This is a genomic window from Rhizobium indigoferae, from assembly GCF_034554815.1.
Lineage (GTDB): Bacteria > Pseudomonadota > Alphaproteobacteria > Rhizobiales > Rhizobiaceae > Rhizobium > Rhizobium leguminosarum.
Genome location: NZ_CP140635.1, coordinates 1736842 through 1847530, shown reverse-complemented (window position 1 = coordinate 1847530; position 110689 = coordinate 1736842). Strand labels below are relative to the sequence as shown.

Annotated in this window: 112 protein-coding genes, 1 tRNA gene and 2 pseudogenes (2 of these 115 running past the window's edge); 40 read left to right on the top strand and 75 right to left on the bottom strand. The window is 61.1% G+C overall.

What is annotated here, in order from left to right:
* On the bottom strand, window positions 1-57 hold the start of the coding sequence (locus tag U5G49_RS09510; RefSeq protein ID WP_193442185.1) for an SDR family oxidoreductase. The gene continues 684 nt to the left of window position 1, outside the view; 57 of the gene's 741 nt are visible here — the first part of the coding sequence; the start codon lies at window positions 55-57; its stop codon lies beyond the left edge, outside the window.
* Between the two features lie 479 nt (window positions 58-536).
* Here U5G49_RS09510 and U5G49_RS09505 point away from each other — a divergent pair, with 479 nt between their 5' ends.
* The 4 genes from U5G49_RS09505 to U5G49_RS09490 all read left to right on the top strand — a co-directional run bounded on the left by U5G49_RS09505 (window position 537) and on the right by U5G49_RS09490 (window position 3951).
* Complete coding sequence (locus tag U5G49_RS09505; RefSeq protein WP_131704447.1) at window positions 537-917, top strand: DUF2255 family protein; 381 nt, start codon at window positions 537-539, stop codon at window positions 915-917.
* Window positions 918-1009: 92 nt separating this feature from the next.
* A complete protein-coding gene (locus tag U5G49_RS09500; protein WP_193442183.1) occupies window positions 1010-1993 on the top strand; it encodes an aldo/keto reductase in 984 nt (327 codons plus the stop codon).
* A 136-nt stretch (window positions 1994-2129) separates the two neighbouring features.
* Complete coding sequence (locus U5G49_RS09495; RefSeq protein WP_193442181.1) at window positions 2130-2924, top strand: carboxymuconolactone decarboxylase family protein; 795 nt, start codon at window positions 2130-2132, stop codon at window positions 2922-2924.
* A gap of 133 nt (window positions 2925-3057) precedes the next feature.
* A complete protein-coding gene (locus U5G49_RS09490) occupies window positions 3058-3951 on the top strand; it encodes a LysR family transcriptional regulator (protein ID WP_018445401.1) in 894 nt (297 codons plus the stop codon).
* Between the two features lie 82 nt (window positions 3952-4033).
* On the opposite strand, the gene U5G49_RS09485 is transcribed toward U5G49_RS09490, so the two are convergent.
* Window positions 4034-4939 (bottom strand): LysR family transcriptional regulator, encoded by a 906-nt coding sequence (locus U5G49_RS09485; protein ID WP_193442179.1) that lies wholly within the window; start codon window positions 4937-4939, stop codon window positions 4034-4036.
* A gap of 209 nt (window positions 4940-5148) precedes the next feature.
* On the opposite strand from U5G49_RS09485, the gene U5G49_RS09480 reads away from it, so the two are divergent.
* The 4 genes from U5G49_RS09480 to U5G49_RS09465 all read left to right on the top strand — a co-directional run bounded on the left by U5G49_RS09480 (window position 5149) and on the right by U5G49_RS09465 (window position 7863).
* On the top strand, window positions 5149-5718 hold the full coding sequence (locus U5G49_RS09480; RefSeq protein WP_193442463.1) for a flavodoxin family protein: 570 nt from the start codon (window positions 5149-5151) through the stop codon (window positions 5716-5718).
* A gap of 29 nt (window positions 5719-5747) precedes the next feature.
* Window positions 5748-6047: a YciI family protein gene (locus tag U5G49_RS09475; RefSeq protein ID WP_130694615.1), complete on the top strand. Its 300-nt coding sequence runs from the start codon at window positions 5748-5750 to the stop codon at window positions 6045-6047.
* 138 nt (window positions 6048-6185) lie between these two features.
* Window positions 6186-6875: a type 1 glutamine amidotransferase domain-containing protein gene (locus U5G49_RS09470; protein ID WP_193442177.1), complete on the top strand. Its 690-nt coding sequence runs from the start codon at window positions 6186-6188 to the stop codon at window positions 6873-6875.
* Window positions 6876-6891: 16 nt separating this feature from the next.
* Window positions 6892-7863, top strand: coding sequence for an amidohydrolase family protein (locus U5G49_RS09465; protein WP_193442175.1), 972 nt, complete (start codon window positions 6892-6894; stop codon window positions 7861-7863).
* Window positions 7864-7880: 17 nt separating this feature from the next.
* Here the strand turns inward: U5G49_RS09465 and U5G49_RS09460 are convergent, their stop codons facing one another.
* The 5 genes from U5G49_RS09460 to U5G49_RS09440 all read right to left on the bottom strand — a co-directional run bounded on the left by U5G49_RS09460 (window position 7881) and on the right by U5G49_RS09440 (window position 14931).
* Complete coding sequence (locus tag U5G49_RS09460; RefSeq protein WP_047621784.1) at window positions 7881-8960, bottom strand: ABC transporter ATP-binding protein; 1080 nt, start codon at window positions 8958-8960, stop codon at window positions 7881-7883.
* Window positions 8961-8988: 28 nt separating this feature from the next.
* A complete protein-coding gene (locus tag U5G49_RS09455) occupies window positions 8989-10038 on the bottom strand; it encodes a carbohydrate ABC transporter permease (RefSeq protein WP_018241966.1) in 1050 nt (349 codons plus the stop codon).
* Complete coding sequence (locus tag U5G49_RS09450; protein ID WP_193442173.1) at window positions 10035-11072, bottom strand: carbohydrate ABC transporter permease; 1038 nt, start codon at window positions 11070-11072, stop codon at window positions 10035-10037. The genes U5G49_RS09455 and U5G49_RS09450 overlap by 4 nt, the downstream gene beginning before the upstream one ends.
* Window positions 11073-11083: 11 nt before the next feature.
* Window positions 11084-12343 carry an ABC transporter substrate-binding protein gene (locus U5G49_RS09445; RefSeq protein WP_193442171.1) on the bottom strand — a complete coding sequence of 420 codons (1260 nt, stop codon included), beginning with the start codon at window positions 12341-12343 and terminating at the stop codon, window positions 11084-11086.
* A 65-nt stretch (window positions 12344-12408) separates the two neighbouring features.
* Window positions 12409-14931, bottom strand: a complete 2523-nt coding sequence (locus U5G49_RS09440; RefSeq protein ID WP_193442168.1) for a hypothetical protein — start codon at window positions 14929-14931, stop codon at window positions 12409-12411.
* Window positions 14932-15118: 187 nt separating this feature from the next.
* On the opposite strand from U5G49_RS09440, the gene U5G49_RS09435 reads away from it, so the two are divergent.
* Window positions 15119-16174 carry a LacI family DNA-binding transcriptional regulator gene (locus U5G49_RS09435; protein ID WP_130652345.1) on the top strand — a complete coding sequence of 352 codons (1056 nt, stop codon included), beginning with the start codon at window positions 15119-15121 and terminating at the stop codon, window positions 16172-16174.
* Between the two features lie 21 nt (window positions 16175-16195).
* Here the strand turns inward: U5G49_RS09435 and U5G49_RS09430 are convergent, their stop codons facing one another.
* The 5 genes from U5G49_RS09430 to U5G49_RS09410 are packed head-to-tail and all read right to left on the bottom strand — an operon-like array spanning window position 16196 to window position 21312.
* Window positions 16196-16939 (bottom strand): ABC transporter ATP-binding protein, encoded by a 744-nt coding sequence (locus U5G49_RS09430; RefSeq protein WP_018241961.1) that lies wholly within the window; start codon window positions 16937-16939, stop codon window positions 16196-16198.
* A complete protein-coding gene (locus U5G49_RS09425) occupies window positions 16936-17781 on the bottom strand; it encodes an ABC transporter ATP-binding protein (RefSeq protein ID WP_047621776.1) in 846 nt (281 codons plus the stop codon). The genes U5G49_RS09430 and U5G49_RS09425 overlap by 4 nt, the downstream gene beginning before the upstream one ends.
* Window positions 17768-18670, bottom strand: a complete 903-nt coding sequence (locus tag U5G49_RS09420) for an ABC transporter permease (protein WP_018241959.1) — start codon at window positions 18668-18670, stop codon at window positions 17768-17770. The genes U5G49_RS09425 and U5G49_RS09420 overlap by 14 nt, the downstream gene beginning before the upstream one ends.
* Complete coding sequence (locus U5G49_RS09415) at window positions 18667-19695, bottom strand: ABC transporter permease (protein WP_018241958.1); 1029 nt, start codon at window positions 19693-19695, stop codon at window positions 18667-18669. Before U5G49_RS09415 ends, U5G49_RS09420 begins: the two co-directional genes overlap by 4 nt.
* A 21-nt stretch (window positions 19696-19716) precedes the next feature.
* Complete coding sequence (locus U5G49_RS09410; RefSeq protein ID WP_018445414.1) at window positions 19717-21312, bottom strand: ABC transporter substrate-binding protein; 1596 nt, start codon at window positions 21310-21312, stop codon at window positions 19717-19719.
* Between the two features lie 133 nt (window positions 21313-21445).
* On the opposite strand from U5G49_RS09410, the gene U5G49_RS09405 reads away from it, so the two are divergent.
* The 3 genes from U5G49_RS09405 to kdgD all read left to right on the top strand — a co-directional run bounded on the left by U5G49_RS09405 (window position 21446) and on the right by kdgD (window position 24155).
* Window positions 21446-22156, top strand: a complete 711-nt coding sequence (locus U5G49_RS09405) for a FadR/GntR family transcriptional regulator (RefSeq protein WP_193442166.1) — start codon at window positions 21446-21448, stop codon at window positions 22154-22156.
* 65 nt (window positions 22157-22221) lie between these two features.
* On the top strand, window positions 22222-23196 hold the full coding sequence (locus U5G49_RS09400; protein WP_018445415.1) for a mannonate dehydratase: 975 nt from the start codon (window positions 22222-22224) through the stop codon (window positions 23194-23196).
* A 32-nt stretch (window positions 23197-23228) separates the two neighbouring features.
* Entirely contained in the window at window positions 23229-24155 is a 927-nt protein-coding gene (kdgD, locus tag U5G49_RS09395; RefSeq protein ID WP_112902968.1) for a 5-dehydro-4-deoxyglucarate dehydratase, read from the top strand.
* Window positions 24156-24249: 94 nt separating this feature from the next.
* Here the strand turns inward: kdgD and U5G49_RS09390 are convergent, their stop codons facing one another.
* From U5G49_RS09390 to U5G49_RS09365, 6 genes are all read right to left on the bottom strand, one after another.
* A complete protein-coding gene (locus U5G49_RS09390) occupies window positions 24250-24750 on the bottom strand; it encodes a GFA family protein (RefSeq protein ID WP_193442164.1) in 501 nt (166 codons plus the stop codon).
* An 86-nt stretch (window positions 24751-24836) separates the two neighbouring features.
* Window positions 24837-25604 carry an alpha/beta hydrolase family protein gene (locus U5G49_RS09385; RefSeq protein ID WP_193442162.1) on the bottom strand — a complete coding sequence of 256 codons (768 nt, stop codon included), beginning with the start codon at window positions 25602-25604 and terminating at the stop codon, window positions 24837-24839.
* Window positions 25605-25946: 342 nt separating this feature from the next.
* Window positions 25947-27020 carry an ABC transporter ATP-binding protein gene (locus tag U5G49_RS09380; RefSeq protein WP_193442160.1) on the bottom strand — a complete coding sequence of 358 codons (1074 nt, stop codon included), beginning with the start codon at window positions 27018-27020 and terminating at the stop codon, window positions 25947-25949.
* A gap of 23 nt (window positions 27021-27043) precedes the next feature.
* Window positions 27044-27892 carry a carbohydrate ABC transporter permease gene (locus U5G49_RS09375; RefSeq protein ID WP_003539503.1) on the bottom strand — a complete coding sequence of 283 codons (849 nt, stop codon included), beginning with the start codon at window positions 27890-27892 and terminating at the stop codon, window positions 27044-27046.
* Complete coding sequence (locus tag U5G49_RS09370; protein ID WP_003559249.1) at window positions 27885-28823, bottom strand: carbohydrate ABC transporter permease; 939 nt, start codon at window positions 28821-28823, stop codon at window positions 27885-27887. Before U5G49_RS09370 ends, U5G49_RS09375 begins: the two co-directional genes overlap by 8 nt.
* An 82-nt stretch (window positions 28824-28905) precedes the next feature.
* The gene (locus U5G49_RS09365) at window positions 28906-30210 is read right to left on the bottom strand and encodes an ABC transporter substrate-binding protein (protein WP_018445421.1); all 1305 of its coding nucleotides are present in this window, start codon (window positions 30208-30210) and stop codon (window positions 28906-28908) included.
* A 201-nt stretch (window positions 30211-30411) separates the two neighbouring features.
* Here U5G49_RS09365 and U5G49_RS09360 point away from each other — a divergent pair, with 201 nt between their 5' ends.
* The 3 genes from U5G49_RS09360 to U5G49_RS09350 are packed head-to-tail and all read left to right on the top strand — an operon-like array spanning window position 30412 to window position 33417.
* A complete protein-coding gene (locus tag U5G49_RS09360) occupies window positions 30412-31611 on the top strand; it encodes an ROK family transcriptional regulator (protein WP_003559245.1) in 1200 nt (399 codons plus the stop codon).
* 45 nt (window positions 31612-31656) lie between these two features.
* The gene (locus U5G49_RS09355) at window positions 31657-32757 is read left to right on the top strand and encodes a Gfo/Idh/MocA family protein (RefSeq protein ID WP_193442158.1); all 1101 of its coding nucleotides are present in this window, start codon (window positions 31657-31659) and stop codon (window positions 32755-32757) included.
* Window positions 32758-32775: 18 nt separating this feature from the next.
* A complete protein-coding gene (locus U5G49_RS09350) occupies window positions 32776-33417 on the top strand; it encodes a ThuA domain-containing protein (RefSeq protein ID WP_003539493.1) in 642 nt (213 codons plus the stop codon).
* A 243-nt stretch (window positions 33418-33660) separates the two neighbouring features.
* Here U5G49_RS09350 and U5G49_RS09345 read toward each other — a convergent pair whose 3' ends face one another.
* Both U5G49_RS09345 and U5G49_RS09340 read right to left on the bottom strand, forming a co-directional pair.
* Window positions 33661-34137 carry a DUF2938 domain-containing protein gene (locus tag U5G49_RS09345; RefSeq protein WP_115157571.1) on the bottom strand — a complete coding sequence of 159 codons (477 nt, stop codon included), beginning with the start codon at window positions 34135-34137 and terminating at the stop codon, window positions 33661-33663.
* A 464-nt stretch (window positions 34138-34601) separates the two neighbouring features.
* Window positions 34602-35126 carry a MarR family winged helix-turn-helix transcriptional regulator gene (locus U5G49_RS09340; protein ID WP_028731964.1) on the bottom strand — a complete coding sequence of 175 codons (525 nt, stop codon included), beginning with the start codon at window positions 35124-35126 and terminating at the stop codon, window positions 34602-34604.
* Window positions 35127-35170: 44 nt separating this feature from the next.
* Between U5G49_RS09340 and U5G49_RS09335 the strand changes: the two genes are divergently transcribed.
* Window positions 35171-36667 (top strand): FAD-dependent oxidoreductase, encoded by a 1497-nt coding sequence (locus U5G49_RS09335; RefSeq protein WP_193442156.1) that lies wholly within the window; start codon window positions 35171-35173, stop codon window positions 36665-36667.
* A gap of 94 nt (window positions 36668-36761) precedes the next feature.
* On the opposite strand, the gene U5G49_RS09330 is transcribed toward U5G49_RS09335, so the two are convergent.
* From U5G49_RS09330 to U5G49_RS09320, 3 genes are all read right to left on the bottom strand, one after another.
* Window positions 36762-37028: a hypothetical protein gene (locus U5G49_RS09330; protein WP_018445427.1), complete on the bottom strand. Its 267-nt coding sequence runs from the start codon at window positions 37026-37028 to the stop codon at window positions 36762-36764.
* Entirely contained in the window at window positions 37028-37198 is a 171-nt protein-coding gene (locus U5G49_RS09325; protein WP_162039352.1) for a hypothetical protein, read from the bottom strand. Before U5G49_RS09325 ends, U5G49_RS09330 begins: the two co-directional genes overlap by 1 nt.
* A 123-nt stretch (window positions 37199-37321) precedes the next feature.
* Window positions 37322-37579, bottom strand: a complete 258-nt coding sequence (locus U5G49_RS09320; RefSeq protein ID WP_011651896.1) for a DUF982 domain-containing protein — start codon at window positions 37577-37579, stop codon at window positions 37322-37324.
* A 436-nt stretch (window positions 37580-38015) separates the two neighbouring features.
* On the opposite strand from U5G49_RS09320, the gene U5G49_RS09315 reads away from it, so the two are divergent.
* Window positions 38016-38843, top strand: coding sequence for a nickel-binding protein (locus U5G49_RS09315; protein ID WP_028731966.1), 828 nt, complete (start codon window positions 38016-38018; stop codon window positions 38841-38843).
* Between the two features lie 302 nt (window positions 38844-39145).
* Entirely contained in the window at window positions 39146-39808 is a 663-nt protein-coding gene (locus U5G49_RS09310) for a glutathione S-transferase family protein (protein ID WP_193442461.1), read from the top strand.
* A gap of 287 nt (window positions 39809-40095) precedes the next feature.
* On the opposite strand, the gene U5G49_RS09305 is transcribed toward U5G49_RS09310, so the two are convergent.
* Entirely contained in the window at window positions 40096-40386 is a 291-nt protein-coding gene (locus tag U5G49_RS09305; protein WP_018241940.1) for a DUF982 domain-containing protein, read from the bottom strand.
* 1040 nt (window positions 40387-41426) lie between these two features.
* Here U5G49_RS09305 and U5G49_RS09300 point away from each other — a divergent pair.
* Window positions 41427-42164: a hypothetical protein gene (locus U5G49_RS09300; protein WP_193442154.1), complete on the top strand. Its 738-nt coding sequence runs from the start codon at window positions 41427-41429 to the stop codon at window positions 42162-42164.
* A gap of 19 nt (window positions 42165-42183) precedes the next feature.
* Here the strand turns inward: U5G49_RS09300 and U5G49_RS09295 are convergent, their stop codons facing one another.
* Together U5G49_RS09295 and U5G49_RS09290 are read right to left on the bottom strand one after the other, a co-directional pair.
* Entirely contained in the window at window positions 42184-43677 is a 1494-nt protein-coding gene (locus U5G49_RS09295) for an FAD-dependent monooxygenase (protein ID WP_193442151.1), read from the bottom strand.
* Between the two features lie 337 nt (window positions 43678-44014).
* A complete protein-coding gene (locus U5G49_RS09290) occupies window positions 44015-44185 on the bottom strand; it encodes a hypothetical protein (protein WP_012757375.1) in 171 nt (56 codons plus the stop codon).
* 144 nt (window positions 44186-44329) lie between these two features.
* Here U5G49_RS09290 and U5G49_RS09285 point away from each other — a divergent pair, with 144 nt between their 5' ends.
* Window positions 44330-44557: a hypothetical protein gene (locus tag U5G49_RS09285; RefSeq protein ID WP_113542259.1), complete on the top strand. Its 228-nt coding sequence runs from the start codon at window positions 44330-44332 to the stop codon at window positions 44555-44557.
* Between the two features lie 70 nt (window positions 44558-44627).
* On the opposite strand, the gene U5G49_RS09280 is transcribed toward U5G49_RS09285, so the two are convergent.
* Window positions 44628-44831, bottom strand: a complete 204-nt coding sequence (locus U5G49_RS09280) for a CsbD family protein (protein ID WP_018241935.1) — start codon at window positions 44829-44831, stop codon at window positions 44628-44630.
* Between the two features lie 255 nt (window positions 44832-45086).
* Between U5G49_RS09280 and U5G49_RS09275 the strand changes: the two genes are divergently transcribed.
* A complete protein-coding gene (locus U5G49_RS09275) occupies window positions 45087-45281 on the top strand; it encodes a hypothetical protein (protein WP_018241934.1) in 195 nt (64 codons plus the stop codon).
* A 125-nt stretch (window positions 45282-45406) separates the two neighbouring features.
* Window positions 45407-45607 carry a hypothetical protein gene (locus U5G49_RS09270; RefSeq protein WP_018241933.1) on the top strand — a complete coding sequence of 67 codons (201 nt, stop codon included), beginning with the start codon at window positions 45407-45409 and terminating at the stop codon, window positions 45605-45607.
* 136 nt (window positions 45608-45743) lie between these two features.
* On the opposite strand, the gene U5G49_RS37110 is transcribed toward U5G49_RS09270, so the two are convergent.
* A complete protein-coding gene (locus U5G49_RS37110) occupies window positions 45744-46100 on the bottom strand; it encodes a tyrosine-type recombinase/integrase (RefSeq protein ID WP_193442149.1) in 357 nt (118 codons plus the stop codon).
* 341 nt (window positions 46101-46441) lie between these two features.
* On the opposite strand from U5G49_RS37110, the gene U5G49_RS09265 reads away from it, so the two are divergent.
* Window positions 46442-47065, top strand: coding sequence for an outer membrane protein (locus U5G49_RS09265; protein WP_018445435.1), 624 nt, complete (start codon window positions 46442-46444; stop codon window positions 47063-47065).
* 283 nt (window positions 47066-47348) lie between these two features.
* Here U5G49_RS09265 and U5G49_RS09260 read toward each other — a convergent pair.
* A tRNA-Lys gene (locus tag U5G49_RS09260) sits at window positions 47349-47424 on the bottom strand.
* A gap of 276 nt (window positions 47425-47700) precedes the next feature.
* Between U5G49_RS09260 and U5G49_RS09255 the strand changes: the two genes are divergently transcribed.
* The 3 genes from U5G49_RS09255 to U5G49_RS09245 all read left to right on the top strand — a co-directional run bounded on the left by U5G49_RS09255 (window position 47701) and on the right by U5G49_RS09245 (window position 50805).
* On the top strand, window positions 47701-48450 hold the full coding sequence (locus U5G49_RS09255; RefSeq protein WP_193442147.1) for a cytochrome c biogenesis CcdA family protein: 750 nt from the start codon (window positions 47701-47703) through the stop codon (window positions 48448-48450).
* Window positions 48451-48692: 242 nt separating this feature from the next.
* The gene (locus U5G49_RS09250) at window positions 48693-49628 is read left to right on the top strand and encodes an MBL fold metallo-hydrolase (protein ID WP_193442145.1); all 936 of its coding nucleotides are present in this window, start codon (window positions 48693-48695) and stop codon (window positions 49626-49628) included.
* A 214-nt stretch (window positions 49629-49842) separates the two neighbouring features.
* Window positions 49843-50805, top strand: coding sequence for an AEC family transporter (locus U5G49_RS09245; protein ID WP_193442143.1), 963 nt, complete (start codon window positions 49843-49845; stop codon window positions 50803-50805).
* Here the strand turns inward: U5G49_RS09245 and U5G49_RS09240 are convergent.
* From U5G49_RS09240 to cysG, 5 genes are all read right to left on the bottom strand, one after another.
* Window positions 50773-51984 carry a UbiH/UbiF family hydroxylase gene (locus tag U5G49_RS09240; protein ID WP_193442141.1) on the bottom strand — a complete coding sequence of 404 codons (1212 nt, stop codon included), beginning with the start codon at window positions 51982-51984 and terminating at the stop codon, window positions 50773-50775. The genes U5G49_RS09245 and U5G49_RS09240 overlap by 33 nt on opposite strands.
* 89 nt (window positions 51985-52073) lie before the next feature.
* Complete coding sequence (locus U5G49_RS09235) at window positions 52074-52586, bottom strand: DUF934 domain-containing protein (protein WP_028731978.1); 513 nt, start codon at window positions 52584-52586, stop codon at window positions 52074-52076.
* A gap of 10 nt (window positions 52587-52596) precedes the next feature.
* Window positions 52597-54267 carry a nitrite/sulfite reductase gene (locus U5G49_RS09230; RefSeq protein WP_047621729.1) on the bottom strand — a complete coding sequence of 557 codons (1671 nt, stop codon included), beginning with the start codon at window positions 54265-54267 and terminating at the stop codon, window positions 52597-52599.
* An 8-nt stretch (window positions 54268-54275) separates the two neighbouring features.
* Window positions 54276-54590 (bottom strand): DUF2849 domain-containing protein, encoded by a 315-nt coding sequence (locus tag U5G49_RS09225; RefSeq protein WP_011651871.1) that lies wholly within the window; start codon window positions 54588-54590, stop codon window positions 54276-54278.
* A gap of 2 nt (window positions 54591-54592) precedes the next feature.
* Window positions 54593-56029 carry a siroheme synthase CysG gene (gene cysG / locus U5G49_RS09220; RefSeq protein ID WP_112906557.1) on the bottom strand — a complete coding sequence of 479 codons (1437 nt, stop codon included), beginning with the start codon at window positions 56027-56029 and terminating at the stop codon, window positions 54593-54595.
* Window positions 56030-56297: 268 nt separating this feature from the next.
* On the opposite strand from cysG, the gene U5G49_RS09215 reads away from it, so the two are divergent.
* Both U5G49_RS09215 and mazG read left to right on the top strand, forming a co-directional pair.
* Window positions 56298-56885, top strand: coding sequence for a deaminase (locus U5G49_RS09215; RefSeq protein WP_130716349.1), 588 nt, complete (start codon window positions 56298-56300; stop codon window positions 56883-56885).
* A gap of 20 nt (window positions 56886-56905) precedes the next feature.
* Window positions 56906-57751 carry a nucleoside triphosphate pyrophosphohydrolase gene (gene mazG, locus U5G49_RS09210; RefSeq protein WP_028731982.1) on the top strand — a complete coding sequence of 282 codons (846 nt, stop codon included), beginning with the start codon at window positions 56906-56908 and terminating at the stop codon, window positions 57749-57751.
* Window positions 57752-57781: 30 nt separating this feature from the next.
* Here the strand turns inward: mazG and hflX are convergent, their stop codons facing one another.
* From hflX to U5G49_RS09175, 7 genes and pseudogenes are all read right to left on the bottom strand, one after another.
* A complete protein-coding gene (gene hflX, locus U5G49_RS09205) occupies window positions 57782-59107 on the bottom strand; it encodes a GTPase HflX (RefSeq protein WP_018241923.1) in 1326 nt (441 codons plus the stop codon).
* 77 nt (window positions 59108-59184) lie between these two features.
* Window positions 59185-59427, bottom strand: coding sequence for an RNA chaperone Hfq (gene hfq / locus U5G49_RS09200; protein WP_003539403.1), 243 nt, complete (start codon window positions 59425-59427; stop codon window positions 59185-59187).
* A gap of 112 nt (window positions 59428-59539) precedes the next feature.
* Window positions 59540-60403 carry a D-amino-acid transaminase gene (locus U5G49_RS09195; protein WP_193442139.1) on the bottom strand — a complete coding sequence of 288 codons (864 nt, stop codon included), beginning with the start codon at window positions 60401-60403 and terminating at the stop codon, window positions 59540-59542.
* Between the two features lie 66 nt (window positions 60404-60469).
* Window positions 60470-61834 carry a nitrogen assimilation response regulator NtrX gene (ntrX, locus tag U5G49_RS09190; RefSeq protein ID WP_018241921.1) on the bottom strand — a complete coding sequence of 455 codons (1365 nt, stop codon included), beginning with the start codon at window positions 61832-61834 and terminating at the stop codon, window positions 60470-60472.
* On the bottom strand, window positions 61824-64094 hold the full coding sequence (locus U5G49_RS09185; RefSeq protein WP_193442137.1) for a sensor histidine kinase NtrY-like: 2271 nt from the start codon (window positions 64092-64094) through the stop codon (window positions 61824-61826). Before U5G49_RS09185 ends, ntrX begins: the two co-directional genes overlap by 11 nt.
* Before the next feature lie 331 nt (window positions 64095-64425).
* Window positions 64426-65415: a potassium channel beta subunit family protein gene (locus U5G49_RS09180; RefSeq protein ID WP_018241919.1), complete on the bottom strand. Its 990-nt coding sequence runs from the start codon at window positions 65413-65415 to the stop codon at window positions 64426-64428.
* A gap of 607 nt (window positions 65416-66022) precedes the next feature.
* Window positions 66023-66228, bottom strand: a pseudogene (locus tag U5G49_RS09175) (nitrogen regulation protein NR(I)); the annotation flags it as partial.
* A gap of 78 nt (window positions 66229-66306) precedes the next feature.
* Here U5G49_RS09175 and U5G49_RS09170 point away from each other — a divergent pair.
* The 3 genes from U5G49_RS09170 to U5G49_RS09160 all read left to right on the top strand — a co-directional run bounded on the left by U5G49_RS09170 (window position 66307) and on the right by U5G49_RS09160 (window position 68292).
* Window positions 66307-66690 carry an EF-hand domain-containing protein gene (locus U5G49_RS09170; RefSeq protein WP_193442135.1) on the top strand — a complete coding sequence of 128 codons (384 nt, stop codon included), beginning with the start codon at window positions 66307-66309 and terminating at the stop codon, window positions 66688-66690.
* 189 nt (window positions 66691-66879) lie between these two features.
* On the top strand, window positions 66880-67725 hold the full coding sequence (locus U5G49_RS09165; protein ID WP_193442134.1) for a universal stress protein: 846 nt from the start codon (window positions 66880-66882) through the stop codon (window positions 67723-67725).
* A 210-nt stretch (window positions 67726-67935) separates the two neighbouring features.
* Window positions 67936-68292 (top strand): TraR/DksA family transcriptional regulator, encoded by a 357-nt coding sequence (locus tag U5G49_RS09160; RefSeq protein WP_018241915.1) that lies wholly within the window; start codon window positions 67936-67938, stop codon window positions 68290-68292.
* Window positions 68293-68440: 148 nt separating this feature from the next.
* Here the strand turns inward: U5G49_RS09160 and ntrC are convergent, their stop codons facing one another.
* The 3 genes from ntrC to dusB are packed head-to-tail and all read right to left on the bottom strand — an operon-like array spanning window position 68441 to window position 72056.
* Window positions 68441-69892: a nitrogen regulation protein NR(I) gene (gene ntrC, locus U5G49_RS09155; RefSeq protein WP_017964172.1), complete on the bottom strand. Its 1452-nt coding sequence runs from the start codon at window positions 69890-69892 to the stop codon at window positions 68441-68443.
* Entirely contained in the window at window positions 69889-71043 is a 1155-nt protein-coding gene (locus U5G49_RS09150; RefSeq protein ID WP_018241914.1) for a two-component system sensor histidine kinase NtrB, read from the bottom strand. Before U5G49_RS09150 ends, ntrC begins: the two co-directional genes overlap by 4 nt.
* The gene (gene dusB, locus U5G49_RS09145) at window positions 71040-72056 is read right to left on the bottom strand and encodes a tRNA dihydrouridine synthase DusB (protein ID WP_193442132.1); all 1017 of its coding nucleotides are present in this window, start codon (window positions 72054-72056) and stop codon (window positions 71040-71042) included. The genes U5G49_RS09150 and dusB overlap by 4 nt, the downstream gene beginning before the upstream one ends.
* A gap of 145 nt (window positions 72057-72201) precedes the next feature.
* Here dusB and U5G49_RS09140 point away from each other — a divergent pair, with 145 nt between their 5' ends.
* On the top strand, window positions 72202-73419 hold the full coding sequence (locus U5G49_RS09140; protein ID WP_193442130.1) for a bifunctional 2-C-methyl-D-erythritol 4-phosphate cytidylyltransferase/2-C-methyl-D-erythritol 2,4-cyclodiphosphate synthase: 1218 nt from the start codon (window positions 72202-72204) through the stop codon (window positions 73417-73419).
* Entirely contained in the window at window positions 73419-73919 is a 501-nt protein-coding gene (locus U5G49_RS09135) for a CinA family protein (protein WP_193442128.1), read from the top strand. Before U5G49_RS09140 ends, U5G49_RS09135 begins: the two co-directional genes overlap by 1 nt.
* A 14-nt stretch (window positions 73920-73933) precedes the next feature.
* On the opposite strand, the gene U5G49_RS09130 is transcribed toward U5G49_RS09135, so the two are convergent.
* The 13 genes from U5G49_RS09130 to U5G49_RS09070 all read right to left on the bottom strand — a co-directional run bounded on the left by U5G49_RS09130 (window position 73934) and on the right by U5G49_RS09070 (window position 84268).
* Complete coding sequence (locus U5G49_RS09130; protein WP_193442126.1) at window positions 73934-74386, bottom strand: type II toxin-antitoxin system RatA family toxin; 453 nt, start codon at window positions 74384-74386, stop codon at window positions 73934-73936.
* Window positions 74387-74395: 9 nt separating this feature from the next.
* Window positions 74396-74992: a P-loop NTPase family protein gene (locus U5G49_RS09125; protein ID WP_193442124.1), complete on the bottom strand. Its 597-nt coding sequence runs from the start codon at window positions 74990-74992 to the stop codon at window positions 74396-74398.
* Between the two features lie 41 nt (window positions 74993-75033).
* Entirely contained in the window at window positions 75034-75582 is a 549-nt protein-coding gene (locus U5G49_RS09120; protein WP_193442122.1) for a P-loop NTPase family protein, read from the bottom strand.
* 68 nt (window positions 75583-75650) lie between these two features.
* The gene (lipA, locus tag U5G49_RS09115) at window positions 75651-76622 is read right to left on the bottom strand and encodes a lipoyl synthase (RefSeq protein ID WP_003559117.1); all 972 of its coding nucleotides are present in this window, start codon (window positions 76620-76622) and stop codon (window positions 75651-75653) included.
* A 46-nt stretch (window positions 76623-76668) separates the two neighbouring features.
* On the bottom strand, window positions 76669-76917 hold the full coding sequence (locus U5G49_RS09110) for a GlsB/YeaQ/YmgE family stress response membrane protein (RefSeq protein WP_012757333.1): 249 nt from the start codon (window positions 76915-76917) through the stop codon (window positions 76669-76671).
* Between the two features lie 20 nt (window positions 76918-76937).
* Window positions 76938-77192, bottom strand: a complete 255-nt coding sequence (locus U5G49_RS09105; RefSeq protein ID WP_003539329.1) for a GlsB/YeaQ/YmgE family stress response membrane protein — start codon at window positions 77190-77192, stop codon at window positions 76938-76940.
* A gap of 76 nt (window positions 77193-77268) precedes the next feature.
* A complete protein-coding gene (gene lpdA / locus U5G49_RS09100) occupies window positions 77269-78717 on the bottom strand; it encodes a dihydrolipoyl dehydrogenase (protein ID WP_028731991.1) in 1449 nt (482 codons plus the stop codon).
* Between the two features lie 16 nt (window positions 78718-78733).
* Window positions 78734-79315, bottom strand: coding sequence for a GNAT family N-acetyltransferase (locus U5G49_RS09095; RefSeq protein ID WP_193442120.1), 582 nt, complete (start codon window positions 79313-79315; stop codon window positions 78734-78736).
* Window positions 79316-79317: 2 nt separating this feature from the next.
* Window positions 79318-79959, bottom strand: coding sequence for an SGNH/GDSL hydrolase family protein (locus U5G49_RS09090; RefSeq protein ID WP_018241905.1), 642 nt, complete (start codon window positions 79957-79959; stop codon window positions 79318-79320).
* Window positions 79960-79978: 19 nt separating this feature from the next.
* Complete coding sequence (locus U5G49_RS09085) at window positions 79979-81340, bottom strand: pyruvate dehydrogenase complex dihydrolipoamide acetyltransferase (RefSeq protein WP_028731993.1); 1362 nt, start codon at window positions 81338-81340, stop codon at window positions 79979-79981.
* A 15-nt stretch (window positions 81341-81355) separates the two neighbouring features.
* Window positions 81356-82741 carry a pyruvate dehydrogenase complex E1 component subunit beta gene (locus U5G49_RS09080; RefSeq protein ID WP_193442118.1) on the bottom strand — a complete coding sequence of 462 codons (1386 nt, stop codon included), beginning with the start codon at window positions 82739-82741 and terminating at the stop codon, window positions 81356-81358.
* A 15-nt stretch (window positions 82742-82756) separates the two neighbouring features.
* Window positions 82757-83803 carry a pyruvate dehydrogenase (acetyl-transferring) E1 component subunit alpha gene (gene pdhA / locus U5G49_RS09075; protein WP_012757327.1) on the bottom strand — a complete coding sequence of 349 codons (1047 nt, stop codon included), beginning with the start codon at window positions 83801-83803 and terminating at the stop codon, window positions 82757-82759.
* A 144-nt stretch (window positions 83804-83947) separates the two neighbouring features.
* Window positions 83948-84268, bottom strand: a complete 321-nt coding sequence (locus U5G49_RS09070) for an FtsB family cell division protein (RefSeq protein ID WP_018241902.1) — start codon at window positions 84266-84268, stop codon at window positions 83948-83950.
* A gap of 150 nt (window positions 84269-84418) precedes the next feature.
* On the opposite strand from U5G49_RS09070, the gene U5G49_RS09065 reads away from it, so the two are divergent.
* Window positions 84419-85785, top strand: a protein-coding gene (locus U5G49_RS09065) for an IS3 family transposase (RefSeq protein WP_370090368.1) whose coding sequence is annotated in 2 segments (ribosomal slippage) — window positions 84419-84896 and window positions 84896-85785 — 1368 coding nt in all. Because the reading frame shifts where the segments join, the coding sequence is not laid out codon by codon here.
* Window positions 85786-85847: 62 nt separating this feature from the next.
* Here the strand turns inward: U5G49_RS09065 and eno are convergent.
* The 3 genes from eno to U5G49_RS09050 form a co-directional block, all read right to left on the bottom strand.
* On the bottom strand, window positions 85848-87122 hold the full coding sequence (gene eno / locus U5G49_RS09060) for a phosphopyruvate hydratase (RefSeq protein WP_193446866.1): 1275 nt from the start codon (window positions 87120-87122) through the stop codon (window positions 85848-85850).
* A 246-nt stretch (window positions 87123-87368) separates the two neighbouring features.
* Window positions 87369-88214, bottom strand: a complete 846-nt coding sequence (gene kdsA, locus U5G49_RS09055) for a 3-deoxy-8-phosphooctulonate synthase (RefSeq protein ID WP_193446865.1) — start codon at window positions 88212-88214, stop codon at window positions 87369-87371.
* The gene (locus tag U5G49_RS09050; RefSeq protein ID WP_193446864.1) at window positions 88211-89107 is read right to left on the bottom strand and encodes a VOC family protein; all 897 of its coding nucleotides are present in this window, start codon (window positions 89105-89107) and stop codon (window positions 88211-88213) included. Before U5G49_RS09050 ends, kdsA begins: the two co-directional genes overlap by 4 nt.
* 199 nt (window positions 89108-89306) lie before the next feature.
* On the opposite strand from U5G49_RS09050, the gene lexA reads away from it, so the two are divergent.
* Window positions 89307-90026, top strand: a complete 720-nt coding sequence (gene lexA, locus U5G49_RS09045; RefSeq protein ID WP_003539306.1) for a transcriptional repressor LexA — start codon at window positions 89307-89309, stop codon at window positions 90024-90026.
* Here lexA and U5G49_RS09040 read toward each other — a convergent pair.
* Window positions 90007-92437: pseudogene (locus tag U5G49_RS09040) on the bottom strand (ComEC/Rec2 family competence protein). The gene lexA and the pseudogene U5G49_RS09040 overlap by 20 nt on opposite strands.
* Before the next feature lie 290 nt (window positions 92438-92727).
* Here U5G49_RS09040 and gltA point away from each other — a divergent pair.
* Complete coding sequence (gene gltA / locus U5G49_RS09035; protein ID WP_018241898.1) at window positions 92728-94017, top strand: citrate synthase; 1290 nt, start codon at window positions 92728-92730, stop codon at window positions 94015-94017.
* A gap of 31 nt (window positions 94018-94048) precedes the next feature.
* Here gltA and lpxB read toward each other — a convergent pair whose 3' ends face one another.
* The 13 genes from lpxB to rpsB form a co-directional block, all read right to left on the bottom strand.
* The gene (gene lpxB / locus U5G49_RS09030; protein ID WP_193446863.1) at window positions 94049-95227 is read right to left on the bottom strand and encodes a lipid-A-disaccharide synthase; all 1179 of its coding nucleotides are present in this window, start codon (window positions 95225-95227) and stop codon (window positions 94049-94051) included.
* Entirely contained in the window at window positions 95224-96105 is an 882-nt protein-coding gene (locus U5G49_RS09025) for an LpxI family protein (protein ID WP_193446862.1), read from the bottom strand. The genes lpxB and U5G49_RS09025 overlap by 4 nt, the downstream gene beginning before the upstream one ends.
* Before the next feature lie 3 nt (window positions 96106-96108).
* Window positions 96109-96927 carry an acyl-ACP--UDP-N-acetylglucosamine O-acyltransferase gene (gene lpxA / locus U5G49_RS09020; RefSeq protein ID WP_018241895.1) on the bottom strand — a complete coding sequence of 273 codons (819 nt, stop codon included), beginning with the start codon at window positions 96925-96927 and terminating at the stop codon, window positions 96109-96111.
* The gene (gene fabZ, locus U5G49_RS09015; protein WP_018241894.1) at window positions 96924-97391 is read right to left on the bottom strand and encodes a 3-hydroxyacyl-ACP dehydratase FabZ; all 468 of its coding nucleotides are present in this window, start codon (window positions 97389-97391) and stop codon (window positions 96924-96926) included. The genes lpxA and fabZ overlap by 4 nt, the downstream gene beginning before the upstream one ends.
* Complete coding sequence (gene lpxD, locus U5G49_RS09010) at window positions 97384-98451, bottom strand: UDP-3-O-(3-hydroxymyristoyl)glucosamine N-acyltransferase (RefSeq protein ID WP_193446861.1); 1068 nt, start codon at window positions 98449-98451, stop codon at window positions 97384-97386. The genes fabZ and lpxD overlap by 8 nt, the downstream gene beginning before the upstream one ends.
* A gap of 50 nt (window positions 98452-98501) precedes the next feature.
* Window positions 98502-100841: an outer membrane protein assembly factor BamA gene (gene bamA, locus U5G49_RS09005; RefSeq protein WP_193446860.1), complete on the bottom strand. Its 2340-nt coding sequence runs from the start codon at window positions 100839-100841 to the stop codon at window positions 98502-98504.
* Window positions 100842-101040: 199 nt separating this feature from the next.
* The gene (gene rseP / locus U5G49_RS09000; RefSeq protein WP_018241891.1) at window positions 101041-102174 is read right to left on the bottom strand and encodes an RIP metalloprotease RseP; all 1134 of its coding nucleotides are present in this window, start codon (window positions 102172-102174) and stop codon (window positions 101041-101043) included.
* A gap of 28 nt (window positions 102175-102202) precedes the next feature.
* Window positions 102203-103033 (bottom strand): phosphatidate cytidylyltransferase, encoded by an 831-nt coding sequence (locus tag U5G49_RS08995; RefSeq protein ID WP_018445464.1) that lies wholly within the window; start codon window positions 103031-103033, stop codon window positions 102203-102205.
* The gene (locus U5G49_RS08990) at window positions 103033-103776 is read right to left on the bottom strand and encodes an isoprenyl transferase (protein ID WP_193446859.1); all 744 of its coding nucleotides are present in this window, start codon (window positions 103774-103776) and stop codon (window positions 103033-103035) included. Before U5G49_RS08990 ends, U5G49_RS08995 begins: the two co-directional genes overlap by 1 nt.
* 37 nt (window positions 103777-103813) lie before the next feature.
* A complete protein-coding gene (gene frr / locus U5G49_RS08985; RefSeq protein ID WP_018241888.1) occupies window positions 103814-104374 on the bottom strand; it encodes a ribosome recycling factor in 561 nt (186 codons plus the stop codon).
* 51 nt (window positions 104375-104425) lie between these two features.
* Window positions 104426-105148, bottom strand: coding sequence for a UMP kinase (pyrH, locus tag U5G49_RS08980; protein WP_003539289.1), 723 nt, complete (start codon window positions 105146-105148; stop codon window positions 104426-104428).
* A 96-nt stretch (window positions 105149-105244) separates the two neighbouring features.
* A complete protein-coding gene (tsf, locus tag U5G49_RS08975) occupies window positions 105245-106171 on the bottom strand; it encodes a translation elongation factor Ts (protein ID WP_018241887.1) in 927 nt (308 codons plus the stop codon).
* Between the two features lie 255 nt (window positions 106172-106426).
* A complete protein-coding gene (gene rpsB / locus U5G49_RS08970) occupies window positions 106427-107194 on the bottom strand; it encodes a 30S ribosomal protein S2 (protein WP_003559062.1) in 768 nt (255 codons plus the stop codon).
* 101 nt (window positions 107195-107295) lie between these two features.
* Here rpsB and U5G49_RS08965 point away from each other — a divergent pair, with 101 nt between their 5' ends.
* A complete protein-coding gene (locus U5G49_RS08965) occupies window positions 107296-107526 on the top strand; it encodes a hypothetical protein (protein ID WP_131606832.1) in 231 nt (76 codons plus the stop codon).
* Window positions 107527-107569: 43 nt separating this feature from the next.
* On the opposite strand, the gene U5G49_RS08960 is transcribed toward U5G49_RS08965, so the two are convergent.
* A complete protein-coding gene (locus U5G49_RS08960) occupies window positions 107570-108406 on the bottom strand; it encodes a cell envelope integrity EipB family protein (protein ID WP_018241886.1) in 837 nt (278 codons plus the stop codon).
* 136 nt (window positions 108407-108542) lie between these two features.
* On the opposite strand from U5G49_RS08960, the gene U5G49_RS08955 reads away from it, so the two are divergent.
* From U5G49_RS08955 to U5G49_RS08945, 3 genes are all read left to right on the top strand, one after another.
* Entirely contained in the window at window positions 108543-109013 is a 471-nt protein-coding gene (locus U5G49_RS08955) for a RidA family protein (RefSeq protein WP_130716330.1), read from the top strand.
* Complete coding sequence (locus U5G49_RS08950; protein ID WP_018445469.1) at window positions 109010-109729, top strand: glycerophosphodiester phosphodiesterase; 720 nt, start codon at window positions 109010-109012, stop codon at window positions 109727-109729. Before U5G49_RS08955 ends, U5G49_RS08950 begins: the two co-directional genes overlap by 4 nt.
* Before the next feature lie 78 nt (window positions 109730-109807).
* A protein-coding gene (locus tag U5G49_RS08945) for a GNAT family N-acetyltransferase (protein ID WP_018445470.1) crosses the window boundary here: on the top strand, window positions 109808-110689 show its 5' portion. The gene runs 309 nt beyond the window's last position; only the first 882 of its 1191 coding nucleotides appear in the window; it begins with the start codon at window positions 109808-109810; its stop codon lies off the right edge, out of view.

The following is a 110689-nucleotide window of genomic DNA, read 5'->3' as shown; positions in this document are numbered from 1 at the left end:
AAAACCGATGCCGGTTGCGCCGCCAGTAATGAGAATTGTGTTTCCTGTGAGCTTCAAGGTCGTCCATCCTTCCAACAGTTGAGAAGGTGCGCCGACGATGACGTGGTTATCAGCGGACACACCTTTGCGACCGGCAAGCCGGTCTCGGGTGTCGCGGATACCCTTGGAGGGAGAATTGCCGTCCCTTGAGACGGCGACCGGGCTACCATCCGGTCAGCACTCTTTCGACAGGCCGTTCGTAGCAGAATGCCGATCATACCGCAATCAGTCGCCATGTTCCCTCCCACCGGGTTACGCCGCTCGTTGACGTGAGCTGATGACGGATGTGCGTTTCGCCCACCTTTTCAGCAGAGCGCCGTAAGAGCAAAAGGCTGCGTCGCAGGCCGAACCTCCACCCGTGACCTGCATTGATGATTCACGCTCATAAGTTCATGCGATTTGCGGCGCCTAATCATGGTTGGGTACGCGCTCTATATTCAGAACATGAGATCGGGAAACGGTACCACGACTGTAGCCAAACTGAGCGGAGAGCGACGATGAACTGGTCGGATGACGAGCTTAGCAAAATCGATCAGGCCAACGATTTGAAAATCGCACCGTTTCGCGAAGATGGCGCCACCTATGGAACCCCGACCTGGATCTGGGAGGTCGTTGTCGATGGCGGGCTCTATGTACGCGGCTACCATGGCCAGAAGTCCCGATGGTATCAGGCGGCGGTCCACCAGAAGGCCGGACGGATCATTGCCGCCGGGATGACGCGCACGGTCGCCTTCGAGCCTGTGGACGGCCCGATCAACGATCGCATCGACGACGCCTACCGCGCCAAATACCGCAAGAGCCAGTATCTACCGCCAATGGTCAGCGCCCGAGCACGCGCGGCAACCGTCCGGATCACGCCACGCGACGAAAATACCTGACGGCGGTCGGATCGCATGAGATCGGCATGCGATCGCCTCAGGGCGCGCGTCGTCGATAGGTCTTCAAATCAACCTGAAAAGAGGAGAAGCAAATGATCAAGCGCACACTCGGCCAGGGCCTGGAGGTCTCCGCTTTGTCACTGGGCGCCATGGGCTATGGCAAGGCCCGCGAGCTTCCCGACCGGGCCGAGATGATCAACCTGCTTCGCACCGCTGTCGAACACGGCATGGATTTCTTCGACACCGCTGAAGTCTACGGCCCCTGGACGAACGAGGAGATGGTGGGCGAGGCGCTTGCTCCGGTTCGCGACAAGGTCAAGATCGCCACGAAATTCGGCTGGGCCATCGACCAGGAGACGGGCAAGCACCGCGGTGGCGTCAACAGCAAGCCGGCGCAGATCCGCCGTGCCATCGAGGGCAGCCTGAAACGTCTGCGTGCCGAACACATCGACCTCTACTACCAGCACCGGGTCGATCCAGACGTGCCGATGGAAGATGTGGCCGGGACGGTCGAGGAGCTGATCGCCGAGGGCAAGGTGCGGTGGTTCGGCCTGTCGGAAGCCGGTGCCCAATCGATACGCCGGGCGCATTCGGTACAGCCGGTTGCCGCGCTGCAGAGCGAATATTCCTTGTGGACCCGCGAGCCGGAAGCCGAAATCATCCCGACGATCGAGGAACTCGGCATCGGGCTCGTGCCTTTCAGCCCTCTCGGCAAGGGATTTCTGACCGGCAAGATCGACCTCAACACCACATTCGACAGTTCCGATATCCGCGCGGGAATCCCCCGCTTCTCCGAGACAGCGCGTCTTGCCAATCTGAAGCTGGTGGAGCTGATCGGCAAGATCGGCGAGAAGCATGGTGCGACGCCGGCGCAGGTCGCGCTAGCCTGGCTGCTGGCGCAGAAGCCCTGGATTGTTCCGCTGTTCGGCACACGCAAGCTCGAACGGTTCGAGGAGAATATCGGGGCGCTGAACGTCACCTTGGACAAGGCCGATCTTGACGAGATCGAGCATGCCAACATCGTCATTCAGGGAGCTCGTTACCCCGAAGAAATGCTGCGCCGATCCGGTCTCTAGCGTCACATTCTGCAGCAGCCGATACCACAAGCCCCCTGCTTCGACGCTGACGACGGCGCTTTGCAGCTTTCGTCGTTGCGCCGTTACAGGCCCAGTCCAAGCGATGCCAGAACAAGCAAGTTGGAAGGATATCATCATGAAACGAATTTTGGCCGCCACGGCAATCTCGCTCACGATGGGCGAGCCTCTCATGGCCCAGGAAGGAAGTGGAGGCGGAGCCATGCCGGCAAGTGCTTCATCGTTGTCGGTCAGCGATATCCAGACCGTATCCCCGGCTCTTGGCCGATACGCTGAAGAGGACGTGCTCGGAAATCTGTGGCAGCGGCCGCAACTGTCACGCCGCGATCGCAGCATCGTCACGCTCGCCGTTTTGATAGCCCGAAACCAGGCAGTCGATCTGAAGCACTACCTCGACGTCGCTCTCGATAACGGGGTGACCCCGACGGAGGTCTCCGAGATCATCACGCATCTGGCTTTCTACGCGGGCTGGTCGAACGCGATGTCGGCAGTCGCCGCGACCAAGGACGTTTTCAAAGACCGGGGCATCACGGCCGACCAGCTGCCTGCGTCCTCTCCGCAACTGCTGCCGCTCAACGAAGAGATCGAGCGCCAACGCGCCACCGGCGTCGAGAAGAATGTCGGCCCGATCTCTCCGGGGCTGGTGCAGTTTACGACCGACCCGCTGTTCCTCGATCTCTGGCGGCGGCCGGGGCTTGCACCGCGAGACCGCAGCCTTGTGACGGTCAGTTCGCTGATCGCATCGGGCCAGAGCGCCCAGATCACCTATCACCTTAACCGCGCCATGGATAACGGCTTGACCGCCGACGAAGCCGGCGAGGTCGTTGCCCATACGGCGTTCTACGCCGGCTGGCCGAACGCCTTCTCTGCGTCGCCGGTTGTCGGGGAGGTGCTGCGCAGCCGGGCGAAGTGAAGCTCCGGCCTGCAGCAAAAGCACGCCGGTGCGGCGCAAAGGGGTCCGGCGTTCTTGCTGCTTCAGGGTTGATTGCTACCATTTCATAGGCAGGCGTTTATGATGGGCGTCGGTCTATGAGGAGGAATCATCAGTGGAGCGCCAGAATATCAATGACCTGATGGTGTTCCTGGTGGTTGCGAGGGAGCGCAGTTTCACCAAAGCCGCCGCCAAGTTCGGCGTCTCGCAGTCGGCGCTGAGCCATACGCTCCGTCAACTTGAGCAGCGGCTGGGTGTGCGCCTGCTGACGAGGACGACGCGTAGCGTCTCGCCGACCGAGGCCGGCGAACGGATGCTGCAGAGCATCGGTCCGCTTTTCGACGAGATCGGATCTGCGCTCGATGGGCTCAACATTCTTCGGGACCAGCCGGCCGGAACCGTCCGCTTGACCGCCGGCGACTATCAGATCCAGTGCTACATATGGCCGAAGCTTCGAACCTTTCTCCAACAATATCCCGACATCAGGCTCGAACTGGACGTGAACTACGGTCTGCAGGACATCGTCAGTGAAGGCTATGATGCCGGCGTGCGCTTCGGCGAACAGATCGCCAAGGACATGATCTCGGTGAGGATCGGGCCGGATGTCCGTTTCGCCGTCGTCGCCGCAGAATCCCATTTTGCCTCACGCGATATTCCAAGACATCCGAAGGACCTGATGCAGCACAGGTGCATCAATCTGCGCCTGCCCACCTATGGCGGTCTTTATGCCTGGGAGTTCGAAGAGAACGGCCGCGAGATCAAGGTTCGGGTGGACGGGCAGCTGGTCTTCAACACGATCTACAACGTTCTTGAGGCGGCTCTCGACGGCTTCGGCTTCGCCTATGTCCCGGAAGATATCGCCAAGCTCCATCTCGGAACCGGTCGCCTCCAGCGGTTTCTGGAGGATTTTTCTCCCTATTGGGAGGGCTTCCATCTCTACTACCCAAGCCGACGCCAGTCTTCGCCCGCCTTTTCTCTTCTCGTGAACGCGTTGCGTTATTCAACGTGAGCGGCTGCGACGACACCGTGGAGAGCCACTTCAGGCACCGTTGCGCGGCTCCTGCGGGAAATGAAGCGCAAAGGGATCCGCTTCAGACAACGAAACGCTTCGGCAATTCGGTGGCGAGCGCATCGATCGCCAGTCGCGACCGCAACGGCAGATACTGCGTGGTTGGCCAGACGGCGTAGCATTCCATCGCCGCCCTCGGTCGATCGGTCCAGAGTTCGATCAGTTCGCCTGCCAGCACGCGGTCATGGATCAGCCAGTAGGGAAGCCAAGCCAGGCCCATGCCATCGACGGCGGCATCGGCGATCACTTCGAGATCGTCAAAGCGCAGTCTTGAAGTGACCGACAGGTCGATGAGAGCACCGGTCGCATCGGGAAGCTGCCAGGTCAGGCCATAATCGTTGCGCCAATATACGAGGGTGTCATGTTCTGACAGATCCCCCAGAGAACTCGGCTCCCCTCGTGCGGCAAGATAGGCTGGAGAGGCGCAGAGCGCCTTGCGTGGGCTGACCAGTCGCCGGGCGTGGAGCGCGGTTCCGTTGCCAAGGGCGCCGTTGCGCACCGCCAAATCGAAGCCGTCGGCGATCAGATCGATCTGGCGGTCACTGAAGCTGAGTTCGAGTTCAAGCCTCTCGTGCTGGCGCGCATAGGCACGCAGGATGGGTGCGGCGCAGTAGCGGCCAAACAAGACGGGCAGCGACACGCGCAACCTGCCGACGACCTCGCGCCGGCCCGATTCCAGCAGACACTCGCCCGCGCGCAATTCCTCGATCGCACGCACACAGCGCTCGTAATATTGCTGACCATCCTCGGTCAGGCTCTGCGTCCGCGTGGTCCTGTGAAACAACCGGACGCCCAGGCGCTCCTCGAGACGCGCGATGGCCTTACCGACCGCGGAGCGCGTCAACGACAATCGCTCGGCAGCTTTGGCGAAGCCGCCCGTCTCGACTGCCTCGACAAAGACTTGCACCCCATCAAACCTGTCTCGCACCGTGCGGATCCTCGCAAATAACGGTCCTGAGATTGGAGAACCTAAGGAACCAAAGAAGAGAAAAACGATTTCTAATCGTCAACTATATTCTACGATATAAGGCTGGCCGAGCAATCGATATTTTATGGCAACCGCAACCTGAGCAGGCCGGACACATCGCAAACATCGCCCACCGTTCGCGCGCCATCTCATCAACGGAAGGACGGCAATTGCTGGTATCCATCGTCTATGACAGCGGCTGCGGCCATACCGCGCGTGTCGCCGAGGCGGTTGCCGAGGGCGTACGGGAAGTGGAAGGAACCGAGGCGAAACTGGTCGCCGTCGCGGATGGCGCGATGGACTGGAATGCGCTGGAACGGAGCGACGCCATTATCTTCGGGTCGCCGACCTATAACGGCCTCATTAGCGCCAAGCTCAAGCAGTTCTTCGAGGACTCCACCAAAGCGGCCTGGTCGGAGCTGAAGTGGCGTAACAAGATCGCTGCCGGTTTCACCAACTCCGGAGCCCAGCACGGCGACAAGCTGAACTCGCTCGTATCGATGGCGCTGTTTGCCGCGCAACACGGCATGATCTGGGTTGGTCTCGATCTGATGCCGGGCAACAGCAGCAGCACCGGCAGCACAGACGACCTCAACCGGCTCGGGAGCTGGCTTGGCGTCATGACCCAATCGAATGTTGATCAAGCGCCAGATATCACGCCGGCCGGAAGCGACCTCAACACCGCGGGCTACCTCGGTCGTCGCGTGGCCGAGACCGTGCGCCGGTTTCAACCCGCCTGATCCATCTTTCTCAACCAAGGAATTTTGCCATGAAACTGCTTTGCCTCGATATTCCCCAGCCTGGCGCTAGTCTGGAAAAGTACCAGCCGCATATGACGGATGAAGCCCGACACGCCTGGCAGATGTACAAGGGCGGCATCATCCGCGACATCTATTTTCGCCAGGACCGTCCGGGTGTCGCCATCATCGCCGAATGCGAGTCGGTCGAAGCCGCCAAGCAGGCCCTGAGCGAATTCCCGCTGGCCAAGGCCGGGCTCATCGACTGGGAGGTCATCCCGCTTGGCCCCTTCCTCAACTGGGAATCGCTGTTTGCGCCCGGCAACGCCTGAGATTCCCCGTCTGCGATACAACGGAACAGTTTGCGCCCGATCGCGAATTCGGCGGGCGCAGCAGAGCCTACGAGCGCATGTTGAAGAGCGACCTTCGTGATCGACATTGCCTCGCTCAACTCGTGCGGAGCCAAGACAATGGCAATTAACATCAAGCCCATCCTTTGCGTGGTCACCAGCCATCCGATCAGAGGCGATACCGGCGAGCCGACCGGCTTTGCGATGGTCGAACTCACGCATCCACTCGAGGTTTTCCGCGCGGCCGGAATCCCGACCGAGATAGCCTCGATCCGGGGCGGCCATCCGCCGATCGACTTCTTCGACCTCACCGATCCGGTCAACGCCCGCTTCTGGAAGGACCGCGAGTTCCGCGATGCGCTCGCCCACTCGCTCATCCTCGACGAACTCGATCCCGCTCGCTACTCAGCGGTGTTCTTCGCCGGCGGTCATGGAACGATGTGGGATTTCGCCGACAGCCCGGCTGTGCAAGGCGTCATCCGCGATATCTACGAAACCGGCGGCATCGTCTCGGCGGTCTGCCACGGCCCCGCTGCATTGGTGAACGCAACGCTCTCGGACGGCAGCCATTTGGTCGCGGGCAAGAAGCTCGCCGCGTTCACGGACGAGGAAGAGGCGGAGGTCAAGTACACCAAGGTCGTGCCTTATCTGTTGGCAACGACCCTCAAGGAGCGAGGCGCGCTGCATCAGCCGGCGCCGAACTGGACGGAGAAGGTGGTGGTCGATGGCCGTCTGATCACAGGTCAGAACCCCGCGTCTGCACACGGCGTCGGCCAGGCGATCGTCGATCAACTCACCCAGAAGTCCTGACCGAAGGAATTCACCAATGAAGATCATCGCAATCGAAGAGCATGTCCTGCCCGATGAGGTGAAGCATGGGTGGAACACGATCCCCGGCGCCGACGACGGAACGCTTGGGCTCAATCCGGGTCTGCTCGGCGAACGGCTGGCGGATCTTGGAGAGCGGCGGCAGGCTCTGATGGACGAGACCGGCGTCGATGTGCAGGTTCTGTCGTTGACGACCCCGGGTCTCAATAATCTCGGCCATCTTGGCATTGATCTTGCTCGTCGCGCCAATGATTATCTGGCCGAGGCTGTTTCGGCTCACCCATCCCGCTTCCAGGCGATGGCGGCTCTCTCCTTTGCGCAACCGGACGAGGCGGCGCGGGAGCTACAGCGAGCCGTCGAGGAACTCGGCTGCAAAGGTGCCGTTCTGTTCGGCCGGGTCGGCGACAAGAATCTCGATCATGTCATCTTCGAACCGACATTCGCCAGCGCAGCGGAACTCAATGTCCCGCTCCTGATTCATCCTCAGATCCCGCAGACAAGCATTCGCGAAAGCTATTATGCGGGCTTCGGCGCATCCATCGATCTCGCCCTGTCCACATTTGCCCTCGGATGGCATTTCGAGGCCGGCATCCAGTTCGTGCGCCTGATCCTGCGCGGCGTCTTTGACCGTCACCCGAACCTCCAGGTCATCCTCGGGCACTGGGGTGAGCTGGTGCTGTTTTATCTCGAGCGGCTCGTCATGCTGGATCGGGTGTCCAAACTCCAGCGGCCATTCCTCGACTATGTCCGAAACAATCTCTATGTGACGGCAAGCGGCATGTTCAGCCCGGCCTATTTGCAACAGGCGATCGATGCCGTCGGAGGGGACCGCATCCTGTTCTCGACAGACTACCCATACCAATATCGCCCCGGAGGCGAGGCGCGGCGATTTGTCGAAGATCTGGAGCTCGATGCGGCCAAAAAGGCAAAGTTCGCGCATGCGAATTGGGAGCGCCTGACTGGAAGCTGACCAGCTCTCGCAGCCTATCAGGACAGGCGCCGCCCGTCCTCGCCGAAGAGGTGCAGCACATGGGGATCGAGATGCAGCGGCAGGCTGTCGCCCGACTTCATCCGCTGCTGGCCGGCAAAGACCGCAATCAGCTTCTTCCCGCCTGCGTCGGCGTGGACGACGGTCTCCGACCCCAGTTCCTCGACAAGGGTAACGCGGGTGTCCAGTCTGCTCGCTGAGGCCGCATCGGCCAGGGTGATGTGTTGCGGGCGGATGCCGATGCTGACCCTTTCGCCCGTTGGGCGTGCCTCCTTGGCAATCACCGAGAGACGATGGCCACCAACGGTTTCGACCTCAGCGAAACCGCCCTGGTGACCGACAATCGCACCTTCGAGGAAATTCATGTGCGGCGCGCCGATGAAGCCGGCGACGAAACGATTGGCCGGGTTGTTATAGAGTTCCAGCGGCGTTCCCACCTGCTCGACCCTGCCGCTTCTCAAGACGACGATGCGATCGGCCAACGTCATTGCCTCGACCTGGTCATGGGTGACATAGATCATCGTCGCCTTCAGGCGGGCGTGAAGGGCCGCCAGTTCGGCCCGCATGCTGACCCTGAGTTCGGCGTCGAGATTGGATAGCGGCTCGTCGAGCAGGAAGGCATCCGGCCGCCGCACGATGGCGCGGCCGATGGCCACGCGCTGGCGCTGGCCGCCGGAGAGCTGGCCCGGACGGCGCTGCAGGAAGGGCTCGATCTCCAGCATGCGCGCGGCGTCCGTGATGCGCGCTTCGATCTCGGCTTTCGCCACCTTGGTGTTCTCGAGACCGAAGGCGAGGTTTTCCCTGACACTCATATGCGGATAGAGCGCATAGGACTGGAAGACCATGGCCAGGCCGCGATCGGCGGCGCTGATAGCGGTGACATCCTTGCCATCGATGGCGATGCTGCCGCCGGTGGGCTTATCGAGGCCGGCGATGAGGCGCAGCAGCGTCGATTTCCCGCAGCCGGAAGGGCCGACGAAAGCGACGAACTCGCCGTCATTGACATGAAGCGAGACATCGCGAATGACCTCGACGGCGCCGAAATTCTTGACGATGTTCCTGAGCTCGAGCCCGCTCATGCACTCTCCTGTTCAAATTATAGCTGGCCTATTTGAGCCCCGAGCCGGCAATGCCCGTCGTAATGAAGCGCTGCAGGAAGACGAAGATCAGCACGACCGGGATCATCGAGACGACGGTCATGGCGAGGATGTAGTGCCATTGCACATTGAGTTCGCCGGCATAGACGTTGAGGCCGACCTGCAGCGTATAGAGTTCCTTGCGCGAGAGCACGATCAACGGCCAGAGGAAGTCGTTCCAGCGCCAGACGACCGAGAAGATCGCCAGCACCGCCAGTGCCGGCGCCGACAGCGGCAGGATGATGCGCCAGTAGATCTGCCATTCGCTGGCCTTATCCATGCGCGCAGCGTCGAGCAATTCGTCGGGGATCGTCAGCATGTATTGCCTGAGCAGGAAGACGCCCGTCGGGGTGGCGACCGTCGGCAGAATGACGCCCCAGAGGCTGTCGAAGAGGTTCAGCGTGCCGATGACCGAATAGAGCGGCACGACGATGACCGAAAGCGGCACCATCAGTGTTGCCAGGATCATCAGCATGACGGCGGTGCGGCCGGGGAACTGGTATTTCGACAGCGCGAAAGCGGCCATGGAATTGACGAGCAGCGTAATGGCCGTCGCCACGACGGTGACGAAGACGGAGTTGCGCAGGAATAGAAAGAAATCGAAGCGCTGGAAGGGTTCGGTGTAGTTGCCGCCGGCGAATTCGACCTGGCGCACCGGCGTGCGGTCCTTGATATTCGCCTTGACGATTTCGCCCGGCTGTTTCGGATCGACCATCTGGCCGATGATGCCGATGCGGCGCACTTCGGCGAGCACACGGGTGCTGCCATCCGGCATTGCGACATTATAGAGCGGCAACGGCTTGTCGTAGCCCGGCACCACTGCCTGTTCGGTGACATAGGGCAGGAAGGACGGCGGAAACTCGGCAAGGGCGGCCGGCGTCTTGAACGATGAGAAGACCAGCCAGACGGCCGGGCCGAACATCAGGATCACGCCTGAGATCAGCCAGATCCAGGTGACGACATCCGTCCAGTGCCAGCCTCGGCCGCGGCGGCGGAGCAGGAAGGCAGAGACAGCGCTCATTGGCGTGCTCCCTTCTTCTCGTTGCGGCTACTGACGCCGAGCTGGACCAGCGTCAGGATGACGAGCACGAAACCCATCAGGATCGAGGCAGCGGAAGCCAGCCCCGGATTGCGCAGCGAACTCGCAAAGCCGGTCTCATAGATATACTGGGTGATGTACATGGTGCTGGTGCCCGGCCCGCCGCCGGTCAAAACGAAGACCTCGTCGAAGATCTGCACGGCGCGGATCAGCGCCAAGACCAGCACGACGATGAGGTTCGGCATCAGAAGCGGCAGGGTGATGCGCCGGAAGATGCGGGTCGGACGGGCGCTGTCCATCGCCGCCGCCTCGTAGAGATCCCGCGGGATCGCCTGCAGGCCGGCGAGCAGGATCAGCGCATAAAAGCCCATATGCGCCCAGACCGAGACGAAGACGGCGAAGAAGAAGGCCCAGAAACGATCGCTGAGCCAGGAAAACGGCTCGAAGCCGAAGGGGCTCAGCGCATAGTTCAAAAGGCCCTCGCGCTGCAGGATCCATTTCCAGATCAGGCCGACGACGACGGGCGACAGCAGCACCGGGAAAAAGAAGACGGCGCGCCAGAAGCCGCGATTGGAAAGCTCGCGGTTGAGAATCAAAGCCGTTGCGAGCGCCGCGATCAGCATCACGGTCACCTGAAAGACGACGAAGACGGCGGTGTTGCGCACGGCCGCCCAGAAGGTGTCGGCAGCGCAGGTCGAAGGGTCGAGATAGCTGCCGCAATCGAAGAGGATGCGGTACTGGTCGGCGCCGACATAGGTTCGGTTCTGCAGGAAGATGGCGCTGCCGCTCGTCGTCGAATAGATGAAGTTGATGACCAGCGGCAGCAGCACGAAGACGGTGAAGATCAGCATATTGGGCGCCAGGAAGACACCCGCCATGCCGTTCAGCCCGGTCAGTTTCTGCCAGCCGCGCATGGGAATATCGACGAGCCCCATGGCAAGCCGGACAGGCGCAAGGAGCGCCTGCCGCAGACCGGTTTTGACAGGTGGTTCAGAAGAAACCGTCTTCGCCGTCATCTGTTCTTCCGTCAGTTGCCGGCGACCTTGGCCTTGATGTCCTCGTCGATGCGGGCATAGGCGTCGTCGAGCTTCATTTCGCCGGCGATAACCTGGCTGATGCGGGCGACGATGGCGCTGTAATAGGCGTCCGACCACTTCCAGCCCGGCAGCTTCATGGCGGGTGCCGCCGTCTGGCCGGCCGCTTCGACGAAGGCCTTCAGCGCCGCCTGCACATGCGGATTGTCGGTCTTGAAGTCCATCTGGCCGGCGGCAACACCCTTATGCGCCGGAATGAACAGGCTGCGTTCGGCAAATTCCTTCTGCACGTCGGCACCTGCCAGGTAGTCCATCACCTTGGCGACGTCCTTCGGGTTCTTGGTGTATTTGACGGCAACCAGACCGGCGCCACCCTGCATGCCGGAGCAGGCGACCGAACCGCAGGGGCTGCCCGCCATCACCCAGTCGAAATTGTCGCCAATCTTCTGGGCAAAACCCGAAACCTGCCAGCTGCCCGAATAAAGATAGGCGAGGCCGCCATTGATGAAGTCCTCGGCGGCGGAGCGGTAGGTGGTGCCGGCAGCACTGACCCAGACATCCTTGTTGATGGTGCCGTCCTCGTTCCACTTGACGAAGCGGCTGAGGAAGTCCTTGGCGCCCTGATCGATCGGCGCCGGCTTGCCGTCGGCAGCGATATAGTTGGCGCCGTAGGAGATGTTCGGGCCGGAGACCCGGTGGCCGGAGCGGTCGATCGCCATGGCGAAGACCTTCTGGCTGTCGGCGACCTTCTTGGCGGCCGCCGCCCAGTCGTCCCAGGTGGCTTTCGGGCCGGGGATCTCGACGCCGGCCTGCTCGAACAGCGTCTTGTTGACGAAGCCGCCGGTCAGCGTCAGCTGCGTCATGAAGCCGGTGATGGCATTCGAGCCGTCCGGATGCATCCAGTCGGCCTGGGCGCCGAAATTGTCGTCCCAGTATTTCGCGTCGGTGAGATAGGGCCGAAGATCGAGCCAATGCTGCGCCGGCGCCTTCAGATTGGTGACGCGGGCGATATCCGGGCCCTGCCCGGCTTCGAGCTGCACCGGCAGCTGTTCCTTGACGACGTCGTAGGAGACCTCATCGAGGATGACGTTGACGTCGGGATTGGCCTTGGAGAAGCGCGAGAGCAGGTCCTTGATTACCTCGCCTTCGCCGCCGTCGGAATACCACATGATGCGCACGTCACCGGCATGGGCGGCAACGGAACTCAAGAGAATTGCAGCAAAAGCCGCGCCGATCGATTTCATTCTGGTCATTTTCTCCTCCTCTTGACCGATCAATTCCTGCGTCCGGCCGGTCCTCCACCTGCCGGACACGTCGTCTACGAGGCCGCGCGCCGAGGCTGCCTGCCCGGTATCTTCAGATGTACCGCGTCTCCCCGCACCGACCAGTCCGCCGGGCGAAGAATGCGGCCTTCGGCGCGCACGGTACCGTCCTCTTCGAAAACGACCCGGCCATAATCCGGATCGATAACGATCAATGCACCCTCGTCGTCTCGCCGCGCCGAGAGCGCGGTGAAACGCGCCTGCATGCCGTCAAGGCTACCCTCGCGCCCGACATCGGAGAGACGGACAATCCAGCGGCCCTTGCGGCCAGCCAGCCGCAGCTCGATATCCGTCGTCGGCCCTTGCTTTACCGGCTCCAGCGCGCCGTTGCCGATCAGCATCGCAATCCCGTTGCCTGAGCGGGCGAGCGCCAGATTGCCGTCGACCACCGTGTCGTCGAAGGCCTCGAGCGGGAACCAGGCATGGGTGAAATCCGGCTGGCCCTCATGGATCTCGAAATCGAGGATTGCCAGATCGCGATACTGATGCACGCGCGGCAGCGTTCCGCAGCCACCCCAGAAGCTCGGCCGGCCATAACCGAACTGGATGGTTTCGCCGGGATGGTTGATCCAGATCTGCGCTTCCGGCCGATCGCCCAAGCGCAGATGCAGCACCGTCTCCTGGTAGCCCCAGGCGCCGGGGCGATAATGGGCGATGGTGCCAAGCGCGGTATCGCGCGTCTTATAGTGATAGAGCGCGGCAAAACGGTTCTCGCCCTGGGAAAAAGTCCATTCCTGTGCGTCGTCGGACTGGTGCGCCGCAATCGTCGCAAGCGCTTCTGGAAAACGCAGGCCATGATCGCGAATGCAGACGGCAAGCTGCGGCAAAGAGTGGACACGCCGGCCGTACCAGCCGCGGCCCCAGAGCAGCCGGGCAATGGCGGAGAGTTCGACCGAGCGGCCGGGGCGCAGCGTATGTTCGTAAGAGCGGCCCTGGCTGCCGGTCAGCATGCCGTGATGGGCCGAGCGGGCAACGATCTCCATCAGGCGGATGATGCTGGCACTCGCCCGCGCGCGGATCGTCTCATCCGGCGCACAGGCAGCCAGCGCCGTCAGGCCCTTGAGGTCGATCGGGAAATAGGGAACGGAGTTCCACTCGGCCATTTCCCAGCGCTCGAAATGATCGAGCCAGGCGCGAACACGCTGTTCGCCGACCTTCATCTGCTCGGCGCCGGTGCGGCCCGAACGGACGAAGACGGCATCGGGGAAAAGCCTGCCGCCGAGATAGGCGGCGGTATGGAAGAGAAGCGCGTGGTTTTCCGAAAAATACCACTGAACGTCGTTGCCCGGTTCGTCCATCCAATAGCGGTAGTGGAGAACGGCCTGCTCGATCCTGTCGCGCAGCTCCGGTGACAGCAGATCGCTCCAGCGCGTATAGGCAAAGAGCAGCGGCACCAGCACGAAATCGGCGCAGTCGTGGCAATCCTCGATGACCGGCAGCATGGCCGAGATCATCGCCTCGGTTTCCTCGCCGCCCTGCCCCAGCGCCAGACGCGCGAAAGCACAGACCGTATCGGGTTCGGAATGGGCGGCGACCTCGGCCAGCGCCTCGGCGACGCGGTCCTCCAGAGCGGCGGGCGCTTCCCCCTGGCGTTGGGGATGACAGATCTCGACGCCGAGCGTTCGGCCGAGCGAGAGCTCGCCTGTTTCGAAGGTGATGCGGAAATGGCGGAAATCGGCGGGCATATCAGCCGAGGTTCCGAGTTCCAGCTTGGTTGCTCCCGCTTCCAGCCCGAAATCATAGTCGAAGCGCTCGATCGACATGAAGTCGCCTTCGATCTCGACATGGCAGCTCAGCGCCACCGGCAGCGGCACGGGGAAGAGGATCGTGACATCTTCGCCGAGATAGGCGGTGCGGTCGAAGCGCATGCCCTCGAGGATGACCTCCAGCGCATCCGCGTCGCCGGCGGCGATGGGAACGGGCACGGCGGCTTCAACTTCCGGTCCTTCGACATAATCCAGCTGGAAATAGAAACGCGCGTCGCGCTCGGCGAGATCGTCGAAATAGACGCGGATCTCGTTGGGGCCGGCCGCCAGTTCGACCTCGAAGAGTTGCTCGGCTTCGAGATTGCGCTGGTACGGCGCCATGAAGCCCTGCTCGCGGCCATTGACGAAGAGGATAGCGCCGCCGCAGGTCGACAGGCGAAGCGTCGCGGGTCCCACTGAGCGGGCATCGAGGAAGGTGCGCGCCCAGCAGCCGATGCGCGTCGGGCGAAACCAGAAGCCGGAGAGATCGACACGCGGGGAGGCAAAGGGAAGCCACCACCGGACAGCGTCGAACTCGGCAGCCGGCTGCGGCCGCCGGCCGGAGAAGGATTTCTTGAATTGGGTGCGGCAGGGATATTCATGCGGGATGAAATTCTTCGTCTTGGTGACGAAGAAAAACGGATCCATGTTGCCGTCCATCGGACGGTCGGCGACGTCATAGCGCTCCTGCCACAGGTTGGCGAGCTGCCAGTAGACGATCGGGCTATCCTTCGCCGTTGCGCGGCGGAGATGGGATTGCTGCTCAGTGGTCATATTTCAGCCCGCTCAAGCCTTGTGACGCCGGGTAAAACCCTGGCGCATGGACTGGCCGCCTAGCCACATTTCAAAGCCTCCCTGCTCTGCCGCTTGTCGCGGACTCCTCAGGCAACAATTGTGCATAGGCATTCCATTTGCGCAATCTGAAAGATTTTTGCATAGTAGTCGAGAGCGAGGAGAGGACATGGCGGCGGAAGAGAAAAAAGGCAGGCGCACGCGCCTCGACGACATTGCCGCCAGATGCGGTGTCTCGATCAGCACGGTGTCGCGTGCGCTGGCCGGCGAAAAGGGCGTCAGGCCGGAGATTCGCAAGCTGGTGCTGGAAACGGCGAGTGCGGTCAGCTACGCCCTGCCGGCGAGCGTTGCCGGCAAGAAGGTCATGCTCGTCGCCTCCGGCGCGGCGATGATCGACTATGTCCGCAACCAGTTCACGCTCTATGTGCTCGAAGGATTGAATGCGCGCGCAGCCGCTCTCGGCATCGAACTGGCGATGCGCCCTATCGCCGACAAGGGGGATGAAGCCCGGGTCGTCGCCGAGATGCGTGACGATCCGAGTTTTGGCGGCATGCTGATCCTGACCGTCGACGAGGAGGAGATGCTGGCGGCGGCCGCCGATCTCGGAAAGCCCGTCGTGCTCGTCAACAGCGACGATCCCTATATGCGGCTTTCGAGTGTTACGCCCTGCAACCGATCGGCCGCCTTCATCGCCGCCGAGCGGCTGATCAAGGCGGGACATCAACGTATCCTGTTCATGCTGAGGCCGGGGCGGCGGACGATCGAGCGGCGCCTGGAGGGCTGGCGCGACGCCCTGCAGCATCATGGGCTGACGGCCGATGCCGATCTGGTGCTCGAGGTCGACGACTGGCTGCCGGAACTCGGCGCCGAGGCGGTCACCCGTCTCGTCCGCGAGAAAGGCCTCACCTTCACCGCGATCCTGACGGCGGGCGACAGTCTGGCCAATGGTGCCGTGCGCGGATTGCAGGCCATGGGTTATGCCGTCCCGCAGGACATCTCGGTGATGGGCATAGACGACCTGCCGCAGTCGGCCTTTCTCAATCCGCCGCTGTCGACGGTGCATATTCCGATGCGCGAACTCGGCGCCACCGCGCTCGATCTGCTGCGCGACATGATGCTCGGCCTTGCGGCCCCACGGCGGCGGGTCGAGCTTGCCTGCCATCTCGTCGAAAGGGGTAGCGTCGCAGCGGTCAACCGCGTCCATGTCGCAAAAGAGGATCGCTGAACCCCATCACGCTCGAGGATATCAAGCTTCGATAAAGCTCGCTTCGAACAGCTCTCGCGCATAGGCATCATGCGTGGTGCCGGCCTGCAGATCCGCTTTGGTGAGTTCGTCGACGAAGCAACCGTTCTTCATGATCAGCACCCGGTCGCACATATGGCCGATGACCGCGAGGTCGTGACTGACAAGCAGATAGGTCAGGCCCTTTTCCTCTCGCTGATCGGCAAGCAGGTTGAGGATCTCCGCCTGGACCGAGACATCGAGCGCCGATGTCGGCTCGTCGAGCAACAGGATGGGCGGCGACAGGATCAGGGCCCGGGCGATTGCCACCCGCTGTCGCTGGCCGCCGGAAAGCTCATGCGGAAAGCGGTTTGCGAAGCTCGCCGGCAGACCAACCTGGATCAACGCCCTCTCGACCTTCGACCAGATATCGGAATGGCGCATGGCGCGCAGCGGCTCGGCCAAGGCGGTGCCGATACGATGGCGCGGATGCAGGGAGCCGTATGGGTCCTGAAACACCATCTGAGCGAATTTCAGCTCCTCGCGGGAGCGCTTCTTGCCGATCGGTTTGCCGCCAAGCTCGATGTGACCGGTCCAACCGGCCTCCATGCCGGCGAGACACCGCAGCACCGTCGATTTGCCGCATCCGGATTCACCGACAATACCAAGGGTCTCCCCCTGGTTGACCTGAAAACTGATGCCCCTGACGACATGGTTGCTTGATTTGCCGGAGGCAAAGACGACATCGAGGTCACGCACATTGATCATTGCGCCGTCTCCAGATCGAGTTTCGTCCTGTCGAGAACCGCAAGCCGGCGAACCGGGTTTCTGGGGTCGGGCAGTGCGGCTATCAGCCCGCGGGTATAGGGATGGCGGGCGTCTTCGAGACGAGTCAGGGTCTCGACGATCCGGCCGGCATACATGACGATGATGCGCTCGCAAAAAGCTGCCACCATGCGAATGTCGTGGCTGATCAACAGCAGTCCGGAATTGTTCTCGCGCACCAGCTCATCGAGCAACAGCAGCACGTCCTTGCGGACGCTGACATCAAGCGCCGAGGTCGGCTCGTCGGCGATGACAAGCTTCGGGCGCGCCAGCAGCATCATGGCGATCATCACGCGCTGGCCCATGCCGCCCGATATCTGGTGGGGATAAAGCGCCATGACCCGCTCCGCATCGCTGATGCGCACGCGCTCCAGCATGGCGCGGGCAGCCTCATGCGCCTGTTTCTTGTGAAGACCGAGGTGAAGGCGGGCGGCTTCGGCGATCTGTTTACCGATCGAAAGCACCGGGTTCAGCGAATAGCGCGGATCCTGCATGATCAAGGCGATGTCCTTGCCGCGCAGCGCGCCCATCTGACGTTCGGACTTCGACAGCAACGAACTGCCGGCGAGATCCAGACGTTCGGCCGAGACCACCGCGGCCGGCGGCAGAAGACGCATGATGGCGCGACCGGTCGTCGATTTTCCGGAACCGGATTCTCCGACGATCCCGACGCGTTCGCGCCCGACGTCGAAACTGACGTTGGAGACGGCAGGCACGGCGCCTCGCCCGAAACGGACGCTCAATCCTTCGACGGATAGAACGGGCTGCAGATCACGATCTTGCATGGCGGGGATCCAGAATGTCGCGCAGAGCATCTCCGGCGATGTTGAAGGCAAGGCTGGTGAGGAGGATGGCGATACCCGGCATCACGGCAACCCACCAATAATCCAGCATGAACTTGCGGCCGCTGGAGATCATCGCGCCCCATTCCGGCGCCGGCGGCTGGGCGCCAAGGCCGAGGAAGCCAAGTGACGCTGCCGTCAGAATGATACCCGCCATGTTGAGCGTCAGGCGAACAATGACCGACGGGACGCACATCGGCGCGATATAGAGGAGCAGAATGCGGATCGGCGAGGCGCCATAAAGGCGGGCGGCGACCACGTAATCGGCGTTTCTGACGACAAGCGCCTCGGCGCGCGCGAGCCTGGCAATCGGCGGCCATGCGGTCAGCGAGATCGCGATGATTGCCGTGGTCAAGCCGGCGCCGAGTGCCGCAGCAAAAGCCAGAGCCAGGATCAGCGACGGGAAAGACAGAACGATATCGGTGGCGCGCATCAGAAGCGCATCGATGCGTCCGCCGAAGAAGCCGGCGACAACGCCGATCAACAGGCCGATCGGGCCGACGATCAAGGAGATCGAAAGCACGGTCTGGATGGTGATGCGCGTGCCGAAGATGAGGCGGCTCAGGATATCCCGGCCGAATTCGTCCGTGCCTGCCAGATGCGCGAGGCTCGGCGGCTGCAAGGCATCGCCAAGCGCCTGTATCGCCGGATCGTAGGGCGCCAGGAGCGGCGCGAAGATCGCGATCAGGCAAAGCAGGCCAAGGATGACGAACCCTCCAAGACCAAGCGGCTCGGCCGCCAATTTGCGGCCGGCGCGCGCAAACGACGCCGCGACACGGGTCGACACGCTTGGAGGGCGGATCTGAATCTCGCTGCGGATGACGTCGCTCATCGGGCCGCCTCCCGCATGCGCGGATCAAAGACGGCGTAAGCGACGTCGGCCAGGAAGTTCAACAACATGAAAATGAATCCCACAATGATGGTGCCGGCGACGATGGCGTTCATGTCGCCGATCATCAGCGCGTTCGTCATGTACTGGCCAATGCCCGGCCAGGAGAAAACGATCTCGGTCACGACAGCGCCCTCGAGCAGACCGCCATAGGAAATGGCCAGGATGGTGATCAGCTGCACCGCAATGTTCGGCAGGACGTGGTGCCAGATCGTGCCGAGCGGGCTCACACCCTTGGCTCGGGCCGCAATGACATAATCCTGGCTCAACTGCTCCAGGGTGAAGCTGCGGGTCATGCGCGTGATGTAGGCCATCGCCGCATAGGCGAGGATGACGGCCGGCAGAATGATATGGCCGAGCGCATTCCAGAAGATTTCGGTCTCGCCCTGCAGCAGGCTGTCGACCAACAACAGGCCGGTGCGCGGTGTGACGAGGCCTTCGTAAAACACATCGATCCTGCCCGGCCCGCCGACCCAGTTGAGGCCGGCATAGAAGATGACGAGGCCGACGATGCCGAACCAGAAAACCGGGATCGAATGACCGACGAGCGCGACCACCCGGGCCGTCTTGTCGATGAAGCTATCGCGAAACAGCGCCGCGACCAGCCCGAGCGGGACACCGACGAAGGTCGAAATGATCACCGCCAGCGTCGCAAGTTCGAACGTCGCCGGAAAGGCCTGGGCGAGGTCCGAAGAGACGGGATTGCCGGTGAGGACGGCCGTGCCGAAATCACCATGCGCCAGCCCGTTCAGATAGAGGAAAAACTGCTGGTAGATCGGCAGATCGAGCCCCAGGCGCGCCCGCATCGCCGCATAGGCTGCGGGATCGGCGAGCTCGCCGACAATCGCGCCGACCGGATCGGTGGGCAAGACGCGGCCGATCACGAAGGTCACGCATAAGAGGATGAACAGGCTGACCAGCAAATGCGCCAGGCGTCGGCCAAATTCGGCTACGGAGAGTTCCTTCATGATCGGCTGTCCTGGGAAGTATTACTGGGTTTCGACCTTCGTCACGTTCTCGAGACGCGTTAACTGAGACGGATGCCCCACATATCCCTCGACCTTGCTGGACAGGACGATCGGCTCAAAGCGCTCGAAGAGCGGAAGCACCGCCGGCTTCTGTTCGACAAACATCTTCTGCATCTGAACGTAGAGTTCGCCGCGCTTCTTGGCGTCCGGTTCCATCGATGCTTTCGCCGTCAGCGCCGTGAGTTCCGGGATGTCCCAGGCCGAGCGCCAGACGAAATTGCCCGCATTGTTGGCTTCCTTCGAGTTGTCGGGATTGGAGGAGAACTGCTCCATCGAGCCGAGCACGTTCGGCATATAGGCACTGGTCTGCGGGATCAGCAGATCAAAATCCCTGGCGCGATGGGCGGCGATGATTTCCGAGCCGTTGCCCTGCTGGATGTCGATCTTGATGCCGACCTGGGCAAGCGATGCCTGGATGGCGGTGGCAAGATCGATGCGCGGCGTTTGCGCGATGGTCTTCAGCGAAAGCGAGAATCCGTCCTTGAAGCCTGCCTCGCTCAGCAGCTGCTTGGACTTTTCGACGTCGAGATGCCAATCGGGATTGGGGATGGCATATTCGAAATTCTCCGGAACGGGAACGTTTCTGGCCCGGCCGTAAGGACCCATGATGGTCTTTTCGATGCCCTTATAGTCGATGCCGTAGGCAATGGCTTCGCGAACCTTCGGGTTGGCGAGGTATTTGTTGCCGGCATTCATCGACAGCACATAGAAACCGCCCGTCGGAATGCGCTGGATGGCAAAGCCCTTCTTGCTCTGGAAAGTCGCGAGATCCGAGGCGGTCAGGGCGCTGGCAATATCGATATCGCCGCGTTCGAGCATCAGCCGCTCGACCTGGCTTTCAGGCACATGCCGGACGATGACACGACGCATCTTCGGCGCGCCGGCCATATAGTCCTTGTTGGCATCGAGAATCACCAGTTCGTTCGGAGACCAGCGATTGAGGGTGAACGGACCGGAGCCGGCCGAATGGGTTCGCATCCAGGCGTTTCCGTAGTCATTATCAACGGCGTGGCTCTCGACCTCGACGCTGTCGACCACGCTGGTGGTGGTCGTCGTCAGCCGGTAGAGCAGAAGCTCTGCCGTCACCTGGTCGGAGAGATCGATCCGCACGGTCTGGTCGTCGACGGCCTTGACGAGCTTTTCGACATTGTCCTTGTCGTAACCGACGCGCTTGAGGTTGGCGGCGGCGGCCTGATCCATCTTCAGGAGCCGCGCCAGCGAGTAGACGACATCCTTGGAGGTTACCGGGTTACCGGAGGCGAAATTGGCCTTGCGCAGCGTAAACGTGATGCCCTTGTCGTCAACCTTCCAGCTTTCCGCCAGCTGCGGAAGAATCTTACCATCAGCCGTGCTGGCGACGAGCCGATCGTAAAGATTCGACATGATCTCTACCGCTTTGCCTTCGGTCGCCTGCTGCGGATCCAGCGACAAAACCTGCGCCAGTGAGGTGCCGACCACCAGCTGGTCCTGTGGGGTGGCAGCCTGCGAGAGCGGTGCAGCGATCGTCAGGGCGCCGATGACGGCGCCGACGAACAAGCCCTTAGAAAAATGCTTCATTGTAAGTCCTCCCTAGACTACTATAAAAGACATATTATGTCGCCCGTATGTCGTATTATGATCTATCGAAGTCTGATATGATTTGCAAGACCCGAGCGGGAGACTTGATGCAAAGGGATTGGGGGAACGGACAATGACAACATTCGGCGGCGGCCGGCAAAGACTGGCGCAACAGGTCATCGATCAGCTGCGGGCGCAAATCGAGACGGGGACGCTGCGTGTCGGCGATCAACTGCCGACCGAGCCGCAGCTTGAAGCGGCATTCGGCGTCAGCCGCACCGTGGTGCGCGAGGCGATAGCCGATCTAAGGTCGGCAGGCTTCGTCAAGCCGATCCAGGGCAAAGGCGTTTTTGTCGCGGATCCGAAGGCGCATTCGGTCCTGCCGCTGACGCCGGTGGAAATCAAAAGCATTCCGGAAACCTTGGAGTTGCTGGAGTTTCGTATGGCGGCCGAGGGTGAAGCGGCGGCAATTGCCGCCTATCGCCGCACCGCCGAGCAGGAGGCGGCAATCCGTGAGGCCAACCGCAGAATGGCGCACCTGATCGAAACCGGACAGCAAACCGTGGAAGCGGATTACGCCTTCCACATGGCAATTGCCGCCGCCACGAACAACCGATTCTATGTCGATGTCCTGCGCCATTTCGGCCCCAGAGCCATCCCCCGCGGCCAGTTTCCGACACTCCCCGAGGCCAATGACCGCAGCTATCTTCAGAAGGTTTATGCCGAACATGTCGAAATCCTGTCGGCAATCGCCGATCAGGATCCCGAACGCGCCCGCCAGGCAATGCGCGCACATATGTTGGCCAGCCAACGCCGCTACCGCATGCTCGCCGAGCAGCAATAGGGCTCGACACTCTTCAAAATTCATATTATGTCATATGACATTGTGTAATTTCGAAAGAGACTCAAATGTATCTGGGAACACAGGTCGCGGCGCGGGATGACGACGATTATCGTATCTTCGCGCAACTGGGTGTGAAGCATATCAATGCCGACCCGCCGGGAAAGCCGAGCAGCTGGACGCTGTCCGACCTCGAGCGCCATCGCGACAAGGTCGAAAGCTTCGGCCTGATCCTCGACATGATTCAATTGCCGCTGCCCTCGCAGCCGATCGAGAAGGCTTCCTATCCCGATATCCTGCTTGCCGGCCCCGAGCGCGACAGACAGATCGACGCCGTCTGCAAGCTGATCGAGAATGTTGCGGCGGCCGGCATTCCTTCGGTGAAGTACAATCTCAACCTGATCGGCATTCCCCGCACGCCGGATGAGCCGGGACGCGGCGGGTCGCTGAATGCCAGCTTCCGCTGGGACAAGACGGATCAGCAGGCCGAGCCCGGTCTTGCCGGCGTGCTTTCCGAGGACGAAAACTGGGAACGGATCGACTATTTCCTGGAACGCGTCGTTCCTGTCGCTGCAAGCAACCGCGTCCGGCTCGCCTGCCATCCGCACGATCCCTATACGCCGCCGGGCTATCGCGGCGTCACGCGGGTGCTGGGCACGGTAGAAGGCCTGAAGAAGTTCGTGCTGATGCGCGAAAACCCCTATCACGGCCTCAATTTCTGCCAGGGCTCGATCGGCGAAATGCTGGAAAATCCCGGCAAGGAGATCGACGATGTCATCCGCTGGTTCGGCCAGCGCGGCAAGATCTTCAATGTTCACTTCCGCAACATTCGCGGCGGCAAGCTGTCCTTCATGGAGACCTTCCCTGAAGAAGGCGACATGGACATGGTCCGTTCGGCCAGGATCTACAAGGAGGTGGGCTTCAAATACATGCTGATGCCCGACCATGTACCGACCGTCAGCGGCAAGGACCCAACCGCCACCGCATTTGCCTTCTGCTACGGCTATATCGCTGCACTTCTGCAAGTGCTCGACAGCGAGTGACCCGGTTTTCAACACCTAAGAAATAGGACTTCATGATGAACCCGATTGAATTGAAGAAGGCCGTCGGTAGTGGTCTCCTGTCGTTTCCGGTGACCCATTTCGACGATCAACTCAAATTTGACGAAGCCAAGTACCGCCGTCATGTCGAGTGGCTTTCCGGTTACGACGCTGCTGCGCTGTTTGCCGCCGGCGGCACCGGGGAGTTCTTCTCTCTCAATCCGGCCGAGATTCCGCAGGTTGTCCGGGCGGCCAAGGCGTCGGCCGGCAAGACGCCGATCATTTCGGGAACCGGCTATGGTACGTCACTCGCCATCGAGATCGCCGTCGCGGCCGAGAAGGCCGGCGCCGACGGACTGCTGCTGTTGCCGCCCTATCTGATGTTTGCCGAACAGGCGGGTCTCATCGCCCATGTCAAGGCGGTCTGCCAATCGGTCGGCATCGGCGTCATCGTCTATAACCGCGACAACGCCATTCTTTCGGCCGACAGCATCGCGCGCCTGGCGGAGGAATGCCCGAACCTGATCGGCTTCAAGGACGGCGTCGGCGATGTCGACAAGGTGATCGAGATTACCACCCTGCTTGGTGACCGTCTCGTCTATGTCGGCGGCATGCCGACCCATGAGGTTTACGCCCAGGCCTATTTTGCCGCAGGCGTGACGACCTATTCATCGGCCGTTTTCAACTTCGTGCCCGCCCTCGCCCAGCGCTTTTACGGCGCCTTGCGCACCGGCGATCAGGCGACTGTCGACGAGATCCTGAAGGGCTTCTTCTTCCCCTTCGTCGCCTTGCGCAACCGCAAGAAGGGATACGCCGTCTCGATCATCAAGGCCGGCCTTCGCGTCCTCGGGCAGAACCCAGGCCCCGTGCGCCCGCCTTTGACGGATCTTACCCAGGACGAGCTCGCGCTGCTGGAAAAGATCGTCCAGGCCAACGGCGTCACACGGATCGCGGCGGAATAATATATCGCTGTAGTAGGCCGCCGGGGTGGCCCGGCGGCTGTCCGGTTCGCACCAACAACGGACAGCGCCGCACCGGCAAACGCCGGAATAGGACTCAGCCATCACGCCGCCTCACCGCCCATGAGGTGGTATCGTGATCGGGGTGCTGGTTGCTGCTCTCCTTGATCGCCGCGGCCCAGTCGGCGCCGTTGTCTTCGGTCGCACCGGTATTTTCTATGCCCGTGATCGTATCGAACCATGCCACCATGTTCTCGGTGCAGGTATTGGCCAGCGGCGAAAAGGCGTGCGGATCGTCAAGCGAACCGATCATCAGGTTGGTGCGACCGTTTTCGAGATGGTGGAAGAACAATGGCGTGCCGCAATTGGCGCAGAAGCCGCGCTCGACAAGCTCCGAGCTCTTCCAGACGCTCGGCTTGCCGCGTGTCCAGCTGAGCGCATCATCGGGCGCAGCGACGAGTGCTGCAAAGATGTTGCCCGAGGCTTTCTGGCACATGCGGCAATGGCAGAGATGCGAATTTTCAAGCATAGCGGTTGCGTGGTAGCGCACGGCACCGCACTGGCAGCCGCCGCTCACCTCCATCTCGATGCGTTTCATTTTTCTCCTCCTTCAAGAGGCGGGTTTGGGCTTAATCTCTTTTAGGTTTTCGTCACTTTCCCGCTGCCCGAAGCTGTCATGCTGCCTTAGTGGTACGTCACGACGGGATTGAACACCCTTTGCAGGAAGGGCCTGAGAGCTCCCTGCATGTCATTTCTCGGAATTTGATGTCCGCACTCAAAGACGTGAAGCGACTCCAGGACTCCGGCATTGGACAGAGCTTTTGAGAAGAGTTCGGCTTGGGCAACAGGAGCACGGTCGTCATGCTTTCCATGCAGCAACAGCGTCTCAGACCGAACTTCGGGCGCATAATGCAATGCAGAGCGAGCCAGAAACGCCTCTCTCGATAGGCCCGCCTCTTTCTCGATAGCCCAGCGCAAACCGTCTGAACTCTCGTGATAAGCGACTTCAAGATCGTAGACGCCGCTGGACAGAATGACTGCTCGCAGATCAGAAACCTGGGTGGCGACCATTGCCGATGCAACGGCGCCACGACTGTTTCCATAGAGAACAATTCGGTCAGGATCGACGAAAGGCTGGCCCTGCAGGAAGGCGAGAGCAGCTATGATCGCTTGCTGGGTTTTGGGACCGCAGAAATCCGGAGGGCCATCCGACGCCCCAAAACCAGGCTGCGAGACTGCCGCCGCAGTGATATTCAAACCAGAACAGAACCGAAGCAACGCGCCGCTGTTGACCGCCTCTACCCCTCCAAGCAGACGGCCACCCTGATTGCCGTGGACAAATAGGATTGCTCCTGCGGGCGTTTCACTTTCGGCTTGAGCTTGAAAAAGCTCGACCGTGGCTCCGTCACCCCGGTCAATGAGATGTCGCGTTACTACCGGCATAACCACCATCAGGTTTTCGCGTGCCGGACAAACAATAGTGCAACTTGTGGCATTGGCAACGTCCGGTGGCGGGGGAAATCGTTGAGAAACCAAATGGCTTAGCCGCTCATCCGTTCTCCCCTCGGCCAGAACGCGCCCATAGGGCGGATAAGGGGGCGAAGCTGGTCTTTTCAACAACGCGTCATACGCCTGCGGCGGAATGGCGGGATAGGTTATGAGGAGAGAGCGTGCCGTGCAGCCCCCTCATCCGCCTGCCGGCACGTCTCCCCGAGGGGAGAAGAGGATATGCCGCACCCTCGCGTTCCCCGCTCGTCGCCGCAAATCGGACAGCCGTGGGACAAACCGCCCCGGCTACAGCGCCACACCGGTGCCGCGGTCGAAGACGTGCACCTGATCGCTGGTAATACTTGCCTCGAACACGGCGCCGTAACGGGCGGGATATTCGCCGTCGACGATGGCGGTCACCTGCTGTCCGGCGAGGTCGAAGACGACATGGGTCTGGGCGCCGGTGGGTTCCACCAGCATCGTCCGGCCGGCGAGCGGCGTGCCGCCTGATATGCCGGGAACGAGATGTTCGGGGCGCAGGCCGATGGTGACCGCCTGGCCGGCCTTGACCTTGCGGTCGGGCGCGATGCGGATCGCGGTGCCATCACCGAGGCGGGCGGCCGGCTCACCGTTTTCGCCGTCGACGGTGCCGTCCAGCATGTTCATCGCCGGCGATCCGATGAAGGCGGCGACGAAGAGATTGGCCGGTTTCCTGTAGAGTTCGAGCGGCGTGCCCTGCTGCTCCACCCTGCCCTGATTGAGCACGACGATACGGTCGGCAAGCGTCATCGCCTCGATCTGGTCATGGGTGACATAGATCGAGGTCGTCCTGACCTTCTGGTGCAGCGTCTTGATTTCCGAGCGCATCTGCACGCGCAGCTTGGCATCGAGATTGGACAGCGGTTCGTCGAACAGGAAGACGGCCGGATTGCGCACGACGGCGCGGCCCATGGCAACACGCTGACGCTGGCCGCCGGAAAGCTGGGCCGGCTTGCGGTCGAGGAGCTCGGCGAGATCCAGCATACGGGCAGCCTCCGCCACCCGGAGCTCGATCTGGGGTTTGGCAACGCCGGCGAGCTTCAGATTGAAGCCCATGTTTTCAGCCACGGTCATGTGCGGATAGAGCGCGTAGGATTGGAAGACCATGGCAATGTTGCGTTCGCGCGGCGTCATGGCGTTGACGACCTTGCCGCCGATGGCGATTTCGCCGTCGGTGATCTCCTCGAGGCCGGCGATCATCCGCAGCAGCGTCGATTTTCCGCAACCGGACGGGCCGACGAGCGCGACGAATTCCCCATCCTCAATATGAAGCGAAATGCCGTGGATGACGTCGACGGCGCCATAGGTCTTGCTGATTTCGGTGAGTTCAACGGATGCCATGATTGCACTCCAACGGTTCGGGCTCAGGACTTCACGGCGCCGGCGGTCAGACCGGCGATGATGTGTCTCTGGGCGACGAAAAAGACGATGATGGTGGGAAGGATGGTCAGCGTGATGAAGGCCAGCACCAGCTGCCACTCTGTGCCGTACTCGCCGCGATAGACCATGATGCCGAGCGGCCAGGGATATTTCGATTCCGAATTCAGCATGATCAGCGGCAGGATGTAGCTGTTCCAACTGCCGACGAAGGAAATGATGCTGACAGTGGCGACGATCGGGCGCGAAAGCGGCAGCGAGATGTGCCAGAAGAATCTGAGATAGCCGCAACCGTCGACGAAGGCCGCCTGAAACAATTCTTCCGGAAGGTTGCGGAAATAGTTTCGAAACAGCAGGATGCTCATGCCAAGGCCAAAAGCCACCTGCGGCAGCACCACACCCCAATAGGTATCGAGCAGGCCGAGATCGCGGATGCGGATGAAGAGCGGCAGGATCGCGGTCGCCGCCGGAAACATCAGGCCGAGCAGGAAATAATTGAGCAGGAACGACGATCCGAAAAACCGGACATGGGCAAAGGCGAAAGCCGCCATCGACGAGACGATCAGCGTCAGGAGGACGGTGAGCGACGCGATCACAAGGGAATTGCCGATCTGCAGCCAGTAGCGCTCACCGAAAAGAATATCGGTATAGTTCGCCCATTGCCACTCCGTCGGCAGGCCGAAGGGATTGGTGCGCAGGTCGCCCAGCGTCTTGAAGCCGCCGAGTGCGGTCGTCAGCAGCGGCACAAGCACGATTGCGGCAATCAGGCTCAGCGACACGTAGAGATAGACGCGTGTGGACGTGCTCATGCGGATGGAAGAGCTCATATCAGTCATGGCGCATGAATATCCTTTTGTAACCGAAGGCGAGCGTCACGCAGATGATGAAGAGCACGACGCCGACGGCGCTGCCGAGGCCGACCTGCATGCGCATGACGCCATAGGTGTAGAGGAAGGTGACCATCGTCTGTGTGGAGTTGGACGGGCCGCCGCCTGTCAGCGGCATGATCATGTCGAAGAGCTGCAGCGAGCCGACGACTGCAAAGAAGATGGAAAGACGCAAGGTCGAGCCGAGCAGCGGCAGCGTGACGTAACGGAACTTCTGCCAGCCGGTGGCGCCGTCGATTTCGGCTGCCTCCAGCACGCTCTTGTCGACGGATTGCAGGCCGGCGATGAACAGCATCATGTGGAAGCCGAAATATTTCCAGACGATGACCCCAAGGACGGCATAGATCGCCACGTCCTTGTCGGCGAGCACGTAAGGGTTGGCGAAGCCGAAGAAGTTGGAAACGGCGGCAAACAGGCCATAGTCGCCATCATAGACGAAGCGCCAGATGAGGCCCGCGGCAACGTCCGCCAGCACATAGGGCAGGAAGAAGATCAGGCGGTAGCCGACGACACCCGGAATGCGGTGCGCCAGCATGGTGGCCAGCCAGATGGCGAGCGGCACCTGGATGCAGATCGAGATGACGATGATCAGGCCGTTATTGACCAGCGCCTGCGTGAAGGCCGCATTTCGGAACAGAACCTGGAAATTGCGCAGCGCGATGAACTCGGTCGGCGTACCGTAGCCATTCCACTTGTAGAGGCTGTACCAGGCCGCCTCGCCCATCGGCATGATGACGAAGAGCGTGAAAAGCAGCAGCGCCGGCGGCAGGAAGATCAACAGCACCGCCAGCCGGTCGTGTGCGACCGAGCTCTTGCTGTTTGCGGCTCTTTTTGCCGGCCTTGCGGCAGTGGTTATCGACGGGACTGAAATATTGGCCATGGATCCTGCTTTCGGCATGTCGGCAGCAATGCCGGCGCTCCGTTCTTGGCTGGGAGCGCCGGGAATGGTCTGCAGGCGCTGGCTATTGTTCCAGCTCGAAAGCGTCCTGGATCATCTGGGCGCCGTCCTTGGAATTCATCTGACCGGAGACGATTTCCACCGACACGTCGTTGACGACACGGCCGACCGCAGCACCCAGATCCTGGTCGAAATAGTTCTGATGCCAGGTCGAGGCGGCCAGCTGTTTTGCCGATTCGGCAAGCAGAGGGTTGGTGACGCCGTCACCGGCGCCGACGGCTACAGGCAGAAGCATGCCTGATTTGGCCATCGCCCGCTCGTTCTCGGCACTCGTCAGGAAAGCGAGGAAATCGATCGCTTCCTTGGATGCCTTCTTGGTAACGGCCCAGCCGTTCAGACCGCCAAGCGTATCCGTCGGCTTGCCGGCGCCGCCATCGACTGCCGGGAAGGCGAAACGGCCGATATTGTCGGGTGCGAGACCCTTGCCGTCGCCGGCATTCTTGCGCTGGTTGGCCTCGGTATTTTCAAAGCCGAGGATGATCGCAGCCTTGCCGTCACCGAAGACGCCGAGCGCCTGCGGCCAGGTCGAGCCGAGATAGCCGGGCTGGAAAGGTTCGAGCTTTCCGAGTTCGGCGAGGTCGTCGCCGGCCTTGATGATTGCGGGATCGAGGAAACCTTCGCCCTGGCCGGTCTTTGCCGCTTCGAAGACCTTCTGTCCGCCTTCGCGCATGACGAGATAGCTCCAGTAAAAGTGGATCGGCCACTTCTCGCCGCCGCCGCCGGCGATCGGCACGATGCCGGCTGCCTTGATCTTCTTCACCGTGGCGAGAAAATCAGCCCAGTTCTTGATGTCCTCGGCCTTGACGCCGGCCTTGGCAAACAGCTCCTTGTTGTAGAAAAAGCTGACCAGACCGACCTTATAGGGAATAGCCCAGGTCTTGCCTTCGAATGTCAGGCCGCTGACCGAAGCCGGGCTATAGGCGCTGCGCAGTTTGCCGCCATCGGCGTCGAGGGCCGGCGTCACATCCTGGAGCGCACCGGTCTCGGACTGCTGCTTCAAGACGCCGCCGCCCCAGCTGAAAAAGAAATCCGGCACGTCGTCGGATTGCAGCAATGTCGGAAGCTTGGCCTTGAAGGCCTCGTTTTCGAGAAACTGCATCTGGATATCGACGTCAGGGTGCTGGGCTTCGTATTTCTTGACGATGTCTTCCCAGGCCGCGACATATTTCGGGTCGAGCTCGAGATGCAGCCACTTGACCACCGTCGTCGCCGAGGCTGCACCTGCCCCGGCCAGCAACATGCCGGCAGCCGCGGCCATGGATGCGATGCGCCTGCCGCCGAGACCGGCGTTCTTCAACATAAAATTCATGATTTTCCTCCCAGGGGGCTGTCCTCATAATTTTTCCCCTATGCGGATTAATTCAACGGAGCTTTGACCCAATGTCAACCCAATGCCTCTAATTTTATCAAATGCGCTTGACAGGGCCGCAGAATTGCCCGCTATTTATTTCGTAACCCGTTAAAAATATTTGGGTTCCGCCCCAATGAAACGCTCGCCTGGCTAATTCCGATGAAGACCGCAGATCCAGAATTAATGCGCGCGATCAATCGCTTGAACGTGCTCGATACCGTCCGGCGCCATGGTCCGATCTCGCGGATCGAGATCAGCGAGCGTACCGAACTTTCCACCACGACCGTTTCGGCCATCACCGCCTCGCTGCTCGACGACGGGTTGATCCTGCCGCGTCACGAAGGCGATATCCGCAATGAGGCTGTGCGCGGACGGCCGCGGGTGATGCTGGAGCTCAATCCCGATGCGGCCCGCGTGGTGGGCGCCAAGATCGCCGCCAACAGGATGGTTTTCGTCGTCACCAATTTCCGCGGCGACGTGCTGTCGAAGCTCGCCTTGCCGATCCGCATCGACCGGCAGCCGATCGGCGTCATCGCCGATCTGGTCGAGGACGGGGTCAGGCGCTGCGTCGTCGATGCCGGGCTGTCGCTGGAGGATGTCGACAGCGTCTGCCTCGGCTTTCCCGGCGTCATCGAGCACCGCACCGGCTATATAAGAAGCAGCCCGATCTTTCGCGACACCAATGTCGATTTCGCCGCCGAGATGTCGACGCGGCTGGCGACGCCGACCATTGTCGAAAGCGACGCCCACGCCATCACGCTTGGCCATCACTGGTTCGGAAAGGCCCGCGATCTCGAGGATATGGTGCTGATTTCGCTGGAGCAGACGCTGGGGCTCGGCGTCCTGCACGGCAACAGCCTGTTTCGCGGCGCCGGCGGCCTCAGCCACAATCTCGGCGACCTCGTGCTCGGCATGGGACCGAATGGCGTCGTCCGGCTTTTCAGCCAGGCCGGCGAAAGCGCGATCCTCGGCGAACAGCAGGCCGACGGGCGTTTTGCCGAAGCGATCCGGCTCGGCCGCGGCATGAACCATGCCCAGGCGCTGATCAAGGCCGATGACGACCGGCTGATCAGCGCCGCCATCCGCGCCGGCGAAGCGGTCGGATTGACCATTGCCAATATCGTCACGCTGTTTGCGCCGCCGCGGGTCATTCTTGTGGGGTCGAGCCTGGCGCTCGGCGAACCCTTTCTCAACAGCCTGCGCGATGCCTATGCGCTCGCCATTCCGCCGTCGCTGCGCGGCGTGAGCGAACTCGTCTTCGACGATTCGACCGATGATTTCTGGGCGCAGGGTGCGGCTGCGGTGGCGCTCTACGAACTCTACGAATCGCCCTGGAGCACGACGGGGCCGGCGCTCTGACGGGCGCCCCAATCACCATCAATAGCACGATCAATGGAGGAATTCATGGACAAGGTCGGTATCGGCATCATCGGATGCGGCAATATTTCGGGCGCCTATCTCACGGCGATGGCATCCTTTCCCATTCTCGACATCCGCGGCGTCGCCGATCTCAATCGTGAGCTGGCCGAAGCAAAGGCTGCGGAATTCAACGTTCCGGTCAAATCGGTCGAGGAGCTTTTCGCCGATCCCAAGGTCGAGATCATCGTCAATCTGACAATCCCGAAGGCCCATGTTGCCGTGGCGTTGCAAGCGCTTGAGGCCGGCAAGCATACCTATTCGGAAAAGCCGCTCGGGATTAATTTCGCGGAAGGGAAAAAATTGGCGGAAGCCGCCAAAGCGAGAAATCTTCGCATCGGCGCTGCCCCCGACACGTTCCTCGGCGGCGGCCACCAGACGGCCCGCAGCCTGATCGACCAGGGCGTCATCGGCCAGCCGGTCGGCGGCTCGGCAACCTTCATGTGCCCGGGCCATGAGCGCTGGCATCCGAACCCGGCCTTCTTTTACGAAGTCGGCGGCGGGCCGATGCTCGATATGGGTCCCTATTACATCACCGATCTCGTCAATCTTCTCGGACCGGTTTCCCAGGTGGCGGGTTTTGCGACGACGCCGCGATCGGAACGGCTGATCACCAGCGAACCGCGCAACGGCCAGCGTATTCCCGTGCAGGTGCCGACCCATGTCACCGGCATGATGGCCTTTGCCAATGGCGCCGTCGTCCAGATCGCCATGAGCTTCGATGTCGCCGGCCACAAGCATGTGCCGCTGGAAATCTACGGAACCGAGGGCACGCTTGTTGTGCCCGATCCGAACAAGTTCGCCGGCCCTGTGGAATATCTGAAGAAGGGCGGTGCGTTCGAGGACCAGCCGATCACAGCACCCTATGCCGACGGCAACTACCGCTCGCTCGGCGTCGCCGACATGGCGCATGCGATCCGCTCCAACCGGCCGCATCGCGCCAATGGCGATCTGGCGCTGCATGTGCTCGAAGTCATGGAAGCGTTCCACACCGCTGCCGCGACCGGCCGAACGGTCACGATCACCACGGCAACGGAGCGCCCTGCCCCCTTGTCCGATTCCATCGTCGACGGACGGCTGGCGAAATAAGTTTCAGGAGGAAAGACTATGCGTGAAGCACTGATCGTCTGGGGCGGCTGGAGCGGGCATGAGCCGCAGGAGTGCGCCGAAATCATCAAGACCATGCTCGAGGAAGACGGCTTCAAGGTCTATCTCGAGCACGGCACCGAGGCGCTTGCCGACCCTTCCGTCCATGATCTTAGCCTCGTTGTGCCGATCATGACGATGTCGAAGATCGAAAAGGAGGAAGTCAAGAACCTCGCCACGGCGATCGAAAGCGGCGTCGGCATTGCCGGCTATCACGGCGGCGCGGGCGATGCCTTCCGCGACTCCGTCGATTACCAGTTCATCATCGGTGGCCAGTGGGTGGCTCACCCCGGCAACATCATCGACTATACCGTCAACATTACCCGGCCTGACGATCCCCTCATGGAGGGCATTGCCGATTTCCCCTATACGTCAGAGCAATATTACATGCATGTCGACCCCTCGAACGAGGTTCTGGCGACGACGAAGTTCACCGGCGAGCACGCCTACTGGATCGACGGCGTCGTCATGCCTGTCGTCTGGAAGCGGAAATACGGCAAGGGCCGCGTCTTCTATTCCTCGCTCGGCCATCAGGCCAAGGAGTTCGACGTTCCCCAAATGAAGACCATCTTCCGCCGCGGCGCCAACTGGGCGGCGCGGTGAGGTTGTCCGATTTGGACCCGGGACGCGGCCCCTCACCCTAACTCAATCCAGTTCGTGCGGATGGCTGCCCCTCACCCTAACCCTCTCCCCGTAAACGGGGCGAGGGGACGTGCCCTGCGAGAGGCCAGTGGGGAACGGAGAGGTCGCAACATGTCCCCTTCTCCCCGCCTGCGGGGAGAAGGTGGCGGCAGCCGGATGAGGGGCAGGCGGCGATCTCATGAGCGAAGCCGACCGCCCCCAGGATCAGCCAATAATCAACGCCGTGCCATAAAGCCCCAGGGCAAAAACAGTGTGGGCGAGAAGGTTGAAGCACCGGACCTTGTTCGGGGTCGGGTGTTTGGAGGCGGCCCAGCCGATGCCGAGGCCTGGCTGCAGCAGGAACCACCCTGCCCCGACGGTGACGATGCCGAAGATCCAGGCGGGAAGAAATGTCGGGTCCGCCAGCCAGGCTGAGCCCATGATGATGGCAAAGATCACCCCATAAAGAAGGCCGACGGCGTAGTGGCTGATCCAGCCGAGCGCCAACTCATGGGCATAGGGCTCAGCGTCGGCGATGCTGTCGTGAAAGACCTTGCCGCGGCCGAGATGCCAGAACCAGCGTCCCACAGGTGCCCAGTTGGGCGCCGCCTGACCGAACTGGGTGAGCAGGATCGCCCAGAGGTCCATGAGGATGGTTGCGCCGGCGCCGATCACCAGGCCGCGCCACAGAATATCGAACATTGGGAATCACCGGAAAGCGTTGCGATTGCAGGACGCTACAAAATCATCGCAGACGCGCCGGCGCAATGGCTGCGGTGAATTCACCCGCCACATTCCCGAGTGATTCAGAGGTTAGAGCCTTTCCTGGTCAGATTGCAGCATTCTGCCGGAGCAGGTTTTCGTCAGGGCAGAGGCGATTGGCGAAGGGCATACCCCAAGGTACGTCCGAGCCGATCGCCTCTGATCCTGGCGCAAAGATGCCCGGCCCACCGGCCGCACTGCTTCGCCATGCGAAGCAATAGCTGCGTCCGGCGATTCTAAGTCTTGCAGATTTGCCAGGCAAATCTGCGGGAAGGTTGGCTGAAACGGGCCGGCTGCTCGACCGGCCGGCTTGGCCGTAGAGCCTAGCTACGACGCGCGCCGGCCGGTCGATCATCCGACTCCGTTTGAGCCAACAGAATGCTGCAATCTGACCAGGAAAGGCTCTAATCCGCGTGCGGTCCGCCCTCGCCCTCAGTTTCTCCCGCGCCATTGCCGATATCGCCGCTGATATCCTCCGCAAACTTCCGCATCAGCCGCACGAGTTCATTGAAGTCATGTTCCTCCCAGCTCTCGAAGATGGCGCGGCCCATCCGCTCGCGGGCGACGTCGATGCGATCGGTCATTGCCTTGCCCTTTGGGCTGATGACCGCCTCGCGCACGCGGCGATCGGCGGCATTTCCGCGGCGCTCCACCAGATCGAGGCTTTCGAGCTTGGCGACCTGACGGCTGACGGTGGTGTAGTCGCGGCCGGCGCGGTCGGCGAGTTCGACCACTCCGATGGGACCGAGCCGCTCTATCGTGACGAGCAGCGGAAACAGGGCGCGATCGAGCGAAATGCCCGCCTCGCGGACCATCTGCTCGTCGCGCTGCGGGCGGTTCATGACGCTGACGATCTCGATCAAAGCTCCATGCAGTTCGCGCAGTTTTTCGCTGATATGTGTATTTTGCACATTCTTTGTTGACGTCATGCCGATTCCCCTATTATGTGCATAATACACATATGGAGAGATCAATGACAGAAAATTCCACAGTCGACGTGCTGATATCAGGCGCCGGTGCGGCCGGCCTGACGCTGGCGATCGAGCTGGCGCGGCGGGGCGTGTCCTTCCGCCTGATCGAAAAATTGAACGACCCATTCCGCGGCTCCCGCGGCAAGGGTATTCAGCCGCGAAGCCAGGAGGTGTTCGAAGATCTCGGCATTCTCGACCGGATCGTCGCCCGAGGCGGCATCTATCCCCGGCAGCGGGAATATCGCGACGACGGCAGCCTCAGCGAATCCGACGCCGTGGTGGGTGGGGAGCCGACACCGGCCGAGCCCTATCATCTTCCCCTGATGGTGCCGGAGTTCCTGACCGAAGGGGTGATGCGCGAGCGCCTGCTCGAACTAGGGCACCGGCCGGAATTCGCTAGTGAACTCATCGGCTTCGAACAGGACGAGACGGGCGTGACTGCGCGGCTTAAGGGCATATCCGGTGAAGAAGCCATCCGCGTGCGCTGGCTCGTCGGCGCCGATGGCGGCCGCAGCTTCGTGCGCCATGCGCTGGATATCGGTTTTCCCGGCAAGACGCTCGGGGTGCGCGCCATCGTCGCCGATGTCATTCTGACGGGATTGGATCGCGACGTCTGGCATCGCTTCGGCGATGGCGACATGCAGCGACAGATCGCGATTTGCCCGCTGGCGGGGACGGACCTGTTCCAGATCCAGGGACCCATCCCGCTCGAAGGCGAGGTCGACCTCTCCGCGGCAGGCTTGACCGCCCTGGTCAAGGAGCGCACCGGCCGCGACGACATCGAGGTCCAATCGGTCTCCTGGGCGTCGGCCTTCCACATGAACGCCCGGCTTGCCGATCGCTACCGGCTCGGCCGCGTGTTCCTGGTCGGCGATGCCGCCCATACGCATCCGCCGACCGGCGGACAGGGTCTGAATACCAGCGTTCAGGACGCCTATAATCTCGGATGGAAACTGGCGGCGGCTGCGGCAGGCGCCCCAGACGCGCTGCTCGACAGCTATGAGGAGGAGCGCCGCCCGGTCGCCGCCGCCATGCTGGGTCTGGCGACCAATCTTCTCGACGCCCTGAAGCGAGGCGAGATGCGGCGCGGCCGCGAGGTCCATCAACTCGATATCGGCTACCCCTCCTCCTCTTTTGCGGTGGAAAAGCCGGAACGACGCGGCGGCCTGCTTGCCGGCGACCGTGCCCCCGATGCACCGCTCAGAGCTGTGGGCGGCCAGACGACGCGGCTGTTCGAACTGTTCAAGGGCGCGCACTGGACGCTGCTGGGCTATGAAGTCGAGCAAGCCGCCATGCCGCCGCGCCCAGGCCTGCACATCCACAGGATCGGCCGGCGCGGAGACGTCATCGACGAAGGCGGGCACTTCCATGATGCCTACGGTCTGGCATCGGGCGACTGGGTGCTCGTGCGTCCGGATGGCTATGTCGGCGCCATCATTGCCTCCGCTCACGCCGGGGCGCTGGAAGCCTATCTCGCAAATGTCGGCCTTACTGCATAAGCGGCAACTCAAAGCGCCACGGCGCTGTTGGCGAGTCTGAAAGACGGGCGCCGTAGCCAATCGCCACCACGAGTAGCGCGCTTTCGTTGTCCTTTCAGAGGGCGTCCCGCTCGTATCGCGGCGCCCAGCCGCGGGCCATCCCGCGGCTCATCACGCTTTCCGCCAGCGCCAGTTGCTGGCGGAGATGTTTGCAGTCATCGAGCAGCGAGCGTATCGCCGCCTTGGCATTGTCGTCATGCCAGGCAAGCACCGCTTCGACTTCCCAGGCCTGATCGGGCCAGGTTTGATCGGGCCAGGCTTGATCGGCCCCAGCTTGTTCTGGGCGTGCCTGACCGGGTTCCAAGATCCTTGCCGGCCGCATCAGTTCAGCGCCAACGGCAATTGAACCGGACGCGGCAATGGCGGCAGCGGCCGGCTGAGTTCGACCTTTCTCTGCCAGGCGGCACGTCGCTGTTGATCTCGCTCGCGGGCTGCGCGGGACGCCTCGACAAGCGCAAGGGCGTTGGCGATCACCTGTTCCGTATGCGTCATGATCATCTCCAATGTTCCTGTTTTGTTCTAAATTAGAACTTTGGCAGGAAAAGTCAAGCGCCGGAACGATCTGGCTGAGGTAGGTGTTGCAAGCCGGGACTGGCGTCGATGCGCGGCCGATAGTCAGTCCGCCGCTTCTATGACGGCGATGCCGGCCTCCTGCGCAGCCCTGATGAAGGCCGCCCGCACATGTTCCGGTGGGAGATCGCCGATAATCGCATCCAGGCACGACTTGACGGCCTCGAAATACTCTTCGCCGTCATCTACCGGCCAGTCGCGCAAGAGCGTGCGCGCGGCGTCCCACACAGAGTTAATAACGGCATAATGGCCGAGCCCCATTGAGGCCAAGCCAACCGGTCGAAAATGTGCCGTCTGTCTCACTTTGCTACAGCTTTTCCCAATTTCGGTGGCGCTCATGGGTACGATGCAATTTGCGTGCCGTCGGCGGGCCGCGTCACCAGCCGAAGCACGGCCTTACGAGACTTGATTTTCGGCGAGGCTCGCAGTGTAGACGTACCTCTTCGTCGCCTCCAGATCCCCTGCAGCCGGTGCTTTCGAGAACATGGCGCTTGAAGTGGAGTCCTGCGATCAGTCATTAAGCGACTGATTATGGTAAATATCGGGCTTCCCATCCCACGCCTGCTGATTAAAACTCAGTCTTTCCTTTTATACTCTATAAGGATTACAGCAACTCATATGCATTGCTGGACGCAAGAACTTTCAATCATTCATGGATTGTGCCAGAGGTGGACGGAGTTTCATCCGGATCGTACAATGCGATCTATCCTGCACGCGGCGGATCTCGGAGGAGCGCGCGATGCCTATCTTCATGGACCGGCACTTTCTTGAAGGAACGTCAGCGGCTGACGTTGCTCAGGCACATCGCATGGATCTCGACATTCAGGACAAGTACGGCGTCAAGTTCCTGACCTATTGGTTCGATCAGCGGCGCGGGACCGTCTTCTGCCTCGTGGATGCGCCGGATGCGGAAACTGCGCAATGTGTGCATCGTGAAGCACACGGCTTCGTCGCCGGCGAGATCGTCGAGGTCGCCCTGTCAGCAGTCGAGGCTTTTCTAGGCCGAATCCATGACCCTGAGTCGGCGCCCGGCCAATCCTCCGCCCAGGTGGATCCCGGCCACCGGGCAATCCTCTTTACCGATATCGTCGGATCGACAGCGATGACATCGCGCCTCGGCGACCGGATTGCGACCGAAATGGTCCGCGCCCATGACTCTATCGTGCGCCGATGCCTCAGCCAGAATTCAGGCCGGGAGGTGAAACACACCGGCGACGGCATCATGGCGGCCTTCGCCGCGACAACGGCAGCCGTCGAATGCGCCATGGCGATCCAGCGGGAATTCGAGCGTTACAACGGCGGAAACACCGAGCCGATCCATATCCGCATCGGACTGGACTGCGGCGAGCCGGTCGAGGACAGCAACGACCTGTTCGGCACGACCGTACAACTTGCCGCACGTCTCTGTGCGGCAGCCTCCAGCGACCAGATCCTCGTCTCGGAGAATATTTTTCGGGAATACGGCGCCGCCGATCTCTTCGCTCACGCAACGCGCCGACGGTTCAAGGGGTTTTCGAAGCCCATGCTGGTGTTCCGATGCGAGTGGGCGGATGCCGGCGTAAATTAAGATCGGCTGAGATCCGCCACCCGCATGGCGAGTTGGCTCCAGGCAGGGCTTGCTGCGGCGTTTTTGTGGCCAAGAAATAGGCGATCATCAAAGCATGGCGCGCAAACTGTGCCGCGGTTTTGCGCCAACGACCTGCGGTCTTGCGGAATTGGCCACCGCGCTCACGACCTTTGATCGGAAGCGGCATTGGCGATTTGCACCCGGCAATCAAAATAGTTCAAGGCCGATGTCGGCTTCCGGCAGGCTCATGCGTCGTCACGATAGGAAGCCAAAGAAATTCGCCCAAGCAAGGAAACGATGCGATGACAATCACGATCACAGCATTTGAACGATCGCCCGATGGCGGCAAGGGACTGGCGCGCGATACGCGCGTTCGCTGGGCGCTCGAAGAAGTGGGGCAGCCTTATGAGGTTCGCCTTCTTTCCTTCGGGGAGATGAAGACGCCTGACCATCTGGCCATCCATCCCTTCGGCCAGATCCCCACCTATGAGGAAGGTTCTCTCTCGCTGTTCGAGACCGGCTCGATCGTCTTTCATCTTGCTGAGCAGCATGCGGGCCTGCTGCCCAGGGATCGCGATGCCCGAGCGCGGGCGATCACCTGGATGTTTGCCGCACTTAACACCGTCGAGCCGCCGATCCTCGAATTGACGACGGCAAGAATATTCGAAGCAGACAAGCCTTGGAGCGAGGAGCGCTTGCCGTTGGTCAAGGACCGTGTCCGCGCTCGGCTGGACAGGCTCTCGGCTTACTTGGGCGGCGCCGAGTGGCTCGACGATGCGTTCAGCGCGGGTGATCTGTTGATGGTTTCAGTGCTGCTGCGACTAAGAATGTCAGGCATTTTGGACGAATATCAAAACCTGGCTGCCTATGTCGGGCGCGGGGAATCTCGGCCCGCTTATGCCAGGGCTTTCGCCGCGCAATTTGCGATCAACGCCCCATCGTCCAGCTCAATCATAGGCTCATAAGCCGAGCCGAAAGCGGGTTCAAAAACAGGATGCCGCCGAGCAGTTGACCAATGCTCGGCGGCATCCCGCTCACCCCCGCTTTGGGCGTCAACTTCGCCGTGATCAAACGGCCGCGAGACCACCCCCACGCAATGCTCCAACTCACCTCAATCCACTATGGCTGCGCGCTTATGCGTCGACGACCTAAAGCACGTCGCGATCTTTCAGATTCGCTCCTCGCGCTTTAGCTCTTTGTTTTTACGCATGTCGTTATCGCAAAACCGCTGCACACTCTTGCGCGACATGCTCTAAGCATTGCCCATATGTTCGTTCATCAGCCGCTCGAATTTGGGGCCGCCCTCGACCTTCGCCAACACGCCCGACATTTTCAGGAAACGCCGGAAATTCTCGCGTGCAGCGCTCAGCGGGAAACGCCCGTTGGCCGTATCTCTGCACGCCTTCAACAGCGTATCATATGCCAAACCCCGTTTGTCCTCCGGCCACCCGTCCAGAACATCGAAGATTTCATCGAGGCACGTGACCTCATCGATGAAATGTTGGCGATGAAGCAGAATCGGATCAAACCGAGTTGACGACATAGTATCCTCCCATTTATATTACTTTTTTATGCTGTAATTTTACTGAAAAACCGTGACTTATTCAAGTCAAAATCGTGTCAATTTGGCTATTAACGCCGTGCAACTACTTCCATAACGACAGAATAACCCTATCAGATTAGACTTAAGCGTATTTGATCATCGGCCGAGGGTCGACGCATCACGAATATAGATTGATTGATCAATCGCGCGAATGTTGCGGGTCAAGCGAGCGTGATCAAATGCACCGGAAGTTTCGTATAGTCTCGTGTTGGCATGGTATATTGCGACCATGACAACCTTGCGAGGAGACGTTCAGATGAGCCGATTTTTTACATTGGTAGCGGGCGTGCTGATCGGTGTGTCCGCGATCACGTCTTCCTGCACATCGCCGGCAAGGCAGGATCACCAGGATTTTCAATATCAGCGGGATAGCTCAACAAACCCGGCATGCGCGGATGGGTTCAGACCCAGCAATGCCCGCTCGTGCAGTTATTGAAGGCATAGAGCCGGAATTGGTTTTGCGCCGGAGGTGGCAGGCGACAGCAATGGGACCGGTCGGGAACTCCTAACCCTGCTTCACCGTTATGTGATCGGGCCACAGTTGGCCCGATGCTAAACAGGAGAACGGTTCCCCATGAACAATTTGATCTGGCTTGTCGGCGCTGTCGTTATCGTGCTCGCGATTTTGAGTTTCTTCGGCTTCCGCTGATTGCAGACGCATGCTGATGGAAATGTCGTGACCCAACCACGTCTTCCCTTCCCGGCGATCGGATGGACGATGAATCCTCCGCGCCGGTGGATCTATAAGGATTAAGAGCGCTTTGTCCTTCTTGGCCGCTTGGCCGGGTTGCGGCCGATATCTGTACGTCGAGCGACGTCCCGCCGACTGAAAGCGTCAGGGTCTAATAGAGACTGCCGCCGTTTCTTCGAAAATCCGCCGATTGACGTGTGATCAGCGCGAAAAGTGGATGATCACCCCCTCGGTCTTCCTTTACAATCAGTCGTTTCGGCCTCTCAAGGCAGATCGTAAGGGAAGATCGATGGCTTGCCTTGTTAGCGCAGATGAAGCGACGCAATCGGAGAAGCCGGCTGTAAAAGCGGATCGGCCGGATGGCCTGACGCGGGATGTTGCGGCCATCAAGGTCGGCGACTGCCTGCTGGGTTACAAGGCCGTCCAGCGCCGCATGCGGGCCAGCCGTTGGAACCACTTCCGCGGCCGGATGCGCGAGATCGAGAAATTGATCCGGCATCGCCATGGAAACATCGTGCCCGAAGCCGATGACGCATTGATCTATGTCGAGGTGATCGCCAGCCTCGCCCTTGTCGAATTCAAGGAAGAGTTCGTCGATGTGGTTCTCGGCTGGGCGACGCGATGGCTGCCATGGGCTGGGAAAGCCGACATAGAGGAAGTCATCTACGAGCGGACAAAGCTGCGCTTTTCTCCCTTGTCCGCCGATGCGATCGGCCACGCTCTGCACTTAAGCTACGCGGAACGGAGCGCCCTCGATATTCGCACCATCGGTGCCTTCGACGTGCCGAAGCGGAAAAGAGCAAAACTGCAGAAGGAAAAGCGGCGGCAGCGCGACCGAGCGCGAAAAGAGGAGCAACGCCGTGCCGCCGGCGCGCTTTCCAGAGCCGACTATCTCGCCAATTCTTTCAGCCAAGTGCGCCCCTGGGAGGCTTTCGGCATCAGCCGCCGGACGTGGGAACGCCGCGGCAAACCGATGCCGGATCCGGAGATGATATCGGACTGCGGTTCGATCTCGCTCGCCGCTTAGGTTAGAGTTTTTTCGGCTTTTAGCCGGATGGTCCGAACCAGGTGTTCACAGCCTCCTGTAGTCCATCCTGCGTCCCGTCGCCCACCCACGCCACATATCCATCGGGCCGGATCAACAATGCGGCTGGCGCGGAGACCGCACCCAGCGCAGGCAGCTCCCATGCACCGTCATATCCGGCGTCGACCAACCTCATGCGGTCCGACCACCCCGGGAGGCCGATGCTGCCGGGCGTGCCGAGGTTCAAGAGCACCGGCCGCGCATCTTGCAGCAGCGTAAAGACGCGCACAGGACCATCTGATGTGAGCAGGTCGAGGTCAGGCATGCGGCGGCCGAGCAGCGGATGCCCGTCGCCGAGATCGTAATGGATACCAAGTCCGGACATCTCGGCCGCGATGCGTTTGCGCGGCTCCTCCATGCCAAGCAGCTCCGTTACGATGTCACGCAAGGCTTCGTTGCGATCGTCGGTGCGCTGCAATGCGACCTGCGCCATCGTCGTGCGCAATACGCGGGCCGCAACCGGATGCCGCTCGGCGTGATAAGTGTCGAGCAAGGTTTCAGGCGACGTGCCTTTCACCACCTGGGCCAATTTCCAACCGAGATTGACGGCATCCTGCACGCCCGTGTTGAGGCCCTGCCCGCCGACCGGTGAATGCACATGGGCGGCATCGCCAGCGAGGAGTACCCGGCCCTTGCGGTAGGCCGTTGCCTGCCTGGACATGTCGGTGAACCTGGAAATCCAGTTGACGCGATGGAGTCCGTAATCCGTTCCGAATGCGGCGATGAGCGCTTCTTTGAGATCGCCGAGCGTCGGCTCGGTTGTCGCGCCGGCATTCTTCTCCGGCACCATCACGCCGATCGGACCTTCCTTGGCAAAGACGATCTTGCCGTCGTGGATTTGGTACTCCTCTCTGCCGAAGGCATAGATACCAAGGGCGGTGCGATGGATGCCCAATGGCGGCTCCTCTTCCATCTCCACCTCGGCGAGAACGTTGCTGGTCGTCGGATCCCATCCTTCAAACGCAATGCCGGCAGCCTTGCGAACCAGACTGCGGCCTCCATCGCAACCGACGAGATAGCCTGCCCTGAGCTGGGAACCATCCGAGAGTTCAATGGTGACGCCGGTATCGTCCTGCGCGAAACCCGTTACCTCAAGGCTGCGATAGATCGGCACCGCCAGTTCCCCGACCCAGCCGGCCAGAATGCGCTCGATATGCTTCTGCCGCAGCGCCAGCCCATAATTGTGCCTGGTCGGAAAATCGCTGATATCCAGACGCGTGACCGCGAAACCCGTGACCTGGGCTATCTGCCCTTCCGCGAGGAACCGGTCGACGATGCCCCGCTGATCGAGAACCTCGAGCGTGCGTGCACTCAGACCGCCGGCACGCGTACCGGCAAGCTTCTGGTCAGGGCGGCGTTCGACGATGGCGACGTCGACGCCTGCCAGGGCCAGTTCGCCTGCCAGCATCAGTCCCGTCGGCCCTGCCCCGGCAACCACGACTGCATGTTCCCTCATCCGCAAACTCCCATGTTCCGGCTGTTCCAATGCGATCTCTCAGGGTCCAGACAGACCTGGCTCTTTGCATCTCTCCGATCCAATCAGCCCTGCGCAGATGCCGATTTTCTCTGTCGCAGGTTGTTCTCCCTCTAAATATAAGCTCCATACTGGTTGGAAGGACTTGCGACAGGATTTCAGGCTTGCTCTCCAAAGCCCTGTTCGCTGCCACTTGCGGATCTCTTGCTGTGGAGCTCAGGCTTTTCAATACGACCTGACCGGGTGGGCGCTGGATGTGGCAGGCGCCGTCCGGGGTCGATTCTCTCGAAGGGATCAATCAATTGCTTGGCGACCTATCTCACTGCGGAGCTGGAGCTTTTTGCGGAATCGTCTCAGCCGCTGGTCGCTCAGACGGATCGGCGGGATGGCCATAGATTGTGTAGGCGGCCCCCGCTAGCACCCCCAAGACGAGAAGAGCGAGGACGTACAGCATCATTCCGCGGATAGCCGTCTTCGGTGTCTTGTCCATCAGGATCTCCAAGATTGCTCAGCGGTCAATTCAATGCGAGCGCTTTTGGTTCCGACTCGGAGGTTGTTCAAGGGAGCAGCCATTCACGGAACGATCCGGTCCCGATCTGGTTTACCCCACACCCCGCTTGCTATGGAGGTCACCATGTGGGCAATCCTGACCGGAGCCGCTCTCATCATCGGCGGACTTCTTTTTCTCTTTACCTCGGCGCTTGGTCGAAGACCGAGTGATCCGCATCAAATGCCGCAAGGCGGCACCACGCTGGAGCCACGGCGCCAAGGCCTCAGGTTCCTCGGGATATCCCAAAACTGGCCGGCGCTGGCCCTTATCGCGATCGGCGCACTTCTATTGGCTTTTGGTGGATACTCCTGACATCCGACAGGTCTTGGCGCCTTAGCCCCTTCGGCAAAAACCCGGCTTTCACCGGGTTTTTGTTCAGGCACTACCAAGTCTGGCGACCGGTCCAGTCATCGATGTCGCGTCTGATACGGTCCTTTTCGATGCCATAACGCTCCTGGATCTTGCCTTCCAGCTGGTCGCGCTTGCCGGCGATCTGGTCAAGATCATCGTCAGTGAGTTTGCCCCACTGCTCCTTGATCTTGCCCTTCGCCTGCTTCCAGTTTCCTTCGATCCGATTCCAATCCATGGTCGATTTCTCCTCTGTGTTGATGAGAAGAAAACGGACCGCAGTGGAAGTTGGTTCCTGTGCCTCAGCGGATTTCCGCGAAGCTCAATTCCTGCGGCAAAGACGCGAAGCGCTGCCCATGTCAAATATCCACACCCGAATGAAGAAAAGCATAAATAATTCGTGAAGAACGAATAGATGTATAAAATATTTATTTATGTATGAAGCAAATATTCCCCTGCTCTTGTGTTATACTGTCCCACGGGGAGAAGAACAATGGCACTCGATGTATTCGTTAACCTCTACAATTTAGGGGGCCTGGACGCACTTAACGTTTCTCTGCGAAGCCTGTCCGATGACGAAAGGCTTGGCACTTTACTCTCGCTTGAAAAGATAGGGTACGAAGTGATCTGGAATGCCCAGAGAAAGCCCGCTTCTGCCTATGTGTGGAGCGGGCCGAACGAGAATTAGTTGCCAGGCGGGACAAAGACCTATCCCGACCATGGGGGTGAGACCTCACGACCTTGTGTCTCCCTTCATGCGCTTAAAAAGCAGATGTTCCATCCTCCTATCGATCCGAGGAAGCGAGGGCGATCATGATCCGATCCCAGATAGCCGACGCACAAACCGTGTTGGGCGACGAAGAAGTCGCCCTCTGCCAGAGAGTTTTTGACCACGTCATCTCGGTGCGACAAATCACGACAGACACCGAGCGCGAAGATCTGGCTCAGCGGGTTATCCATTCGTACCAGCATGGGGTGAAGGATGAGGGTGCGTTACTGCGACTGCTGATCTGAGATCGCGGCAGCTACATTTAAAACTAGAAATGGTGAGAGCGTCGGGGTTCGAACCCGAGACCTACTGATTAAAAGTCAGACCATAAACCGTTAGTTTGCAGTGCCTGTAGCGCACCATGTGCCGTCCATGTGCCAATCAGGCCAAGGCCTCCGCGATCTTGTCAAATGCCTCTTGGTGCTCGTCCGATGGGAAGAGGTGACCGTACCGATTCATAGTGATGGCATAAGACGCGTGACCGGCAAGTGTCTGAACCGCCTTCGGCTGCAATCCTGCTACTATCCAAGTGCTCACCGCGAAATGCCGTAGGGCGTGCCACCCAATGGGTTCTATCGATACCGCGGTGACAAGCGGATTCCAGAAGCGCTTCGTCATGTTAGTGTGGCGAGTAAAATTCCCGCGACCATCGGGAAATACGAAGTCCTCGGCGCCGGCGTGGTGAGACTTTGATTTCCCTGCGATGAGCGCCGACAGTAACGTTTTTCCGATCCGCACTGATCGCTTTCCGGCCGCACTTTTTGTGGTTTCAATGCGACGCGTCGACCCGTGAGTCCACAGTCACCCTACTCAGTTGCAGATCAACATTCTTCCATCGAAGTGCCCACTGTTCTGAGGCCCGACTCAGGCGGCGCGCTGAACGCAACGAACGTGCAACTGTCGGTCACGAAGGCAATGCCGAATAACTGACGCGGCGGGGCGGGCTTGGGCCCGCCTTCTCGGCGACAGGACAACTTGTACTATACGCAGTATCCGGCGAGTGTGCTCTTATTGCTACAGCTTTTTGTTGAGCTGATGGTGTATCCTTTGGTTGCAATGTAATGCCATGGGGTACGAAAATGAAGTTAACTATTGCCACCACTTTCCTCGCACTTTTCACTACCACCGCGCTCGCGGCTGATGCCGTTCAGGACATCCCGGCTGCTCCAGTTGCAGCGGCGCCTGTTTTCACGTGGTCGGGGCCGTATTTCGGTATCGATGGCGGAGCGGGATGGCTGAACGGTGATTTCAGCGTCGGCGGTGCCAGCGCTTCTGAGGATTTTAACGGCGGCGTCTTCGGCGGATTTGCAGGTTACAACTTCCAGTTTGACAACGTTGTTGTCGGCATTGAAGGCAATCTGGAACACAACTGGAATGAAAAGGACGCGCTCGGAGCGGACATTGGAACGGATTGGTCCGGTGCTGTTCGCGGCCGTGTTGGTTACGCCTTTGACAAAGCTCTGATTTATGGAGCAGCTGGCTGGACCGCCACGCGCGGTTACGTCGACGTGCCAGGGTTCGATAAGGAAACGGAGACGTTCAACGGCTACACCGTCGGGGGTGGCGTCGATTTTGCTATCACCAACAACATCTTTGCCCGTGGTGAGTACCGGTTCAATGACTTCGGCGAGAAAGACATCCTTGGTGTCGATGTTGACCTCGATCAGCACGAACTCAAGTTCGGGGTCGGCGTGAAGTTCTAAGAACGGCCCGTCAGATCAGCAGAATGAGAGCCTCGCCATGTTGGCGGGGCTTTTGTATTCACCCCTATTCATACTCTATGACGTTGCGCTGTCGATCGGCGCGGCATATCTCCTCCACCCGCCCGATTTGGTGAAGGTAGGCGATGATGTCCTTTTTCAGATGGCCGACATCGCCGAACGCCTAGTGCCGTAAAACCGCGTCATGTGCCGGAAAATGTCGTAATCGGCGGCATTCGTTGCCGTCGATTACAGTCTCTACCATGTTGAATTCGTTGAATTTTTATGGTGAGAGCGTCGGGGTTCGAACCCGAGACCTACTGATTAAAAGTCAGTTGCTCTACCAGCTGAGCTACGCTCTCCCTCTCCGCGGGTGTGACCACCCCGGCTGGAAGTGGGCGGAACATAGGCAGGCGACCCATTGCGGTCAACCGAAAAATTTGCCTTTTTCCGGCGGTCGGCACATTTCTTGCGGGCAAAGGCATCTTGCCTTGCGGGCAAAGGCAGCTTGCCTTGCGGGCGCAAAGACAAATGTCTTGCGTGCAAAGGCGTCTTGTCTTGCGCGCGCAAAAAGGTGATTGGCAATCGCTGGCCTGCAAAGCTAGGAACATCACGCAGATTGCAGCCGGAGAGAATGCGTGTCGATTGCCGATATTTCCCTGTGGAGCGCGTTGATTGCCGGGGCGCTTTCCTTTCTGTCGCCTTGCGTGCTTCCCCTCGTCCCGCCTTATCTCTGCTATATGGCCGGCATTTCAGTCGAGCAGTTCCGCGGCGGCGGTGCGGTTGTGGTGACGCCCGACGTCAGACGCGGCGTGTTCTTCTCGGCACTCTTCTTCACGCTCGGCTTTGCCACCGTCTTCGTGGCGCTCGGCGCCGGCGCCTCCAGCATCGGCATGGCGCTTCGCCAGCATCTCGACCTCCTGTCGAAGATCGGCGGGCTGATCATCATCGTCATGGGGCTGAACTTTCTCGGCCTCTTTCGAATCGGGGTGCTTGCCCGCGAGGCGCGCTTCCAGGGCAGCGGCAAGCCGGCGACGCTGACGGGCGCCTATATCATGGGCCTTGCCTTCGCCTTCGGCTGGACGCCCTGCATCGGCCCGGTGCTTGGCGCCATTCTCGGCGTTGCCGCCTCGCGTGAAACGGTCGGCTCCGGCGCCGGGCTGCTCGCCATCTATTCGCTCGGCCTTGCCATTCCTTTCTGGATCGCCGCCGGCTTTTCCGGCGCCTTCATGCGCTTCCTCTCGCGCTTCCGCCGCCATCTCGGCACGGTGGAAAAGGTGATGGGTCTCTTCCTCGTGCTTACCGGCCTCGCCTTCCTGTTCGGTTGGGTCAGCAACGTGGCGATCTGGTTCCAGCAGACCTTTCCGATCCTGATGCAGATCGGCTAGGCCACGGGTTGCCGATTTTCCAGGCTAAGCAGCAGGTTTGCCACGTTCGCTGATCTGATCCACTCCGCGCTCATCAGCACGCCGCCGGCAGTAAAAAGCCAGGCCTGCACCTATGCCCTGGTATGGCTTGCCCTGTCCCTCGGCCCCACCCGCCCTTATCCCTCGACCCAATCGATCGCAAATACGCCTCGATGTAGCGTCGTCGATGCCGTGTTTAAGGCGGCGGTCAGAAGGAGACGGACATGAACCTTGAGACAAAGACGAGCCGGGAAAACACCGCACACACCGGCAGACCTCGGCTCGACGAACTGGTTCCGTCGCGCTACGCGGTGCGGGTCGGCGAGATTGAGGTGCTGGTGGTCAGCGATGGAGTGCTACCGCTCCCTACCGCGATGCTGGGCCACAACATCGATCCGTCCGTCCGAGCGACCTGGCTGAAAGACATGTTCCTGCCAGCGGAAGCTTTCGACTGGGCGCTGAACGTGGTCGTGGTGCGCAGCGGCGACCAGACCATACTCCTCGATGCCGGGCTGGGGATCGACCCTGACTTGCACCTGCCGCGGGCCGGGCAGTTGATCAAGCGATTGGAAGCCGCCGGCATCGATCTTGCGTCGGTGACCGACGTGGTGCTGACCCACATGCACATGGACCATATTGGCGGGCTGCTCGTCGACGGGGTGAAGGACCAGCTGCGGCCGGACCTGCGGGTCCACGTGGCGGCCGCCGAGGTCAAGTTCTGGGAGGCGCCGGATTTCTCCCGGGTCTCCATGCCGCCGGGGTTCCCGGACGCGCTTCGGGCGACCGCCAAGCGGTTCGCGAAGGAGTATCGCAGCCATTTCAGGCTGTTCGATGACGAGTACGAGGTGGCGCCGGGCGTGGTCGTCCATCGCACCGGCGGCCACACCCCCGGGCACAGCGTGATCCGCGTGGCGTCCGGCGGCGACAGGCTGATGTTTGCCGGCGACGCCGTGTTCGCGGTCGGGTTCGAACACCCCGACTGGTACAACGGCTTCGAACACGACCCCGAGGAGGCGGCGCGCGTTCGGGTCCGTCTTCTGCGGGAACTGGCGGAGACCGGCGAGCAGCTGGTGGCCACTCACCTGCCGTTCCCCTCCGTCGGCCGGGTGGCGGTCGACGGCGACGCCTTTCGCTGGGTAGCGGCCTTCTGGGATTACTGATCGCGTGTTCGATTGGCGGTAGAGCGTGTACTCAACGAGTCCACGCTCTATCGATTTGTTTTTACGCAATTCCGGACGCAAGACCGCTACACAGTTTCGCTGGAATTGCTCTTGTTTCTGCGCAATTCCGAACGCAAAACCGCTACACACTTTCGCTGGAATTGCTTAAGTCAGATCCTGACCCGCCGACCATCCCCGCGTACTGGAAGACCTCTTGGCCGATATTGTCAGCCTGCTTTTGCCGTTCTTCGGCCTGATCCTGATCGGTTACATCGCCGCCAAGGCGACCAAGCAGCCGGCCGAAGCGCTCGGCTGGCTGAACACCTTCATCATCTATGCCGCCCTGCCCGCTCTGTTCTTCAAGCTCGTCTCGCGCACACCGATCGAAGAACTGACGCGCGTCGATTTCATTGTCACCGATATCGCGGCGACCTATGCCGTCTTCATCCTGCTTTTCGTCATCGGCCGTCTCGTGCGCGGCAATTCGCTTGCCGATTGCACCATCCAGTCCTTTGCCGGCGCCTATGGCAATATCGGCTATATGGGGCCTGGCCTGGCACTCTTGGCGCTCGGCGAAGGCGCAGCCGTGCCGGTGGCGCTGATCATCTGCTTCGAGAACGCACTGCATTTCATCGTCGCGCCGGCGCTGATGGCGGCAGCCGGCGACGACAAGCGTTCAACAGGCCAGCTTGTCGCTGATATCGTCCGGAAGGTCGCGCTGCATCCCTTCATACTGTCGACGGCGCTGGGCTTTGTGGTGGCCGCTTTGCACATCGACCAGCCGCCGGCGTTTCAGCGCTTGGTCGATTATCTCGCCCAGGCGGCGGCGCCCTGCGCGCTCTTTGCCATGGGCGTGACGCTGGCGCTCCGGCCGCTGAAACGAATCCCGGCCGAGATCTCCTATATCGTGCCGGCGAAGCTGGTCCTGCATCCGATCGCGGTTTTCATTGCGCTCACGGCGGTTGGTGGTTTCGAGCCGGTCTGGATCCAGGCCGCTGTGCTGCTTGCCTGCCTGCCGACGGCGACCAACGTCTTCGTCATCGGCCAGCAATATGGCGCCTGGCAGGAGCGCGCCTCGGCGACGATCCTGATCACGACGGTGCTATCGGTGGTGACTGTTTCGCTCTGGCTGATCGTGATCCGATCAGGCCTTCTTCCGCTTCAGCTTTTCCCTTAGCGCATCCGGAATATCGCGGAAGCCGCGGCCCGGCTCGATGCCCTCACGCATGACGATGTTGCGCAGCGGCGGTATGGCCGAGAGGATATGCAGGCCGGCGGCGCGGAGCATCTGGACGGGCAGGAAATCCGAAAGCAGCGAGCGGTTGAGAAGATCGACGCTTGCCGTGCGCGTCATGATGTCGGCGCGGCGCCTGCGGTCGAAGCTTTCACCGGCATCGGCCGGCACCGGCAATTCCGCTCTCTCGCAGAGGATATCGGCAAGCGCCATGATATCGCGCAGGCTGAGGTTTAGCCCCTGTGCCCCGATCGGCGGGAAGACATGGGCGGCCTCGCCGATCAGCGCGATGCGTCCCTTGCCGAAACGATGCGCCATCATGCCGGAGAGCGGCCAGACCTGGACGCCCCCCTCGACATCAACCTTGCCGAGCATGGACTGCATGCGCGCCTCGACGAGGGCGCCGAGTTCGGCAAGCGGCAATTCCATGCGGCTCGCGGCTTGCGCGGGATCCTGCACCCAGACGAGGCTGGAGCGGCTTCCCGGCAGCGGCACCTGGGTGAAGGGGCCGTGTTTGGTGTGGAATTCGGTCGAGATATTCTGGTGCGGCAGCGAATGGGCGAAATTCAGCACCATGGCCGATTGCGGATAGGACCAGTTGCGCACCGTAATGCCTGAGGTCTCGCGCAGCTTCGAGCTGCGGCCATCGGCGCCGACGGCAAAATCGGCCGACAGCGTCTCGCCGCCGGTCAGCGTGATCGAGACTGAAACGGCTGATATTTCGATCGATTCGGCCATATCGGTGAAACGGGTGATATTGCCCTCGCCGGCGGCGGCCTCTTCGAGAATGCCGGTCAGCGCCTTGTTCGGGAAATTGTAGCCGAAGGCATCGAGACCGACCTCGGCCGCGCGGAAGGTGGTCGTCGGCGCGCGCAACAGCCGATCGGTACCGTCGACGATACGCATGCTGGTGAGAGGAGCGGCTGCGGGGCGGAGCTTTTCCCAGAGCGCCAGGCGATCGAGGAAACGGATCGACTGATCCATCAGCGCCGTGGTGCGCCGGTCCTCTTTGGGGGCAACGGGTGCCACCAGCGCCACGCTGCGACCGCCGCGCGCCAGCGCGATTGCGGCGATCATGCCGGCGAGACCGCCACCGATCACCGCCACTTCGAATGTCTTCATGCTATCATTCCGCCATTCTAAAGCATGTCGTTATCGCAAAACCGCTGCACACTTTTGCGCGACATGCACTGCAACGGCGGACCGGTCGCTTATGCGGCCGGCTTCGCCTGACGGCGCCAACTATAGCCCTTGCCGGCTTCGGCGTCACGCACCGCCGGCTGATAATGATGGGGAATGGCGGGAAGACGGTTTTCGCCCAGCCGCTTCAGCGCCGTGGCGTTGGTGACGGAAAAGCTGTCGATGCCGACGCGCAGCATCAGCGGCACCTGATCGATCAGCACGTCGCCGACGGCGCGTAGCTCATTGGTGTAGCCGAGGCGCTGGCGCAGCAGCGAGGCATGGCTGAAGGCGCGGCCGTCGTTGAACGCCGGAAAGGCGACGGCAACGATTTCGAGGCGATCGAGATAGGGCTCCAGCCGGCGGACATCGTCGGCCGGCTTGATCAGCACGCCGAGGCCGACATCGTTGCTTTCATCGGCCTTGGCGATCAGTTCGTCGAGACCGAGCAGCGGCTTCTGCTCCTCGGTCGCCTTCACCTCGTCGGTCTCGATCACCCAGGGATCGTTTTCGACAAAACCGGTTTCTCTCCAGATCTTCGTCATCATCCCCTCCTTATGCCGCTTCGGCGGCCGAGCCGTAGAGCGCAGTCTTGAACGGCTGCGGTCCGACACGGCGATAGGCGGCGAGGAAGTTCTCGGACTGATCGAGGCGCAGGCCGAGATAGGTGTCGACGATCGTCTCGATCGCGTCGGTCACCCGGTCCGGCTCGAAGCCGCGGCCGATGATCTCGCCGATCGAGGTATGTTCGTCGCCGGAGCCGCCGAGCGTGATCTGGTAGAGTTCGGCGCCCTTCTTCTCCACACCGAGCAGGCCGATATGGCCGACATGGTGATGGCCGCAGGCATTGATGCAGCCGGAGATCTTGATCTTCAGCTCACCGATCTCCGCCTGGCGTTCGGCATTGCCGAAGCGGCGGGAGATTTCCTGCGCCAGCGGAATGGAGCGCGCATTGGCGAGCGCGCAGTAGTCCAGCCCCGGACAGGCAATGATATCGGTGATCAGGCCGGCATTGGCTTCCGCCAGATTGATGGCGACGAGGCCGCGATAGACGGCTTCGAGATCGGCAAGCGCCACATGCGGCAGGATCAGGTTCTGCTCATGGCTGACGCGGATTTCGTCGAAGGCATATTCCTCGGCCAGATCGGCGATCGCATCCATCTGCGCGTCGGAGGCATCGCCCGGAATGCCGCCGATCGGCTTCAGCGAGATCGTCACCATGCCGTAATCGGGGTTCTTGTGCGGCTGCACGTTCTGCTGGACCCAGCGGGAGAAACCGGAATCGGCCTTCTTCCAGCGGGCAAGATTTTCCCAGCCTTCGGCGCGCTCGGGCAGATCAGGTGGCGCGAAATAGGCTGATATCGACTGGACGTCCTTTTCCGGCAGCTTGAGCTCGCTATCCTTCAGCGCGGCGAATTCGGCTTCCACTTGGCGCGTCAGCTCCTCGGTGCCGGTTTCGTGCACGAGGATCTTGATGCGGGCCTTGTATTTGTTGTCGCGGCGGCCGTGCAGATTGTACACGCGCACGATGGCAGTGGTGTAAGAGAGCAGGTCTTCCTCGGGCAGGAAGTCGCGGATCAGCTTGGCGATCATCGGCGTACGGCCCTGGCCGCCGCCGACATAGACGGCAAAGCCGATCTCGCCCTTGTCGTTCTTCTTCACGTGCAGGCCGATATCATGAACCTGGATTGCGGCGCGGTCGCGCTCGGCACCGGTGACGGCGATCTTGAACTTGCGCGGCAGGAAGGAGAATTCCGGGTGAACCGACGACCACTGGCGCAGGATTTCGGCGTAAGGACGCGGATCGGCGATCTCATCGGCGGCAGCACCAGCGAAGTGATCGGCCGTGACGTTTCTGATGCAGTTGCCCGAGGTTTGCAGCGCATGCATCTCGACGCTGGCAAGGTCGGCGAGCGCATCGGGAATATCGGACAGTTTCGGCCAGTTGAACTGCAGGTTCTGGCGCGTGGTGAAGTGGCCGTAGCCGCGGTCATAGGTGCGGGCGATATGGGCGAGCATGCGCAGCTGGCGCGAGCTCAGCGTGCCATACGGAATGGCAATGCGCAGCATGTAGGCGTGGAGTTGCAGGTAGACGCCGTTCATCAGGCGCAGCGGCTTGAACGCGTCCTCGGCGAGCTCGCCGGAAAGGCGGCGCTCGACCTGATCGCGAAACTGCTCGACGCGCTCGGTAACAAAGGCATGGTCAAATTCGTCGTAACGGTACATCGTCTTCCTCAGACTGCAATGAATTCGGGATCGGCAGGAGCGTAGCCCGGGGCATATTCCATGGTCGGGCCTTGTGCGCGGATGCGTTCGCGCAAGCGAAGCGGCCAGAGAATGCCGTTGGTTTCCTGAACGTCGACGACGGCGACGTCAACGACCTCGTTGTCGGCATAGGATTTTTTGCCGATCGCCTCCAGCGCGGCAACGGCCTCGGCATGACGGGCAACGAGCGCCTCCTGCAGCGAGGTGGACCACTTGCCGTTCGCATCCAGCCAGACGGCAATGCCGTCCGTCAGCCGGTTGGCGGTCAGAACCTTGTCACCCATATTCAGCTCCTTGCAAGTTCCTCGAGCCGGGCGTTTGCGCGCACCAGGGGCTCGGACAGTTCGAAATTGGCGCCGGCGACCGCATCGCCGATGATGACCATGACAGGCCCGGTTAATTCGTCGCGGTGCTGCAGATCGGGCAGATCGGCGAGCGTGCCATGCAGCAGGCGGCGATCGGCGCGGCTGGCATTTTCGATGACGGCAACGGTCGTTTCGGCGGGAATGCCCGCTTGCATCAGCCGCTCGGCGACGGAGGCAGCAACCGTGCGGCCCATATAGACGGCGATGGTCGCGCCGGAAACGGCAAGGCTTGCCCAATCGGGCAGCACGTCGCCTGTAAGATCATGGCCGGTGGTGAAGACCAGCGAGGAGGCAACGCCGCGCAGCGTCAGCGGCAGCTCGAAATCGGCAGCGGCTGCGAAAGCCGAGGTGATGCCAGGCACGACCTCATAGGTGATGCCGGCAGCGCGCAATGCCGCCATCTCTTCCCCTGCCCGGCCGTAGACCAGGGGATCACCGGATTTCAGGCGGACGACGCGCTTGCCCTGACGGCCGAGATCGACCAGCAGGTCGTTGATTTCTTCCTGGGACTTCGAGTGGCAGCCCTTGCGCTTGCCGACGGAAAGCCGCTCGGCATCACGGCGGCCCATATCGACGATCGCCTGCGGCACGAGGGCGTCATAGACGATGACGTCAGCTTCCATCATCACGCGCTGGGCGCGCAACGTCAGCAGATCCTCGGCACCCGGACCGGCGCCGACCAGCCAGACGTGGCCGGCGACCTTGTCCATCGCGTGCAGCAGCCGGTCGGCGGCATGGCGGGCCTGCGGCAGGTTGCCATTGGCGACCGCATCGGCGACGGCACCGGAAAAGAAACGGCGCCAGAAGACCCGGCGGGAGACGCCTCTCGGAATCAGTTGGTCGACGGCCTTGCGGTAGCTCGTCGCCAGCCCGGCAAGGCGGCCGAGCGAGGGCGAAAGAAGCTGGTCGATCTGCGCGCGGATCATCTGCGCCAGAACCGGCCCTGCCCCTTCGGTGCCGATCGCAACGGCGACGGGCGCACGGTTGACCAGCGCCGGCGTGAAGAAATCGCAGTAATCGGGCTGATCGACGGCATTGGCCGGAATTCTGGCGGCGCGCGCAGCGTCGACGATGCTGCGGTCGTCGGCTTCATTGCCGGTTGCGGCGAAGACGAGCGCCGAACCCTCGACCTGTTCGGCGGAGAAGGCAGCGCGCACGGTCTCGATGCGGTTGGCGATCAGGAACGCGTGGTAATCGGCTTCCGGCCGGTCGGCATAGGCGACAATCCGTGCCTTTGTGTTGAGCAGCAGCCGCACCTTGGCGAAAGCTTCATCGCCATTGCCGAAGACAGCCGTCTTCTGGCCTTCCACGCGAAAGAAGGCGGGAAATACCGAAAGCTGTTCAGTCTTGGGAGGCATCATCAATCCACTTCGAAGTTGCCGGAATATGCCCTTGATCGACAAGGGATTGAAGGAACAGAAATTCGAAAGCCCAAGCAAGCAGGTATTCTTTTGCTCGTGCCGTCAGTGATTTGAGAAAAGTCACCCGTGCTGCCAAAAAGCCGCATATTCCCAGCCCGCTTGCTGCAGTGCAGTATAAAGCCTGTGACAAAAGACGTCCACCGGTGCTTCACGCATTTCACTCGCGCCGCCAAGGCGATAGACTGAGGAAAACTGGAGGGCCCTCATGCCTGATAAGACCATTGCCTCCCGCCTGCTTTCGGTCATGGAAGACGATATCCTGCCGCTGACGGAGCGTGGCGTTTCGCTTGGCAATAAGGTGTTCGGTGCGGCGATCCTGCGGAAATCCGATCTTTCGCTTGTCGTCGCCGAGACCAATAACGAGCTGGAGAACCCGCTCTGGCACGGCGAGGTGCATACGCTGAAGCGTTTCTACGAGCTTGGCGACAAGCCGCCGACCAAGGATCTGATCTTCCTGTCGACGCACGAACCCTGCACGATGTGCATGTCGGCGATCACCTGGGCCGGCTTCGACAATTTCTACTATTTTTTCAGCCATGAGGATTCGCGCGACGCCTTCGCCATTCCGCACGACCTGAAGATCCTCAAGGAGGTCTTCGGACTTGAACCCGGCGGCTATCGCAGGCAAAACGCCTTCTGGAACAGCTTTGCCATCGCCGATCTCGTCGAGACCGAAGACGCGCTCCAGAAAAACGCGCTCAAAGCGCAGACCGCCCGCATCAAGGCGCGCTACGACGCGCTGTCGACCAGCTACCAGTCGTCGAAGAGCGCCAACGACATTCCATTGAACTAAGCCCGCTGAACCGAGGCAACATGCAACCTTCCAAAGACATTTCGCGGCTGATCGAGATCATGGCGGCGCTGCGCCATCCCGAAACCGGCTGCCCCTGGGACATCGTGCAGAACTTCGAAACGATCAAGCCCTATACGATCGAGGAGGCCTATGAGGTCTCCGATGCGATCGAGCGTGGCGATATGGACGATCTCTGCGACGAACTGGGCGACTTGCTGCTGCAGGTGGTCTTTCATGCCCGCATGGCCGAGGAGGCCGGCGAATTTTCCTTTGGCGACGTGGTCAACGCCATCACCGCCAAGATGATCCGCCGCCATCCGCACGTCTTTGCCCGTTCGGCGGCGGATACGCCGGACGCGGTGAAGATCCAATGGGACGAGATCAAGCAGGCGGAAAAACGCGAGCGCGCCGAGCGGCGCTCGCGGCGCGGCATCACCGAGGACGTCAACAGCGGATTCCTCGGCTCGGTGCAGCGCAGCTTCCCGGCTTTGACAGAAGCCCTGAAACTGCAGGAACGCGCCGCCAAGGTCGGCTTCGATTGGTCAGCACCGGAGCCGATCCTCGACAAGATCGAGGAGGAGATCGGCGAATTGCGGGCAGCCCTTCGCGAAGGCGATCAGGCAAAGGTCAGCGACGAGCTCGGCGACCTGATCTTCGCGGTCGTCAATATCGGCCGTCACGTCAAGGCCGATCCGGAACAGGCAGTGCGCGGAACGAATACGAAATTCCGTCGTCGGTTCAGCCATATAGAACAGGTTCTTGAAGCAGAAGGCGAGACGCTGGAAGACGCGACGCTGGAGCGGATGGAGGAAATCTGGCAGGCAGCGAAGGCGATCGAGCGGGCTGTGACGTCGGGGGCGGAGTGAGCGGAACGTTGCCACATCCCCTTGAACGCCTTACCGCTCCCAATCTTCCTTTGAAGACTTCGGTCCATTGCCGATGCGGCGCTCGAGTTCGGTCGCCTCGGTTTCGGACAGGCGCAGATCAAGCGTGATCGTGCCGTCCTCATTATCCTCACGGCCGTCGACGATCGCATGGTCGTAAAGCCAGGGCAGCAGCGCCAGCTTGTCGACCGGAAGGCGGATCGTCGCCACGGTCATCACGCCTGACAGTCTGCGGCTGATCTCTTCCATCAGCGTGTCGACGCCCTCGCCGCTGACGGCTGAAACCGCCACCACGTTGCTGGCGCCGGCCGATTTCTGCACCATGGCATCGTGCACCTCGGGCTCCAGCCGGTCGATCTTGTTCCAGACTTCGATCAGCCGCTTTTCGGCTTCGGCCTCGTCGATGCCGAGGTCGTTCAGGATGCGCATCACGTCGGAGCTCTGCGCCTGGTTGTCGGCATCGGACATGTCACGGACATGCAGGATGAGATCGGCTTCCAGCACCTCTTCCAGCGTCGCCCGGAAGGCGGCGACCAGATGGGTCGGCAGGTCGGAGATGAAGCCGACGGTGTCGGACAGGATGACGGTGCGGCCGTGGGGCAGTTTCATGCGCCGAAGCGTCGGGTCGAGCGTGGCAAAGAGCATGTCTTCGGCCAGCACGCCGGCGCCGGTGATGCGGTTGAACAGCGTCGACTTGCCGGCATTGGTATAACCGACGAGCGCCACGATCGGGTGCGGCACCTTGCGGCGTTTGGCGCGGTGGAGCTGGCGGGTGCGCACGACCTGCTCCAGCTCGCGTTCGAGCTTGATGATGCGGTCCTGCAGCATCCGTCGGTCGGCTTCGATCTGGGTTTCGCCGGGGCCGCCCATGAAGCCGCCGCCGCCGCGCTGGCGTTCAAGGTGGGTCCAGCTTCGCACCAGACGGCCCTTCTGATAATTCAGATGGGCGAGATCGACCTGCAGCGTGCCTTCCTTGGTGGAGGCGCGGCGGCCGAAGATTTCGAGGATGAGGCCCGTCCGGTCGATGACCTTGGCGTTCCATTCCTTTTCCAGGTTGCGCTGCTGCACCGGCGTCAACGGATGATCGACGATGACGAGACCGGAATCGCGCTCGTCGAGCAGCGCCTTGATCTCCTCGATCTTGCCGGTGCCGAGCAATGTGGCCGGCCTTGGATCATTGACCGGGACGATCTGGCCATTGACGACATCGAGGTCGATCGCCTGGGCAAGGCCCGTCGCCTCTTCGAGCCGGCTTTCCGGCGTGCGGGTCGAGGCCGATTCGCTCTGGCCGCCGCGACTGCGCGATTTCAGAACCGGCACAACGACAGTCGCGCGCATATCGTCCCTGTGCTTGGCGGCCTCAGGGATGATCGAATCGTTCTTGGTATCGCGTGTCGAAATGACGGCTGATCCTGTTAGGACGCTGCTTCTTCGCTCTCGAACATCTGCATGGGCTGGCCCGGCATGATCGTAGAGATCGCATGCTTATACACGAGCTGCGAATGGCCGTCACGGCGAAGAAGAACACAGAAATTGTCAAAAGACGTAACAACGCCCGTGAGTTTCACGCCGTTGATCAGAAAGATTGTCAGGGAAATCTTTTGCTTGCGAACAGTATTGAGAAATAAGTCCTGAAGATTCTGAGAACGTTCCGCCATCGCGCCGCTTCTTTCTTTATTGCCGACCTGATCTGGCCGGTAGAATATCAATCAACCTCACCATGCGAAGACCGGTGGCATCCTCATTCCACCTGTCCAGCAAATCTTGGTATCAAATCGCAATCTTTTCCGCAACGTCGAAAAAGGCTTCGCGAACTTTCTGCGAAACGCTGCCCGGATGGCCGTTGGCAATGGTCTGGCCATCGACGGAAACGACTGGAAAACAAATGCTTGTGGCTGCAGTGAGGAAGACTTCGCGGGCTGCGAGCATCTCCGAAACGGAGAAGCTCCGCTCGGCGATCTGCAACCCCAACTTGGCTGCGACATCCATCAGAGTGGTGCGGGTAATGCCGCGCAGAATGCCGTGTTCGGCCGGGCGCGTCACCAGCGTTCCGTCCGGATCGACGATCCAGACATTGGTCGCCGCCCCTTCCTTCACCATGCCGTCGCCGTCGACATAGATCGCTTCCTGGGCGCCGGCCTCCTTGGCTTGCTGGCGGGCCATGGCATTCGGCAGCAAGCCGACGGACTTGATGTCGACGCGGTCCCAGCGATTGTCGACAAGGGTGATCGCCTTGATGCCGTTGGCGTTCTTGGCGGCGATGATCCTGGCATCGGTGCTTTTGGCGGTGATCACGAGCGAGGGCGGCGTTCCCTCGGCCGGGAAGACATGATCGCGGCGGGCGACGCCGCGCGTCACCTGCATGTAGAAAAGCCCGTTGCGGACATGGTTGCGGCGCAGCGTCTCGCGAATGACCTGCGTCAGCGCCGCCCGGCTCATCGGCCAGGCGATGCGCAATTCACCGAGCGAACGGTCGAGACGGTTCAGATGGCGCGTGAGATCGACGATATAGCCGTGGCGCACTTCGCAGACCTCGTAGACGCCATCGGCAAACTGGTAGCCGCGATCCTCGATATGCACGCTGGCATCGGAATGCTTGACGTAACGGCCATTCACATAGGCAATTCTCGGCATGGGAAACCTGGTCTTCCGGGAAGCAATATATAGGAGGCGGCGCGGCCTCGGCCGCGCCGGATACAATCAGACGCCGAGCGACTTCAGCTTGCGGTGCAGCGCCGAACGCTCCATGCCGACGAATTCCGCGGTGCGAGAGATATTGCCGCCAAAGCGGTTGATCTGGGCGATCAGATAATCCTTCTCGAACATCTCGCGGGCTTCGCGCAGCGGCAGCGTCATGATGTGATAGTCGTTCTTGGCGGACACCTTCGGCAGCATGTCGCCGAGATCGGTCGGCAGCATGTCGGCGGTGATCGGCGCATCCGGGCCGTCGGTGCGGGCAAGGATCATCAGTCGCTCGATATTGTTGCGCAGCTGGCGGATGTTGCCGGGCCAGTCGTGCGCCTGCAGCACGGCCATGGCGTCGTCGCCGATGCGGCGCGGACGGATGCCGGCCTGCTCTGATATCTGGCGCATCAGCTGATCGACGAGGAAAGGAATGTCCTCGCGCCGTTCGGCCAACGCCGGCACACGCACCGGTACGACGGCAAGGCGGTGGTAGAGATCCTCGCGGAACCAGCCCTCGGCGATGCGGCTCTCGAGATTGTAGGCGGTCGAGGAGATGATGCGGACATCGACCTTGACACGCTTGGAACCGCCGACCCGCTCGAACTGCTGATCGACCAGGACGCGGAGGATCTTGTTCTGCGTTTCGCGCGGCATTTCGCCGACTTCGTCGAGATAGAGGATGCCGCGATGGGCTTCCTCGAGCGCGCCGATCTTGCGCGCCTGGCCGGGCGTGCCCTCGGTGCCGAACAGCGCCACCTCCATGCGTTCGGGCGTGATGTTGGCGGCGTTGATCGCAACGAAGGGGCCGTTGGCACGGGCCGACTTCTTGTGGATCATTCGCGCCACCAGCTCCTTGCCGGAGCCAGAGGCGCCGAGGATCATGATGCGGCTGTTGGTCGGCGACACCTTCTCGATCGTCTGGCGCAGCTGCGAAACGGCGACCGATGTGCCGATCAGCTCCAGTGCGTCGCCGGTGCGGCGCTTCAGCTCGGAAACCTCGCGCTTCAGCTTGGAATTCTCCAGCGCGCGTTCGGCGATCAGGATCAGCCGGTCGGCCTTGAAAGGCTTCTCGATGAAATCGAAGGCGCCGCGCTTGATCGCCGAGACGGCGGTCTCGATGTTGCCATGGCCTGATATCATCACGACGGGCAATTCCGGATGGCGGGTCTTGATCTCGTCGAGTAGCGACAGGCCATCGAGCTTGCTGCCCTGCATCCAGATATCGAGAAAGATCAGCCGCGGCACGCGATCGGAAATTGCCGCCAGCGCGCTGTCGCTGTCATGGGCGGTGCGCGTCTCGTGCCCTTCGTCGGAGAGAATGCCGGAAACGATCTCGCGAATATCATGCTCATCGTCGACGACGAGAATATCAGAAGCCATAAACGCTTTCCTTGTCATTGGCTGCGGGGGCAGCAGGCGTCGGATCCAGGCGTGGCAGATGCACGCGGATCATGGCCCCTCTTCCCCGGTCAAAATCGGCGGGCGCATCATGCAGCTCGAGCTGCCCGCCATGTTCCTCGATGATCTTCTTGACGATGGCGAGGCCGAGGCCGGTGCCCTTCTCGCGCATCGTCATATAGGGTTCCAGAATGCTGTGGCGGTTCTCCACCGGCAGGCCGCGGCCATTGTCGATCACGTCGACGGTGAAGCGGTCGCGGCCGGCATCGAGTGCGGCGCGCACGAGAATCTTGCGTTCGTCCCGCTCGTCGCTCGGCACCGCCTCGATCGATTCCACAGCATTCTTGATTAGATTTCCGAAGGCCTGGCCGAGCATGCGACTGTCGAACAGGCCCTCCAGCGGCTGCTCCCCGAAATCCTGCTCGAAGGTGACGTGATGGTTGCCCATCTCACGCAAGAAGATCGCGTCGCGCAGGATATTGCGCAGGTCGCTCGGCTCCTTGGTCGGCTTCGGCATGCGGGCAAAGGCGGAGAATTCATCGACCATGCGGCCGATATCGCCGACCTGGCGGATGATCGTATCCGTGCACTGGTCGAAGACGGTCCGGTCGCCCGGATCGATCTGCTTGCCGTAGCGGCGCTGGATGCGCTCGGCGGAAAGCTGGATCGGCGTCAGCGGGTTCTTGATCTCATGGGCGATGCGCCTGGCCACGTCGCCCCAGGCAGTCGAGCGCTGGGCGATGACGAGATCGGTGATGTCGTCGAGCGTGATCACGTAGGATTCGCTCATGTCGCGCACTTCCTCGCGGGTGACCTGCACGCTCAGCGTCCTCACAGTGCCGCCGCGCACCAGCGCAATCTGCTTGCGGAAATCGCCGCGATAACGCACCGCCGCCTCGGTCAGCACCTGATCGACCTCCGGCGCGATGTCGACCAGCTGCTTCCCGAGCATTTCGTCGGCCGACAGCGACATCAGCGTCTCGGCCGAGCTGTTGACGATGGCGATGCGGCGGTCCTGCTCGACGCCGATGACGGCGGCGGTGACGCCCGATAGCACCGCTTCGATGAAACGGCGTCGGTCGTCGACCTCGTCCTTGGCCTCGAGGATCTCGTCGCGCTGGGTGCGGATTTCCGAGATCATCTTGTTGAAGGTGCGCGAGAGATTGGCGACGTCGCCGTCGACGGCATGCACCGGCACGACGATATCCATATTGCCCGATGCAACGCTGTCGGCCGCCGTGATCAGCAGGCGGATCGGCCGGACGATGCGGTCGGCGACGGCGATCGCAGTCCAGATCGCCGCCAGGAGCACGATCAGCGCGAAGCCGATGTAGAGCACGGCAAAAGCGATCTGCAGCGAGAAGCGGTTGGCCTCCATCGAGCGGTATTCGGTGGCGTTCTCCTCCATCATGCGCATGGCGCCCATGACCTTGGGATCGACGGCGCGCACCGTATAGAGAAAGGTGCTCTGGATGGCATCGAGCTTGATGATAGCGCCGACGAGATTGGTAACGCCGGGCGGGATCAGCGTCGGCTGGCCGGCGGCGGCCTTTTCCAATGCGTCCTGCGGAATGGCCGGCAGCGGCTTTTCGGTGGCGATATCGGCCTGGACGATCACCGAGCCGTCGCGCTCGACGAGGAAGGCGCCAAGCAGGCCGCGACCCCTCGCCTGGCGGGTCATCAAGTCGGCAAAGCCCGTCCTGTCGAGGTTGTAGAGCGCGCGGTTGCGCTCCAAGTCGTTGGCCATGGAGACCGTCTGCCCCTGCAGGTAGCTGGCATTCTCCATCATGTAGGCCTGGCCGATATTGCGCGACGAGCTGACAATCGACTGGGTGCGCAGGGCAAACCAGCGGTCAAGACCGGCATTCAGCGTGATACTGGCGAAGATGGCGACGAGGATCGCCGGCGTGATCGCGACGATCGAAAAGAGCACGACGATGCGGATATGCAGGCGGGCTGCGGCACGGCCGCGGGTGCGCGCCTTCAGCAGCCTTGCTACCTCGCGAGCGATCAAGGCGAGCAGCGTCAGGACAAAGAAGGAATTGACGATCACCGAGGTGATGACGACATGCGACGTCGGCGCGATCGGCGTCAGGCCGAGCAGCACGAAAAGCGTGGCCGTGGCGCAGAGAAGCGCGCCGCCGGCGAGCACGAGGCCAGGCACGGCAAAAAGGGCGCGGCGATCGGTCACCGTCGTCACCGTCTCGCCCGCCGCCGCCGGCGATACCCCATCCTGCGTCATTCGGCCTCTCTTCGGACGGCACCTGCCGCCCTCGCCATCAATCGAAACCAAGCAACGCCGGCTCAGAAAGCCAGCGTCGCAACGACTCGATCGGGAGCGAAATACCTAAACCCTTGCGTGACCTTTAAGCAACGCATTGTGGCGAAAATGCAACGCGTCTCGTCACGTTGTCAAGCCGTGCTTCCCTCGACGAGCCTTAATCTGACCCGTCGAGGGAAGTTGTTTCACCTGAAGCGCGTCGCAATCTTTCAGATCGCTCCTCGCGCTTTAGGTCTTTGTTTGACGCATGTTCGTTAGCGCAAAACCGCTGCACACTTTTGCGCGACATGCTTTAGAAGCGACGTGGTCCCTCGGGCTTGTTTCCGACGATCGTGTCGATCCGGTCCAGCACGTCAGACGTCACCTTCTCTCGGTGTGAGAGGGCCGCGAGATTGTCCTGCAACTGGCTGGCGCGCGAGGCTCCAAGAATGACGGTCGAGACGTTCCGGTTGGCAAGGCACCACAAAAGGGCGAGATGCGTGATCGATATCCCGATCTCGTCCGCGAGCTTTGCGAGTTCGCCAACTTGTTTGAGCTGGGCAAGGCCGGCATCGCTCGACCACTTTTCCTTCAGCCATTCATAGCCCGGCAGGTTCATACGACTGTCGGCCGGCACACCGTTATTGTACTTGCCGGTCAGGACGCCCGAGGCGAGCGGTGACCAGATCGTGGTGCCAAGGCCGATCAGGTCATAGAGCGGCAGATAGTCGGACTCGACCTTCTGGCGTTCGAAGATGTTGTACTGCGGCTGCTCCATGGTCGGCGGGGTGATGCGCAAGTCCCGGGCAACGGCGTAGGCTTCCGTCAGTTGCTGCGCCGACCATTCCGACGTGCCCCAATAGAGCACCTTGCCCTGGGCGACGAGATCATGCATCGCCCGAACGGTTTCCTCGATCGGCGTGTCGATATCCGGGCGGTGGCAGAAGTAGAGGTCGAGGTAGTCGACCTGAAGCCGCTTGAGCGCTGCGTGGCAAGCGTCGGTCACATGCTTGCGCGACAGGCCGCGCTGCGTCGGCTTCTGGCCTCCCCAGAAGACCTTGCTGGAAACGACAAAGCTGTCGCGGCTCCAGCCAAGCCTGCTGAGCGCCTCGCCCATCACGATTTCGGACTTGCCGCTCTCGTATCCTTCGGCATTGTCGAAGAAGTTCACCCCGTTGTCATAGGCAAGCTTCATGAGGTCGACGGCGTCGCCTCCATTGACCTGCTTGCCGAACGTGACCCATGAGCCGAAGGAGAACTCGCTCACTTTCAGGCCCGACTTTCCCAAACGTCGATATTCCATCATGCAACTCCCGTAAATTATGAATATGTGCCGGCCTGTCACCGGGGTCGGTGTCGCCCGATTGATCGACGACCGATTCGCGTAATCTATGGCATGCTCAACGATATGCGAGGCTCAGCCCGCCAAGTTGACCAAAACACAATGTCGCAGTTCCCGTCAGCCCGACCGTAAAGAAAAAGGGCGCTCCACGACATCAGTCGGAGCGCCCGTGGCATGCGATCGACGACGTTTGCGGCGGAGGTCGATAGCAGCGACCGCAGAATGAAGAGATTCGGAACGGATAGGCAACATGCGATTGGAATCTGCGACGTTATCGCCCGCTGGTTGATCGTGTCGTCCACCGGATATCCACAGCTTATCCACAGGCATGGCGACGACGACCGCAGCAACTTCAATGACATTCGCCTGGCGCCAAATCACTCCTCACAAATGCTTATGTGACTGTTGAATGACACCGCACCTTTGTTTGTCTGCTTGGATATAAACCGCGACCTGGCTCAGGTAGGCTCACCTTTCCTCCCGACCGTGGCGGCGGACGCCGGGAGGGGTGGGCGGTGGGCAAACATGAGGGCCCGCCGCCTTCTTTTTATCGCGCCCCCGAGCGAGCTCAGGCGGTGCGAGAACTCCTGTAGACCGAGACGCCAAGTTCCCTGATTTTCTTGCGCAAGGTGTTGCGGTTGAGACCGAGAAGATCAGTGCGGCGAGGATCAGCGGATATTCCATTTCCGTCAGCACACGATCATAGAGGCCGGGCGGCGGCAGATTGTCCCCGAAGCCTGCGAAGTAGCACAGGCAGTTTGATCCAACGCAACGCTTGAATCCGGCATTCGTCGTATCTCTAAAAGCAGCTCCATAGTCATGGAGGATAATGGCTCAAAGAGGAGATGCAGAATGTCCATGTTCAGACTGCCAACTATCACTGTGCTGGCCTTGCTCGGTGGCGTCGGTGCCGTGGGCATCGCGTCCGCCCAGACGAAAAGTCCAGACTCGGCTCAGTCGGAGGTTAAGCCCGCGGCCGAAGGATCGGAAATGATGCCAGGCATGATGAGCCGCAACATGATATCATCGGACATGAATGAAGGAATGCGCATGATGGGGCCAATGCGCGGTCATATGATGAAGATCATGTTCGTCGTCGCCGACACCAACGGGGACGGCGCAATTTCTTTCGAAGAGTTGGCCGCAATCCACAAACGCGTCTTCGACGCGGTCGACGCAAACAATGACGGCAAAGTCACACCTGAAGAAATGCAGGCGTTTATGCAGGACATGTGACCGGCGCCTCGGCATTTGCCACCCCATGTGAGCAGCGACCACCAACTCCAGGTGCAATGCTCCTTCGGGGCCAGCCTTCCGCGGCGCCGTGCCAAGACCAGAGAAGCCGGAGCGCCGGCAATTGCGTTACATCAATGCCAATTGCGACGAATGGAGATAGATAATTGCGATCGCGGCAGTCCGCGATAGATGGAGCAGGACATGACGGCACAATATTTTCTCCCGCTGGCAACATATCCCGATTCAAGTTCCGGATTGATCATTTCGAACGCTGTAGCGTTGGCTGGGTACTACGGTGCAAATCTTCACGCCTGCGCGCTAAGGGTCGAGATCCCGCACATTCCCAACGCCTGGTCGTCGTTGCTGCTCGATACTCCACAGATGATCGAGCATGCCGAGACTTTGAGCCGCGATCGCGCCGCAACCCTGGTTGCCGCGGCGACCAACCTCGCAGCGAACGCCATGGTTGAATTATCTTGTCGAACGGTCAAAACCACCTTGCCTCTATTGCACGAGACGGTGGCCACGGAAGCACGGTTCTTCGATCTGGCCATTCTCGAATGTATCGCGGACGTTCCGGATACCCGTATTGTCGCCGAAGCGGTCATATTCGGATCCGGCCGGCCAGCCATCATCTTTCCCAACAAGACCCTTGCGGGCCCAATCGACCATCTGGTCATCGCCTGGGACGGAAGTCGAGCCGCCGCTCGGGCCGTCAGCGATGCAAACCCATTCATTCACAAGGCCAAGCGGGTTTCGGTCCTATCTCTGACGGGCGAAAAGCCGCTGCCGGAGACAACCGGGGCGCATCTCGCTGAGATCTTGGTTTCGAGCGGCGTCAATGCAAGCGCAACGGTCACTCGCTTTACGTCGTCATCGACCGGTCAGAGCATTCAACAAACAGCACTGGAACTGAGCGCCGATATGCTGGTCATGGGAGGATTTGGACACTCGAGGTTGCGAGATTTCGTCCTGGGCGGAGCAACCGATGGCGTCTTGGAAAAGCCTCTGCTGCCGGTGCTCATGTCACATTGAAGGAAACTGCCCGCATGGGTCTGTGACCTTCTTCTGCCCGTTTCCGAGTCACGGCCCTGGGCGAAGCCAATGTAAAGCAGTATCCTGCAAGTTGGCTCTTCGGACAAGGAAGCCTGGACACTCGCGGACCGAAAGCTACTTCCCGTCTGGGACGAAATTCCCCGCAAAACAAGGTGTCGGTCACGAATATAGGCCGGCTGGAGAGCGATCATGCAGAAGCAGTCCTCCTCGCAAACGAGGCAGTATATCGAAAAGCACAAGGCGATCCTTGAGCAACGCCGGCGCGAGCTAGAAACCCGCCTGCAAGCGATCGAGAATGATTTCGAAGAACCTCGGAATCCTGACGATGATGATCGTGCCACAGAGCGAAATAACGATGAAGTCCTGGAAGAACTCGGCGAAGCTGGACAAAAGGAGCTCCTCGCCGTCCAAGCGGCGTTGGACCGGATTGAAGCCGGAACTTTTGGCACATGTGTGAAATGCAGCAAGCCGATCGGCGAGAAGAGGCTTGACGCCGTCCCCCACACACCTTTCTGTCAGTCTTGCGCTCAGTCGTTTGAAGCCTGAGTTGCAAGGTCACCATGCTCATGAAGCACTATCTGATATCGGGCCAGCTCAGCCGGCGCGTGCGCTGATGAGTCATTCATGAGCGTCATCGCGACCGGGAGGATGCGCGTCCGACATCCCTCCGCAGCACCGTGCAAGCCCAACACGCTCAGGCGGTGCGGGAGCTTCTGTAGACCGAGACGCCAAGTTCCCTGATCTTCTTGCGCAAGGTGTTGCGGTTGAGACCGAGAAGATCGGCCGCCTTGATCTGGTTGCCGCGCGTCGCCGTCAGTGCGGCGAGAATCAGCGGATATTCCATTTCCGTCAGCACACGGTCATAGAGGCCGGGGGGCGGCAGATTGTCCCCGAAGCCTGCGAAGTAGCTGCGCATGTTCTCTTCGACGGCTTGCGCGATCGTCATCGAGCCGCTGCGGATCGGCCCCTTGTCGATCGGGCTGTCGGGCACGTCGGAGCGGAGTTCCGCATCGATGATCTCGCGGGTGATCACATCCTGCGGATAGAGCGCCATCAGACGGCGGATGAGATTTTCCAGTTCGCGGACGTTGCCCGGCCAGGCATAGGCCTTCATCAGCTCCAGGGCTTCCTGATCGAAGCGCTTGGAGCCAAGACCTTCCTTTTCGGCCTGCTGGATGAAATGGCGCACCAGGTCGGGAATATCCTCGGCGCGGTCGCGCAGCGGCGGCAGCCGTAGCGGCACGACATTGAGGCGGTAATAGAGATCCTCGCGGAACAGACCCTGGTTGATCGCCTGCTTCAGGTCCTTGTTGGTGGCGGCAACGATGCGCACGTCGGTGCGGATCGGCGTGCGGCCACCGACGGTGGTGTATTCGCCCTGCTGCAGGACGCGCAGAAGCCGTGTCTGGGCGTCCATCGGCATGTCGCCGATCTCGTCGAGGAAGAGCGTGCCGCCCTCGGCCTGCTCGAAGCGGCCGGTCGAGCGGGTCTGCGCGCCGGTGAAGGCACCCTTCTCGTGGCCGAAGAGTTCGGATTCGATCAGATCACGCGGGATCGCCGCCATGTTGATTGCGACGAACGGGCCGTTGCGGCGCTTGCCGTAATCGTGCAGCGCGCGGGCGACGAGCTCCTTGCCGGTGCCGGATTCGCCGGTGATCATCAGCGTCAGGTCCGTCTGCATCAGGCGGGCGAGCACGCGGTAGATTTCCTGCATCGCCGCCGACCGGCCGACGAGCGGCATGCCGTCCTGCATATCGTCTTCAAGCTTGGCAGGCTTGCGCTTCGGCTCGGCAAGTGCCCGGCCGATGATGCCAATCAGTTCGGTGAGGTCGAAGGGCTTCGGCAGATAATCGTAGGCGCCCTTTTCCGAGGCCTTGATGGCGGTCATGAAGGTGTTCTGGGCGCTCATGACGAGGACCGGCAGGTCGGGCCGCGCCTTCTTGATGCGCGGCAGCAGATCGAAGGCGTTCTCGTCGGGCATCACCACATCGGTGACGACCAGATCGCCCTCGCCTGCCGAAATCCAGCGCCAGAGGGTAGCGGCGTTGGAGGTGATGCGAACGTCATAGCCGGCGCGGCTCAAAGCCTGGTTGAGCACGGTCCGGATGGCCGCATCATCATCTGCAACGAGGATCGTGGCTGTCATCGAGAAGGTCCTGTCGAGCTTGCTATAGAGGCGTCCTCGAGCGAGGCGTCCTTCGACGCCGGCATGAGAACGCGGAATGTCGTGCGGCTGTTCTGGCTGTCGCATTCAATGATGCCGCCGTGATCGCCGATGATCTTGGCGACCAGCGCCAGGCCGAGGCCGCTGCCGTTCGGCTTGGTGGTGATGAAGGGATCGAAGAGGTGCGGCACCAGATCGGCGGGAACGCCGGGACCGTTGTCATGGACGCAGAATTCCAGCGGTAGCGAGATCTTCTCGCGCGTGCCGGCGACCGAAAGACGGATGCCCGGGCGATAGGCCGTCGTCAGCATGATCTCGCCGTCCGGCCGATCGCCGACCGCTTCGGCGGCGTTCTTCACCAGATTGAGGAAGACCTGGACGAGCTGATCGCGATTGGCATAAACGGCCGGCAGCGACGGGTCGTAACTTTCGGTCACTCGGATGTTGCGGGCAAAACCTGCCTTGGCGACGGCCTTCACGTGATCGAGCACGGAATGGATATTGACCGGCATGCGGTCGACGGGGCGTTCGTCGGAAAAGACTTCCATACGGTCGACCAGCGAGACAATGCGATCGGTCTCGTCGCAGATCAGCCGGGTCAGCGCCCGATCGTCATCGATCGCAGACTGCTCAAGCAGCTGGGCGGCGCCGCGTATGCCGGAGAGCGGGTTCTTGATCTCATGCGCCAGCATCGAGGCAAGGCCGGTCACCGAGCGGGCGGCGGCGCGATGTGTCAGCTGCCGGTCGATCTTGTCTGCCATCGAGCGTTCCTGAAAAACGATGACGACGGCGCCGGGCTCGCTGAGCACCGGGGCGACATAGAGATCGACGAGCTTGTCCTGGCCGAGACGGGGCGAACTCAGGTCGACGCGATATTCGTTGACCGGCGCCTTGCGCTCGCGCACCTGATCGATCAAGGCGAGCAGCGGGCTGCCAAAGGGAATGAAGGTCGAGATGCGGTAACGGGCCAGATGCGAGGCGCTGGCGCCGAAGAAGGCCTCCGCCTCCCAATTGGCGAAAACGACAAAGCCGGATTCGTCGACCATGATGACGGGGTTCTGGATGGCGTTCAGCACGGCCATGGCGACGGTCCCGCCGGCGTGATCGGACGGAGATGTCATATCCTTCGTCATGCCGCCTCCCGGCTGTCGACAATACTTGCCGCAAGCGCGTCGTAGAGGCGCGCGGCCACTTCGCGCGGGTCGCGCGAGGTCATGATCTCCGCCTTTTCAGCGCCTGACAGATCAGGCGCGAAACGCTGGAGATACCAGCCAAGGTGCTTGCGGGCGTGGCGGATCGCCACCGCTTCGCCGTAGAAATCCAGCATCATGCGGTAATGCTCGACGGCGAGCTCGGCGATCTTCAGGGATTGCGGTGGAGGCGCACCTGATATGACGCCGGCATGCCACGGCCTGCCCTGGCAGCCCCTGCCGATCATCACGGCATCGGCGCCGGAGCGGCGCAATATTTCCTGCGCGTCGCCTGCGGTTTCGACATCGCCATTGGCGATCAGCGGGATTGAGATTACGTCGCGGACGGCGCGTATCGCGTCCCAATCGGCCCGGCCTTCATAGAATTGCATGCGGGTGCGCCCGTGAATGGTCACAAGCTGGATGCCGGCGGCCTCGGCGCGGCGCGCAATGTCAGGCGCGTTGATCGAATTCTCGTCCCAGCCAAGGCGCATCTTCAGCGTTACCGGAATGTCCACGGCCTTGACCGTCGCCTCGATGAGGCCGAGCGCATGATCGGGATCGCGCATCAGCGCCGAGCCGGAATAACCGCCGATCACCTTCTTTGCCGGACAGCCCATATTGATGTCGATGATATCGGCGCCATGATCGGCGGCGATCTTGGCAGCCTCGGCCATCCAGTGCGCCTCGCGCCCGGCAAGCTGCACCATATGCGGCCGGAAGCCCGCAGCCCGCAGCCGCGACCAGGACTCGGCCGTGTCGTTGACCAGTTCGCGGCTCGCCACCATTTCGGTGACGACGAGGCCGGCACCGAAGCGCCACGCAAGCTCGCGGAAGGGCATATCTGTGACGCCGGACATCGGCGCCAGCACAACGCGGTTCCGCACGGACACGGGTCCGATTCGGAAAGGCGCTGCGAGGTCCTTGGAAATCAATTGATTATCTTTCGGGCACACAATAGAACTGCATTATTTTTAGCCATTATTCCCTAGCTTGCCAAGGGGGCTGGGATGGGAATTGATATTTTTCGGGCAGATGCTGGAAAAGGCCAAAGCAAGACGTTAGAGCACTCGGGTCAATTCCGCATATTTTAGGGGATTTATGCTGCAAATGCCTTCTAAGCAACCGATATCGGCTGGAATTGTCATCGTGGCCGCCGGCCGCGGCGAGCGCGCGGGATCCTCCACGGAGGGCCCCAAGCAGTATCGCATGATCGGCGGCAAGCCGGTTATCGTGCATACGCTTGAAAACTTCATGACATGGGAAGCAGCAAAGCAGATCGTCGTCGTCATTCATCCCGATGACGAGGCGCTGTTTGCAAGAGCCTTCCGCCACATCATCTCGGCAACGCCGATCGAAACGGTGCATGGTGGCGCCACCCGGCAGCAATCCGTGCTTGCCGGCCTCAGATACCTCAAGGACAAGCAAATCAGCCATGTGCTGATCCATGATGCCGTTCGGCCGTTCTTCGACCATGTGCTTCTGGACCGCATTGCCGAGAGCCTTGACGCCGGCGCGCAGGCGGTCCTGCCGGCAATCCCGGTCACCGATACGCTGAAACGCGCCGACAGCGCCGGCACCGTGCTGACGACGGTTTCACGCGAGCATCTCTACGCGGCGCAGACGCCGCAATCCTTCGCCTTCGAAACGATCCTCGAGGCGCATGAGAAGGCGGCGGCGAGCGGACGAAGCGATTTCACCGACGATGCCTCGATCGCCGAATGGTTGGGCATTCCGGTGACGATCGTCGAGGGCACGGCCGAAAACGTCAAGCTGACGGTCAGGAACGATATCGCCATGGCCGACGACAAGCTGTCGTCTTCGCTGCTTCCAGACGTGCGCACCGGCAACGGCTACGACGTGCACCAGCTGGTAGCCGGCGATGGCGTGACACTCTGTGGCGTGTTCATTCCGCATGATCAGAAGCTGAAAGGTCACTCGGATGCCGACGTCGCGCTGCATGCGCTGACGGACGCGCTGCTCGCCACCTGCGGCGCCGGCGATATCGGCGATCATTTCCCGCCGTCCGACCCGCAATGGAAAGGGGCGGCCTCGCGGATCTTCATCGAGCATGCCGCCCGGATCGTGCGCGAGCGCGGCGGCACGATCATGAATGCCGACGTCTCGCTGATCGCCGAGGCGCCGAAGGTCGGCCCGCATCGCGAGGCCATGCGAGCGAAACTGTCGGATTATCTTGGCATCGCTATCGAGCGTTGCTCGGTCAAGGCGACGACCAACGAGACGATCGGCTTCGTCGGCCGGCGCGAAGGCATCGCGGCGATCGCGACTGCCACCGTCGTCTATCGCGGAAGGAAATAATGAGCCTTTTTCCTCAGGATATAATTTCGATGGCGGAGGCGATCATCCGCGACTTCACGGCTGCAGGGCTGATGCTCTCGGCCGCCGAATCCTGCACCGGCGGACTGATTGCCGGGGCGCTGACGGAGATATCGGGTTCATCAGCCGTCGTCGACCGCGGCTTCGTCACCTATACGAATACCGCAAAGATGGAGATGCTCGGCGTACAGGCGGAAACGCTGCTGCGTTTCGGAGCCGTCTCCCACGAAACGGCGCAACAGATGGTGCATGGCGCCCTCTTCCGTTCGCGCGCCGAGATCGCCGTTGCCGTCACCGGTATTGCCGGCCCTGGCGGCGGATCGGCGGAAAAACCGGTCGGCCTGGTGCATCTCGCCGCCAAATCGCGCGCCGGCGCGCTCATCCATCGGAAAATGCTCTATGGCGATATCGGCCGCAGCGAGGTTCGGCTGGCGACGATCAGGACGGCGCTGGAGATGGTACGCTCGCTCCTTGCTGCCTGACGCGGGTTCGCTCGTCAAGCCGGCGTGTAGATCCTGTTTGCCCTGGTCTCGAAGGCCTCGGTGAACATGCGAAAGGCGCGGTCAAACATCGAGCCCATCAGCGCGCCGAGAATGCGGCTCTTGAACTCATAGTCGATGAAGAAATCGACGGTGCAGCCGCCAGAAGGCGTCTCGGCGAAATGCCAGCGATTGTCGAGATATTTGAACGGGCCATCGATATACTTGACCTCGATGACGTGCTCGGCCCGGTTCAACAGCACCTGCGTCGTGAAGGTCTCGCGGATCGCCTTGTAGCCGACCGTCATGTCGGCGACGAGCAGGATCTTGCCGTCGCGCTCCTTGCGGCTCCGGATGGCCAGCGCTTCGCAGAGCGGCAGGAATTCCGGATAGCGCTCGACATCGGCGACGAGGTCGAACATCTGCTCGGGCGTATGCGGGACGGAACGGTGCGTTTCGAATTGCGGCATAGGCGGCAATTAATCGGGCCGGCCGAGAAGATCAAGAAGCTCGCGCATCTGGCGGCGGGATTTTAGCTGAAGAACCGGCACGTCAGGGCCATGTGCGGCGATGCCGGCGACGAGGCGCGGCGCAAATTTCTCCTCGAAGGTCCAGATGAAGCGAAGGAATTCCAAATCGACCTTCTCGATACAGCCCGGCGCCATTTCGGGCCGAGTGCGGCCGATCCATTTCGCCCACCGGCTGATTGCGCCCCAGATGCAGAGAAGCCGCGGCATGCGGACCCAGATGACGAAATCGGAGCGCGGCAGCCGAATGTCCAGGGAGGATGGGTTCGTGCCGTCCATGATCCAACGTTCTTCGAGGATCCGGCTGGCGATGATATTTCTCTGCTCGACCCTGTCGCGCACCACCCAGCCGGGAAGCCAAAATACGTCGCGATCGAGCGAAATGTAGGAAAGCCCGAAGCGCTTGGCAATCTTCAGCGATAGCGTGGATTTGCCGCCGCCCGAGCAACCCATGCCGAGGATGCGGCGGGCTGTGCGGATATGCTCCGCAGCCTGTTTAAGATCGGTGATCTGCTGACGCGGCGGCAGGTCTACTCTCTGATCCATCATGCAACTCCCTCGAGCCAGACATGCGTTTCGCCGGCACGATCTTAAGCGCCAAGAGCGGCGAACCGGTTAGCTGCCTTGCGCGATCTTATGATGACGGTGGAATTGAAAAGCCCGTGATCGCGAAGTGCTGCCTCGATCAGAGGTGCGGCATGCCGTTCGAAATTCCAGATATAGGCAAGCGCGTCCAGCGAGAGGCGTTCAGGGCAGCCGGCAGGCAGTTCGGGGCGGTTGCGCCCAAAGAAGCGGAATGCTCTCGATAGGGCGCCGTAGAGGCATGCATATCTGGGCAGCCGAAGCCAGATGACGACGTCCGCGCGCGGCAGGCGAAGATGGAAGGAGCTGAGGCCAGTTCCATCCATGATCCAGCGTTGTCCCGCCACCGCCTCGGCTATCCGGCGGTCGATCTCGTCGCGCGGCCTCTTTCGCCAGCCCGGTAGCCAGCAGAAATCGCGGTCCATGGAGATGTAGTTGAGGTCGAGCGCTCGCGAAAGCCGCGTTGCGAGCGTGCTCTTGCCGCCGCCGGGGCAGCCGATCACCAGGATACGGTCGGCTTCGACCAGCGTCGATTTCAATCCGGAGGTGATGTTCATCGTCGGCCTCCCAAAGAAAAACCGCGGCGAAAATCGCCGCGGTTCAATCAAAAAGCAAGTACCAGATGTTACTCGGCTGCCATCAGCAGCTTCTTCTCGCGCGCCGCTCTCAGCCGGGCAAAGTCGTCGCCGGCATGGTGGGAGGAGCGGGTTAGCGGGCTGGAGGCGACCATCAGGAAGCCCTTGCTGTAGGCGACGGTCTCATAAGACTTGAACTCGTCGGGGGTGACGAAGCTTTCGACCTTGTGGTGCTTGCGCGTCGGCTGCAGGTACTGGCCGATCGTCAGGAAGTCGACATCGGCTGTGCGCAAATCATCCATCAGCTGGAGGACTTCGTTTCGCTCTTCGCCAAGACCGACCATGATGCCCGATTTGGTGAACATGGTGGGATCGAGTTCCTTCACCCGCTGCAGCAGGCGGACAGAATGGAAGTAACGGGCGCCGGGGCGAACCGTCAGATAGTTGCCGGGCACTGTTTCCATATTGTGGTTGAAGACGTCGGGCTTGGCGGCGACGACGCGTTCCAGCGCACCCGGCTTCTTCAGGAAGTCGGGCGTCAGGATCTCGATCGTCGTCATCGGCGAGGCGGCACGGATTGCCCAGATCACCTTTTCGAAGTGTTCGGCGCCGCCGTCCTCCAGGTCGTCACGGTCGACCGAGGTGATGACGACGTGGCTGAGGCCCATCTCCTTGACCGCCTTGGCGACATTCTCCGGCTCGGCCATGTCGAGCGCATTCGGCTTGCCGGTGGCGACGTTGCAGAAGGCACAGGCGCGGGTACAGATCTCGCCCATGATCATGAAGGTCGCGTGCTTCTTGTCCCAGCACTCGCCGATATTCGGGCAGCCGGCCTCCTCGCAGACGGTGACGAGCTTGTGCTCCTTCACGATCGCCCGCGTCTCGGCATAACCCTTGGAGGTCGGCGCCTTGACGCGAATCCAGTCCGGCTTGCGCATGACTTCCGTATCAGGCCGATGCGCCTTCTCGGGATGCCGCACGCGCTTGGCGTCGGGATTGATCGTATCGAGGATCGTCACCATTGCAGTTTCAGCTTTCTACCGCCCCTATGCGGCAAATCGATCGGATCTAGCGCCGCACCAGCCGCGCAAGGAATATCAACAGGCAGGCTCCGAGGAAACCCGTCACGAAATAACCGAGCCGTCCGCCGACCACCTCGACATGGAATTGCGCGAGGACGGCACTTGCGACGACCGAACCGACGATGCCGAGCACGATGTTCAGAAAAATCCCGTATCGCGCTTCCATCAGCTTGCCGGCGAGCCAGCCCGCAAGCCCACCGATGATGATTGCCGAAATCCAACCGACGCTTTCCATGCCCTGCCCTCAGTTACGCCTCAAGCGACCGCCCTTGCGATCAGAACCACGATGATGGCGCCGACGGTGGCGTGGATGATCTGCACCACCAGCGCGTTTTCAATGCCCAGCGAAATACCGAGCGCGCTGAACAGATAACCGCCGACGAAGGCGCCGATAATGCCGCTCAGCAGGCATCTTATCAGCCCGCCGCCACCGACGACCAGGCTTGCGAGGAAGCCTGCAACCAGGCCAATCAGCAAAAATACCAGCAACGCCTGCGTCTCCATAGACATGATGATTTCCTTTCGTTTTTTCCACCCTAGCGGCGTGGCTTTCCACTCCGGACATAAAGGGCAGCTTCGGAAATTCTCAAGCGTTCAGCACACGGCCGTAAGCATCGAGCACCGCTTCCTTCATCGTTTCGGACACGGTCGGATGCGGGAAGATCGTGTGCATCAGCTCTTCCTCGGTCGTTTCGAGGTTCATCGCCACGACGAAGCCCTGAATGAGCTCGGTGACTTCGGCGCCGACCATGTGGGCGCCGAGCAGTTCACCGGTCTTCTTGTCGAAGATCACCTTCACCATGCCCTGGTCTTCGCCGAGCGCGATCGCCTTGCCGTTCGCCGCGAAGGAGAAGCGGCCGACGCGGATGTCGCGGCCCAGCTCTTTGGCTTTCGCTTCGGTGATGCCGACAGAGGCGACCTGCGGATTGCAATAGGTGCAGCCCGGGACCTTGCCCTTGTCTGTGGGATGGACGTTCGGCAGGCCGGCGATCTTTTCGACGCAGACGACGCCCTCATGCTCGGCCTTGTGCGCCAGCATCGGTGGGCCGGCGACATCGCCGATCGCATAGATGCCGGCGACATTGGTCTTGCCGTAGCCGTCGATGACGACGCAGCCGCGGTCGGTCTTGACGCCGAGCGCCTCGAGACCGAGGTTTTCGATATTGCCCTGAACGCCGACGGCCGAAATCAGCCGGTCGGCAGTGATTTGCTGCACCTTGCCATCAGCCGTCTCGACATGGGCGGTAACGCTGCCGGCGCCCTTCTCGACCTTCGTGACCTTGGCGCTGGTGAAGATCTTGAGGCCGCGCTTTTCAAGCTGCTTGCGGGCGATCGCCGTTACCTCGGCATCCTCGACCGGCATGATGGTCGGCATGACTTCGACGACGGTCACATCGACGCCCATCGAGCGATAGAAGCTGGCGAATTCGATGCCGATCGCGCCTGAGCCCATGACGATCAGCGACTTCGGCAGCACATCCGGCTTCAGCGCCTCGAAATAGGTCCAGATCAGCTTACCATCCGGCTCGATGCCAGGCAGCGCGCGCGGACGGGCGCCGGTCGCGATGATGATGTGCTTGGCGGTATAGGTGCCCTCGCCGCTCTTGACGTTCTTCGGCAGCGGATGCTGCGGCTCGACAACGGGCTTCGTCGACTTGCCGACAACGATCTCGCCGGGCTTGGTGATCTTCGCTTCGCCCCAGATGATGTCGATCTTGTTTTTCTTCATCAGGAAGCCGACGCCGGCATTCAGTCGGGCGGAGACGGCGCGCGAGCGGCCGACGACGGCCTTGGCATCCGGCTTGACCGTGCCTTCGAGAACGAGGCCGAAATCCTTGAAGTGATTGGCGTGGTCGAGCACCTCGGCCGAGCGCAGCAGCGCCTTGGTCGGGATGCAGCCCCAGTTCAGGCAGATGCCGCCCATATGCTCGCGCTCGACGATCGCGGTCTTGAGGCCGAGCTGGCTGGCACGGATGGCAGCGACATAGCCGCCGGGACCCGAGCCGATGATGATGACGTCGTAGGATTCAGCCATGTGTTTCCTGCCTTTGTTATGCTGCGCTGCGGGTCATGAGCACCCACGCGTGTCTCTTGCTGTTTTCGAAGAGCGGCACGGCATCGGCGCGCGCAGCCTCCAGGAATCCGTTTCTTCCATAAAGCGACAAAGCCGCTTCGTTGTCGCTTGCGGTGATCAGGCTGACGGGCCGCCGATCGGCCCTTTCGATCTGATCGTCCAGCAGCCTGCGTCCGATGCCGATGCCGCGCAGATGGCGATAGACGCCGAGACTGCCGATGAACCAGCTTCCCACAACCGTTTTCTGCAAGGCGAGCATCGGTGCGGTTGCCGGAATCGTCGCCTCGATATCGCCTATCCCCTCACCCAGCGCATGGCCGATCGCCACACCTGCGACCTCGCCATAGGCCTCGGCAATGACGGCATCCCGCCAGCCGCCGACGGCTTCCTCCTCGCTCATCTTCAGCCGGCCCCGCTCCAGCGGCGTATCGCTCACGCCGTTTTCCACACCGGCAAACCAGAGCCAGGAGGCAAACCCGCGCGATGCGATATCCGCCAGAATCGCCAGCTCCGAGGCATCCCGCCGTGAGGCCTGCCGGACGGCGATGAAGGAGGCCATGGTCAGATCCCCAGCATCATCCGCACGATCGATTCCAGCCCGCGTCCGAGCGCACGCGTATTGTCCGCATCGAGGTGAATGCCATCGATCGGCGTGGTCTTGGCGACGGAATTGCCATCGAAGAAGCCACAACCGAGTTCGTCGGCAAGATCACGATAAAGCGTTGCAAGCTTCGCCGATTCCTCGATACCGCCGGGAAATGATGCGGCGAAGGGCACGTTGCCCGTCGCGCGGATCGCCGGCGGCGCCACGATCAGAATCTCCGGCCCATCGAATTCAAAGGGCCAGGCATGATTGCGGATCAGCCGCACGAGGCGGCTGATACCCTGGCAGGCGGCAAAGGCCGAGCCTGCCACGACCGGCTTCATATCATTGGTGCCGAGCAGAAGGATGACGAGGTCGAGCGGTGCATGCGTCTGCAGGATCGTCGGCAGGATGCGCGCACCATTGCGGTCGCAATCGGCGAGATGGTCGTCGAAAGCGGTGGTGCGACCGTTCAAGCCTTCGGCGATGACGCGCGCCTCATGGCCGAGCGCTGCCTGAAGCACGCTCGGCCAGCGATTTTTGTAATCATGACGGCCGATCGTCTCGGCGTCATAACCCCAGGTCAGCGAGTCACCATAGCAAAGAACGGTCTTGGTCATTTCCGCCTCCGCGCCGCTATCAGACAAGCATGCCCATCGGGTTCTCGATGTAGCCCTTGAAGGCCTGGAGCAACTCGGCGCCGAGCGCGCCGTCGACGCAGCGATGGTCGGTCGAGAGCGTGACGGACATCACGGTGGCAATCGTCATTTCGCCCTTCTTGACGACGACCCGCTGTTCGCCGGCGCCGACCGCGAGGATCGTCGCATGCGGCGGGTTGACGACGGCTGCGAAGTTCTTCACGCCCATCATGCCCATGTTCGAGACCGAACTGGTGCCGCCCTGATATTCCTCAGGCTTCAGCTTGCGATCCTTGGCCCGCTTGCCGAGATCGCGCATCTCGTTGGAGATTGTCGACAGGGTCTTTTCCTCGGCCTTGCGGATGATCGGGGTGATCAGGCCGCCGGGGATCGAGACGGCGACGCCGACATCGGCGTGCTTGTGCTTGACCATGTTGCTGTCGGTCCAGGAGACGTTGGCATCCGGAACGTCGCGCAGCGCCAGCGCCATGGCCTTGATGACCATGTCGTTGACCGAGAGCTTGTAGGCCGGAGCGTTGTCCTTGCGCGGAGCCGCATCGTTCAGCTGGGCGCGCAGCGCCAGCAACGCATCGAGCTCGCAATCGACGCTGACGTAGAAATGCGGGATCGTCTGCTTGGATTCGACCAGTCGCCTGGCGATCGTCTTGCGCATGCCGTCATGCGGCACGAGCTCGTAAGAGCCCGGTTCGAAGAGCTTGAGCACGGCTTCTTCGGACGCGCCCTTCGGTGCAGCGGCGGCCGGAGCCGGCGCGGCAGCCTGCGGGGCGGCAGCGGATACGGGCGCAGCAGCAGCCTTGGCGCCACCGCCGGCAACGGCGGCTTCGATGTCGCTCTTGACGACGCGGCCGTGCGGGCCGGAGCCTGCGACTGCCGAAAGGTCGATACCGGCTTCCTTGGCCAACCTGCGGGCAAGCGGCGAAGAGAAGGTGCGGCTGCCATCCGATGAAACCGAGGCCGGCGCGGCGGCGGTTACAGGTGCCGCAGCCGGAGTGGACTGGGCCGGAGCCGGTGCAGCTTCGGCCTTCGGCGCGGCTGCACCGTCTGCCTTCGGCGCTGGGGCGGCGGAACCCGCACCGCTTGCGGCAGCGGAGACATCTTCGCCATCGGCGGCGAGAACCGCGATCAACGCATTGACTTTGACGCCTTCGGTGCCGGCGGCAACGACGAGCTTGGCGACCGTGCCTTCATCGACGGCTTCGACTTCCATCGTCGCCTTGTCGGTCTCGATCTCGGCGATCACATCGCCAGACTTGACCTTGTCGCCTTCCTTGACCAACCATTTGGAAAGATTGCCTTCCTCCATGGTCGGAGAGAGGGCGGGCATCGTGATATTGATCGGCATCGAAACACCCTCCCCTTATTTGTAGCAAACAGCCTTCACCGCATCGACCACTTCGCCGACGTTCGGAAGGGCAAGCTTTTCGAGATTGGCGGCGTAAGGCATCGGAACGTCCTTGCCTGCGATCGTCAGGATCGGCGCATCGAGATAGTCGAAGGCCTGCTGCATGACGCGGGTGGCGATTTCGGTGCCGACGGAGGACTGCGGATAACCTTCCTCGACGGTGACCAGACGGCCAGTCTTCTTCACCGATTCGATGACAGTCGGCAGGTCCATCGGGCGGATGGTGCGAAGGTCGATCAGTTCGACGTCGATGCCGATCTTCTCGAGTTCGGCGACAGCCTTGGTCGCATAACTCATGCCGATGCCGAAGGAGACCACAGTGACGTCCTTGCCCGGACGATGGATGCGGGCCTTACCGATCGGCAGGACGAAATTGTCGAGCTTCGGCACGTCGAAGTGCTGGCCGTAGAGAATTTCGTTTTCGAGGAAGATGACCGGGTTCGGATCGCGGATCGCAGCCTTCAGCAGGCCTTTGGCGTCGGATGCCGTATAGGGCATGACGACCTTCAGGCCGGGAATAGCGCTGTACCAGGCTGCATAATCCTGGCTGTGCTGGGCGCCGACGCGAGCCGCAGCACCGTTCGGACCGCGGAAGACGATCGGAGCACCCATCTGGCCGCCGGACATATAGAGCGTCTTGGCGGCGGAGTTGATGATGTGGTCGATCGCCTGCATGGCGAAGTTGAAGGTCATGAATTCGACGATCGGGCGAAGGCCGGCCATTGCGGCACCGACGCCGACGCCGGCAAAGCCATGCTCGGTGATCGGCGTATCGACGACGCGGCGGGGGCCGAATTCCTGCAGCAGCCCCTGCGTGACCTTGTAAGCGCCCTGGTATTCGGCGACTTCCTCGCCCATGACGAAGACGTTTTCGTCGGCGCGCATTTCTTCGGCCATGGCGTCGCGGAGCGCTTCGCGCACGGTCGTCGACACCATTTCAGTGCCGGCCGGGATTTCGGGGTCGTTCGGAACGACAGCCTTCGGCTCGGCCGGAAGCGGCGCGGAGGCGGAACCGGTGTTGGTCGGCTTCTCTTCCTGAGCAACGGCGGGCGCTGCCGGGGCGGCGGGCTTGGCGGCGGAAATGTCCGAAGCGGATTCGCCGTCCTGCAGCAAAACGGCGATCTTGGTATTGACCTTGACGCCTTCAGTGCCGGCATCGACGAGCAGCTTGCCGATGATCCCTTCATCGACGGCTTCGACTTCCATCGTCGCCTTGTCGGTTTCGATTTCGGCAATCACGTCGCCGGAGGTGACCTTGTCACCTTCCTGCTTCAGCCATTTGGACAGTGTGCCTTCTTCCATGGTCGGAGAGAGGGCGGGCATGAGGATATCGATAGGCATGGGTTCCCTCCCCGATTAGAGCAGAATGTCGGTATAGAGCTCGGATGCATCCGGCTCCGGATCGGCCTGGGCGAAATCGGCACTGTCAGCGACGATATCGCGGACATCCTTGTCGATCGCCTTCAGATCGTCTTCGGAAGCCCAGCCCTTTTCGACGAGGCGAGCCTTGACCTGTTCGATCGGGTCATGCTCGGAGCGCATCTTCTGCACTTCGTCCTTGGAGCGATATTTCGCCGGGTCGGACATGGAGTGACCGCGATAACGATAGGTCAGCATTTCGAGAATGATCGGGCCCTTGCCGGAACGACAATGTTCGAGCGCCTCGTCGGCCGCAGCCTTGACGGCGCGGACGTCCATGCCGTCGACCTGAATGCCGGGGATGCCGAAGCCGGATCCACGAAGCGAGTAGTTCGACTGCGCAGTGGCGCGCGCGGTCGACGTCCCCATGGCGTAACGGTTGTTCTCAACGATATAGACGATCGGCAGCTTCCAGAGAGCAGCCATGTTGAAGCTCTCGTAGACCTGGCCCTGGTTGGCGGCGCCGTCGCCGAAATAGGCGATGGAGACATTGTCGTTGCCGCGGTAGCGGTTTGCGAAGGCAAGACCCGTTCCGAGCGAGACCTGGGCACCGACGATGCCATGACCGCCGTAGAAATGCTTCTCTTTCGAGAACATGTGCATCGAGCCGCCCTTGCCGTGGGAATAGCCGCTGCGACGCCCGGTCAGTTCCGCCATGACGCCGCGTGCTTCCATGCCGGTTGCCAGCATATGGCCGTGATCGCGATAGGCGGTGATGACCTGGTCGCCGTCCTTCTGCGCCATCTGCATGCCGACAACGACAGCTTCCTGACCGATGTAGAGGTGACAAAAGCCGCCGATGAAGCCCATGCCGTAAAGCTGGCCGGCCTTCTCCTCGAAGCGACGGATCAAAAGCATCTCGCGATAGGCCTTGAGCTCTTCATTGCGATCGAAGTCGGCTACAGGGCCTCCATTCGATGCTTTGGCTGCCGGTTTTGCTGCAGTTTTGCGGCTGGAAACGGTCGCGGTCTTTCGCGGCGCCATTCAACCCTCCCTATGGGTTTGTCGTTTCTTGGTGGGCGTACCATAGGGAAGAAATATGACCACAGCAATGCCATAATTGCATGGCTCGTATTCGCTGCTAAATTATTGGAAGAACTATGAAAATTCCAATTAACCTGTTTTCGGTTAATTGGAATAATGGTTGAATATGACGATCTCGTCCGCACGCGACATGTTGAGCTGATAACGCGCTTTTTCGTCCAACATATCCTTGTCGAGCGAGCCGTCACTGAGGAGCGCGACCTGATTTTCCAGATGTTCGCGCTTCGCCTTCAAGACTGCAAGCTCTTTTTCACGCGCGACACGCTGATGCTCGAACGTCTCCGTTGCGCGCAGGCCGTAATCGCCATGGATGCAATGATAACCGAAATAGGAGAGGAAGGCGACCGTCATGGCCGGAATGACGAAGCGACCGATCTTTCTCTTCTTATGATGCTTTGTCCACATACACGCATGCTCTTGAACGCATTACCAATTCGTTCAATCTAACGCGCAGAGATTAACCGTTCGTTGACTCTAAAAACCGGGCAATAAAAAACCCGCGCCGGGAAGTGAACTGACCCCCGAAAGTTGGACATCCACCTTCGGGGGTTTTGCATGTCCAATCACAGCCTGGCTTTTAAGCTTTCTGTTGTGGAGTTTTATGAGAAGGGCGAGCGTAGTGCTCGGGAGGTCGGCGCGCACTTCGCGGTAGACCATGGGACGGTTCGCAAATGGGTAGCAAGCTATGAGGCGCATGGGGTTCCAGGTCTTGCGAAGAAGTTCAGCCACTACGATGCAGCATTCAAGCTATCGGTTCTCCAGCGGATGTGGAAGGATGGGCTCTCCTACCGCCAGACGGCGGCGCTGTTCGACATCCGCAATAAGGGTTGCCTTTCGGATTGGGAGCGACGCTACGAGACTGGTGGGATTGATGCACTGACCTCACGCCGCAAAGGAGGCCCCCGATCGATGTCCGAGCCGCCGATCCCCCGGGAGCCGCAAGCTTTGCAGAGCGACGAGGCGAAGAGCCGCGAAGAACTGCTGTCGGAACTGAACTATCTGCGCATGGAGAACGACTACCTAAAAAAACTCGAGGCCTTAACGCGCAAGCAACCAGCGCTCAAAAAGCGCAAGTCGTCCAGGCGTTAAGGCCACTCTATCCGCTTGACGACGTGCTGAAGCTTTCGGGCCTTTCCCGCAGCACGTTCTACTACCGGCAAAGGATGTCGCAGCTGGCCGACAGGCATGCTGCGCTCAAGGACAGGATCAAAGCCATCTTCGAGGCTCACAAGGGCTGCTACGGCTATCGCCGGGTGACGGCGGCGATCCGCCAGCTCGGGCAGACGGTCAATCATAAGACGGTCCAGCGCCTGATGGTCGAGATGGGATTGAAATCGCTGGTACGGCCGAAGAAATACCGCTCCTACAAAGGTGACGTCGGGCGCACAGCCCCCGACCTCGTCAAACGGCAGTTCACTGCGCAGGCAGCCAATCAGAAATGGGTCACCGACGTCACCGAGTTCAAGGTCGCCGGCGAGAAGCTCTATCTCTCGCCGGTCATGGACCTCTACAATGGCGAGATCATCGCCTACGAGACGACCACAAGGCCGGTCTTCAAACTGGTGGAAAGCATGTTGAACAAAGCCTTGAGCCGGCTGGGGAGCAATGACAAGCCGATCCTGCACTCCGATCAGGGATGGCACTACCAGATGCCAGCCTATCAGCGACAGCTTCAAAAATGCGGCATCGCCCAGAGCATGTCACGCAAAGGCAATTGCCTCGACAACGCCGCCATGGAAAGCTTCTTTGCCACCCTTAAATCCGAGCTCTTTCATCCCAATCGCTTCGTCAGCATCAAAAGCCTGAAAGACGGCATCGACGACTACATCCACTACTACAATCATCAGCGCATCAAGTTGAAACTCAAAGGGCTGAGCCCTGTGCAATACAGAACTCAGCCCTTAAATCTAACCAGCCTTTAAACCGTCCAACTTATTGGGGTCAGTTCAAAGGCGCGGGTTAAACCATTGAACATCAGATCCGATCAGCCGCGAATGATCGAGCGGCCGGCATACTGAGCCTGCGGGCCGAGGCCCTCTTCGATGCGGATCAGCTGGTTGTACTTGGCAAGACGGTCGGAACGCGACAGCGAGCCGGTCTTGATCTGACCGCAGTTGGTGGCGACCGCGAGATCGGCGATGGTCGAATCTTCGGTCTCGCCGGAGCGGTGGGACATGACGGCGGTATAGGCCGCCTTGTGCGCCGTGTTGACGGCATCGAGCGTTTCCGTCAGCGAGCCGATCTGGTTGACCTTGACGAGGATCGAGTTGGCGACGCCCATGCGGATGCCGTCGCGAAGACGGGCGGAGTTGGTAACGAAGAGATCGTCGCCGACGAGCTGGGTCTTCTTGCCGGTCAGGTCGGTCAGCGTCTTCCAGCCGTCCCAATCGTCTTCGGCCATGCCGTCCTCGATCGAGATGATCGGATACTTGGCGGCGAGCTCAGCCAGATATTCGGCCATGGCGCCCGATTCCAGCGTGCGGCCTTCCCCTTCGAGAACGTATCTGCCGTCCTTGAAGAATTCGGTCGAGGCGCAGTCGAGGCCGAGGTAGATGTCCTCGCCCGGCTTGTAGCCGGCTTTCTCGACCGACTTCATGATGAAGTCGAGAGCTTCCGAAGCACTATTCAGACCCGGTGCGAAACCGCCTTCGTCGCCGACATTGGTGTTATGGCCCTGCGCGGCAAGTTCCTTGCGCAGCGTATGGAAGACTTCCGAACCCATGCGCACGGCTTCGGCGATCGAATCGGCGCCGACTGGCAGGATCATGAATTCCTGGAAATCGATCGGATTGTCGGCGTGGGCGCCGCCGTTGATGATGTTCATCATCGGCACCGGCAGCAGGCTGGCGGAAGCGCCGCCGACATAACGGTAGAGCGGCAGGCCGGACGCCTGGGCAGCAGCCTTGGCGACGGCGAGCGACACGCCGAGGATGGCGTTGGCGCCGAGGCGCGACTTGTTCGGCGTGCCGTCCAGCTCGATCATGATGTTGTCGATCTGGATCTGGTTTTCGGCGTCGATGCCGCCGATCGCGTCGAAGATCTCGGTGTTGGCGGCTTCCACCGCCTTTTCGACACCCTTGCCCAGGTAGCGCTTGCCGCCGTCGCGCAGTTCGACCGCCTCATGCGCGCCCGTCGAGGCGCCCGAGGGAACGGCCGCGCGGCCCATGCTGCCATCTTCGAGATAGACATCGACTTCGACGGTGGGGTTGCCACGGCTATCGAGAATCTCGCGGGCGATGATATCGGTGATTGCAGTCATGGGTTCTTCCTGCTCGGTGGGTGGTGATAAGTCGGTTCGAAACCTGTCTTAGTCGAAGGCGTGCAAATTACAATGCTGCAATTTCCAGCCTTCGAAAGCGTTCGGATCTCGCCTAAAGCGCGTCGCGATCTTTCAGATTCGCTTGCCACGCTTTAGGTCTTTGGCTTTCCGCATGTCATTGTCGCAAAACCGCTGCACACTTTTTCGCGACATGCCTATAGCACGATCATGTCAGGCTGTTGAACGTCAAACCTTGGCGACCGCATCGAAGGCAAGCAGCTTTTCAAGCAGCCGCGGCATGTCCTTGAGATAGACCATATTGGGGCCGTCCGAAGGTGCATTATCGGGGTCCTGGTGGGTTTCGACGAAGACGCCGGCAATACCGGCAGCCACTGCTGCGCGCGCCAGTGTTTCCACGAATTCCCGCTGACCGCCGGAGGAATCGCCCTGCCCGCCCGGCTGCGCAACGGAATGGGTCGCATCGAAGATAACGGGCGCGCCCATCGCCGCCATGATCGGCAGCGAACGCATGTCGGAAACCAGCGTATTATAACCGAAGGAGGCGCCACGCTCGCACAGCAGCACGTTCGGATTGCCGCTGGCGTTGAGCTTCTTCAGGACGTTCTTCATATCCCAGGGAGCGAGGAACTGGCCCTTCTTGACATTGACGACGCGGCCGGTCTTGGCGGCGGCGATGAGAAGGTCGGTCTGGCGGCAAAGGAAGGCCGGGATCTGCAGGACGTCGACGACCTTTGCCACCTCCGCACATTGCTCGGCGGTATGAACGTCGGTCAGGACAGGAAAGCCGAATTCCTTCTTGAGGTCAGCAAAGACCTCCATGCCCTTTTCGATCCCGATGCCGCGTTCAGCCGAAAGAGAGGTGCGGTTCGCCTTGTCGAAAGAGCTCTTGTAAACGAGGCCGATGCCGAGCTTTGCGCAAAGCTCTTTCAGCGTACCGGCAACCATGAAGGCGTGGTCGCGGCTCTCCATCTGGCAGGGACCGGCAATCAGCGACAGGCGGCCGGTATTGGAAAAGGTGACCTGGCCTTGGCCTTCGCCGATCTTGACTTCGGAATTCGTCTCAGTGCTCATCGTGTCTCCTCGAAGGCGAAGAGCGTGCCCTGCCCGGGCGCGGGCTTCACCAGAATGCGATTGTTCTTGCGCGTGTATGTCACCCCGTTAGCAGCCAAATGCGCTTCTGTCACGGCAAGATCGGCGACAATGAAGAGGATTGCCCGGCCACGCAGGCCGCGATCGGCGGATGAGCCGGCGATCTCGAAATAGGCTTCCAGCCCTTCCGGCGTCATCAGGCTGATTTTCGCGTTCGACGCAGCAATATTAACGCCAAAACCGGTTTTCTCGACTGCCGCCTGCGCCACGGCAAGGCCGACGAAGGCTCCGAATGCGGCAGCATCAGGCGCGCAGAGCGCGATCTCGGCAATGCCGGTGACGCCATTGGCATGCGTCTCCAGCGCGCCGCGGTCGGCCGGCAGCGGATTGACGCGCTCGACGCTGAAAAGGAACAGATCGGGCGCTCGCAGGTCGCCGGCAAAAGCCAGCTTGAAGCCGGCGATGCTCTCAGAACCGTCCGGCATCCTCATCGGCCGGGTGAACTGCAGCATCTCGCCGGCGCTCGATCCGTTGCCGACGAAGTTCTGATGATCGACGCCGGCATCCTTACTGCCGAAAGCAAGCCCCGAAAGCCCCTCCTCGCCGCAGCGGAAGCGGAAGGCCCGGTTGCGGGCCGTGAAAACATTGCCTTGCCGCGCTGAGGCCTCGCTCTCCTCGACACTCGCAATCCCGAGCGGCTCCAGATAGGTCTTGTCGGCAAAAAAGACGCAGGCGTTTTCCGTTCCGAAGGGATGGCGTGCATCGGCGGCAACGGTGAAGCCGAGCTTGCCAAGCCTCTCGCGCGCCAGATCGATATTGACGACGGGCAGCACCACATGATCCAGCGGGTGCGGCTTGGCGGAACGCTCGTTCATGATATCCTCTCCTGGAAACGGCAAGAGATGTGCGATGGCGCGCCCCTCAATGCAAGACATGTGTCCCAATCCGGCGAATGAAAATAAAAATCTCAACGAGTTGGCGCCAAGTTTTACGGAAATTTAGCTACTTGCGGAACACATATGGAACATATAGTGTCTGTTCTGGATTTGTTTCAATCACGAGGTCACAACGTCGATGCTCACGCGCAAACAACAGGAGCTTCTCCTTTTCATTCATGAGCGCATGAAGGAATCCGGCGTTCCGCCATCTTTCGACGAAATGAAGGATGCCCTGGACCTCGCTTCCAAGTCCGGGATTCACCGGCTGATTACGGCGCTCGAGGAACGTGGCTTCATTCGCCGCCTACCGAACCGCGCCCGCGCGCTAGAGGTTATCAAGCTTCCGGAGGCCTACAGCCCCAGCATTCAGCCCCGGCGCGGCTTTTCGCCCAGCGTCATCGAGGGCAGCCTTGGCAAGCCGCAGCCGGTCGCCACTCCTGCTCCCGCAAAACCCGTCGCCGACAACGGCAACTCGGTCTCCGTGCCGGTCATGGGCCGTATCGCCGCCGGTGTTCCGATCTCGGCGATCCAGAACAACACCCACGACATCGTCGTTCCGGCCGACATGCTCGGTTCCGGTGAACATTATGCGCTCGAGGTCAAGGGCGATTCGATGATCGACGCCGGCATCTTCGACGGCGACACCGTGATTATTCGCAACGGCAGCACCGCAAGTCCTGGTGACATCGTCGTTGCTCTCGTCGACGACGAAGAAGCGACACTCAAACGCTTCCGCCGCAAAGGCGCCTCGATCGCGCTGGAGGCGGCCAACCCGGCTTACGAGACCCGGATTTTCGGGCCGGACCGCGTCAAGGTTCAGGGCAAGCTCGTCGGCCTCATTCGCCGCTATCACTGACATCAGGCATTCTGGATTCGGCAAAACTGTTGCTGCGCCAGTCATAGGCGCGATGCAGCATCCATGGCCGCGACAATGCATCGAATGCGGTTGCGACCTCCAGGCCGGCGTCGGCGAACCGCAACTCGACGGAACCGGTCCTGCGCAGCGTTTCGCCGGTGAAGAGCGTCGCCCCTGAGCGGCAGCTGTTGAAGCGCAGGCGGACCGACGTCACGACGATATCGGCCGCGTCGCATGCCGGACCGAGATAGGCGGCATTGTCGATGACAGCAACCACGTGACCATTGCCAAGCCTTGATATGCACCAGGCCTTCTTGACGCAGGAAAAGCGGTTTGCTTCACCACCAGCTGCAGCCGCCCGCATCGCCGACCTTGCTTCGTTCTGCTGATCGCGGGAAAGCCTGACGCGGCGGTCTTCTCCCTCCGGCGGGATAGCAGGACCATCCAGATCTTCGGCGGGTGATGCGTCGGCAGGACCAGCGCTCTCTGCCTGGTCGAAGATGAAATCCGGCGGTCTTTCACGGTTGGAAGCCATGGCCCCCGCCTCGACGATTGCGACGAGACCACCATCCTCCGAAATCGCCAGATCCGGCGGCCGGGGAACCGGCAGAAGCAAGAGGACGAGCGTCGAGATCGCGATGATCGACGTGCCGATATGGCGCAGCCGGGTGCGGAGCAGCGTCAGCAGCAGAAAGCCTGCGACGGCTATCGCGAAATACCAAGCGGGCAAGCGGCCGATGCCGATGTCGCCACCCCAGCCGGACACCGTCTTTGCGATCGCGATCACCAGATCGAGGCCGAATCCGACGACCTTCCAAGGCAAAACATCCAGACCGAAAGGCATGAGCAGCATCGCCAGCAACCCGGCCGGCATGATGATGAAGGAGATGATCGGCATCGTCGCGAGGTTTGCCGGCAGGCCATAGGCAGTCAGGCGATGAAAATGCTCGATCGAAAACAGCGCGGTGGAAAAGCCGCCGATCAGCGAGGTCAGGAAGACGCCGCCGAAGAAACCCGCAACCGTAACGACGGGCCGAAACACCGGCAGCTTCAGGAAAGCGTTTTCGCGGACGCGCCGGTCCTTCCACAGCTGGTAGCCAGATACCAACGCCAATGTCGCAGCAAAGGACATCTGGAAGCTCGGACCCAAGACCTCGGACGGTGAAATGGCGAGAATGACGAGCGCCGAGAGAGCGACATTGCGCAGGCTGATCGACGGCCGGTCGAAGAAGACGGCAATCAACATGATCGCCATCATGATGAAGGCGCGTTCGGCCGAGACGGCAAAGCCGGAGATCAGGAAATAGGCCGTGACGGCGATGAGCGCGCCGGCAGCGGCGATCTTCTTGGTCGGATAGGCTTGGGCGACACCGGGAAAGAGGCTGAGCAGCATGCGGAAACCGACGAAGAAGATGCCGGCTGACAGCGCCATGTTGAGGCCGGAGATAGCGATGATATGAGCCAGACCGGACTGGCGCAGCGCCTCCGTCGTCTCATTCGAGATGGCGCGCCGCTCGTCCGTCACCAGAGCAGCGGCAAAAGCGCCGGTGTCGCCGGGCAGAATCGACCTTATGCGGTCGCCGATACCGCTGCGCAGCCGGTAGAGACCTTCGAGCAGCGCTTCCGTCGTCGATCTGGCCGCTTGCGGACCTGCCTGCAAATCGACCTTTGTCGGCGCACCGTAGCAGAAGCCGTTGGCGCCGATGCCATCGAAATAGGCACCGAAGGAGAAGTCGTTGAGCTCAGGAAGCGCTGGACCTGCTGGCGGCGTCAGCCGTGCCCTGCCGGTTATGATATCACCGATCTCGAAAGGCGCGTCCGCGCCGCGGGCGATCGCGGTTATGCGCCCCGGCGGCCGCTTCACCTCCGGCGCCTCAGTACCGGTGACGGCAAGAATATAGCGCCACCGCCCGCGACCATCGCCTTCGCGCCGCTCGACACGGCCGGTCACCGTCGTCGTCACTGATGAATCGAGGATCACGGTCGAAGCCCGTCGGCTCTCGAGTTGCGCCGAGACCACGCCGCAGGCGACAAGTGCAAGCGCCAGCAGCGTTGCCCGCAATGCCGCCCGGGCTGCGGCTGGCGATGAGAACCGCGACGGTCAGCACCAACAGGCAGAGCAGCGATGCAACGAGCGGGAAGTCCGATGCCGCTAGAAACCAGAAGGCTGAGCCGGCGCCGAGGAAGACCGGTGAGAACAGCAGCAGGCGGCCATGGTCCGCCTCTTCGCCCAGCATGCGCATGCCACCACGCAGCGATTGCGAGGCTGCTGCCGGCAGCCGGTGGCGCCACGGTGTCGCCGACTGCGTCCTTGGCGGCCGCGTCACCACGACAGGCGGAGAAAAACCGGCGGAGTCGGCAAGGCCGGCGCCTGCTTCCGGCCGCAATTCGACTGTCGTCAACTCCTGCATGTGCTGCCCAAGGTCACTCGCCCAGACAGCCAGAATGCAACCGCCAATCAAATCCGGCAAGAATAATCGATTGAAAAGTGAGGGAAAATTGAAAGAGCCAAAAGAGCAGTCGAATCATCGGCTTCCGATATGCATGCGGCTCATCGCTGCAGTGCCTAAAAGGTGATACTGCAATGCACAAAATGCCATCACGGTAACTTGGCATTAGCCTCGCGATCATATAGCTATCGGTGAGGACGCTTAACCCCTATGGCGCTTTTATGGCGCCACCGCCATTTCGGAGGATCAGCATGACGGATCAAAGCGCTACAATAAAAATCGGTGACAAATCAGTCGACCTTGCCGTTAAAAGCGGCACGATCGGACCGAGCGTCATCGATATCGGTGCCCTCTACAAGAACACGGCTTCCTTCACCTACGATCCGGGTTTCACGTCGACTGCATCCTGTGAATCGAAAATCACCTACATCGACGGCGACGAAGGTGTCCTGCTGCATCGCGGCTATCCGATCGAGCAGCTCGCCGAACATGGCGACTTTCTCGAGGTCTGCTACCTCTTGCTTTACGGCGAACTGCCGACCACCGTGCAGAAGAAGGATTTCGATTATCGCGTCACGCACCACACCATGGTGCACGAGCAGATGAGCCGCTTCTTCACCGGCTTCCGCCGCGATGCGCATCCGATGGCCGTCATGTGCGGCTGCGTCGGCGCGCTGTCGGCCTTCTACCATGACTCCACAGACATCACCGATCCGCACCAGCGCATGGTCGCCAGCCTGCGCATGATCGCCAAGATGCCGACGCTTGCCGCCATGGCCTACAAGTACCATATCGGCCAGCCCTTCGTTTACCCGAAGAACGACCTCGACTACGCCTCGAACTTCCTGCGCATGTGTTTTGCCGTGCCTTGCGAGGAATATGTGGTCAATCCGGTGCTTGCCCGCGCCATGGACCGCATCTTCATCCTGCATGCCGATCATGAGCAGAACGCCTCGACCTCGACCGTCCGTCTCGCCGGTTCGTCGGGCGCCAACCCGTTCGCCTGCATCGCCGCCGGCATCGCCTGCCTCTGGGGCCCCGCGCATGGCGGTGCCAACGAAGCAGCGCTCAACATGCTGAACGAGATCGGCTCGGTCGACCACATTCCGGAATATATCGCCCGCGCCAAGGACAAGAACGATCCGTTCCGCCTGATGGGCTTCGGTCACCGCGTCTACAAGAACTACGATCCGCGCGCCAAGATCATGCAGAAGACGACGCATGAAGTGCTCGGCGAACTCGGCATCAAGGATGATCCGTTGCTCGAAGTGGCGATGGAGCTGGAGCGCATCGCGCTCACCGACGAATATTTCATCGAAAAGAAGCTCTATCCGAACATCGACTTCTATTCCGGCATCACGCTGAAGGCGCTGGGCTTCCCCACGACCATGTTCACCGTGCTCTTCGCGCTTGCCCGCACCGTCGGCTGGATCGCGCAGTGGAACGAGATGATCGAGGATCCGGAACAGCGCATCGGCCGTCCGCGCCAGCTCTATGTCGGCGAACCGAAGCGCGATTACATCCCGGTTTCGAAGCGCTGATCGCTTTAAAAGAACCGAAAAGAAAACCCGGTCAGAAACGACCGGGTTTTTTCTTTTTCAGCACGTCGAGAAGGATCTCGGCGGCGTGCTCGCCGGGCGGCTTTTCGGTCTGCATGCGTTGCCAGACGAGATCGTAACCCTCGTTCATTGCCTTCAATTGGAGCGTATCGGCCGACAGCCGCTCCATCCAGCGCGCCAGGCTGGCGCCGCGGACCACCTCGTTCAGATATTCCGGCACGACGGCATAATCGGCGATGATATTGGGCAATGCGCCCGTCCATACCTTGATGCGCTTGGTCAGCAGGCTGATGATCCAATCCGTCTTATAGACGGACACCGTCGGCACGCCGGCAAGGCCGAGTTCGAGGATTACCGTACCGGAAGCCGCCATCGCGGCATCCGCTTCGGCAAAGGCCTTCCACTTCTGCATGGATCCGACCACGACCTCCGGCGGCGTGGCCCAGCCGGCGACGAGACCCTTCACCAGCGCTTCATTGTGCGGCACGGTGGGCAGCAAGAAACGCATCGGGCCGTTGCGGGCGACGAGTTCCCTGGCCGCGTCCTCGAAGAACGGCAGCAGCCTGCTGATTTCGGAGGATCTTGACCCTGGAAGCATCAGGATCGTCTTACCCGCTTCGTCGACGGGTGCGCGCCCGGCGCGCAGCCGCCGCGCTTCGAGCAGCGCCGGATCGGCGGTCAGGCGATGGCCGACATAGGTGGTCTCAGGCCCGCCGAGCGTGCGCATCACTGCCGGCTCGAAGGGCAGGACGGCGAGCACATGATCGACGTAGCCGAGCATGCGCGTGGCGCGATATTCCTTCCAGGCCCAAACGCTCGGACAGACGTAATTGACAACAGGCAGATCGGGCAGCGCGGTGCGGACACGCTTGGCGACGCGATGGGTGAAATCCGGGCTGTCGATAATGAGAAGAATATCGGGCTTTGCGGCAATGATGGCAGCCGTCGTCTGGCGGATCAAAGTATAGAGCTTCGGCAGCCGGCTCAGCACCTGGGTGATGCCCATGATCGACAGCTCGGAGAAATCGAACAGGGACCGCAAGCCTTCCGCCTGCAGCCCCTCGCCGCCGACGCCGACGAGTTCCACCGGTCCGCTATGAATCCGCTTCAGGGCGGCAATGAGATCTGCTCCAAGCAGATCCCCCGACACCTCGCCGGCAATGACGGCGATCTTCAGCGGCGCCCCGTTCATTCGAGCCCCCATGTCGGCAGGCCGCGATCGATGCCGCAGACGAAAACCCCGGCCTCATCGGCGGCTTTGATGACGGCGGCGCGATCGAGCACCAGCGACCGGCCGGCCTCGACGGCGACGCCGGCAAGGCCGGCTTTCCTCGCGTTCAAGACCGTGGAAACGCCGATCGCCGGCAGGTCGGCACGGATATCCTGTTGCGGCTTGCAGAGCTTGACAAGCGCGCCGCGGCGGCGCGGCGAGATGCGCCCGGCGGCTCTGAGACCCGCGACACGCTCCAGCATCTCGTCCGTGCCCTCAAGACCCTCCAGCGCGACGATACGCCCGCCGATGGCGACGGCGCCCTGGCCGACATCGAGCCGGCCGAGCATTTCGGCGGCTTCCGCCGCGCGGTTGATATCGCGCCGGTCTTCTTCGCCCGGTATCGCCGTGCCGAGCGGGCCGACGGCGGCAAGAAGGTCCGGGGCGATCTCATGGGCACCGACGACACGCCGGCCGTTTCCCTCGATCAGCCGGATCACCATCTGCAGCACCGTATCGTCGCCGCCGGACAGCAAGGTGCGGATCGCGGCCGGCATCTTCATCAGAGTGCGCAGCGTCGGGCGCACCTCGCGCCATTCCGGACGGCGCCGCACGCTGCCGGACATGACGACACGGCCGATGCCGTAGCGGTTCAAGAGGCCCTCGAGAGCTGCAAAATCGCCGATGCCGATGACGGCATGGTCATACCCTTCCCAGCGCCGGTCGCTTTCGTCCTTCAGCGCGACGATGACGGGATTTTCGCCCGCCGCTCGCGCGGCTTCGGCGACATAGGAAGGCAGAAGGCCGCCGCCGGCGATGATCGCCAGCCGGCCCGCAGCGGTGTCGCCGGATAAAGTCACGGACTAGCCCTTCTGTCCCCGGGTCGGCGAGGACAAGGCGCGGTCGCTGTCAGCGGCGATGAAATCGAGGATGTGGACCACCTGCTCGCAATCGGCATATTCTTCGCGGATGGCGGCGGCGTTTTCGCGGACCGAGCCCGTTCCTTCGAAGATCGACTTGTAGGCGCGACGCACTCTATGAATGACGGCGCGGTCGACGCCGGCGCGCGTCATGCCGACGACGTTGAGGCCGCTCAGCAGCCCGGGATTGCCGTTCAGCATGCCGTAGGGAATGACGTCGTAGCTCACTGCCGAGAGCCCGCCGACGAAGGCCTGACGGCCGACGCGGGTGAACTGGTGAACGGCCGAGCCACCACCCAGGATGACGCGATCCTCGATGACGACATGACCGGCGAGCATGACGTTGTTCGACATGATCACGTGGTTGCCGACCCGGCAGTCATGCGCGACATGGGAATTGGCAAGGAAGAGGTTGTTGTCGCCGACGATCGTCTGGCCGCCGAAATCGGCCGTGCCGGTGTTCATCGTCACGCCTTCGCGGATCGTGCAGTTGGCGCCAACCGTCAGGGTCGTCTCCTCGCCGCCGTGATGCACGCTCTGCGGATCGCCGCCGACGACCGCCATCGGGAAGATGCGCGTGCCCTTGCCGATCACGGTGCGGCCGGTAACGACCGCATGCGACAAAAGCTCGACATTCGCATGCAGGACGACGTGCGACCCAACATGGCAGAAGGGACCGATCTTGACGCCCTCACCGATAACAGCACCGTCTTCGACGGCGGCCATCGGATGAATGCGGGCGCTTTCGGCGATAGTGCTCATGCCTGATCCTTACGAACGATCATCGCGCCGATATCGGCTTCGGCGACAAGCGCGCCGTCGACCTTGGCATCGCAATGGAATTTCCAGATATTGCCGCGCTGCTTGTGCTTCTTTACATGGAATTCAACACGATCGCCGGGTACGACGGGCTTGCGGAAGCGCGCATTCTCGATGGTCATGAAATAGACGAGGTTGCCGGGCTGTCCATCCTTCTTGGCACAGATCGCACCCGCGGTCTGGGCCATGCCCTCGATCAACAGAACGCCGGGCATGATCGGAGATTCAGGAAAGTGGCCAGTGAAATGCGGTTCGTTCACGGTGACGTTCTTGATGCCAATCGCTGTGTTGTCGCCGTCGATCTCGATGATCTTGTCGACCATGAGAAACGGGTAGCGATGCGGCAGCAGTTTCATGATCTCGATGATGTCAGCCGAAGAAAGCGTTGTCGTGGCTTCCTCAGTCATTTTGCTCGCCTCCAGGTTTCTTCCCGCGCACTCTCGTCTTGGACATCATTTGCGCGACATCTCTCAGATAGTCATTTAGCGGACGCGCAGGTGTGCCACCATATTGTCCGCCGGCGGCAAGATCGGTCATGATACCGCTTTGGGCGGCGATCTGCACGCCGTCGCCGATCGTCACATGCCCCTTGATGCCGACCTGGCCGCCGATCTGCACGCCATTGCCGATTTTCGCGCTACCGGCGATGCCGACCTGCGCAACGATGGCACAATGGCGGCCGATCTGAACGTTGTGGCCAATCTGGACCTGATTGTCGATCTTGGTGCCCTCGCCGATCACCGTATCGTCCATGGCGCCGCGGTCGATCGTGGTGTTGGCGCCGATCTCGACATTGTCCTGAATGATTACCCGGCCGATCTGGACGATCTTGATCATGCCGCGCGGACCCGGTGCGTAGCCGAAACCATCCTGGCCGATGCGGACGCCGTTGTGGATGATGACGCCATTGCCGAGCAGTGCACAGAGAATGCTCGCACCGGCCGCAATCGAACAATCCCGGCCGATCTTGACGCCCGGACCGACGATGCTCTGCGCGCCAATGCGCGTCCCCTCGCCGATCTCGGCATGCGCACCGATGACGGCCATCGGCTCGACGATCACACCTTTTTCGAGTTTGGCGCTCGGATCGATCGCCGCGCTTGGCGCGATCTCGCCTTCACCTGGCGAAAAGGTGACCGGGCGCAAGGCTGCGGGATAAAGCAGGCCGCCCGCCATCGCGAAGGCCGCATGCGGATTGGACGACAGAATGACCGGGATATGCTGAGGTACGAGATCAGCAAGCGCCTTGTCGCAGATCACCACCGAGGCTTCGCATGTCGCCAGCTCATCGCGGCTGCGGCGCGACAGGATATAACAGACATCGCCTGCCCGTGCCCGGCTGATGGGGGCAACGGACCTGACGATAACACCGGCATGGTCGGAATTAACAAGTTCCGCCCCAAGAAACTCTGCCAGCTCAGCGAGCTTCAGACCTTCATGGGGCAGAAAGAAAACGTTTTGCTCCATCGGCAATGCTCCAGAACGGAATTGAGTCTTACAGTTCCGGACTGCCGATATCAGAATTGGTTGTTGATGCCAAACTTGAAGTTCTGCGTCTTGTCGAAGTCTTCCTTGAGGACCGGGATCGCGTAATCCAGACGCAACGCACCGAAGGGAGACTGCCAGACGACACCGACACCGACGGAAGCGCGCAGGGAGGCGTCTTCGCCGTCGATGCCGTCGCCCCTCAGGTCAACGTCGTTGCCGAACAACGTGCCGGCGTCGGCGAAGACCGCGCCGCGCAGGTTGAAGTCACGCGGGAAGCCGGGCATCGGGAAGGTCGCTTCGGCCGATGCTGTGAAATAAGTCGTACCGCCCAGCGGATCGTCGTTGGTACCGGAAACGCGCGGGCCGATACCCTTGTTTTCGAAGCCACGAATGTCACCGTTGGTCAGCGTGAACTGGTCGAAGACGTTCAGATGGTCGCCAAAGCCGATGACATAACCCGCCGAAGCCGAGACCGAACCGATGATATCGGCATCGTCGGCGAGCAGACGGTAGTAACGAGCCTTGCCGTAGATCTTGTAGAACTGCGAGTCACCGCCGAGACCGGCAATTTCCTGCGTCGCCGTCGCATAGATGCCTTCGCGTGGCAGGACCGTGTCGTCAAGCGTGTTGTAGGTCAGCGTCTGCGAGACGGAAGAACGTGTCCACGGGCTGTCCTCAACCAGGTGCTGATACGGAGCAGACAGATCGGAAAGATCGCCGTTATCAGCATCATACTTCATCTGCTTGTAGTTATAACGGAAGGTCGTCGCCAGATCCTCGGTAATCGGCGCGGTGACGCGCAGGACGACACTGGTTTCCTCGTAATCGTAGTTGTCATTGCTCGACGTTTCGCTGCGGTTGACGTCGAAGCCTGCCGCCAGACGGTAGCCAAGGAAATAAGGCTCGGTGAAGCTGACGCCGTAGGCGCGCGAGCCTTCCTGACCGCCGCCGGCCGAGATGCGGATATACTGGCCGCGGCCGAGGAAGTTCTTTTCCTCGATCGATGCTTCGAGCAGCAGGCCGTCGCCGCCGGCGGCATAACCCGCGCCGACACCGAACGAACCGGTCGACTGATCCTGCACATCGACAACCACCACGACACGGTCAGGGGAGCTGCCCGGCTGGGTGGAGATGTTGACCGAGGAGAAATAACCGAGCGCCTCGAGGCGACGCTTGGCCTTGGTGATCATCTGCTGATTGAAGGCGTCGCCTTCGCTCATGTCGAATTCGCGGCGGATGACGTAGTCGCGCGTGCGGCTGTTGCCGCGAATCTCGATGCGCTCGACATAGGCGCGCTCGCCCTGGTCGACCAGATATTCGACACCGATCGTGTTGTTGTTGAGGTCGCGGTTACCGCGCGGCGTGACGCGCGCAAAGGGATAACCGGCAGACGCCACCTGATCGGAGATCGCCTCGATCGACTTCTGCACTTCCTTGGCGTTGTAGACCTGGCCTTCGCGGGTGCGCACGAGCGGCTGCAGCTGGTCGGAACCGACGCCTTCGACGGTCGACTGGACGGTCACTGGTCCGAAGTCGTAACGCTGGCCTTCCTCGATGTTGAAGGTGAGCGTGTACTTGTTGGTCGCGTCGTCGAAGGCGGCATCGGAAGAAACGATGCGCATGTCGGCGTAGCCGCGATTGTAATAGAACTGGCGCAGCGCTTCTTCGTCGGCGTGCAGCTTGTCTTCGTTATAGACGTCCTTGCGGGTCAGGAACGACAGGAAGTTCGAACGCTTAGTGTTGATGACGGCAGCCAGGCGGCCGGCGCTGTAGGCATTGTTGCCGACGAAGTTGATCGAATCGATCTTGGTGCGATCACCTTCGTTGATGACGAAGGCGAGGTTGACGCGGCCTTCGCCGAGCGGCACCACCTGCGTCGTGACCTCGACCTCGCTGCGGCCGGTGGCAGCGTAAGCTTCCTTGATCGACTGAATGTCGGATTGGATCTGGGTGTCGCTGTAGGGACCAGCAGCGTGGGTCTGGACGATCGTCGCGAGCTTGTCGTCCTTGATCTTGCGGTTGCCGTTGAAGACGACCTGATTGACGAGCTGGGCTTCCTGAACGTTGACGACGAGCGTGCTTCCGGAGACCGAGATCTTGACGTCGGAGAAGTAACCCGTCCCGTAGAGCTGCTTGACCGATGCATCGATATCGCTGTTCGAAAAACTCTTTCCGGGAGCGATGGTGAGGTTCGACCGAACGGCTTCCGCGCCGACACGGCTTGCGCCGCGCACATCGATGCGCTGGATAACCGCGGCCTCAGCGGCCGTAGCGGAAACGAACGTCAAAGCACCTGCGCCCGAAGCAACAACACTAGCAGACAGCGCAACCGCCGATACTGCGTTCAAAAACTTTGAACCAGCCTTCATTTCACCCATTACCTTTTGTTTCCCTCGTCCCCGGCTCCAGGAGAACCCGATTCCGGTCACGTGTGTCGTTTTACCCGCTTTTGACATACAAGCAAGGCAGGTCGTTAATTTCTGTTTACTTCATTTGCAAGCGTGACCCATTCGCCACTACAGCCTTGAAACATCGTAAATAAATAGTAATTTCCCTCGCCTTGCTCGTTTACCCTCTCAACGAGCCAATATCGTTCCAGGTCGTGAAAACCATCAATGTCAGTATCATCGCCAGGCCGATGCGAAAGGCAATTTCCTGGGCCGAAGAGCCCAGCGGTTTTCCCCTCACCGCTTCCACCGCATAGAACATCAGGTGGCCGCCATCAAGTACCGGAACCGGCATCAGGTTAAGCAATCCTATCGAAACAGAAAGCACCGCCGCAAGCTGCAACACCGCGCCTATCCCAAGCGACGCCATCTGGCCCGAAGCTTGCGCCACGCGGATCGGCCCACCCAATTGATCGGCGCGCATCGTTCCGCTGAAGATGTTGGCGATATATTTGAAGGTGCCGGTAACGATATCCCGGGTCTGGAGCACAGCCTCACGCAACGCCTGCAGCGGCGTATAGGTCTGCAGGCGGAAATTGCCGGCCTGCTGGTTGGTGACGATGCCGATCTGGCCGACCTCAGCCTTGTTGCCGAACTGGTCAGTCATGTCGACGCGTTGCGGCACCATCGGCAGATCGAGCTTCTGCCCACCACGCTCGATGGTCACGACGATCTTCTGGCTCGGACGGATGCTGACATAGCGGCGCACGTCGTCGAAGGTCTCGACCTTGCCGCCATCGATGGCGACCAATAGATCGCCTGGAAGCACGCCAGCGGCAGCCGCGGCGCCATCAGGCTTGACCTCGGCAACGACAGGATCGGCGATCGTGCGGCCATAGACCGAGAAAAGAATGGTGAAGATGGCGATCGCCAGCAGAAAATTGGCGATCGGGCCAGCCGCGACGGTTGCAGCGCGTTTCCACAGCTTGGCGCCAGCAAAGGAGCGCGCCCTGTCTTCCTCGGACATGGCGGCGATCTTGTCGGTGTCGGGCTTGCTCGAGGCATCCTCGTCGCCGAAGAACCGGACGTAGCCGCCAAGCGGGATCGCCGCGATCTTCCAACGCGTTCCGTGGCGATCGGTGAAGCCGAATATCTCCGGACCGAAGCCAACGGAAAAGGCAAGGATGCGAATGCCGCTCCAACGCCCGACGAGGTAATGGCCCATCTCATGCACGAAGACGAGCAGAGACAGCACGAGGATGAAGGTAACGATATTCCCCATCAAAAATGCGTATATGCCGCTCAGCGTTTCCATGAGTGCCTTCCGTCAGACTGCCGCGTTGTCAGAGTCCGAACAATGCCGCGCCAAGCGACGTCATTCCGGTCCCCTTTATCAGGGAAAAAAGCCCTGCAAGCAAGAACGCCGAAAAACAGGCAAAAATCAGTCCATCGACACGGTCCATGACGCCGCCATGGCCCGGAATGAGACGGCTGGAATCCTTGACGCCGAATCTCCGCTTGATGAACGATTCGAAAAGATCGCCGGACTGGCTGCAAATGGAGAGAACAAGCGCTGCGAAGGCGGCGATGATTTCAGCGCCCGGAAGGAGAAAATGGACGAGAACGACGCCGGCTGCGACCGCCGAAACGGCGCCGCCGATTGCGCCGGACCAGGTCTTTCCCGGCGAGATCGAAGGAGCAAGCTTCGGTCCTCCGAGCGCCCGGCCGACGAAATAGGCAAGGATATCGGTTGCCCAGACGACGGCAAAAACGAAGAGCATGGCGTAAAGGCCAAGCCGGTCATCGCTTCTGATCGCGGCAAGCGCCAGGCCGGTGACGCCGGCATAAAACAGGCCCACTGGCAACCAGCGGCTCGTACCATGCAGGATGACCAGGGCTATGCCGACGGCGGTGACGCCGGCCAACATGCCGGCCGCGAATTCGAAATTGCCGACAAGCACGAGGAAGGCGACCGCCGCCTCACCGATCCAGCCGACGGCATTGACGATCCAATCCCGCGCGATGCCGGTGATCTTCGACCATTCATAGTAGATCAGCAGGCCAATGGCGACCGCCAGGATACGGAAGGCAAGGCCGCCATACCAGGTGGCGGCAAGAACGATGGCCGCAAGAATCAATCCTGAAACGATGCGGAGCTTCAGTTCCCTCTGCATCAGGTGCCGACCGCAGCCGCCTGCGACGACAGGCCGCCGAAGCGCCGGTCGCGAGAGGCGAATGTCTCGAGCGCCGAGCGGAAGATCTCAGGGCTGAAATCCGGCCAGTATTCCGGAAGGAAGATGAATTCCGAATAGGCGGCCTGCCATAGGAGGAAGTTGGAAAGCCGCTCTTCGCCGCTGGTGCGAATAATAAGATCCGGGTCGGGGATACCCGCGGTATCGAGGCGGGCGTTAATTAGCGCGGGTGTAATATCCTGCGCCCTCAGGCGGCCGTCCTCGACATCCCTGGCGAGGCTCACCACGGCGCGGGCGATCTCGTCGCGCGAACCGTAGTTAAAGGCGATGACGAGCGTCAGTGACGTGTTGTCCTTGGTCGTCTCCTCCGCCTCCAGCAGCAGGCCGAGAATGTCGCTGCGCAGGCTGTGGCGGTCGCCGATCACCTTGATCCGCACGTTCTGGCGATGGAGCTCGGCGAGGTCGCGCCGGATGAAAGCCTTGAGCAGGCCGAGCAGATCGGAGACCTCGGCCTCGGGCCGGCGCCAGTTCTCCGAGGAGAAGGCAAAGAGGGTCAGATATTTTATGCCGGCCGCACCGGCGGCGCGTACTGTCCCGCGCACCGCCTCGACGCCCTTGCGATGGCCCATCGTGCGCGGCAGACCACGCTGCTTGGCCCAACGGCCATTGCCGTCCATGATGATGGCAACATGCTCTGGCACAGTCACAAATATAGATTCCGACATTTCCCGTCCGGTCTTTCCAGGCAAAGGCACAGATCCACTAGACCTGCATGATTTCCTTTTCCTTCTCGCCAAGCAAGCGGTCGATTTCGGAAATCGTCTCGTCCGTCATCTTCTGTACACGTTCCGACTGCGCGCGGCTCTCGTCCTGGCCGATGACGCCGTCCTTTTCGGCTTTCTTCAAGCCGTCCATGCCGTCGCGGCGGACATGGCGAATCGCCACCTTGCTCTTTTCGGCATAGTCGTGCGCCACCTTGACGAGCGATTTGCGGCGCTCCTCGTTCAGTTCCGGCAGCGGAATGCGCAGGTTCTGGCCGTCGACGATCGGGTTGAGGCCGAGATTGGATTCGCGGATGCCGCGCTCGACAGCACTGACCATCGATTTGTCCCAGACGGAAACCGACAGCATACGCGGCTCGGGCACGGTGATGTTGGCGACCTGGTTCAGCGGCATGCGGGAACCATAGGCCTCGATCGTCACCGGGTCGAGGATGTTGGCCGAAGCACGGCCGGTGCGCAGCGATGCGATGTCGCTCTTAAATGCGGAAATGGCGCCGTCCATGCGGCGCTTCAGTTCCTTGATATCGATACCTTCACTCATGTCGATGCTCCCGTCTGGCGAGGGCTGCGCCGAAACCGCGGCGCAGCTTTATCAGTTGTCGGAGACGATGGTCTTGAGGCCACCGCCCGTCAAGATTTCAGCAAAACCACCCTTCTCGTGGATCGAGAAGACGATGATCGGAATGGAATTTTCCCTGGCGAGCGCCACGGCGGCAACGTCCATCACCGCAAGCCCCCTGTCCAGCACTTCCTGGTGCGTCAAGCGGTCGAGGCGAGTCGCATCGGGGTATTTCTTCGGGTCGGCGGTGTAGATGCCGTCCACCTGCGTGCCCTTGAAGATCGCTTCCGCGCCCATTTCGGCGGCGCGAAGTGCTGCGGCGGAATCGGTGGTGAAGAAGGGGTTGCCGGTGCCACCGGCAAAGATCACCACGCGTCCCATCGACAGATGATAAAGGGTTGCGCGCTGCGAAAAGCTCTCGCAGATCTCGGGCATGGAGATGGCCGAAAGCACCACCGTATCGATGTTCAGCTTGCGCAGCGAGGTCGCCAGCGCCAGCGCGTTGATGATGGTGCCGAGCATGCCCATGTGGTCGCCGGTGACCCGGTCGCCGCCCTTGGACGCAACCGCGACACCGCGGAAGATATTGCCGCCACCGACGACGACGCCGACTTCCACGCCCATATGCCGTGCCTCGGCTATGTCGGATGCAATGCGGTCCGCCACCGTCACATCGATCCCGAAACCCTGGCCACCCATGAGCGCTTCGCCGGAAGCCTTGAGTAGAACGCGTTTATAGACAGGCTCTAAAGACATCTTGGCTCCTCGTAAATTGCCGTGAACGCCCGATACACGAAGGGCACCGCGTTGTCACGCGATGCCCTTCGTGTTTTCCCAATTATGACTGGAAGATCAACCCTTGACGGCAGCCGCAACTTCGGCCGCGAAGTCGGTTTCTTCCTTCTCGACGCCTTCGCCGAGCAGCAGACGGGCCATGCCGGCAACTTCGATCGGCGCGCCGACGGCCTTTTCAGCTTCCTTGATGGCGGCAGCAACCGTCAGGTCCGGATTGATGACGAAAGCCTGCGAGAGAAGAGCGACTTCCTCGAAGAACTTGCGCATGCGGCCTTCGACCATCTTTTCGATGATGTTGTCAGGCTTGCCGGAAGCGCGCGACTGCTCGATGAAGACGTTGCGCTCGCGCTCGGCGACGGCGGCATCGACTTCTTCCGGGCGGATCGCCAGCGGCGCCGTCGCCGCGATGTGCATGGCGACCTGACGGCCGATGGCGTTCAGGGCTTCCTTGTCGCCGGTCGACTTCAGCGCCACGAGAACGCCGAGCTTGCCGAGGCCGTCGGAAACAGCATTGTGGATATAAGTGGCGACGACGCCGTCCTCGACCGAGAGAGCGGTCGAACGGCGCAGGTTCATGTTCTCGCCGATCGTGGCGATCGCATCCTTGATCGTGTCGGAAACGGACTTGCCGGATGCCGGGTAGGTCGCAGCGGCAACGGCGTCGACCGTGCCGTCGGTCGAGACGGCGACCTTGGCGATGCCGCGGACGAGTTCCTGGAAGGCATCGTTACGGGCGACGAAGTCGGTTTCGGAATTGACTTCGACGACGACGGCCTTGGTGCCCTGGCTCGAAACGCCGATGAGGCCTTCGGCAGCGGTGCGGCCGGACTTCTTGTCGGCCTTGGCGATGCCCTTGGCGCGCAGCCAGTCGATCGCCGCTTCCATGTCGCCACCGGTTTCAGCAAGAGCCTTCTTGCAGTCCATCATGCCTGCGCCGGTCTTTTCGCGCAGTTCCTTCACCATTGCAGCCGTAATCTCGCTCATTAGCTTCCTCTTGTCGGTTCATACGGTGGGCCGTAAAGCGCGGCTCAGCACCGGATTGAGGCACGAAATGTACCTGTATGTATGACAGCGTGATGAAGACGCGCCATAACGAAACTTCTCTGGCGAAGAGCCTGATGCCTTCGCCCTGAAACAGGCAAGGCCGCCGAACTTCGATGAGTCGCGAGCGGCCTTTCCCAGTCTCTGCAAGCCCTGTCTCTGTAAGCTTTGGCGGATCTTTCGATCCGCCCGCTTTCATCAGCCTTCGGCTGCTTCCTCGAGAGCCGGTTCGACCGGAAGTTCGGAGGATGCGCCGAGATCGCGGCCGGAAGAGCCCTGCTGACGGGCGATGCCGTCGATGGCAGCGCGGGAGATCAGCTCGCAGTAAAGAGCGATCGCGCGCGATGCGTCGTCGTTACCCGGGATCGGATAGTCGATCAGGTCCGGATCGCAGTTCGAATCGATGATAGCGACAACCGGGATGCCGAGGCGCTTGGCTTCGTCGATCGCGATCTTTTCCTTGTTGGTGTCGATGATGAACATCAGGTCAGGCGTGCCGCCCATATCGCGGATACCGCCGAGGGCCTTGTCGAGCTTTTCACGCTCGCGCTCGAGGTTCAGGCGTTCCTTCTTGGTGAAGCCCTGGGCTTCGCCGTTCAGGATCTCGTCGAGCTTGCGCAGGCGCTGGATCGAGTTGGAGATCGTCTTCCAGTTCGTCATCATGCCGCCGAGCCAGCGCGAGTTGACGTAGTACTGGGCCGAGCGCTTGGCGCTGTCGGCAATGATCTCAGACGCCTGGCGCTTGGTGCCGACGAAGAGAACGCGGCCGCCGCGGGCAACGGTGTCGCTGACGACCTGAAGGGCGCGCGACAGCATCGGAACGGTCTGGGCCAGATCGATGATGTGAATGTTGTTGCGATCGCCGAAGATGTACGGCTTCATCTTCGGGTTCCAGCGATGCGTCTGGTGGCCGAAGTGGACGCCTGCTTCAAGAAGCTGGCGCATAGAAAAATCAGGCAATGCCATGCCTTGTTACTCCTTTTCCGGTTGAACCTCCGCAAGGCGAACAGCACCCTCTTCGAGGATGCCACCGGGCGGAACAGCCCGGATTTCTCCCGGACGATCCCATGCCTTACGTGTGGAATGCCGGTGCCCATACATTCGATTTGGCACAAAAGCAAGACTTATGCCGAAAAAACCTGGCGGCTCAGCTTGCCAGCGTCGGCAGCAGCGACAGCATGACGCCTGCATCCGGCATCGGCAGGATGGCATCGACCTCGGCCGGCAGCAGGATCGCACCGACCCGAAAAGCAGGACGACAGACGGCGACTCAGTCATCGCTGATCGCCGAACCATAGTGAATTTTATGATACAGTTTTATGACAGGCGAGAGCTCGTCGCCTACTTGCAAACCTCGGCCTTGCGGTCGAGCAGCTCCAGCTTGGCGAGCTTGCCGGTCAGGACGAAATCGCCGTAATCCATCGTCAGGTCGCGGGTGATGCCGTTCTCATAGAGCTTGAAGGACATGCGGTAGACCGGCAAAGCATCGGATTTCGCATTCTCGTTGAAATAGGCGATCGTCACCGGCCAGAAGGCCGTCTTCGAGAAGGCGCCGGCATTGCCGGCATCGGCTTCCTCGGCGATCGGCGTCTCCTGCTTGCCGACGATCGTCGTCGTCGCCAGCGACTTGTCGCCGTCGTCGGAACCATCGAAGACGCGCGCCTCGAAGAAGCGCTTGCCGTCCTTGGCATGCTGGATCACATCGAGCATATGTTCAGTGGGAAAACGGCTTTCAGCAAGCTGCAGTTCACGGTTCGCCGGCTGCTTGAGATCGACCTTGACACCATCCGGCTGGTCCTGCGCCGCCCCGTTGACCTCCTTGTCGAGCTGCTCGTCGGTGAAGGATTTGGTGTCGAAGGTGAACTTGCCGTCCTTCAGGTTCTCGAAGGTCTTCGTCTGCTGGTCGCTGACACGCACGCTGTCGCCGGTGTCGATCTGTGTCACGAAGCGGAAATTGGTGGTGAAGCCCTGGCAATAGCTGCCGTCGAACTCATAGACCATGCGACCATACATGCCGGCGATGCCAGAGCGGTCCGAGGCGTCCTTCAGTTCCAGATCGTAGACGGCGCGATGTGCGACGAGGCCGGTCGCGATCGCAGCGCTAACCGCGGGCGCAGCCGCCCATGCATTGGCGGAAACGCTGGCGAGAAGCAGAGCGACAAGACTCGATCGGAACATTCATTAACTCCTGTTGGACTCGGTCGCGATGTTATAAGAACGCTTTCGGCCAAATCGAGGCTCGAAACTGTCATATTAAAGATTCTAGTCTTGATGCATAATTTTTGAAGAATTGACAACAAAAGCGGAGACGAAAATGTCCGATGAAATTGCAGCGCGCCTGATTGAGATGGGGATAACCCTGCCCCAAGCCGCAGCACCTGCTGCAAATTACGTTCCCTATGTGATCAGCGGCAATCTTCTCTACATCTCCGGCCAGCTGCCGCTCGAAGGCGGCAAGGTCACTGTCTCGGGCCATCTCGGCAAGACCGTCGACGTTGCAACGGGCCAGCGCGGCGCAGAACTCTGCGCCATCAACATCCTTGCCCAGGCAAAGGCGGCACTTGGCGGCGATCTCGGCCGTATCCGGCGCGTCATCAAGCTGAACGGCTTCGTCGCCTCGGCGCCCGAGTTCGTCGAGCAGCATCTCGTCATCAACGGCGCTTCGAACCTGATTGCCGGCGTGCTTGGCGAAGCCGGCAAACATGCGCGTGCCGCTGTCGGCATGGCGGCCTTGCCGCTGAATGCCGCCGTCGAGATAGACGCTATCATGGAAATCGCAGAATGACCAATGTTGCCTGGATCAGGGACCTGCCGGTCGCCCATCGCGGCTATCACGATCTCAACACGCATGTCTGGGAAAACACGCTTTCCGCCTTCTCGCGCGCCGTCGAAGCGGGGTTTGCTATCGAATGCGACCTGCACTACGCCTCCGACGGCGTACCGGTCATCTTTCATGACGAGGACCTGCAGCGCCTATGCAACCTCCACGGCGACATCCGCGAGCGCACCTCCCGGGAACTCGGACTGATCGCCATCGGCGGCACCAGCGACAAGGTGCCGACGCTGCGCCAGCTCCTCGATCTCGTCAAGGGCAAGGTGCCGCTGGTGCTAGAGCTCAAGGGGCGGGAGGCCGATGACGAAGGTTTCGCCGAAGCCGTGCTCGAGGTGCTCGAAGGCTATGAGGGCAAGGTGGCGCTGATGAGTTTTGACCACTGGCTGCTGCGCGATCTGAAGGCGCTTGGCGCACCTTACCCGCTCGGGCTGACGGCCGACGGCAACACGCCGGAGGCGTTCAAGACGCATGCGAAGGCGATGGAGATCGGTCTCGATTTCATCTCCTATCATTATGGCGATCTGCCGAACGCCTTTATCACCAGCGAACGCGAAAAGGGCATTCCTGTCATCACCTGGACGGTGCGTGACGAAGCGGCGCGCCGGCTTACATTCGCAAACGCAGACCAGATGACATTCGAAGGCTTCGATCCGCGTGTGGCTGCTTGACGCTCGCTTTTTGGCCAAGATCATGCGCAGACTGAGACAGAGCCGAAACCATCCTCCCACAGGCTTCGCATTTGTCCGATGACTGATGAACTATCCATTCGCGTCGAACGCTCCTTCACCGCGATTTCCCCGGAGAGCTGGGCCAAGCTTTCCGGAGCGTCGAAGACCTGCGCTACGATTGCCTACAACCCTTTCGTTTCACACGCTTTTCTATCATCGCTGGAGGAATCCGGCTCGGCCGACGCAGAGACGGGATGGCTCGGCCACCATCTGCTGCTCGAGACCGATCGCGGCGAGTTGATCGGTGCCCTGCCCGGCTATCTCAAGAACCACAGCCAGGGCGAATATGTCTTCGACCATGGCTGGGCCGACGCCTTCGAACGGGCCGGCGGGCGTTATTATCCCAAACTTCAGTGCTCGATCCCGTTCACGCCGGCGACAGGCCCGCGTCTTCTTGTCGCCGAGGGGCTGCAGCGATTGCCGATCCAGAGTGCGATCGCCGAAAGCCTGAAGGAGGTGGTGCGGCGGCTCGGCATCTCCTCGGCCCACATCACCTTCGTGCCGGACGAAGAGATCGGCGTCTTCGAGATGGACGGCTATCTGCACCGCACCGACCAGCAGTTCCATTTCATCAATGACGGCTATGCCAATCACGAGGAATTTCTCGAAACGCTTGCCTCGCGCAAACGCAAGGCGTTGCGCAAGGAGCGCCGCGCCGCCCTCGAAAACGGTATCAGCATCGACTGGCTGACCGGCCGCGACCTGACGGAACGCATCTGGGACCAGTTCTTCAAATTCTATATGGATACTGGCGGGCGCAAGTGGGGCCGGCCCTACCTCACCCGTAAGTTCTACTCGCTGATTGGCGAGCGCATGGCCGACGACATCCTGCTCGTCATGGCCAAGCGCGACGGGCGCTATATCGCCGGCGCGATCAACTTCATCGGCGGCGATACACTC

What these genes read in the sequence shown, in the direction of transcription:
- U5G49_RS09505 (WP_131704447.1), top strand. Translation starts at nt 537, where the DNA reads ATGAACTGGTCGGATGACGAGCTTAGCAAAATCGATCAGGCCAACGAT.
- U5G49_RS09500 (WP_193442183.1), top strand. Translation starts at nt 1,010, where the DNA reads ATGATCAAGCGCACACTCGGCCAGGGCCTGGAGGTCTCCGCTTTGTCA.
- U5G49_RS09495 (WP_193442181.1), top strand. Translation starts at nt 2,130, where the DNA reads ATGAAACGAATTTTGGCCGCCACGGCAATCTCGCTCACGATGGGCGAG.
- U5G49_RS09475 (WP_130694615.1), top strand. Translation starts at nt 5,748, where the DNA reads ATGAAACTGCTTTGCCTCGATATTCCCCAGCCTGGCGCTAGTCTGGAA.
- U5G49_RS09470 (WP_193442177.1), top strand. Translation starts at nt 6,186, where the DNA reads ATGGCAATTAACATCAAGCCCATCCTTTGCGTGGTCACCAGCCATCCG.
- U5G49_RS09465 (WP_193442175.1), top strand. Translation starts at nt 6,892, where the DNA reads ATGAAGATCATCGCAATCGAAGAGCATGTCCTGCCCGATGAGGTGAAG.
- U5G49_RS09460 (WP_047621784.1), bottom strand. Translation starts at nt 8,960, where the DNA reads ATGAGCGGGCTCGAGCTCAGGAACATCGTCAAGAATTTCGGCGCCGTC.
- U5G49_RS09455 (WP_018241966.1), bottom strand. Translation starts at nt 10,038, where the DNA reads ATGAGCGCTGTCTCTGCCTTCCTGCTCCGCCGCCGCGGCCGAGGCTGG.
- U5G49_RS09450 (WP_193442173.1), bottom strand. Translation starts at nt 11,072, where the DNA reads ATGACGGCGAAGACGGTTTCTTCTGAACCACCTGTCAAAACCGGTCTG.
- U5G49_RS09445 (WP_193442171.1), bottom strand. Translation starts at nt 12,343, where the DNA reads ATGACCAGAATGAAATCGATCGGCGCGGCTTTTGCTGCAATTCTCTTG.
- U5G49_RS09440 (WP_193442168.1), bottom strand. Translation starts at nt 14,931, where the DNA reads ATGACCACTGAGCAGCAATCCCATCTCCGCCGCGCAACGGCGAAGGAT.
- U5G49_RS09435 (WP_130652345.1), top strand. Translation starts at nt 15,119, where the DNA reads ATGGCGGCGGAAGAGAAAAAAGGCAGGCGCACGCGCCTCGACGACATT.
- U5G49_RS09430 (WP_018241961.1), bottom strand. Translation starts at nt 16,939, where the DNA reads ATGATCAATGTGCGTGACCTCGATGTCGTCTTTGCCTCCGGCAAATCA.
- U5G49_RS09425 (WP_047621776.1), bottom strand. Translation starts at nt 17,781, where the DNA reads ATGCAAGATCGTGATCTGCAGCCCGTTCTATCCGTCGAAGGATTGAGC.
- U5G49_RS09420 (WP_018241959.1), bottom strand. Translation starts at nt 18,670, where the DNA reads ATGAGCGACGTCATCCGCAGCGAGATTCAGATCCGCCCTCCAAGCGTG.
- U5G49_RS09415 (WP_018241958.1), bottom strand. Translation starts at nt 19,695, where the DNA reads ATGAAGGAACTCTCCGTAGCCGAATTTGGCCGACGCCTGGCGCATTTG.
- U5G49_RS09410 (WP_018445414.1), bottom strand. Translation starts at nt 21,312, where the DNA reads ATGAAGCATTTTTCTAAGGGCTTGTTCGTCGGCGCCGTCATCGGCGCC.
- U5G49_RS09405 (WP_193442166.1), top strand. Translation starts at nt 21,446, where the DNA reads ATGACAACATTCGGCGGCGGCCGGCAAAGACTGGCGCAACAGGTCATC.
- U5G49_RS09400 (WP_018445415.1), top strand. Translation starts at nt 22,222, where the DNA reads ATGTATCTGGGAACACAGGTCGCGGCGCGGGATGACGACGATTATCGT.
- kdgD (WP_112902968.1), top strand. Translation starts at nt 23,229, where the DNA reads ATGATGAACCCGATTGAATTGAAGAAGGCCGTCGGTAGTGGTCTCCTG.
- U5G49_RS09390 (WP_193442164.1), bottom strand. Translation starts at nt 24,750, where the DNA reads ATGAAACGCATCGAGATGGAGGTGAGCGGCGGCTGCCAGTGCGGTGCC.
- U5G49_RS09385 (WP_193442162.1), bottom strand. Translation starts at nt 25,604, where the DNA reads ATGGTGGTTATGCCGGTAGTAACGCGACATCTCATTGACCGGGGTGAC.
- U5G49_RS09380 (WP_193442160.1), bottom strand. Translation starts at nt 27,020, where the DNA reads ATGGCATCCGTTGAACTCACCGAAATCAGCAAGACCTATGGCGCCGTC.
- U5G49_RS09375 (WP_003539503.1), bottom strand. Translation starts at nt 27,892, where the DNA reads ATGACTGATATGAGCTCTTCCATCCGCATGAGCACGTCCACACGCGTC.
- U5G49_RS09370 (WP_003559249.1), bottom strand. Translation starts at nt 28,823, where the DNA reads ATGGCCAATATTTCAGTCCCGTCGATAACCACTGCCGCAAGGCCGGCA.
- U5G49_RS09365 (WP_018445421.1), bottom strand. Translation starts at nt 30,210, where the DNA reads ATGAATTTTATGTTGAAGAACGCCGGTCTCGGCGGCAGGCGCATCGCA.
- U5G49_RS09360 (WP_003559245.1), top strand. Translation starts at nt 30,412, where the DNA reads ATGAAGACCGCAGATCCAGAATTAATGCGCGCGATCAATCGCTTGAAC.
- U5G49_RS09355 (WP_193442158.1), top strand. Translation starts at nt 31,657, where the DNA reads ATGGACAAGGTCGGTATCGGCATCATCGGATGCGGCAATATTTCGGGC.
- U5G49_RS09350 (WP_003539493.1), top strand. Translation starts at nt 32,776, where the DNA reads ATGCGTGAAGCACTGATCGTCTGGGGCGGCTGGAGCGGGCATGAGCCG.
- U5G49_RS09345 (WP_115157571.1), bottom strand. Translation starts at nt 34,137, where the DNA reads ATGTTCGATATTCTGTGGCGCGGCCTGGTGATCGGCGCCGGCGCAACC.
- U5G49_RS09340 (WP_028731964.1), bottom strand. Translation starts at nt 35,126, where the DNA reads ATGACGTCAACAAAGAATGTGCAAAATACACATATCAGCGAAAAACTG.
- U5G49_RS09335 (WP_193442156.1), top strand. Translation starts at nt 35,171, where the DNA reads ATGACAGAAAATTCCACAGTCGACGTGCTGATATCAGGCGCCGGTGCG.
- U5G49_RS09330 (WP_018445427.1), bottom strand. Translation starts at nt 37,028, where the DNA reads ATGCGGCCGGCAAGGATCTTGGAACCCGGTCAGGCACGCCCAGAACAA.
- U5G49_RS09325 (WP_162039352.1), bottom strand. Translation starts at nt 37,198, where the DNA reads ATGACGCATACGGAACAGGTGATCGCCAACGCCCTTGCGCTTGTCGAG.
- U5G49_RS09315 (WP_028731966.1), top strand. Translation starts at nt 38,016, where the DNA reads ATGCCTATCTTCATGGACCGGCACTTTCTTGAAGGAACGTCAGCGGCT.
- U5G49_RS09310 (WP_193442461.1), top strand. Translation starts at nt 39,146, where the DNA reads ATGACAATCACGATCACAGCATTTGAACGATCGCCCGATGGCGGCAAG.
- U5G49_RS09305 (WP_018241940.1), bottom strand. Translation starts at nt 40,386, where the DNA reads ATGTCGTCAACTCGGTTTGATCCGATTCTGCTTCATCGCCAACATTTC.
- U5G49_RS09300 (WP_193442154.1), top strand. Translation starts at nt 41,427, where the DNA reads ATGGCTTGCCTTGTTAGCGCAGATGAAGCGACGCAATCGGAGAAGCCG.
- U5G49_RS09295 (WP_193442151.1), bottom strand. Translation starts at nt 43,677, where the DNA reads ATGAGGGAACATGCAGTCGTGGTTGCCGGGGCAGGGCCGACGGGACTG.
- U5G49_RS09290 (WP_012757375.1), bottom strand. Translation starts at nt 44,185, where the DNA reads ATGGACAAGACACCGAAGACGGCTATCCGCGGAATGATGCTGTACGTC.
- U5G49_RS09285 (WP_113542259.1), top strand. Translation starts at nt 44,330, where the DNA reads ATGTGGGCAATCCTGACCGGAGCCGCTCTCATCATCGGCGGACTTCTT.
- U5G49_RS09280 (WP_018241935.1), bottom strand. Translation starts at nt 44,831, where the DNA reads ATGGATTGGAATCGGATCGAAGGAAACTGGAAGCAGGCGAAGGGCAAG.
- U5G49_RS09275 (WP_018241934.1), top strand. Translation starts at nt 45,087, where the DNA reads ATGGCACTCGATGTATTCGTTAACCTCTACAATTTAGGGGGCCTGGAC.
- U5G49_RS09270 (WP_018241933.1), top strand. Translation starts at nt 45,407, where the DNA reads ATGATCCGATCCCAGATAGCCGACGCACAAACCGTGTTGGGCGACGAA.
- U5G49_RS09265 (WP_018445435.1), top strand. Translation starts at nt 46,442, where the DNA reads ATGAAGTTAACTATTGCCACCACTTTCCTCGCACTTTTCACTACCACC.
- U5G49_RS09250 (WP_193442145.1), top strand. Translation starts at nt 48,693, where the DNA reads ATGAACCTTGAGACAAAGACGAGCCGGGAAAACACCGCACACACCGGC.
- U5G49_RS09240 (WP_193442141.1), bottom strand. Translation starts at nt 51,984, where the DNA reads ATGAAGACATTCGAAGTGGCGGTGATCGGTGGCGGTCTCGCCGGCATG.
- U5G49_RS09235 (WP_028731978.1), bottom strand. Translation starts at nt 52,586, where the DNA reads ATGACGAAGATCTGGAGAGAAACCGGTTTTGTCGAAAACGATCCCTGG.
- U5G49_RS09230 (WP_047621729.1), bottom strand. Translation starts at nt 54,267, where the DNA reads ATGTACCGTTACGACGAATTTGACCATGCCTTTGTTACCGAGCGCGTC.
- U5G49_RS09225 (WP_011651871.1), bottom strand. Translation starts at nt 54,590, where the DNA reads ATGGGTGACAAGGTTCTGACCGCCAACCGGCTGACGGACGGCATTGCC.
- cysG (WP_112906557.1), bottom strand. Translation starts at nt 56,029, where the DNA reads ATGCCTCCCAAGACTGAACAGCTTTCGGTATTTCCCGCCTTCTTTCGC.
- U5G49_RS09215 (WP_130716349.1), top strand. Translation starts at nt 56,298, where the DNA reads ATGCCTGATAAGACCATTGCCTCCCGCCTGCTTTCGGTCATGGAAGAC.
- mazG (WP_028731982.1), top strand. Translation starts at nt 56,906, where the DNA reads ATGCAACCTTCCAAAGACATTTCGCGGCTGATCGAGATCATGGCGGCG.
- hflX (WP_018241923.1), bottom strand. Translation starts at nt 59,107, where the DNA reads ATGCGCGCGACTGTCGTTGTGCCGGTTCTGAAATCGCGCAGTCGCGGC.
- hfq (WP_003539403.1), bottom strand. Translation starts at nt 59,427, where the DNA reads ATGGCGGAACGTTCTCAGAATCTTCAGGACTTATTTCTCAATACTGTT.
- U5G49_RS09195 (WP_193442139.1), bottom strand. Translation starts at nt 60,403, where the DNA reads ATGCCGAGAATTGCCTATGTGAATGGCCGTTACGTCAAGCATTCCGAT.
- ntrX (WP_018241921.1), bottom strand. Translation starts at nt 61,834, where the DNA reads ATGGCTTCTGATATTCTCGTCGTCGACGATGAGCATGATATTCGCGAG.
- U5G49_RS09185 (WP_193442137.1), bottom strand. Translation starts at nt 64,094, where the DNA reads ATGACGCAGGATGGGGTATCGCCGGCGGCGGCGGGCGAGACGGTGACG.
- U5G49_RS09180 (WP_018241919.1), bottom strand. Translation starts at nt 65,415, where the DNA reads ATGGAATATCGACGTTTGGGAAAGTCGGGCCTGAAAGTGAGCGAGTTC.
- U5G49_RS09170 (WP_193442135.1), top strand. Translation starts at nt 66,307, where the DNA reads ATGTCCATGTTCAGACTGCCAACTATCACTGTGCTGGCCTTGCTCGGT.
- U5G49_RS09165 (WP_193442134.1), top strand. Translation starts at nt 66,880, where the DNA reads ATGGAGCAGGACATGACGGCACAATATTTTCTCCCGCTGGCAACATAT.
- U5G49_RS09160 (WP_018241915.1), top strand. Translation starts at nt 67,936, where the DNA reads ATGCAGAAGCAGTCCTCCTCGCAAACGAGGCAGTATATCGAAAAGCAC.
- ntrC (WP_017964172.1), bottom strand. Translation starts at nt 69,892, where the DNA reads ATGACAGCCACGATCCTCGTTGCAGATGATGATGCGGCCATCCGGACC.
- U5G49_RS09150 (WP_018241914.1), bottom strand. Translation starts at nt 71,043, where the DNA reads ATGACGAAGGATATGACATCTCCGTCCGATCACGCCGGCGGGACCGTC.
- U5G49_RS09140 (WP_193442130.1), top strand. Translation starts at nt 72,202, where the DNA reads ATGCTGCAAATGCCTTCTAAGCAACCGATATCGGCTGGAATTGTCATC.
- U5G49_RS09135 (WP_193442128.1), top strand. Translation starts at nt 73,419, where the DNA reads ATGAGCCTTTTTCCTCAGGATATAATTTCGATGGCGGAGGCGATCATC.
- U5G49_RS09130 (WP_193442126.1), bottom strand. Translation starts at nt 74,386, where the DNA reads ATGCCGCAATTCGAAACGCACCGTTCCGTCCCGCATACGCCCGAGCAG.
- U5G49_RS09125 (WP_193442124.1), bottom strand. Translation starts at nt 74,992, where the DNA reads ATGATGGATCAGAGAGTAGACCTGCCGCCGCGTCAGCAGATCACCGAT.
- U5G49_RS09120 (WP_193442122.1), bottom strand. Translation starts at nt 75,582, where the DNA reads ATGAACATCACCTCCGGATTGAAATCGACGCTGGTCGAAGCCGACCGT.
- lipA (WP_003559117.1), bottom strand. Translation starts at nt 76,622, where the DNA reads ATGGTGACGATCCTCGATACGATCAATCCCGACGCCAAGCGCGTGCGG.
- U5G49_RS09110 (WP_012757333.1), bottom strand. Translation starts at nt 76,917, where the DNA reads ATGGAAAGCGTCGGTTGGATTTCGGCAATCATCATCGGTGGGCTTGCG.
- U5G49_RS09105 (WP_003539329.1), bottom strand. Translation starts at nt 77,192, where the DNA reads ATGTCTATGGAGACGCAGGCGTTGCTGGTATTTTTGCTGATTGGCCTG.
- lpdA (WP_028731991.1), bottom strand. Translation starts at nt 78,717, where the DNA reads ATGGCTGAATCCTACGACGTCATCATCATCGGCTCGGGTCCCGGCGGC.
- U5G49_RS09095 (WP_193442120.1), bottom strand. Translation starts at nt 79,315, where the DNA reads ATGGCCTCCTTCATCGCCGTCCGGCAGGCCTCACGGCGGGATGCCTCG.
- U5G49_RS09090 (WP_018241905.1), bottom strand. Translation starts at nt 79,959, where the DNA reads ATGACCAAGACCGTTCTTTGCTATGGTGACTCGCTGACCTGGGGTTAT.
- U5G49_RS09085 (WP_028731993.1), bottom strand. Translation starts at nt 81,340, where the DNA reads ATGCCGATCAATATCACGATGCCCGCCCTCTCTCCGACCATGGAGGAA.
- U5G49_RS09080 (WP_193442118.1), bottom strand. Translation starts at nt 82,741, where the DNA reads ATGCCTATCGATATCCTCATGCCCGCCCTCTCTCCGACCATGGAAGAA.
- pdhA (WP_012757327.1), bottom strand. Translation starts at nt 83,803, where the DNA reads ATGGCGCCGCGAAAGACCGCGACCGTTTCCAGCCGCAAAACTGCAGCA.
- U5G49_RS09070 (WP_018241902.1), bottom strand. Translation starts at nt 84,268, where the DNA reads ATGTGGACAAAGCATCATAAGAAGAGAAAGATCGGTCGCTTCGTCATT.
- eno (WP_193446866.1), bottom strand. Translation starts at nt 87,122, where the DNA reads ATGACTGCAATCACCGATATCATCGCCCGCGAGATTCTCGATAGCCGT.
- kdsA (WP_193446865.1), bottom strand. Translation starts at nt 88,214, where the DNA reads ATGAGCACTGAGACGAATTCCGAAGTCAAGATCGGCGAAGGCCAAGGC.
- U5G49_RS09050 (WP_193446864.1), bottom strand. Translation starts at nt 89,107, where the DNA reads ATGAACGAGCGTTCCGCCAAGCCGCACCCGCTGGATCATGTGGTGCTG.
- lexA (WP_003539306.1), top strand. Translation starts at nt 89,307, where the DNA reads ATGCTCACGCGCAAACAACAGGAGCTTCTCCTTTTCATTCATGAGCGC.
- gltA (WP_018241898.1), top strand. Translation starts at nt 92,728, where the DNA reads ATGACGGATCAAAGCGCTACAATAAAAATCGGTGACAAATCAGTCGAC.
- lpxB (WP_193446863.1), bottom strand. Translation starts at nt 95,227, where the DNA reads ATGAACGGGGCGCCGCTGAAGATCGCCGTCATTGCCGGCGAGGTGTCG.
- lpxA (WP_018241895.1), bottom strand. Translation starts at nt 96,927, where the DNA reads ATGAGCACTATCGCCGAAAGCGCCCGCATTCATCCGATGGCCGCCGTC.
- fabZ (WP_018241894.1), bottom strand. Translation starts at nt 97,391, where the DNA reads ATGACTGAGGAAGCCACGACAACGCTTTCTTCGGCTGACATCATCGAG.
- lpxD (WP_193446861.1), bottom strand. Translation starts at nt 98,451, where the DNA reads ATGGAGCAAAACGTTTTCTTTCTGCCCCATGAAGGTCTGAAGCTCGCT.
- bamA (WP_193446860.1), bottom strand. Translation starts at nt 100,841, where the DNA reads ATGAAGGCTGGTTCAAAGTTTTTGAACGCAGTATCGGCGGTTGCGCTG.
- rseP (WP_018241891.1), bottom strand. Translation starts at nt 102,174, where the DNA reads ATGGAAACGCTGAGCGGCATATACGCATTTTTGATGGGGAATATCGTT.
- U5G49_RS08995 (WP_018445464.1), bottom strand. Translation starts at nt 103,033, where the DNA reads ATGCAGAGGGAACTGAAGCTCCGCATCGTTTCAGGATTGATTCTTGCG.
- U5G49_RS08990 (WP_193446859.1), bottom strand. Translation starts at nt 103,776, where the DNA reads ATGTCGGAATCTATATTTGTGACTGTGCCAGAGCATGTTGCCATCATC.
- frr (WP_018241888.1), bottom strand. Translation starts at nt 104,374, where the DNA reads ATGAGTGAAGGTATCGATATCAAGGAACTGAAGCGCCGCATGGACGGC.
- pyrH (WP_003539289.1), bottom strand. Translation starts at nt 105,148, where the DNA reads ATGTCTTTAGAGCCTGTCTATAAACGCGTTCTACTCAAGGCTTCCGGC.
- tsf (WP_018241887.1), bottom strand. Translation starts at nt 106,171, where the DNA reads ATGAGCGAGATTACGGCTGCAATGGTGAAGGAACTGCGCGAAAAGACC.
- rpsB (WP_003559062.1), bottom strand. Translation starts at nt 107,194, where the DNA reads ATGGCATTGCCTGATTTTTCTATGCGCCAGCTTCTTGAAGCAGGCGTC.
- U5G49_RS08965 (WP_131606832.1), top strand. Translation starts at nt 107,296, where the DNA reads ATGCCTTACGTGTGGAATGCCGGTGCCCATACATTCGATTTGGCACAA.
- U5G49_RS08960 (WP_018241886.1), bottom strand. Translation starts at nt 108,406, where the DNA reads ATGTTCCGATCGAGTCTTGTCGCTCTGCTTCTCGCCAGCGTTTCCGCC.
- U5G49_RS08955 (WP_130716330.1), top strand. Translation starts at nt 108,543, where the DNA reads ATGTCCGATGAAATTGCAGCGCGCCTGATTGAGATGGGGATAACCCTG.
- U5G49_RS08950 (WP_018445469.1), top strand. Translation starts at nt 109,010, where the DNA reads ATGACCAATGTTGCCTGGATCAGGGACCTGCCGGTCGCCCATCGCGGC.